Here is a 95,365-nt window from a genome sequence, read left to right on the forward strand (position 1 = left end):
CAAAGTGTTCTTTCGCTCTGTAATCTGCCATCTGCCCTGATAGGGCGGAACAGGATTCGGGTATTGGTAATTGTCAAACTGATCCCGCTGGTATACATAGGCAACGGATGTTTTCCAGTAGGTGCGCTCATTCAGATCCCGCTGGTGTTTGATACCTGTCGTATTCATCCTGTTACGTACATATCCATCCTGGTCCTGCCTTGCATAAAAATCACTGGTGTCGATATCCTTTCCGATAAAATCAATAGCACTTACACCCCCCATGCCATAAAGCGAAACCTGTCCCCATTTGCCTTTGGCCGATTGAAAATTAAATACCCAGTCCTGGTACTTGGGTACCGCATCAGTTCCTACGTTCAATCCAATGGATTGTGCTAACTGCACAAAGGAGTAGCGATAGCCGATCATATAAGAGGCACCTTTCCGCTGTTTGCCAAGTGGTCCTTCCGCCATTAGCTCGAGGCCACTAAACAGATTAAGTTGTGTTGTAAACTCATGTGTATATGCATTGCCTGCTCTGAGTTGCAGATCAAATACTGCCGCGGTTGCATTCCCATATTCTGCCGGGAAAGCACCTGTATAAAAATCTGCCGACTTAAGTGCATTGGTATTGAGTATGGTTACCGGTCCGCCGGTTGTACCCAGACTAGCGAAATGATTGGGGTTAGCAGCGGGTACACCTTCCAGTCGCCATAAAACGCCGGTAGGTGAGTTGCCTCTTACCACAATATCATTTCGATTATCATTATTTGAAATCACACCTGCGAAATTGCTTACCATTTTGGATGGATCATTCCGACCTCCGCTGAACCTTGTTACTTCTTCCATATTGATGGATCGGTTGCTGCCGATGGCATATTCGTTGGAAGCAATTCCTTTTTTCAATTTTGGAGCCTTTACGGTTACTTCCGCCAGGGTATTGACCTGCTGCTCCAGCCGGATATCCAATTGTACTTCCTTTCCGGTAGTAAGCAGGATTTCATGTAACAGGGCGGAACTGTAGCCAATATAATCCACCCTTAGTTGAATACGGCCAACCGGAATACCGGTGATGACAAACCGACCATCTTCGTCAGAGAGTGTTTGTAAGGAACTGCTATTAATCTGAATAGTTGCTCCCTGTAGTGCCTGCTCCGAGATACGGTCGGTGATCCGGCCACGAATGGTCTGGGTCGGAGTTTGTGAAAAGCTAGTGATGGATAGGCTCATGAATACCCATAGGAAAAGTCTTGCTAACATAGTGCTGGTTTTGATAGCAAGTTATTTCCAGTCGGTGCCCTTTTCCATTAACATATATCAAGAAGCCAGATCATATCAACGATCTTGATATTTATCAACGAGGTAACTAGCGGATCATTTTTTTTCGAATGCGGCTGAGGTGCTCCGGACTGATACCTATAAAGGAAGCCAGCATGTATTGAGGAACTCTCTGGATTAGATGATATTGATTGTCTATGATATACTGGTACCGGTCTTCCGGGCTCAGTGTGAGTAAACGCGTATTGTAACGGGAAATCAGAATGAACAATCCCTCCGCAATTTTTCTGCCGGCCTGGTTATAGATTGGATAGTTCCGGTAGAGATCCTGCATTTTTTCATAAGGAAGGTTGATGATTATTGTATCCTCCAGTACATCCATGGATTGAGAGGCTGGCGACTGGGTCAGGAAGCTATCATATTCACTTAGGTATTCCCCTTCTTTGGCAAATCCCGTACAGATTTCCCGTCCATCTACCGTATAATACAAACGGGCTAATCCTTTATGGATATAATAAACGCCTTTACAGTTTTCTCCTTCCCTGCAAACCAGGGACCCTTTGGGATACGATTCAATCACCAGCCTGTTTTCCAGCTGCAGCCATTCTTCATCAGAAAGTTTCGGAATCAGTTCCTGGTAATATTGCCGGATACCATCAAACATCGTGCTTACAACAAATGCTCCAGTGATTTTTCAATTGCAGCCTGTGTCTCTTCGGTTGTCCAGGCTTGTGGAATAAAGGTTTCGCCGATCACCTGCTCGTATAATTGAATGTATCGTTTGCTGATGGTGTCAATCCATTCAGGTGTCATCTCAGGAACCGTTTGTCCTTCTTTACCCATGAAATTGTTTGCGATCAGCCATTCCCGCACGAACTCTTTACTGAGCTGTTGCTGTTTTTCGCCCTTTGCCTGCCGTTCTTCAAATCCATCGGCAAAAAAATACCGGGAGGAATCGGGGGTATGAATCTCATCCATCAGGTAGATGGTATCACCTATTTTCCCAAATTCATATTTGGTATCTACGAGTATCAGTCCGCGTTTGGCAGCGATCTGTTTACCTCTTTCAAAAAGGGCGAGGGTATATTTTTCAAGTATCTTCCAATCTTCGGCGCTTGCCAACCCTTTCGCAATAATTTCTTCTTTGCTGATATCCTCATCATGCCCTTCGGATGCTTTGGTGGAGGGTGTAATGATAGGAGTGGGGAAGTAATCGTTTTCCCTTAGTCCTTCCGGTAATGCAACGCCACAAAGTGATCTTTTTCCGCTGTTATATGTTCTCCATGCATGACCGGTAAGATTGCCTCGAACTACCATTTCAATTTTGAAGGGAACACATTTTTTTCCTATCGAAACATGGGGAGCAGGGGTTTCCAGTAACCAGTTGGGGCAAATGTCGGCAGTAGCTTTCAACATGTATGCAGCTATCTGGTTTAATACTTGTCCTTTATAAGGGATGGGTTCTGGTAAGATGACGTCAAAAGCGGAAATCCTGTCGGATGCGATCATTACCAATAAGCGGTCCTGGATGGTGTAAACGTCCCGCACTTTTCCTTTGTAAAAGGCGGTTTGTGTGGGGAATTGAAATGGTGCCATTTCACGAAGTTATAATCCGTTTGGAAAAAAACGGTACGGAATTAATAAATCCTTATTTTGCTCACGAATAACACATAAAACCTACATGGTATGAGAAAAAGCAACAGCTATCTTGCCATGATGCTGTTGGCTCTGTTCACTTCGATTGCTGCATTTGCCCAAACCGTTACCGTAACAGGAAACGTAAAAAACAGCTCGAACGCTGACGTGGTGCCAGCCGTATCAGTTACGATCAAAGGAACCTCCAGTGGTACCTTTACAGATGACAAAGGAAATTTTAGTCTGACAACTTCCCAAAAACCCCCATTTACCTTAGTGTTCACATCCATTGGATTTGATCCGCTCGAAGTAGTGGTGAACAATGCCAGTGATGCTGTGAATGTAAACCTGGCTCCCTCCAGCTCCCTGGGTACTGAAGTAGTAGTATCCGCCAGCCGGGTTCCTGAAAAAATCCTGGAATCACCTGTATCTATTGAACGGGTTAGTTCCGCTGCAATCAGAGTTTCACCTGCTGCCAGTTATTACGATATCGTCGGCAGTTTGAAAGGGGTGGACATGGTTACTTCTTCACTCACTTTTAAAACGCCTACCACCCGTGGTTTTGCGGGTAGTGGTAATACCCGTTTCAACCAGTTGGTGGATGGAATGGATAACCAGGCGCCCGGCCTGAATTTCTCAGTGGGTGCTATCATTGGTTTATCCGAACTGGATGTTGATAATATGGAATTGCTGCCTGGAGCGTCCTCTGCGTTGTATGGTCCGGGTGGTATGAACGGAACCCTGCTGGTTTCCAGTAAGAATCCGTTTAAGTACACCGGTCTTTCCTTCCAGGCAAAAGCCGGTATTATGAATACCGATAGTCGCTATCGGGGTGCTTCCGGTTATCATAACTGGGCGGTTCGCTGGGCAGAGAACATTAAGGATAAGTTCGCATACAAGATCAATGCGGAATTTATCCATGCGAAAGACTGGCTGGCTGCTGATCAGCGCAATTTCGTTGGTCGCCAAAGCGGTCGTGGATTACCAGGTCCTGGTACCCGCACTACGGACCCCAACTATGATGGTGTAAACATCTATGGAGATGAAACAACAATTGATATCCGGTCAGCAGTTTTTCCGGCAATTGCCCAGGCTGCACCTTTCCTCGCGCCTTATATTCAATCCCTGGGTAACAACCCGATTAATGTGAGCCGTACTGGTTACAATGAAGCCGATATCATTGACCCCAATACCCTGAATTTCAAATTGAGTGGTGCGCTTCATTATAAAATAACTCCCAAACTGGAAGCTGTGCTGGCTGGTAGCTGGGGTACAGGTAACTCCGTGTACACCGGATCTGACCGGTATTCTTTCCGGGATTTCAAAATGGGGCAATACAAACTGGAATTGAATGCGAAAAACTGGTTTGTACGGACTTACACCACACAAGAAAATGCAGGACAATCGTATAATGCTACCGTTACAGCACGTCTGTTGAATGAAGCGTGGAAGCCTTCCACAACCTGGTATCCGGAGTATAGCCAGACCTACCTGGCGAATCTCTTAGCCGGACAGGATAACCAGACTGCGCACAATAATGCCCGTGCTTTTGCAGATCGCAATCGCCCTGCACCAGGCTCTGACCAGTTCAAGCAATTGTTCGACCGGGTTCGTTCCATTCCGATTTCCAGCGGTGGTGGTTTGTTCATCGAGAAATCTGACCTGTATTTTACAGAAGCTCAATACAATCTTTCTGACTGGACCGGCAAATTTGCTGATATCCTGATCGGGGGTAACTGGCGTCAGTATGTTCTGAATTCAGAAGGTACCCTGTTTACGGATTCTGCTGCTCCCATTAAGATCAACGAAGTGGGTGCTTATATCCAGGCCACCCGTCGTCTATTCAATGATGTATTGAAACTTACCTTCTCTGGTCGCTATGATAAAAATGAAAACTTCGAAGGTCGTTTTACACCAAGGGCTACTGCGGTTGTAACGGTTGCTAAGAACAACAATATCCGTTTGTCTTACCAGTCAGCGTATCGTTTCCCTTCTACGCAGCAGCAATTCATTAACCTGAACGTTGGTGGTGGGGTGCAGTTGATTGGTGGAGACAAGAGTTTCCAGAACTTCTACCAGTTCGACCGGAATCGTCCTTACGCTTTGACGAATCCGTCCCAGCTGCATGATTTTAAAACCTTCAAACCGGAGTCTGTAACCTCTTATGAACTTGGTTATAAAGGTCTGCTGGCAAATGGAAAAATCCTGGTGGATGCCTATGGCTATTTTGGCCGATATCAGAATTTTATTGCGCGTACACTCATCGGACAAACAGCAACTGTTGGAGGAACACCAAACCCTGCAACCGATCGTAAGTTCTCTGTTCCCGTGAACATTGAAGACGATGTTACCACCTATGGATTTGGTATTGGAATTGACTATCGTTTCGTACGTGCCTGGACGTTGAGCATGAATCTTTCATCCGACCGTTTACAGGATGTGCCTGCAGGGTATATCGCATTCTTCAACGCGCCTAAATACCGCTTCAATGCAACCCTTTCTAATTCAGGATTTGGTACTGACAAGCGTATCGGCTTCAATGTTAGCTACCGGTGGCAGGATGCTTTCTTCTATGAAGGTGATTTCGCAAACGGTGATATAGCAGCCATCCATACAGTAGATGCACAGGTGTCTTACAAACTGCCAAAAGTGAAAAGTGTGGTTAAACTGGGTGGAAACAATATCCTGAACCAGTACTACTTCAATGCACTTGGTAACAGTTTTGTAGGTGGACTGTACTATGTATCCTTCGGTTACAACATTTATTAATGGAAAAATTATTCTATGCTTACGTCATTTAAAAAATATACAGGTATCGGGCTGATGTCCCTGTTGCTGCTTGGACAGATCACAGCCTGTAACAAGATTCCGGAAGCGGAAGAGATTGTGCCGGGATCGAATCCAGGTCAAACCATATTTGAGATCGTTAATACTGATCCTCAATACTCTATTCTGAAAGCAGCTGTAACCAAGGCGGGAGTGGGGCCGTTGCTGAACAAACGGGATAACAAGCTCACGTTGTTTGCTCCAAATAATGATGCCATGACCCGCTCTGGTATTTCTGAAGCCGTAATTGGTGTATTACCTGCTGCACAGCTGGCTGCAATTCTGAGTTATCATGTGATTCCACAGGAGATTGCTTCTGCTGCGATTCCTGGATTGCCATTACCGAATATCCAGATGCCTAGTTTACTGCAGCCGCTGGCAAGCCAGCCCTTGTTTAAAATGCCCATTTTCCCATCGAAAAGGCCAACCGGAGCATTCGTGAATAATATTCCTATCACGGCAGTGGATAAACGTGCTGCGAATGGTTACATCCATGATGTGTTTGCATTGGTAGCACCTCCTGACAGAACGATGAAAACGCTGATCGCTGGTCAGGCAGACCTGAGCTTTTTACGTGCGGCGATTGCCCGCGCTGATGAAGGTCAGACTGGTTTGAACCGGATTGATTCGCTGCTGAACTATCCCTTCCCGAATATTACGCTGTTTGCACCCAATGATGATGCCTTTAAAGCAGCATTGACCTTGTTGGGGGCACCTCCGGTGGTGGAAGCGTTTGCTGCGCTGCCACCAGAGACCGTTCGTGGTATTCTGGCTTATCATGTACTGGCGGTAAATGGTACACCTGCTTTCCGTGTATTTAGTCCCAACCTGGTTAGTGGTACAGTTGAGACCCTGATTGGTCCATCACCCATGCCTCAATTAACCATTGATGCCACCAATCCGATGGCACCAACCGTAAAAGGTCGGATTAACCCTACACCTGCCAATGTGGTAGCAGCTGATTTGAATGCGGTTAATGGCGTATTACATAAGATTGATCAGGTATTGATACCGCAGATGTAAGGAACGTGAGACGTGAGATGTGAGACGTCAGAAAGCTACTTCATAATTCACACTTCATACTTCATAATTGAAAGGCCCTCCTTGCGGAGGGCCTTCGTCATGGGGAACGTTATTTTCTATTGGGTCGTTTCAACAAAGATGCATCAGAAGATGCTATGCGTTTATTGGTTTCAGTTATAATAAAGAATGTTCAAATTTAGGGGTTTTCCGTCTCACTTCTCACGTCTCACATTTCACCTCCGACTTAACGTCGTTAGACGTTAAATCGGAAATGCATCACATCTCCATCTTTCACCAGGTATTCTTTCCCTTCGATTCTGAGTTTGCCGGCATCGCGACAGGCAGCTTCTGAACCGTAGTGAATGAAATCTTCATACGCAATCACTTCGGCCTTGATAAATCCTTTTTCGAAATCAGTGTGGATTACGCTGGCAGCCTGTGGTGCTTTCCAGCCTTCCAATATGGTCCATGCACGTACTTCCTGCACTCCGGCAGTAAAATAGGTCTGTAATTTCAGGAGTTTGTAAGTGGCGCGGATGAGTTTGTTCAATGCGGGTTCTTTCATTTTGTATTCGTCCATGAACAGGGCGCGGTCATCAGGATCTTCCATTTCTGCAATCTGCTGTTCAATGGAGTTGTTCATTACAATTACTTCAGCACCTTCTTTGGCTACGGCTGCTTTCAGGGCTTCTGAAAATTTATTGCCGGTATGCATGGATGGTTCATCCACATTGGCAACATAGAGTACAGGCTTCTCAGTCAGCAGGAAGAGATCTGCAATCGCTGTCCGATCCTCTTTGCTTAAGCCTAACTCGCGGATATTTTTTCCTTGTTCCAGGTGAGCGTGACAGCGTTTCAGTATTTCAAGTTCAGCTTTTGTTTTGGCATCGCCGGTCTTGGCCATTTTTTCAGCCCGCTGTAATTTTTTCTCCACACTATCCAGGTCTTTCAGCTGTAATTCCGTATCGATGATGTCTTTATCACCAACGGGATTAATGGGGCCCTCATCACGCAGGATATTTTCATCCTCAAAACAACGAATCACATGTACGATGGCATCCACTTCACGGATATTGGCCAGGAATTTATTACCAAGTCCTTCTCCCTTGCTGGCTCCTTTTACAAGTCCGGCAATGTCCACAATTTCAATCTGGGTGGGAACTGTGCGATTGGGCTTTACCAGTTCGGCCAGTTTGTCAATTCGTTCATCGGGCACATTTACCAACCCTACGTTCGGCTCAATCGTACAAAAGCGATAGTTGCTCGCCTGCGCTTTTGCACTGCTGCTCACTGCATTAAAAAGGGTGGACTTGCCCACATTCGGTAATCCTACTATTCCTGCTTGTAATCCCATGCTTCCAGTATTTACGTTTTTCGCGCCGCGAAGATAAGGAAATCCCGCTTCACCCGACCGGTGCCACCGGTCGGGTGGCATCCGTCCAGGCGGATGAATAAAATTCCTATCTTCCCAATTCATAATTCATAATTCAGAATTCATACTTCATCGGATGGCTTTAAATATTGTCTGGATCGCATTTTTTGTCATAGCTTTTGTAGTTGCCCTGATTAAACTGATTTTTGAAGGGGATGTGGATATATTCAAACGCCTGGCCGATGGGGTATTTGACTCAGCGAAATCTTCGGTATTGGATGTAGCTTTCCCCCTGGCCGGAACCATGGTTTTTTTCCTGGGATTGCTCAACATTGCAGAAAAAGCAGGCGCAGTGCGTTTCCTGGCCCGGTTTCTGAACCCGCTGATGAAGCGGATCTTTCCAGAAGTGCCAAGCGGTCACCCGGCACAGGGACAAATGGTTATGAATTTCTCTGCCAACCTGCTGGGGCTCGATAATGCGGCCACCCCATTCGGACTTAAGGCCATGGAAAGCCTGCAACAGCTCAATCCACAAAAGGAGAAGGCCACGAATGCCCAGATTATGTTCCTGGTGCTGCACACATCCGGACTTACCCTCATTCCCTTAACAATTATTGCCTATCGCGTTTCTGTTGGAAGCATACAGCCCGCAGCCATCTTCATTCCCTGTGTTCTGGGTACCATGATGACAACCCTGGCTTCGGTAATTGTAGTAAGTGTTTGGCAACGGATCAAATGGGACTGGGTACTGTATGCCTGGGTAGCAGCAGCTATTGCATTTGTTGGAGTTCTGCTGTATTATGTAGGCGGACTAGATACAGCCGGTAAGGAAACTTTTGGAAAGGTCGTAGGAAATGTATTGCTGATGGTGATTATTCTTGGGTTTATTCTTGGAGGCGTGTGGAAAAAAGTGAATGTATTTGATGCCTTTATTGAAGGTGCCAAAGGAGGATGGGACGTGGTGCTGAAGATCATTCCGTATCTGGTTGGTATGCTTGTCGGTATCCGGGTATTCCGTGATTCAGGTGCGCTTGATTATGTTGTACGCTTTTTCTCCTGGATCATCGGTTCTTTGGGATTTGATACCAAATTCGTGGATGCATTACCGGTAGCGATCATGAAACCCTTCAGTGGGAGTGGAGCAAGAGGTATGATGCTCGATATCTTCAAAAATCCTGAACTGGGTCCGGATTCTTTTGCCGGTTTAACGGCCAGTATCTTCCAGGGTTCTGCAGATACAACTTTCTATATCATTGCGCTTTATTTCGGAAGCGTGGGTATCAAAAATGTCAGGTATTCCATCTGGGCAGGTATGATCGCTGATTTTATCGGGGTGATCGCTGCTATTTTTATTGCCTATATATTCTTCACCTGATAACAACAGAGCAAAAAAAAGCCACCCTGCGTAAGGGTGGCTGGCACTTGTGTGCTTAGTCTGCCTAGTATGTAAGAAAATTGGTAAGCGTTCTGGCTGTAGCACCGGAACTGGCTCCGTAGGCACCTCTGAAAACGATCGTATAAGAACGTTTCCTGGCAGGAGCAAACGTGTTCATAGTAGCCAAGTTGGTGGTAGTTCCTGTTTCACGAACATATAAGGTATCCGTCTGAGCTGCTTCATAGGGAATAAAATCCGTCGCGCTGTTCAGGCTGATATTGGAGAAAACATTTGCACCTCTTCTCTTCGAATATACGTCAACGTTAGGAATTGCGTTTCGGGAAAAAGGGATATTCACAAAACGAACCCTTGCAGATGTATCTGCAGGCACTTCAACCCTGTCTTCTATGGTTAGCTGTTTTGCCTGGGTAGCGGTATCGTAAGTGAAAATGGTATACCGCTTTCCTGCATCAAAGGTTCCCGCCACCGGAACAACCGGTTGTACGGCTCCGGTAATGGTATCCTTGACATTCAGGTTCAGTTGTCCGGCTGGAATAGCACTGTAAAAACCTCCGGTTGCCGGAAAGAGCCCTCCATAACCAACCGCAGCGCCGGTCAGAGGGTTTTCATTCAAATAGAGGAAATTTCTGGCAGTTCCTACTGCTCCATTGTACAAACGAACAAATGCTTTATCGCTCAGTTCAAAATTTTCTTTTACCGGCGGGGCGAATTTCTCGCGCTGGCATCCAATCAGCAGGCTGATGGCCAACATAGACGCACCGGTTGTATAAATTAGTTTATTAGCTAACATGATTAAGTTTTTTGTTATTCAGTAATTGAAAACCACTGTTCCTTGGTATGATAGTCGAGATCCAGTCCGCCAAGCCGATTCAGCTCTTCCACATTGTAGAGATATTCTGAGTTGTAACGAGGCCTTGCTCTCTGAACCGGTTTACCATTGTTATTGATAAAGAGATCCAGGCCGGTTGGTAAAACAAAATCAGCATATACCTGATTGCCAGTCTGCGGATCCAGATCAACATAATGGAAACGGCGCATATCAGTCCAGGTTTCAATCATACCATACCCAAACAATGCGATATATTTCTGCAGCATGATATGAGAAAGTGTAAGGTCTTGTGGAGCTGGTACCACTGCCGGGTTTGCCAGGTAATCTGCGATCGCCTGATCTGTTATTTGTTTATCTGCAGGTACTGATTCATTATAAGTAGTTCGCAGCATATTCATGCTGAGTTCGATACCTTCCTGGTAAGCCTGTTGGGCCTGCGGGCGGCTGCCTTTACGCAGCAGTGCTTCGGCTTTCATGAATTTCACTTCACTGGCTGTAAGGATGGGGAATTCAGCACCATTTTTGAAAATATAGCGTGCAGTGGCATCAGAGGATGGAGCAGCAGTGAGTGCATATCCACGGCCCCAAAAGCCAAAGGGTTGCTTATTTGCAGGCAAAGAACTATTTCCCCGGTTTGGAAGAATACCGGTAATTTCTCCGGTAGAATCTTCGCGCAATAAATAATGCGCACGGGGGTCATAGGCACCATTAAACATGGTTCCTTTTCCGGTAACCAGGTTGGCAACATAAGCTGTCTGGCGCAGCGTACCTACGTTAGAACGAAAGGGGCCATAAAAGTTGGATGTTCCGGTGATTCCAGTATTTGCGAATTTCGCGGATGCATTCTCTGAATTGGAATTGATACCCAGGTCACAATAATGCACTACACTGTCAGCATTGTAAGCACTCTTATTGGAGAGTTGGTTGAAAGAGCGTGCAATGACGGAATAGGCAAATTTTTTCCATTTGCTTACATCCCCATTGTAGAAATAGGCATCGCCTTTTGCCAGGTTCTGCTGACTTACATTTCCATCGGTGCGGTCCAGGTAAGCAATGGCGGTACGGGCAATAGCACGTACCGTGTCATAAATAAATGGCTGTGCATCGTATTTGAAGGTAAGTGCACTTGTGTTGAATGCTTCTTTCACAATCGCTTCTCCATATACATTTGTAAGCGTTAGCATACTCCATGCACGGATTGCAAGGGCTGCGCCAACATAATCCCATTTTTGCTCTTCTGTTCCCCATTCAACAATCCGGTTCAGGTTTTGCCCCATGCCGTAATAATGCATGGCCCATACGGAACCCAATACATCTGAAGCACCGGTAGCTCCTCCCATCTGATCATACTGATTTCCTGCTGTATTGGTTGCCCAAAACTGAACATATCTGCCAATATATAACCCATCATTAGCCGTTCCATAAGCACTACCTGCCGCAGAGGAACTACCTACCATGTTTCCGATAATACCTGGCATTATTTCTTCAATAGGCTGACGAACTGCCGCATTGGGATTTGGATAGGCATCGTCAATTAATTTTGAACAGCCACTGGATACCATGGCAACCAGTGAGCCGGCTAATATTGTATTTCTAATAGTACGTTTCATTGTTGTCTGCTTTTTTAATCATTAAAATCCTACTCTGAATCCGATGTTCACACTAATCGGCGGAGGCAGTGTGCCATAATCAAATCCAAAGCCACCTACACCACGGCTACCAGCTGTGTTCCCACTAACCGAAGGGTCTCCATCGGTATAGTTGGTAATCAGAATCAGGTCGTTACCTGTGAGGAAGGCGCTCAGGTTTTTCACCGATTTCCATCTTGCATACATTGATTTGGGGAATGTATAGGCAAGTGTCAGGTCGCGCAGGCGCAGCCAGTTTACATCCTTCTGAATGAAAGCTTCTTCCGGCATACTGGTAGAGGTATAATAAGCATCATTGTAAGCAGGGATTACACTGATTGTATTGGGTGTTGGGTTGGCAGTATTTTCTTTTCCATCCAGTAACACACCATCCAGAACGCGGGGTTCAAAACGATCTGCAGTTACATTACTGCGACCGATAGAAGTCAGGTACATTTTCGTTGCATTGAAAATATCACCGCCTACTTTGAGATCAAACATGAAGTTCAGGTTCCAATTGCCATAGGACAATCGGTTACCGATGCCCAGGGTGAAATCAGGATTACGATCTCCCCGAACTTTAAAAACACCTTCTAAAACTGGCAGACCGGTTGTCGGATTAATCAGGATTTGTCCTGCTTCGTTTCTTCTGTAACCATAGGAAGTGATGGAAGTAGTTGGACCGTTTAATACCAGTCCACCTCTTGCGTTACCATATAACCAGGTATCTGCCAGGTAGAACTCAGACAACATGGCTGGCATTTTGATCACCTTGTTGTACATTTTGTTGAAGTTCAGGAGTAGGTTCCAACTGAACTTATTGTTAGAAACCATGTTCGCATCAAGGGTTACTTCAATACCCTGGTTGCGGGTGCTGGCAGCATTCTGTGTATTCAACACAAAACCGGTACCATAACTCAAACGGAAATTCTCTACAATCTGTCCTTTGTTCAGGGTATTGTAATAGGTCGCGTCAAGGGAAACACGGTTGTTGAACAATTTGAACTCGGCTCCAATTTCAAAGGTGCTTTGCTTCTCGGGCGCCAGGTTGGGATTGGCATTCACAAATCCGTAAGAATATCCTCCTCCACTTGCGAAGTTGTTTACAAAAACGGATTGGGTAGAGTAAGGTGAGTTCAATCGGGCCGTACTTGCCACAGACCCACGCAATTTAAAGTAATTAAGTACATACCCGCCTTTTAGGAATGGAAGGATATCGCTCATAATAAAGCTTGCACTTACTCCCGGATAATTGTAATTCCGGTTTTTCCTTGGTAAGGTAGAAGCTGATTCAAAGCGGTGGGTATAGTTCAGGAATGCCAGGTTCTTATATCCAATCGCCACTTCTCCGAAATAAGCCAACTGACGAACGATGGATCGATTATAACGGCCAAAATTATTCTGCAACAAGCGGGTACGGCTACCCGGAGTAGTTGCATTGGAGTCGGAAGGAAGACCAACCAATTGGTCTATATTGGCATTGGTTACGATGGTGCCGTTTTTATACATGATACCATTTACAATGGAATCAACGAGCCCATTTCCTGCCACCGCATACATTTGGGTTTCATAATCCTGCCACATAGTACCGCCCATTACACGCAGGCTGAAATCACCAATTTGTTTTTTGGCAGTAGCAGTGATGGTATGGTTATAGCCTGCATAACGGCGGAAATAATTGTCCTGCTGGCCCCGGATACCCTGAGAAATAAAAAAGGATAGTGGGTGATATCTCGTGTACCCATCCTGTTTATACGTATCATAACCGAAGCGGCCAGCAATACTCAACCAATCGGTTGGATTGTAATTGATACCCAGGGTGGCAGTTAAACGATCCGTTACATCCCGGCTTGGGTTTTTATATACGTTGAAGAAAGGGTTGTCAATTTCCGTATTACCGGCATTCGCAGCAAGTAAGGGAAGCTTATTTCCGTTTTCATCTTCATACTGCCTAATATCATTTGTTACAGGCCAGGCATATAATCCAAGGAGGTAACCTCCCGCACTTCTTAATACCTTATCGTTTTCAGAACGGGCAAAAGCTAAAGAGGGTATAACTTCAATCTTTTTTCCAATCTTGGTGGTGTTGGAGATCCTCAGGTTATAACGGCGAAAATCATTGTTCGGTACTACTCCTTTTTGATCGAAGAAAGATCCACTGGCCCGGAAAATGGATTTTCCAAAACCAAAATCTGCACCAAGGTTATGGGTCTGGGAAAAGCCGGTACGAAAGAATTCATCAACATTTTTATAAGTTGGCGTTCCTGCTGGAATTTCCGGACCGAAATAACGGAAGATGTTGGATGCATTTCCATTGGTACCATTGGAATACTTATCATAAGTATCCTGCAATCTTGCAACTTTACTGGCGCGGAATGAATTGTCATACTGAACGGCCAGTTTGTTTGATTTTGCCTTTTTAGTGGTAATAATAATGGCGCCTGAACTAGCCTGGCTACCATAAAGTGCCGTAGCTTCCGGTCCTTTTAATACTGTTACATTTTCGATATCATTCGGGTTGATATCGGAAATCCGGTTGGCATAGTCGTTGTTGCGATTCGGACGGTCAGATGCCAATCCAACACCCGTACCACCACCACTTGTTTCGTCGAGGGTCGTATTGTCGATGATAACCCCATCAACTACAAAAAGCGGCTGGTTGTTCTGAGAAAGCGAATTAAATCCACGTAAAACAATCTGTGAAGAGGCGCCAGCAATACCAGATGTCTGATTGATTGTCAGACCGGCAACGCGACCCTGTAAACTGTTCAGGAAATTTTCCCGCTGTGTCTGCTGAATTTCAGCACCCTTTACCTGTTGGGTGGAATAACCCAGCTCCCTGGGTTTTCTTTTCAGATCCATGGCCACCACTACTTCATCCATAGTGTTGTCCTGTTCTGTAAGGCTGATGGTGTAATTGGCATTTTCAGCTACCCGGATTTCCCTACCGGTGTAACCAACATAACTGATCACCAGTACATCACCGTTTTTGGCAGTAATGGTGAAAGATCCATTGTCTCCTGTGAGTACCGACCGGGTTGTTCCTTTAATGGTGACTGTTGCACCGGATAAAGGCCCGCCGGATGCGGATTGTACTTTGCCGGTGATGGACCTCTCCTGGGCCCATACCAGTACCGACATGCATAGGAGAAACAAGGCCATTAAGGCCTGCTTTGCAGTTCTCATGATTGCGCGTTTTGATTAGTATTTAGTATGTAGTGTATCTGTTTATAGTACCTGTACTCCAGCTGCAGCGTAAGGCTGAAGGGCAGGATCGGTTGCGTTTAGTTCAGTTATTAATGTATTTACTTTTGAAATATCGCAAACATGCAGAGGTTGGGTGGAATTCATTTTTTCAGAAATAGTGAGACAAACAACCCGTTTTGCTGATTCAATCATGGCTCTTTTTACCATCACCACTTCCCAATCATTATCAGTAACTCCATGTTGTATGTCAATGGCATTAATACCTAAAAAACAGATATCTGCACGGATACTTTTTATCTGCTGAATGGCATCTGCACCAACGGTAATCTTGGAGTTTTTAGCTACCTTATCACCAATTACAATTACATCAATATTGGGGTGATTGCTGTATTCCATAATTACCGGAATACTTCCTGAAATAAAAGTGGCTTTTAGCCCGGGCGGTAATGCTCTTGCCATTTCCAGAATAGTTGTTCCGCCTGTTGTCAGGATGAACATACCGTCTTCGATCAGGGCTGCTGCTTTGCGGGCAATTTCCTGTTTATTGGCCTGTGAATAGATTTCGACCGGAGTGAAATTAACCTGGCTGAAGGAATGTGATAGGGCTCCTCCATGCACTTTGATCAGTTTGTTCTGATCAGCTAATTCCTGAAGATCCCTTCTGATAGTATCTTCTGATACATTGATTTCCTGGCAAAGCTGAGCTGATAAAACCTTATTGTGCAAGTTTACCTGATGCAAAATATAAGCTTGTCGCTCTCGTTTAAGCATAGTTTGTTGGTTGGGCCCTCAATATACGAGAAAACCGCACAAACAAGCAAACAATCTTTTAAAACCGCATTAAAATTGCATGATTGCGCTAAGGTTGGGTGTTTTTGGGCTTGCCGCTCAGGTAAAGTAATAGTAATCCTGCAGCAACCGAAACCACAGCGCCAATCAGGATAGCCAGCTTGGCTATATTTTGCGTAGCAGGATCTGTAAATGCCAGCATGGTAATGAAGATAGACATGGTAAAGCCAATGCCAGCGAGTGCGCCCATTCCTATCAATTGCATCCAGTTGGTGCCGGAAGGCCGCTCGCCAAGTCCGGTTGCTACGGTTATCCAGGACGCAAGTGTAATGCCCAATGGTTTTCCTAATACCAGTCCGGCCAGTACTCCCCAGCTCAGGCTGGTAGTAATTGCTTCGCTAAAATTGCCTGGTATTTCAATGGCAGTATTGGCAAGTGCAAAAAGTGGCAGGATGATAAAGTTCACCGGGTCATGCAGGGCATGCTCATAATTGGATAAACGTTCAAGCGGAACAAGAAACGCAACCAACACCCCGGCAATGGTAGCATGTATACCAGAATTGAAGATGCAGTACCAAACCAATAGACCGATGATAAGCGTTACCCACCATTTGTTGCCTCTTAATTTATTCAACAGGTGCAGGATGCCAAGTAAAACAGCAGCTCCGAGCAGATAATACCAGGATATATCACCTCCATAAAATACAGCAATCACGAGGATGGCTCCCAAATCATCAATAATAGCCAGCGCCATTAAAAAGATCTTTAAAGTAACCGGCACACGGCTGCCTAATAAAGAAGCAACCCCTAACGAAAAGGCAATATCGGTTGCCATTGGAATGCCCCAACCACTATGGTAAGGGGTGGATGCATTAAACATTGCATAGATGCCGGCAGGAACCAGCATTCCACCAAGTGCGGCGGCAATTGGGAGAGATGCTTTTTTTATGGAGGACAATTCACCAATCAGTAATTCCCGTTTGATTTCCATGCCAACAAGAAAAAAGAAGACCGTCATCAAGCCATCGTTGATCCAATGCAAGATGGAGTGGGGAAGATGCAGAAAAGGTAGGATATGTGTTTCCTTCTCCATAAAGTGCACATAGGCATCTTTCCATTGGCTGTTGGCCAAGAGAAGAGATATAATAGTACAGACCAACAATGTAATTCCCACTGCCCGGCTGTCTTTGATAAACTCCTGAATCGGACTGATTAGTTGTTTCCTTATGATTTGCCGTATGCTGGGAATGGTTGCCATGCTATTCGTTTATTACCGGGTCCTCGAAAAGTTCAAATTTAGTTTTTGGGCGCCTTTTTTCCAACCATTTAAATCCACGCAAGCGCATTTCACCATGATTTACCTGGCGGAAGGGATACATGGTTCCCTCAACGGAGCTTCGGAAAACAACCCGATTGAGTTCCTTGTTTGCAAAATAAAAATCAATAATATCTGCAGTAGATCGGTTTACTCCGGAATAGGCCGAATCCTGATCCTGCGCATAATATATACTCTCTGCGGAACCTTTCGCCCGCATGTAATTGATTACGCCATCCGTGAAATAGCCATTGATCGTATTACCTTTAATCTGATTGTAAAAATCTTCTGCAGTCCGGTTTATTACCAGCCCATTATCAAATACATGCAGCCGTTCCGGGTCTTTGTTTTTGGTATATAAATAAATGGTATCGCCTGTTACCTGCGTCCCATTTGCCCAGGCTACCGGATCATGAAACATCCGGAAAATGGAATCCACTCCTGAATAAAACAGACTGTCGCAAACCGCCTGCAAAGAATCACTGAATATCCTTACCCGGTGCCAGGCCTGGAAATAACGGTTACGGTTAGTTGTATCTGCCGGGTCCAGTACGGTAAGCCTCCATAAACTGTCAGAAAGCGCCGTGCTGTCGGTACCCAAACTATCCGTTACCACCTGCACAGGGCGGATAAAGGTTTTCTGGTAATCTGCCTTATCCGTTAATCGGGCAGAATACAAGGTATCCGCTGATACGAATACGGAATCCTCTTTTTGTTTGATGATCATCAGCGGTCGTTGCGTTGCCAACAGGGTATTGGTTTTTTTATTCGCTTTCAAATCATTGGCCAGTATGGAGATGCCCTGGGCTGTATCCCGGAATACCGCATTCCCCCTCGCATAACTATCACCGGTATTATCATCAAAACCAACATCATCTCCGGTTACAAATGTGGTTCCGTCTTTGATCACCGGCCGGCGACCGAATTTGGCCACTTTGTTTTTCATATCATAATATCCTTCTGATGTGGTGATATCACGTCTTCCGCTATCTGAAACAATTCTCGTTTTGGTTATAAAGGTAGCTATTCGGCTATCTGTGTTAAAAAGGAGCGAGTCTGTTGCCAGGTCGTATTCCGGATCTTTCATCTTTACGTCCTTTTTGAAATAGACGTCTTTCATGTCGCCGTAATAGATCGCTTCCTTACTGGTCAGTACCGTTTTATCACTGACTACTTTACCTCCATTGGTGTAGGTGCCGATTTTTAAATTGGTATCGTATTCCAGGTCATTGGTTGTTAGCACGCCTTTGCCATCCGTCAGCCTTACATTCTTTTTGAGATAGGCTTTTTTCTCATTGGAATAATAGATCAGGTATTGTGCATAGGTGTGTATGCTGTCGGCATCATTAATATGTACGTTTCCAAAGGCCTCCACAACTCCGGTGGCTGGATTAATCACTGCACTGTCGCAGTAAAATTTGGTGGTTCCCTGTTCTAGGAAAACATTGCCCGCCAGCATCTGGAGCTCGGTCACCGAATCTTTTTTCACGTAACGAAACCGATCGGTTTTACGCACCAGTACAATATCCATGGTATCAGCCGGATTGGCAGGTGGAACAGGCTCCTGCGCAATAGCAGGCAGCATTGCCAGCAAAAGCAACCAGCTTAACAGTAGTCCAACCAGTCGCATTTTATTGAGATTGTGGCGTCGTTTGTGTAGAATCATTTAAGGGCGCCTGCAGGGGTTTATTCTTATCTTTACGACCGAATACCGATACATTAATATATCGTTTCGGATGCACCCTTACATCATCGAGCAAAATATTCAAACTTCTGGTTGTGTTTTCCAGGTTCTGATATAATTGTTTATCATTTAACAGAAGTCCCAATGACCCATCCTTACTGTTCGCTTTCTCCACCAGGCCATTCAAATTGCCGATGGTTGTCTGCAGGTTGTCTACCATACCTTTAATATCGGCAGCAGCCAGTTGATCAGTGGTTTTTTCCAGGTTACCCAGGGTATGGGTAATACTTTCATTATTGGAAGCAAGGTTGCCACTAACCGATTCCAGATTGGCCATGGTTTTATTAAGATTGCTGTTCTGTGATGCAATCAATTGATTTAATGCGGCAGAAGCTTTTGCCAGATTGGCAATGATAGTATGGAAATTATTTTTGGTATTGGGATCAAAATAAGTCCCTACTACCTGGATGAGTGAATCAAGGGAAACAAGTGTGCCATCCAGGGATTTCAGGGCGGGGTTCAGTGTGCCGGTTACTTCATCCAGCATCGCCATTTTCACTTTGCTGCCTATCGTATCCCCATCTGCCAGGAATTCACCGGCAGAACCTGGTTCAATTACAAGGTTGGAGGTGCCCAAAAGACTTGCATCAATAAAGGCAACGGAATTTTTTGGAATGTTAATATGGCGGGCCAGGTTGATGGTTACAACTATTCCGTCTTCAATATTGGGGCTGCGTTCACGAATTTCAGAAACCATCCCGATCTGAAGACCATTGAGTAAAACGGGACTTGAATTCGCGAGTCCGGTTACTTTCGGAAAGATCGTATATACCTGATCGTTTTTGTCGAAGAAACTTTTTCCTTTCAGAAAATTGAAGCCAAGTATCAGTAAGGTAATACTTACCACTGCCAGGATTCCGATCTTGGTTTCATTAGATATTTTCATGCACTATGAATTGGAGTCAAATGTAAGGATTTAATTTCCAGTTGTGTTTCGGGGCAAATGCCGTGGGTTTTCCAATTCTTCTTTATAGCGTTTGAACGCAGTTACTATATTGGTAACCACTTCCTGCTGTCCGGCTTCACTTACCAGGTACTCTTCTTCCTCCTTATTGGTAATAAAACCGGTCTCAATCAGGATGCTGGGCATACCAGTTGCCTGTAAGACCCAGATTCCCTTGTGGTTTCGTTGCTTCACACCAAAGCTTTTCCTTCCTGCATTGGCAAACTCTTCCTCAACAAATTGTGCCAGCAGTGCTGAATTACGAAAGAAATATTTGGTATATAATTGTGCCCGGATTTTCGCTTCGGGGGAATTCAGATCCAGAACGTTGTTTGGATCATCTACCGGTTCTTCTTCACCGCTTTCCTCTTCATCCAGTACGATATTCTCACTTTTTGCACTGGATCGGTCAGCCGCCCAAATATAAGTTTCCGTGCCTATCCGGGTATTTTTCACATAATAACTTTGATAAATCGGTTGTTTGATCAGCTTTTTCTTCCTGGTTTTTCCTTTTCCAACATAAACCACCTTGTTCTTATACCCAACAATTTTTTTCTGATACCATCCCCCGGCTTTCTGACCGGTCGCATTCAGGTGAATGGAGATGAAGAGATCGCCCTTTGCTTCATTGGCCATTTCAGCCCTGATCCTGTTCGCCAGGTTGGGGTCGGTTACTCCCTTTGGAAGATTGGCATCTTTTCTTGTGTAAATGAAATTTATTTCAGGAAAAGCCTGTTCTAATTCCTTACCCAATTTCAGTGCAATTGATAAGGCAACTTCGGCTTCTGTGGAAATAAGTCCCCGTGCTCCGGGGTCCCGTCCGCCATGGCCGGCATCAATGATTACCGTCTTCAGCGCATTCTTGTTGGCCTGGGCGTTGCTGTTTTTTGAAAATATTAGCAACACGCCGGCAGCGATAACTATATAGAGTCGGGTCTTGAACAATCTGATCATACAATAACCTTTGAATAATGGGTATCGAATCCCTATTTTTGCCCCCATTCAATAGTATGAAGGACGGCGGCAAATTTAGTTTAAAATACATTTTTATCGGGCTTTTTGCACTGCTGCTTGTAATATTAACGCACGCTTCCAAGGCGAATTATCCATTTTCTGGAAAATTTAATGCCCCTTTAACGCTTCAGCAGCGCGATACAGTTCCTTCCAAAGTGGATAGCCTGCCACTCAAAAAAGACAGTCTTGGCAACCCGATCAGGGATACAACCGGCAAACTGGTCCAGCAAATTGATACTTTAAATGTTAAGATTTCTTCGGATTCCCTGGATGCCCCTGTTCAATATTCAGCTTCCGATTCCATGGTGCTGGATGTGCCTACAAAAAAAATAACGCTTTATAATAAAGCCAGTACCAAGTACAAAGACCTGGATCTGACTGCCTATAGCATTGAACTGGATCAGCCGACCCAGATTGTGGTAGCTACCTACATGGTGGACAGTTTAGGTGAAAAACAGGGCAAACCGCATTTTGTACAGGGAGAAAGTAATATGGATGCGGATTCCATTATTTATAATTTCAAGACCCAGAAAGGTATCACCAAAAGCACTTTTACCCAGCAGGGGGAGATGTTCGTATATGGCAGCAGGATCAAGAAAGTTAACATCAATGATTTCTTTGCCCTGGATGGCCGGTTTACTACCTGTAACCTCGATACCCCGCACTTTGCTTTCCGCACCAAAAAACTGAAGCTGGTAAATAAAAAACTGGCTGTGAGCGGCCCCATCCATCCTGAATTTGAAGGTGTTCCCGTTCCTGTATATATCCCATTTGGATTTTTCCCACTATCACAGGGGCGCAAATCCGGTATCCTGCCACCTCAGTTTGTTGCTAATGAACAATTTGGTCTGGGTTTAGAAGGGGTTGGGTATTATAAGGTCCTGGGAGAAAAATTTGATGTCATGCTTCGGGGTGATATTTATTCCTATGGTGGCTGGAGGGCCGTACTAACACCTACCTATAAACGACGCTATCGGTATTCTGGCCGGCTCAATCTTTCCATGCAGAATACCCGGATCCTGAGTCGGGATGCGACAAAGGAATTTGATGTAAACAGAAGTTTCAATGTTCAGTGGAGTCATGTGGCAGATGCCAAAGCCAGGCCCGGTACCAGTTTCCAGGCCAGTGTAAATGCTGGTTCTACGCAGTACAACCGTTTTGTTGGAGCCAACCCATCCATCAACTTCCAGAACCAGATGTATTCGTCCATCGCCTACACCAAAAACTGGAATAACAAATTCAACCTTAGTTTAACCGCCGGGCATGATCAGAATAACCGGACCCGCCAGGTAAATGTTCGTTTCCCGGATGGATCTTTCACCGTCAATAACTTTTATCCTTTTCAGAAGAAAGAATTTGTGGGTACACCGAAATGGTATGAAAAACTGGGGATTGGTTTGAACTCTCAATTCCGGAACCAGGTTTCTTTTTATGACAGTGCATTCAGCTTTACCCAGTTGATTGATACCATGCAATGGGGCGCCCAGCACAATATTCCGATTACGCTTTCGCTTCCATCCCTGGGACCCATCCAGATTGCACCGGGTATAAGTTATTCAGAACGTTGGTATGCCCAGCAATTTGATCGTACCTGGAATCCTGCCACCAATAAAATTGATACTTCCATCAATCGGGGTTTTTACACTGCCAGGGACATGTCATTCAGCATGAGCCTGAATACCGCACTATTTGGTACCTATGATAAGTTTGGTAAAAACAGCAGCATACGTGCGATTCGCCATGTGATCCGCCCATCGGTTTCAGCCAGTTATAAACCTGACCTGAACGGTAAGGATTATTATTCCACCCAGGTAGATACTACCGGCAGGCAGGTTCGTTTCAGCAGGTATGCCGGTAGTTTGTTTGGCGCCTTCGGCGAAGGTGAATTCGGTGGTCTCAGTTTCACACTGGATAATAACCTCGAAATGAAAGTTCGTTCGAAGAAAGATACTACTTCGGAGGATGGTATCCGAAAAGTGCGACTCATTGATGGTTTCGGTCTAACCGGCAGTTACAACTTCCTGGCGGATAGTTTTCAGTTATCACCTATCAGCCTGTACCTGAGAAGCACCTTGTTTGAAAAGATCAATATCACGGCTTCTGCGAGCCTCGATCCATACAAGACAGACCGCCAGGGGTACCGGATCAATGAACTGGCCTGGTCAGGAGATGGATTTTCATTGGGTAGGATTACTTCGGGAAACATTGCCGTATCTACTTCTTTTACCAGCAAACAGAAGGAGAAAAAAGAAATTCCACCGGATGAAGACCTGAGTGGAATCGGACTGCCGATGACCAATGAAGAACAGCAGGCATTAATCAACAATGTGCGAAACAATCCGGCTGAATACGCCGATTTCAATATCCCCTGGTCGGTGAACCTATCCTATTCACTGAGCTTCAGCCGCCTTTTAAAAAGAGATTATTCTGGTTATGAAACCCAGATTAATTCCAGTGTCAATGTAAGCGGAGATTTCAATCTTACGCCTAAATGGAAGCTTGGCGCAAGTACCTTCTATGATTTCCGGGGCGCTTCCATACAGCAGCTAACGATGTTCCTTAGCCGCGAACTGCATTGCTGGCAATTAGGTATCAATATCACCCCGGTTGGTTTGTATCGCACCTTCAATATTACGATCAACCCGAAATCAGGGCTGTTGAGAGATTTGAAAATTAACCGGTCAAAATTCTTCTATACGCAATAAGAAGGTGAGATGTGAGACGTGAGATGTGAAAAGGAAAACACTTCTCACGTCTCACATCTGACGTCTCACGTCTCACATCTGACGTCTCACTTTCTCGCTCATCAATTCATACGCCCGCTCTTTCAAACTATCCACTGTATCTGTATCCAATACTTCAATGGGTTCAAGGAATTCGATGCGCAGGGGATGAGGCATCAGGTAAAAAGATTTATGGGGCGGATTAACTTTTCGGGTATTAAAAATTACACCGGGAATAATAGGTGTCCTAGTATCTATCGCTAAACGGAAAGCACCATCGTGAAAAGGTTTTAATGGCTGGTCAGTGGTGTTACGCGTGCCTTCCGGATAAATACACATATGTAAACCCATCGCCAAAACTTCTTTCATGCGGCCATAACTTTCCTTCCGGCTTCTATCGCTTTTACGATCCACCAGCACGCTGCCCAATTTGTAAATGATCCCAAAAACCGGAATCTTTGCCATCTCTGCCTTTGCAATGGTTTTATTGCCTCCGGGAATGGCGGGAGAGGAGATCGGTACATCCATTAAGGCATTGTGATTGCAGATTACAATATAAGGCTGCCCTTTTTTGAAATGTTCTTTACCTTTTACAAAAAGCGGACAACCAATACCCGGCAAGAATACACCCATCCAGATGCGTGAATAACGAATGAACCGATGTGTCCGCCTGGGTTCTCCAATCGTCATACAAAATAAGGCCACTGGTATTAGGAATACCACCATGGTTAGGGTGAATAAAAGGATTGCCCATAAAGCCCATATCCTGCCAAAAACTTCTTTGAACCAATTCATGTTGCGAAGGTAGTTTACAATGACCAATCGATGGGATCAATGCCGTTTTTAACCAGGTACTCATTGGTTTTGGAAAAATGACGGCATCCAAAAAAACCTTTATCAGCACTGAAGGGAGAGGGATGTGCCGCTTTTAATACGAGGTGTTTGGTTTCATCAATCAATACCTGTTTTTCCTGCGCAAATCTTCCCCACAACAGAAATACGATGTGTTCTTTACGTTCGCTGATGGCACGAATCACCGCGTCCGTGAAATCCATCCAGCCAATTTTGGCATGACTTCCGGGTTCATTTGCACGAACCGTCAGAGCGGCATTCAGGAGCAATACCCCCTGTTCGGCCCATTTTTCCAGGTTACCTTTACGCGGAAGCTGCAAGCCAATATCCGCCGCAATTTCTTTGTAGATATTGAGCAGGGAGGGTGGTGGTGTAACCCCATCCGGAACCGAAAAACTTAATCCGTGTGCCTGTCCCGGATTGTGATAGGGATCCTGCCCCAGTATTACAACTTTCAGTTTGTCTGGTGGTGTTTTATCAAAGGCATTGAATATCATAGAACCAGGCGGATAAATGATTTTCCCGGCACTTTTCTCCGTTTTCAAATGTGTCACCACCTGCAGGAAATAGGGTTGATGAAACTCCTGCTTCAAAAAAGCTTTCCAGCCAGCCTCAATTTTTACCTCCATTAAATCTTGATTTAATTCTGAACACAAGTTAGGATGGAACGAAAATCAACGTAAATTATATTTCCAAAATCAGCAATTATGATAGAGAACCTACTCAACCTTATTCGGGAAAATGCCGGGGAAAGCATTATCAACAACCCAGATATTCCCAATGAACGCAATGATGAAGCGATTCAGGCAACCGGTGCTTCCATTCTTTCGGGATTGCAAGGGATGATGGCGCAGGGGAATGTAAAAGAAGTATTGGGCATTTTTGCCCAGGGACAAGTGGATCAGAATAACCCGGTGGTTCAAAACCTGTCAGGTAATGTTATCAGTGATATGATGGGCAGATTTGGCATGGACCAGGGGAAGGCTGGTTCTCTGGTAGGAAGCCTGTTGCCAATGATCCTGAATCAACTGATTAGCAGAACCAATGATCCTTCTAATAATGGTTTTAGTCTGGATGGATTATTTGGGCAATTGAGCGGTGGCCGTACTTCCGGTATGAACCTGGAAGGGCTGGTTGGAAAACTGGCAGGCGGCGGACTGGATCGCGATGGAGATGGGGATGTTGATTTCCAGGATTTGGCCGGCATGTTTACTGGCGGTGGCAATGCCGGAGGTAATAGTGGCGGTATGGCCGGTGGCAATGCACTCGATGCGCTTAAAGGTATTTTCGGAAGATAATTTTCAATTTAACCCTGAACCGGAGCTATTTTATGCTCCGGTTTTTTAATTCATCAAGATGACCAACAGAAGAAATTTTATCCGGCAATCAATAAAAGCCGGAGCCGGGGTATATCTCGGTACCATGGGACTAAGCGCTGCTTCCTATGCCCGTATCATCGGTTCCAATGACCGCGTAAATGTTGGCGTAGTGGGCTTTTCCGATCGTTTTCGCCAATCACTCCTTCCCAGTTTTATGAACCATTCCAGGGAATTGAATTTTGATATGGTGGCTGTTTCCGATATCTGGAAACGAAGAAGGGAGGAAGGTGCTTCCCAATTGAAAGAAAAGTTTGGTCACGATATCAAAGCCTGCGTTAATAACGAGGAGCTATATGCGCTGAAAAATATTGATGCGGTTATCATCAGTACGGCTGATTTCCAGCATGCGCTGCATACGATCGAAGCCATGAAAGCAGGTAAAGACGCCTATACGGAAAAACCTTTCGCGGAGACGATGGATGATAACAATGCGGCTTTGGCTGCAGTGAAGCAGGCCGGTAAAATTGTGCAGATCGGTTCCCAGCGACGAAGCGGACCCAATTACAAAGCAGCAGCGAAATTTATTGGTGAAGGCAAATTCGGTCCTATTACCATGGTGGAACTGACCTGGAATGTGAACCAGCCCGGCAGATGGCGGAGGCCCGACCTGGTGGCAGCTATCCGTGAACAGGATACAGATTGGAAACGCTTTTTACTAAATCGTCCTTATGAAGCCTGGGATCCACGGAAATACCTGGAGTATCGCCTGTTCTGGCCCTATTCTTCCGGTATGCCCGGACAATGGATGAGTCATCAGATTGATACTGTACACTGGTTCTCCGGGCTCGCGCATCCCAGAAGCGTAGTTGCCAACGGAGGTATCTATATGTGGAAGGATGGAAGAACGAACTGGGACACTACTACCGCCGTATTTGATTATGGTCCGGAGAACGATGCCACATCCGGATTTCAGGTAATCTTTTCTTCGCGTATGCATAACGGTGATGAACGCCCCGCTGAACTTTATTTTTCCAATGGAGGGGAATTGAACCTGATTACCAATAAAGTTTCACCAGCCGGTGGATTGCGTAAGAACCATGCCGATGCCATGAAAATGCAACCCAATCTTTTACCGGAAATGGACCTGGTTGCTGAAAAAATTGAAGTGGCTGCGTCTGCCAATACCGGCGGCGATCCGCTAACAAGTGCGCATATGCGAAACTGGATGGAATGTATCCGGAGCCGGAAGCAGCCCAATGCTCCTGTTGAAGCGGGTTATAATCACTCCATTGCTACCATAATGACGAATGCAGCGGTTCGGACGGGTGGCAAAGCGGTATTCGATTCCAAAACCAAACAGGTTTTGGTGGATGGTAAAGTGTTCAAATATTAAAATTTACCATGAAGTCTTTTATTATCGGTTGTGCAGCACTGTTAGTGCTGCCAATTTTTTCCAATGCTCAGTTATCCGGTTTGAAATGGGTGAATATACCGGATCAGAAAATTCATGAACTACACTATAAAAACCGGTTACTGACAGCCTACCGGTATGATGATTCCATTATGAAACCGGTGCTGTATCCTCTAAATACAGTTTCGGGAACTACGGTTACAAGGGGTTTCCCAATTGCACCCAGGCAGGGCGACCGAACCGATCATCCGCACCATGTTGGGTTATGGCTAAATTATGAATCGGTAAACGGACTTGATTTCTGGAATAACTCCACCGCTATTCCCTTTGAAAAAAGAGCATCCTATGGTTCCATTTTCCACCAGGAAATACTGAAACAGGAGGCGCGTGGAGATCAGGCAATATTAGTGGTTCTTACGCTATGGAAGAATAAAGCGGGCGAACTACAATTGAAAGAAAAAACAGAGTTTCTGTTTACTGTAATAGGTGATCAATGGCAGGTCCAACGAAGTACCACCCTTACGGCTGCTGATAAGCAGGTTATTTTTAAAGACGTAAAGGATGGTATGCTGGCCATCCGGGTAGCCCGCGAACTGGAACAGCCTTCCAAAGAAGCCAGTTCCTTTGTGGATGCCAATGGTATAGTTACCAAAGTGGATCAATTGCCAGCAGAAAACATCACCGGCTTGTATACCAGCAGTGAAGGCCTTACTGGTGATGCTGTTTGGAGCAGTCGCGCTCGATGGGTGATGTTAAACGGAAAAATCAAAGCAGCCCCTGTTACTGTTGCGATGATGGATCATCCCTCCAATATTGGTTATCCAACTTATTGGCATGCCCGGGGATATGGTTTGTTTGCATTGAATCCGCTGGGCGCTGCTATATTCAGCAATGGAAAAGAAAGCCGCAACCAAGTTTTGGAGCCCGGACAATCCATTCAATTCAAATACAAAATTGTTATTCAAGGAGGTAAAAACCTGAGTGCAGCGGAAATGAACCGACTGGCGGATAAGTTTGCTAATTAGTCCGTGCTTGCCTTTTCTTTTTTTGGGGTTAAATCAATCCAGCGATTCAACGTAGTTCCGGGAGTTTCGAGTACTACTTTATAAAATTCAGATGGCAAACCCGATACATCCAGTATATAGGACCCTTTTCCAGCCGGAACCCTGGCTAGTTCTTTGTATTCATCCGCTTTCCCGGTCTTGAAATTATTGGTTGTACTGACCAATATTTTTACTTCTGCATTTTTGTCCAGTGCTGTCCAACTCACATCTATCTTCTCCTGAAAATAGTTCACTTGCATATTAGTAATGACCGATGGTCCCAACAGGCTTTGTCCGTCTAATTCTCTTTTAACTTCAACCGGAAGCTGTATGGAAAGAAAATGGGCGATACTTGGCAAAATATCCGTGTTCGCAGGTTTGAAGAATTTGGAATAGGTATTGTCGCCGGCTTTATTCGTCACAATCCAGATATTTCTCTCCCGGTAGGATTGTCCGCCATGCCCCTTGCCGGTTGCGGCATCACGTCCATGATCCGTTGTAATGTAAATAAGCCATTCTTCACCCTGTTTCTTTTCTCTTTCTTTGATGGCATTCCAGATTAGTCCAATTTTTTGATCCATTTCCCGAACCGCTTTAAAGTATTCCGGGTGATCCCCATGCATATGGCCCATATCATCCGTATACTGCATATACACCCAACTCAGATCTGGTCCGTATTGAGTGATATGATCGGCAGCAGCTTGCGCTACTGCCTGATCAATACGTTCCATATACCGATGTTCTTTGTCATGTGGGAAACGAATGGTATCCAGTTCAAATCCATCAGCCACATAATCAGCCTTGATAAAACCGGTTGCGGCTAATCCATCACCTATTAATTTAGTCCGGTTGTCAAGCCAACTTGAAAAAATGCCGATTTTTTTTTGAGGATACTGGTTTTTCAATAAGCGGAAAATAGTTGGATAAAAGTAATTGGGCGCCTCAATTCCATTACCCCAAACATTGTGTTTATTCGCCCAGGTTCCGGTGAGAACAGAGTTATATCCAACTGCAGAAATGGTGGGCGTTTGAGAATAACCTCCCTTCTCGCCGCCCAGCCAGGCCCTGTAATAAGCACCCTGGCTGGCAATTGCTTTCAGTGCAGGAAGATTTTCCCGTTCAATGATATCCGCTGCAATCCCATCCACTATAATAAATACTGCTTTCCTTGTTTTTTTCTGTGCCACTAAACTTAGTGTCAACAAAATGCTGCAACCAATCAGAACTAATTTTTTCATATGTGTTCCTTACTTCAGACTTTGCAAATAATCCAGTAAACTTTCCTGATCTGCTTTGGGTAAATTTTTTATTAATCCCTCGTACATTAATGATTTTTTCTGTGTTTCAAAGATCGCTATTTCAGTACGTTTTACCTGCACTACCTGGTTGCCAATCAACATCAAATCAAATTGTTGTTTATCGGCATTCACAATTCTTCCCAGTAGTACCTTGCCATTTTTTAAAGTGATTTTTGTTCCTTCCATACTGGGTTTGATGATCGCTGAAGGATTCATGATGGATTCATAGATTTCTTCGCGCGACATGCGATTGCCAAGACCTTTCAATGTTGGTCCCAACAACTCCTGTCCGTCTTCAGTTGCATGGCAGGCAAAACAGGCAGTGATTTTGTACAGGTCTTTTCCTTTCTCCAGGGAACTGCTGCTGAATGTTTCCTGTTTTACAGATCGTTGCTGTTGAGTTTTGACTTTTAGTTGTGGGTCATATACCAGTTTATAAAAACCTCCGGAGCTTTCCTGGATCGGATTATACCAGTAATCCGCAACTCCATGTGTGGCTGCATAAAGTGACCCATCTTTGCCAAAAGTTAGGTCGCTTAATTTGGGAATATCAGCCACGGGATATTCAAAAAGGTCTATCTGACCCGATTCTGCTTTTGAAATCCGTACTCTTGCAATACCTCCTCTTTTCCAACGTTCGGCCGGCCCGTAAAACGCGACAAATAAATCACCGGCTGTTCCGCCAAAATCATTTTCCGTTGAATTAAACTCGATTCCACTCGGAGCCAATTCCATTTGGAAGGACAAAACCGGTTTTTCGGTAGAATCAGTGAGTTTGTACTTTTTAGCATTATGCCCATAGAACTTTCCAGGTACCAACCGGTTTAATTCTTCCGTCCGATTACCGTCGCCTTCATTATCAGCAAAAAATAGATTGCCATCCGGATGAAAGCTCATGCCATAAACTGATCGGATTCCTGTTGCAAGTCGCTCTGCCTGTTTCCCATCAGGGGAAATTTTTAGAATTGCACCCCGGTATCCGTTGGGATCTGGTGAAGCGCCTGCATTCCAGGAGTCTGTCGTTACTGCTCCATATAAACAATTGTCTTTTCCAAAACACAATCCGCTGATCCATTCATAGGGATGTTCGCTTTGTAGAATATCTCTGAAAAAAGTCCAGCTGCTATCGGCCTTGCCATCCTTGTCCAGATCGACATAGGCCATGATTTCTTCCCGGGTGCCAATAAAAATCGTATCCCCACGGAAGGCAAATCCACCTGGATTATGCAACCCATTATCCGCAACTGAACAATACAAACCTGCTTCATCTTCTATGCCATCGGCGTTTGAATCCAGCAGGCGGTAAATAGCACCTGAAGCATTGGCGGCATAGATAAATCCGCCCGGACCAGCACTGATCTGAATCGGATTTTGGATGGTTACTCCTTTGGTAATCGGGAGTTTTAAAATTCGATAGGGACCATAGGCGATGGCCGAACTATCTTCATACTGACTATACGTATCCTGCTGTGCATTCTCTTTGCAGGAAATAAAGAGGCTCTGTATGAACAGGAATAAACTGCACAGTACGAGCTGTTGAAATCGCATCTTCATGTTAAAAAAGAAATAGAGAAGGGAAGAATGCACGAATCAGAGTAATTGGAATTTACATAATTTAATGATAAACTGAAAAAGATCTATGCGACTGCTTATAACCGGTGTTTTGTTTTTTCTGGTCTCCTGCCATTCTCCAAAGCCTGTTAAGGTGGAAGCAGCTACCATGGATTCGGTTTATGAGAAAATTAAGACCCCGTATAAATACGGGGTGGTATTCAGACATCCGGATACTACAAAAATGATTGACAGTCCAACTATCTTTCAATGGGAGGGCAAGTGGTTTATGACTTATATCGTATTCGATGGTAGAGGCTATGAAACCTGGCTGGCTGAAAGTCCGGATCTATTACAATGGACTACCAGGGGGCGATTGCTTTCGTTTACCGATTCTGGTTGGGATGCCCAGCAGAAAGCGGGTTACCTGGGGTTGCTGGATATTAATTGGAACGGGACCTATACTCCTCAGTCCTATAACGGCAACTATTGGATGTCTTACCTCGGAGGATCGGAGAAAGGGTATGAAGCAGGCCGGTTGGGTACCGGTATCGCCTATGCGAAAAATCCAACTGAGCCAATCGAATGGACAAGGTTGGAACAGCCTGTGCTGGCTGCTTCGGACAAGGATGCCCGTTGGTATGATAACGGTACGATCTTTAAATCCACGATTATAGAAGATCCGGATCAGCTCCGGGGGTATCCTTTCCTGATGTTTTACAATGCAGCAGGCGATACCGCGAAATATGAAAATATAGCTATGGCGGGCTCGAAAGATCTGAAAACCTGGACCCGGTTGGGAAAGTACCCAATCATTTCAAGAAAAATCAAAGGTAGTATCTGCGGGGATGCACAACTGATTAAGATGGGAGACCTTTATGTGCTATTTTATTTTGGTGCATTCTGGCCCGACAGACCTGGCGCTTTTGAACGTTTTGCCTGTTCCTATGACCTGGAGAATTGGACCGAATGGGAGGGGGACAACCTTGTGGAGTCTTCGGAACCTTACGATGAAACCTATGCTCACAAGCCCATGGTGGTAAACTGGAAAGGAACGGTCTATCATTTTTACAATGCCGTAGGCAAGGAAGGGAGAGTGATTGCATTGGCCACTTCAAAACCTTTAAAATAAAATCTGCCCATGTTATCACTTAAATACCTGAGCTGCCTTCTGGCTGGTTGTTTGTTCGTATTAGCGGGATTTGCTGTACCCATTCGGATCGCTTGCGTTGGTAATAGTATTACATACGGTTCCGGAGTTGTTAATCGGGAAAAAAACAGTTATCCCGCCCAGCTCCAATCCATGCTTGGTGCAGATTATATCGTACGAAATTTTGGCCTGGGCGGAACTACGTTATTAAAAAATGGCAATAAACCTTATTGGGAAAGTGCGCAATTTCAGCAATCACTGGAGTTTCAGCCGGATATTGTTTTCATCAAACTGGGAACAAATGATAGTAAGGCGGTCAACCGGCCTTTTTTAAAAGAATTTAATAAAGACCTTCAAGCACTGATTAAAAAATACCAGGATTTAGCATCCCGTCCCCGGGTTGTATTGTTACTTCCTTTGCCTTCCTTTTCTTCGGATAGTATGGGTATTTATGATCCGGTGATTGTCCAGCAAATCCATCCGGTAATTCAACAGGTAGCTTTGGAATCAGGTGTTGAGCTGGTCGATTGTTATCAATTATTCATCAATCAGGCCAACTTGATACCGGATAAAATTCATCCAAATTCATTGGGGGCAACGGTACTGGCTAAACGATTGTATGAGGTGCTGAAATTCAAAGAAGAGGAAACCCCGGATTGGAAGCAATTCTCTTTTCTTACTGCAACTCTCTCGAACTTCTATGGCTACAGCCAGTTGAACGGAGTGTTTAAAGGTAGAAGCATTCACGTAGTGGTACCTAAAAAAACCGCTATCGGTAGACCCTGGGTATGGAGAGCACGGTTCTGGGGGCATGAGCCACAACTTGACCGGGCACTGCTGGAAAGAGGATTTCATATCGTTTACTGTGATGTGGCTGAATTATATGGAAATGCCAGAGCGATCAGTATCTGGAATGAGTTTTATGCTGCCCTGCAAAAAATGGGAATGGCTCCAAAAGCAGTACTGGAATCGATGAGCAGGGGAGGCGTTTATGCCTACAATTGGGCACTGCAGAACCCGGAAAAAGTGGCCTGTATTTATGCCGATGCACCTGTCCTCAATCTTAAAAGCTGGCCGGGAGGATTGGGCAAAGGACCTGGCAGTAAATCGGATTGGGAGCTTTTCAAGAAGGCGTATAAGTTAACGGAAACCAATGCCCGAAAGTTTGCCCAGTCGCCACTGGATAAAGCAGAACAGATTGCATCCTTGCGAATTCCATTGATTCATGTGGTTGGCGAGCAGGATGAAATTGTGCCGTTAGATGAAAATACGGCACCGTTTGAAAAACGGATTCGGGATGCAGGAGGGCATATTTCTGTGATTCGAAAACCGGGTATCAGGCATCATCCTCATAGCTTGCCGAATCCAACTCCCATATTGAATTTTATTCTTCGGGCAACAGGACATAAAATCAATTTCGCTTCCATGGCTGCACCAGGCAGTGAGTTCCGTTCAGGTGCCGGTTGGAAGGAAGGAGCCGATTGGTGGAAACAACACGAGGATATTGATTCTATGCTGAGAGCTGGTGCAGGCGCAGATATTGTATTTCTAGGCAATTCCATCACCCAGGGAATTGGGGGCAATCGCCCGAATGTGACCTACAAGTTGGGTAAGCCGGCTTTTGATTCCCTTTTTTCCGGTTATCGTTGGATGTCTGCTGGAATCAGTGGAGATCGAACGCAGAACATCTTATGGCGACTTCAGAACAGTGGATTTATACAAGCCAATCCAAAATTGATTGTATTAACTATTGGAGTAAATAATATGCTAGATGATAGTCCGGAAGAAATTGTTGAAGGCATTAAAGCCTGTTACAAATGGATTCGGACCAATTTGCCCAATACCCGTTTGGTCCTGATCGGGCCTTTACCGGCGGGAATGGAAAAAAATGAGTTCAGGCGACAGCAATATGAAAGTATTCATCTCCTGCTGGAAAACCACCAGCTGGAAGGGATCCGGTATCTGCCGCTACACCTAAATTTCCTTACCAGTACTGGTAATCTGGATACCCGGTATTATTCCAGAGACGGAGTTCACCTGGTGGAAGGTGGTTATGCTCAATGGGCAAAAGCATTATATCCTGTAATAAAGGAAGAATTAAGTAAGGATAGCAACTAACTATCGTAAGGTGCCAAAAACCTGGGTCCAGTATTTATTCTGCATACCCACACCTACATATTTAAACCGTCCATTCATAATGTTTTTACAATGGCCCTCACTGTTGAGCCAGCTATTCATGACTGCTGCTTCATTGGATTGTCCACGTGCGATGTTTTCGCCATAAGTACTCCAGTTAAATCCCTGGGCGGTTATACGGTCACCCGGACTGCGGCCATCCTGGCTGGTGTGGGAGAAATAGTTTTTAGCATTCATATCTACCGAATGCAGGTAGCCAGCTTTTGCTAACTTATCATTCCATTCCAGTTTTCCAACCGGGGGCATTACAGTACTGCCGCAGTTGCATCCCTTGCTGCGGACATCATTTATCAATTGCAGCATGGTATTTTTATTCACGTTGTAAACAATGGCATTACTGCCAGTGGAGGTACCCGGAGTGGAGGCTGATTCTTCCGTTGAATTTTCTGCTGGTGCCTCCGATTCCTTCTGGCAGGCGACCAACACAAATAAAGAAGTAATAAGCAATAGCTTTTTCATAGTGGACAGCTTGATACTTAATCGGTTTATCATTTACAATTAGTATGCCTATGCTCTTTATATGTGCTAAAATTTCGATAAATGGACCACAGTTCAAAAGAATTTGTAAATTTGTAATCAATTCTAAACAACCCCCTGGCAACGATGAAGAACTAACTTTTTTTCAGGCTAAGACATTTGCAGATGGTTTAAGTCTGCGCTTCTTTATTTTGAAAAGTTAGTTGTATGTTGTTTATACAGGACGGAAAGTTTGCTCATTCCAATCAATCTTTATTATTTGAGAACCTTCAACTGGTACTTCAGGCGAAGGAAAAAATGGCAATTATCGGTAAAAACGGTGTCGGAAAAACCACCTTGCTTCAGATTATTGCAGGCCATTTATCACTTAGTTCAGGAATCTTACAGCTAAAAACAGCTGCCTATTACGTACCACAGATAGCAGGACAATACAATCATATGACTGTGGCAGCTGCATTAAGGATCGAATCGAAATGGAAGGCTTTATCTGCCATTTTAAATGGAAAAATCACGGAGAAATTATATGAACAGTTGGACAACGACTGGCAATTGGAAGAACGTTGCAGGGAAGCCTTTACGTATTGGGGGCTACAGGAGTTGGAATTTAATCAATCCGTAGCCACCCTGAGCGGAGGGCAAAAAGCACGTTTGTTTCTTGCCGGATTGCAGGTTCACCAGCCAGCACTTGTATTGCTGGACGAACCAAGTAACCACCTGGATGCAGCTGGAAGGTCCTTATTATATGAATACATTCAAAACAGTAAGGTGGCGATGCTAGTAGTGAGTCACGATCGGCAGTTGTTAAATTTGATGAATGCAACAAGTGAGTTAACAGCCGGGGGGCTCATTTATTATGGAGGGAATTATGATTTTTATGAATCACAAAAGGATGTGGAGCTTCAGGCCCGGACTGCTGAATTGAATGAAAAAAGTAAAGCCGTCAGAAAGGCAAAGGAAACAGAGCGGTTAACAAAAGAAAGACAGCATAAATTAAATGTGAGGGGTAAAGCCCAAAAGGAAAAATCCGGCCTTGCAAAAATTATGATGAATACCCTAAGAAACAATGCGGAAAAGACAAGCGCTAAATTGAAAGACGTGCATGCCGGGAAAATCATCCAGTTAAAAGATGAATTAAAACAGATACAGTTAGCGTTGCCGGATCCCAATCAAATGCGGTTTGACTGGAAGGGATCTGGTCTGCATGCAGGAAAAAGATTGTTCGAAGCGATAGCAATTAATCATCAATACCAGCATAAAAAACTTTGGGAGCGTTCGATAGATCTACTTATCAACAGCGGCGAGCGATGGGCTATAAAAGGGAATAATGGAACCGGTAAAACCACTCTTTTGCAATTTATAACCGGTGCCCTTGAACCTGCAGAAGGTTTGGTTTACCGGTCAGATTTTAATGCGGTTTTTATTGACCAGGAGTATTCCATTGTTAACAGGAAGGAATCTGTTCAGGAATTGGCAAGATCATTTAATCAAACCGGGTTGGTTGAACATGAAATCAACCTTCGGTTACATAGATTTCTTTTTAAAAAAGAAAGCTGGGGAACCTGCTGCAAGGACCTGAGCGGGGGAGAGCGGATGCGTTTATTGTTGTGTTGCTTTATTATCGGTCAACGAGCTCCAGACATGATAATACTGGATGAGCCGACCAATAACCTCGATCTTGAGAACCTGGAAATTCTTACAAAAGCGCTTGAGCAGTATACCGGAACCCTGGTAGTAGTTTCACATGATACCCGATTCCTTGAAGAAATATCCATAGATCATGAAATAATTCTATGACCGGGGCTGCCGTGAAAAAAATAAGCCGCTTGGAAAGCGGCTTAAAACTGTGAACCGGATTGGATTCGAACCAATGACCTACTGCTTAGAAGGCAGTTGCTCTATCCAGCTGAGCTACCGGTCCCTCGGGGCGCAAAGATAATGGAATGCGGTTTTCAGGCAAAAAAATGATGTAAAATCTGGGCTTTGATGAGAATCCGGCTATATTTGTATAAGCGCTTATATAAATAAATCACAATTCCTTGAGCTTCTATCAACAAACCGGAGTACTCTTCTTTGGCAGCCGTCTGCGCCGGATCAGTGAATCCTTCCTGGCCGATGTCAACGCTGTTTATAAAAAACACCAAATCCGCTTCGATGCCGCGTGGTTTCCGGTATTTTACATGCTTTCACAAAAGGAAAGTCTATCTATCCGCGATATTTCCACCGAACTGGAAGTATCTCATTCTGCTGCCAGCCAGCTGATCAGTAAACTGCAGGAAAGGGGATTGATCAAAACCAGTTCCGACAAAGAAGATGGCCGGAAAAAAGTGGTGAGTTTCACACCAAAAGGGCAAAAACTCCTGAGACAGGTGGAACCCGTATGGAACGCTCTGCAATTGGCCATGGAAGAACTGCTACGGCAGTCTGATAGTACTACTCACCTGATGCAGGCAATTTCGGAAACTGAAACAGCTCTCCGGAAGCAATCCATCTTTAACCGAATCGAAAAACACCTGAAATGAATAAACGCTTTCAATATGGGGTGGACCACCTGACCATTGCTATCGCTTTGGGTATTGCCAATGGACAGATACAGGGGTACCTGGGACTGGAATCCATTCAGAAAATTCAGACAAGTGCTGCCGCTGTCAATCAGATTGTACAGGAAGGGCGTACTGTTTATGGGGTAAATACAGGTTTCGGGATCCTGGCCAATACGTCCATTTCAGAAGAAGACACCCGAACCCTGCAGTATAAAATTTTACAAAGTCACAGCGTGGGGGTGGGCAATCCGATCGCTCCGGAAATTGCCAAACTCATGTTGATCACCAAAGTACATGCCCTGGCCAAAGGTTTTTCCGGTGTGCAGCTCTCAACCCTGGAACGACTCTGCTGGATGATTGATAACGATATTATTCCCATTGTACCGGAAAAGGGTAGCGTAGGTGCCAGTGGCGACCTTGCTCCATTGTCTCATCTTTGCCTCCCTCTTATCGGATTGGGTGAACTAACTGTCAGGGGTAAACGACGGGCTGCTGCAGATGTGCTGATTGAATATGACCTGGAACCGGTTCAACTGGGGCCCAAAGAAGGACTGGCACTGATCAATGGCACTCAATTTATTCTGGCCCATGCAGTGAAAGCAGTAGAGCGATTTCAAAACTGCCTCGATGCCGCTGATATCATAGGCGCCATGAGCCTTGAGTCGCTTACCGGTACAAAGGCCCCATTTGAGTCTGCCCTTCACGAATTGAGGCCCTTTGCAGGAAATCAGTATGTTGCACATCGCTTGCGCTTGTTGTTGAAGGATTCTGAGATTATGGACAGTCATATTGATTGCGGTCGTGTGCAGGATCCCTATTCTCTCCGTTGTATGCCCCAGGTGCACGGAGCCTCCCGGAATGCCTGGCTGCACCTGAAAGAACTTACGGAAACTGAATTGAATTCTGTAACGGATAACCCCATCGTGCTGGATGCCAACCATACAATCAGTGGTGGTAATTTCCACGGGCAACCCCTTGCGCTTCCCCTTGATTATAACTGCTTTGCTGCTGCTGAAATTGGTAATATCTCTGATCGCAGATGTTATCTGTTGCTGGAAGGGAAGTGGGGTTTACCTATGTTGTTGATGAACAACGTGGGACTCAACAGCGGATTTATGATTCCTCAATACACCACAGCTGCTCTTGTTACTGAAAACAAAACCCTCTGTTTTCCGGCCTGCGCAGATAGTATTCCCACTTCACTGGGGCAGGAAGACCATGTGAGCATGGGTAGCATCAGCGGTCGCAAGCTCAACCAGGTGATCGATAACCTGGAAACGATTCTGGCAATTGAACTCATGAGCGCATGCCAGGCAATAGAATTCCGCCGGCCGCTGAAAAGCAGTCCGGTGCTTGAATTTGCGCATGATCATGTACGTGAGTATGTAAGTTTTGCCTCAGAAGACCGGATTTTCGCCCGTGATATTGAACGTATAAATGAACTGATCCGGAATCAGTCATTTGTAAAAGAAGTTCATCGGTTTGCAGATAGCAGGGGTGTATCAATGACCGAAGGTTTCCCATCTTTCAACATGTAAAACGTTCCATTATGTCTATAGCTGCTCCAAAACGTTGTAAAGGCTGGCTCCAGGAAGCCGCCCTGCTGATGTTACTCAATAACCTGCATCCGGATGTTGCCGAACGCCCTGAAGAGCTGATTGTTTATGGAGGCCGGGGCAAAGCAGCCCGTAACCAGGAAGCACTGGACCTTATCATAAAAGCACTGGAACACCTGGAAAACGATGAATCTCTGCTGATCCAGAGCGGCAAGCCGGTTGCGATCCTGCAAACGCATGAGGATGCTCCCCGGGTATTGATCTCCAACTCCCAACTGGTACCTAACTGGGCCACCTGGGAACATTTTGATGAACTTGAAAAAAAGGGACTCATGATGTATGGCCAGATGACGGCGGGTTCCTGGATTTATATCGGTTCACAGGGGATCGTTCAGGGCACTTATGAAACCTATGCCGCTGTGGCAGCCAAACATTTTGGAGGGAGTTTGAAAGGAACCCTTAACGTTACCGCCGGACTAGGTGGTATGGGAGGTGCACAACCGCTCGCTATCACTATGAATGAAGGAGTGGCTCTGATTGCAGAAGTGGAAGAATGGCGGATAGATAAGCGCCTGGAGACCCGTTATCTGGATTATAAAATAAAGGACCTGGATGCAGCCATCGACCGGGCCCTGGAAGCAAAGGCGAAAGGAGAAGCCATTTCCATTGGTGTTCATGCCAATGCCGTTCATCTTCTTGCAAGATTACTTGAACGTAATGTAGTGCCAGATACGTTGACAGATCAAACTTCGGCGCATGATCCATTGATTGGTTATATTCCGCATACTATTTCATTGGCCGAAGCCAATCAGCTTCGTCAATCCAACCCCGATGCCTACCTGAAGTTATCCTATGCCAGCATGCACCAGCATGTGGCTTATATGCTGGATTTACAAAAACATGGTGCCATCACCTTTGACTATGGCAATAATATCCGTGCCAGGGCAAAAGAAGATGGGCTGGAAAATGCATTTGATTTCCCGGGATTTGTTCCTGCCTATATCAGGCCTCTTTTCTGTGAAGGGAAAGGACCATTCCGCTGGGCTGCACTTAGTGGAGATCCGGCTGATATTGCAGTAACCGACCAGGTTATAGCGGATATGTTCCCGGAAAACGAATCATTACAGCGCTGGTTGAAACTGGCCAAAGAACGAATCGCTTTTCAGGGACTTCCGGCACGCATTTGCTGGCTGGGACAAGGAGAAAGGGAGAAAGCCGGACTTGCTTTCAATGAATTAGTACGAACCGGAAAAGTAAAAGCCCCGATCGTGATTGGTCGTGATCACCTTGATACCGGTTCGGTAGCAAGCCCCAATCGTGAAACCGAAGCCATGCTGGATGGCTCCGATGCAGTGGCCGATTGGCCGCTTCTGAATGCGCTCCTGAATACCGCAGGTGGAGCTTCCTGGGTCAGCCTGCACCATGGTGGTGGAGTAGGGATGGGGTACAGCATCCATGCGGGTATGGTAATTGTGGCGGATGGTACGGATACTGCTGAGCGAAGACTGGCCCGTGTATTACGGAATGATCCCGGCATTGGTGTCATCCGGCATGCCGATGCGGGTTATGATATCGCCAAAGATGTGGCCCGAAAGCACCGGCTCGACCTGAAAGAAAAGCTTGCTATCTTCACGCCTTCCAAATCCTCGAAATGATTCAGACCATTAATGATTTTCAACGTGTGTTTTTTATAGGTGTAGCCGGTACAGGCATGAGTGCCATCGCGCAATACCTAAAGGGTATAGGTAAAGAAGTAGCAGGTTCCGATCGGTATTTCAAACCCGGTGAAAACAATGAAACCCGCACCCGTCTGGAAGCCGAAGGCATTCTCTGTTTTGAACAGGATGGCTCCGGAATTCTTCCTACAACTGACCTGGTGGTGGTTTCCACAGCAGTAGAGGACACCGTTGCTGAAGTGATCAAGGCAAAATCACTGGATATTCCGATTATTCGTCGCAGTGAATTACTGGCAATAATCGCAAAAAGCAAAAAAACCATTGCCGTTGGTGGCACTTCCGGTAAGTCGACAACCAGTGCCATGTTGTTTGATATCCTGCAATATGCGGGTCTCGAACCCAGTATCATCAGTGGAGCCGGCCTGGTAAGCATCATACGGGAAGGAAAGATCGGAAATGCAAAAGTCGGTAAAGGCGATTGGCTGGTAATCGAAGCGGATGAAAGTGATGGTTCCATTGTGCAATATTATCCATCCATAGGACTGCTGTTAAACGTGGACAAGGATCATAAAGAAATTGATTCGCTGCTGGACATCTTTGCTACGTTTAAGCGTAACAGTGAGTTGTTTGTAGTGAATCAGTCGCACCCATTGGCTGCTCCCTTATCGCAGGATCTCAGCCTGGATTTCAGTTGGGATGTTGAGCGGTCTGCCGGCTTTATGGCGCGTGATTTCAAACAGGAGGGACTCAGCATTTCCTTCACAATCAACAATACTCCCTTTCAATTAAAATTGGTTGGAAGACACAATATGGAGAATGCACTGGCTGCTGCTACTGTTGCAGCACATGTTGGTGTGGACCTGACAAAAGCTGCGGAAGCACTGGAACAATATGAAGGAATTTACAGGCGTAACCAGGTATTGGGACAAAAAAACGGCGTGTGGCTGATGGACGATTACGCACATAACCCTGCTAAATGTGCGGCAAGTATCCGATCCTGCCAACCACTTGCCAATAAAGTCGTAGCCTGGTTCCAACCTCATGGGTATGGCCCCACTCGTTTTCTGCGTGCAGATTTTGTAAAAGAAATTGCAGAAGCACTGCGTCCACAGGATGAGATCTGGATGAGTGAGATCTTTTATGCAGGTGGAACGGCTACCAAAGATATTTCAGCGAATGACCTGATCAATGATATCCGGCAACTTGGTAAAGCAGCCTTTTTTGTGGAAGACAGAAATGATTTTGTGCATACTGTACGGTCACACTTAACCGAAAATACGGTTCTGTTATTAATGGGCGCTCGTGATCCCAGTCTCGAATATTTTGCTCAGCAGGTTTGGAATGAATTATAAAATGCGAATACTGTTTCGTCATATCAAGTCATTAGTTGGCATTGGTCAACCGGATGCGCCGCTACGGGGTGATGAACTGGCCATGCTTCCATCCCTTGAAAACGCCTGGTTGCTTATTGAAGACGAATGCATTCATAGTTACGGCAGGGAAGAGGAGCAGGCACCTCCGGCATCGGATCGGATACTTAATTGCTCTAATCGGTTTATCCTTCCATCGTTTTGTGATTCGCATACGCACCTGGTGTTTGCCGGCAGCCGGGAAGCTGAATTTGTAGATAAAATAAAGGGAAAAACCTATGCTGAGATAGCAGCAAAAGGCGGTGGAATCCATGCATCCGCAGGCAAGTTGGCAGCCATGCCGGAAGAACAGCTGTTTCGGGAGTCGATGATAAAACTGGATAAAATCGCAGCAGCCGGAACAGGCGCAATTGAAATTAAAAGCGGATATGGGTTAACGGTAGATGCTGAATTAAAAATGCTTCGGGTCATCAAACAATTGAAAATTCATCACCGCCTGCCAATAAAAGCGACTTTTCTTGGAGCTCATGCAATTCCTCCGGAGTTCAAAGAGGATCGTGAAGCTTATATCCGGTTACTCATTAAGGATATATTGCCAGTGATCCGTGAAGAAAAGCTGGCAGATTATGTGGATGTTTTCTGTGAGAAAGGATTTTTCACACCGGAAGAAACCATCCGGATTTGCGAAGCAGGTAAAAGCATCGGACTTATTCCCAAGATACATGCCAACCAGTTAAACGTTTCCGGAGGGGTACAGGCAGGTATCCAAGTAGGAGCCCTTTCAGTGGATCATCTGGAATCAATGGATGAAGAAGCGATAACAGCTTTGGCTGCTTCTTCAACGATTGGTACCCTTCTGCCCGGTGCAGCCTATTTTCTCCGGATGCCCTATCCTCCGGCGCGTGAACTGATGAAAGCCGGTGCAGCCCTCGCCCTTGCCTCAGATTATAACCCGGGCTCATCACCTTCCTTCAATATGCAGCAGGTTTTCTCAATGGCCTGTATCCAGCTTCGCATGTTGCCCGAAGAAGCATTGCAGGCAACTACCATCAATGGCGCATTTGCCATGCAATTGGAAAAGCAAGCCGGTTCGATTTACCCTGGAAAATGGGCGAATCTGTTGCTCACCCGAACCATACCATCCCTTGCTTATTTACCCTATGCTTTTGGTGAATCCTGCATCGAACAGGTTTATCTGAAAGGCAGCCCGATAAAATAATACCATCTCCATTCTGTATATTACAATATGGAATCCATTCAATCCGAATTATTACTGATCGTTTTATGTTGTGTTGTAGTTGTGTCCTACCTGTTTTCAATCGGTAGCCGGTACATCCGGATACCCTCTGTATTATTATTATTATTGGCTGGGATGGGTATCCGACTGATTGCTGAAGCCTATGAATATGAACTGAACGTACCTCTTTTGGTGGTGGAATCTTTAGGTGTGGTAGGTCTTATCATGATCGTGCTCGAAGCAGGCCTGGATCTGGAACTAAAATCGTCACGAATCAAATTAATTCGCGACTCCTTTCTTTCGGCCCTCATAATCCTCTTACTTTCCACCTCCCTTATAAGCTATATATTATACGAATACCTGCAACAGCCGCTTCTGAATTGTATCGTTTATGCAATACCGCTTTCCATTATCAGCAGCTCCATTGTTTTACCCAGCCTGCATGCCCTGACAGAAGAAAAAAAGGATTTCCTGGTATACGAAGCCTCCTTTTCGGATATCCTGGGTATCATGTTGTTCAATTATTTCGCATCTCCTGAGATCTTTTCCCTGAAATCAATTGGTGTTTTCTCCGGGAATCTGCTGCTTAGTATTCTCTTATCCGGACTGGTATCCATCCTGCTTTTGTTCATTATGACCCGCACTAAACTGTCTATAAAATTTTTCCTGGTCTTCTCTCTATTGGTATTGATCTACGCGGGGGGAAAAATGTTGCACCTGCCTTCGCTGATTATTATACTGGCTTTTGGTCTCATGATCAACAACTGGCATCTGTTCAAATCGGTGCCCTGGATCCAGCAACAGTTTCCACAGGAACAGGTAAATAATTTAAACCAGTTACTTCATTCCATTACAGCTGAGTCTTCTTTTTTAATACGTACTTTCTTTTTTATTCTCTTTGGTTTTTCCATCGACTTCAATATGATGTTGCAGAATGAAGTAATGAAGGTTGGAGGGATAATCGTTCTCAGCCTCTTTGCCGTACGCTTCCTGTATTTCCGCTTTTTTCTCAAGACCAATGTATTCCCGGAAGTCTTTTTCATCCCGCGCGGCCTTATTACGATTGTACTGTTTTATAAAATTCCCCAGGAAATGAAACTTGCCAATTTCAACGAGGGAATACTTTTTTTTATCATTCTGGTAACCGGCGCAATTATGACCCTGGGTATGCTGTTTTACAAGAAAAAGCCTTCAGAATTGGTGGAAGAGCCGGCTTTTTCAGATCGAACTGATATTTTTTAACCATGCTGCCATATGAATCATTTTAAATTTTATAACAAGGAAGATATCCTCTATCTGACCCGCCTTCGAAGATTCGAAACCAAATTGGGGGAACGTTTGCAGGTAATAACGCATCCTGATCAGTTTGAAGAAAAACTGCATAAATGCCAGGCAAATTATATTCTGTTCGGCATACCGGAAGATATTGGTGTAAAAGCCAATTATGGGAAAGGAGGAACGGATTCCGCGTGGCTTCCTTTTCTCAGCAGTCTGCTAAATATGCAGAGTAATGATTTTCTATCGGGAGAAGAAATTCTCCTGTTGGGACATTTTGATTTCGGCGACCTTCAATACCTCATTGAAAATCATGCTCGTTCAGCAGAAGAAAAGATTGAAGCCTACCGGCATGCCGTAAACCAGATTGATGAGGAAGTGGAGCAACTTACCAAACAAATCACTGCAGCCGGAAAAATCCCTATTGCAATTGGGGGTGGTCACAACAATGCTTACCCGCTGATCAAAGGTGCAGCCAAAGGCCTTTTGAAATCTGGTCGGCTTCCGCTGGCACAGATCAATGCCATCAACCTGGATGCACATACCGATTTTCGTCCCGCTGAAGGCCGTCATTCCGGCAACGGTTTTCGTTATGCAGAGGAAGATGGCTATCTACAGAAATACTGCGTGATTGGAGTAAAAGAAGCTTATATACAACAAAATGTATGGTTGGATTTTGTCAATAATCCTTTCCTTGATCTGATTACATACGAAGATATTTTCCTGCAGGAAAAACGAAATTTCTTGCAGGCAGTGGCGCATTCAACCAACTTCCTGGACGAAAATTATTGCGGCATTGAACTCGACCTAGATGTAATTGAAGAAACACTTTCCAGTGCCTGCTCTGCTTCAGGTGTTACTGTACTACAGGCCAGAAAATACATTCAGTTTACAGCACAGGATCTTAAACCAGCCTATCTTCATATCTGTGAGGGCGCAGCCCAATTGAGCGATGGAAGAAAAAATGACAACATCGGTCAATTAATCGCCTATCTGGTTTCAGATTTTATAAAAGCAAGGATGGACCTGAAAACAATCTAGAACATTTGTCGGGAAAACCTGAAACCAAGATTTACGTAGTTGCGTATAAACCGCGACTGGCCACCATACATAAGACTGAATTCAAGCGGACCGATCGGGGAATCTATACCTAACGTAAAAGCATAACCGCTTAACAGGCGATTCGATTGTGCCTCGATAGGTTGTTTCAGAAAACTGGTGTACATCAGGTTGAAAGTAAGAGCGGTATAAACAGCTCCTGTTATCTGGTAACGCCAGTTGGCAGCCCCTTTTATCAAACTGTTGGTTGTAAGAGCGGCGTCCTGAATACCGGCAAAACTTACCTGGTTGCGCATAATGGGTTTCATTCCACCCACGAGGAAATCGTGGAATAAAAATTGCGAAGCATTGAAATTGCCCGCTGCTTCACCTTGCAGTGTTAAATACGATCGTTTGCGAATCGGTATTACTTTTTGTATCTGGAAACGGAGTCGGGCAAAACTTCCGAAAGACAAACCGATGGAATCAATATTAAGTATTGGCTCACCTGCCACATAAAAAATAGCATTGGGTTGTTGTGCAAAAATAATGGAAGGCTCAAAAAGGGTATAGGTGCCTCTCCTTGGAAGAAAAAGCCGGTCGTGTGAATTGTATTCATATCGGAGATACCCTTGCAAATAACGAATTCTACCTTCAACCGTTTGCAGCGCTTCCGTCAGTGGTTTAAAGGAGGCTCTTTCCCAATGAATTCCGAGGGCATATGACTGTCTTCTTTTATAGGCAAGTTGAAGGCGGGTATCAATCGAAGTACTCAACTCTCTACCAAGCCCGCTTGCTTTATAATTGTTGTAGGTTGGAAATTCCTGTCGCTCAAAATAATACTCCGATATCCAGGCCAAAGGCACTTTGGGTGTACCAAATACCTGGCTGTGTTCAGCCCGGAAACGGAAATTTTCCGATATAGCAGCCCCGATTGAGGTTCGGCTTTGTTTGCCCAGGTAATCGCGAAAACTCAGGTTCACGATCAGGCTCATATCGCTCAAGGTGTTGAAATGAACAGCCAGCTTCGCAGTAACTGGAGCATTTTCTTCTGCAATCAAATGCATGTCCGCTACACCTTCTTCTCCTTCAACAGGTTCCAGTTGGTAATACAAGCGATTGAAATAACGGGTTCCATAGGCCTGCCTGATGGCATCCTCCATTTCTTTCACCGTATACGCAGAGCCTTCTTTCAGTCCCAGCATCCTTCGTAAAAAGGGTTTAGTAATATAGCGCAGGCTATCGTTGATTATGTGACGAATGGTGACTTTTTCCCGTACCAGGGGAAATTCCACTTTCGCAGGCGGACCATAAATTGCATTCAGGCTATCAGCCAGTTTTTTAAAATAGGGATAATGCAGGTCTCCCATCTGCAAACCTATGGCAAGGATACTGTCGCTCGAGTTAAAGCTCCCTGCTGTGAAGTTGGATACCGGGTGTTCAATATAATAATCCGTCAGTGCCACTTCCTGCTTACTCAGATTTGCTTCTTTAAAGAAGGCAATCTGCATCAGGATCTGAACGGGGGAAGTGATTTTTTCAGCTGATAACAGTCCACTGCTTACGCTGCTGCCGATTACGATTTCCGCACCCATATTCCGCACATCACTAACCGGGAAATTGCGGATCAGTCCACCATCCACCAGTTTTTTACCATCTAGTTCTACCGCAGTAAATACGGAAGGAATGGCCATGCTGGAGCGAACAGCTGATATCAGATCACCCCGGTCAAGTACAACCGCATCTCCAGTTTCCAGATCTGTTGCGATACATTTAAAGGGGCGCTTAAACTGGTTGAAATCTTTGACTCCATAAACCGGGTTGTAGAGTTCATTGAATTTTAGCCAGAGTTCTTCCGCTTCCAATACACCGGATGGAATACGGAATCTGCCATTTTCCATAGGTAGTTCCAGCGCGTACCGTCCATACTCATTTTTTTCTTCCATGATAAAAGCCTGCAGTGAGGAGCGGTTGCTGAGCAACACATTCCAATCCATGTTGCGGGCAATTTGTAAGATGGAATCACCGGAATATCCGATAGCATACAAACTTCCCACAATGGCTCCCATGGAAGTACCGGTTACATAATCAATCTGTAAGCCTGCTGAATCTATTGCTTTAAGAATACCAATATGCGCAAGTCCTTTTGCTCCACCGCCACTGAGTGTAAGCCCGATCTTTGGTCGCTGCTTGCCTGTTTGAGCCTGCAGGTTATAGTAAGGAGTAAATAGAAGCAGAAGGATAATCCCGGAGATCCACCATGGTTTCATACACCATGAAGTTAGTCCATTTCTGTTTCCATCGAAAGGATCTTTTCAAACAAAGTTTCATACTCCTGGTTCAGCAGTTCTAATGCCTCGCCGTTTTTTTTGTAAGCTGATTCCGCTGTCGCAAATTTCTGTTTATCCGAATACGTAGACGGATCTGCCAGCGCTGCTTCCAGTTTGACTTTTTCTTCTTTCAGTCGGGCGATCTTTTCCTCTACCTGGTTAAACTGTCGCTGTACTTTCTGTAATTCCTTCTTCTGCTCACGATTTAAAACCGGTGCTGCAGGTTTGATTTCGATTATCTGCTGAACAACCGGAGCCGCCACTTCCTTCACTTCTTTCTGTTCGCGCTGTTTTGCCATGCGTTCTTTCCAGTCTACCCATTCAGCATAGGTTCCTTTAAATTCCTTGATCTGGTGATCTTCGATTTCCCAGATCTTATTCGCCGCTTTGGAAATAAAATAACGATCGTGACTTACCAGGATTAAACTCCCTTCATATTTATTTAACGACTCAACCAGCAATTCCACAGAATGCATATCCAGGTGGTTGGTCGGTTCGTCAAGCATCAGGAAATTGGCTTTGCTGACGATGGTTTTAGCCAACGCTACCCTGGCTTTTTCACCTCCACTGAGTACCCTGATTTTTTTATCGGTGTCATCACCACTGAATAAAAAGCATCCCAGCAGTGTGCGTAATTCCTGTTCGGTTTTCTGACTGCCACAGGTTTTCATTTCCTCCAGCAGTGTATTGTTGATATCAAGTGCTTCCAACTGGTGCTGGGCATAAAACGCTTCTTCCACATTGTGACCCCACTTGCGTTCGCCATCAAATTTTTCAATGCCTGCAATGATTCGCAACAGGGTTGATTTTCCCTTTCCGTTGGCACCAATTAATGCAATTTTGTCGCCCCGTTCAATTTCAGCAGAACTGTTTTCAACAATGATATTATTGCCGTATTTTTTTGTGACATTTTTGAGTTCTACCAGGATTTTACCCGGAGTTTTATCAATTCTGAAATTGATCTTGATATTGGGGCGTTCAATTTCTACCTCCTCAATCCGATCCAACTTATCCAGTCGCTTCATTGCACTCTGGGCCTGTGCAGCCTTGGTAGCTTTAGCACGGAAACGTTCAATGAATCGTTCCTGCTGGCGGATGTATTCCTGCTGGTTTTCAAATGCCCGTTGTTGTAATTCCACCCGAAGGGCCTTTTCAGTTTCGTAGAATTCGTAGTTGCCGGAATAAATATGCAATTGCCGCTGGTACACTTCCACGATTTTGGTGACCATACGATTGAGGAAAAACTTATCGTGACTTACAATTACCACAGAACCCTTATAATGCAACAAATATTTTTCCAGCCACTCAATGGAAGGGAGGTCGAGGTGGTTGGTCGGCTCGTCAAGTAATAATAAATCCGGTTGTTGCAGGATCATCTTCGCCAGTAGAACCCGCATCCGCCATCCTCCGCTGAATTCCTGGTAGGGACGGGCCAGGTCTTCCTGTGAAAAGCCCAATCCGTGCAATACTTCTTCGGTACGATGGTGAATATCATATCCACCCAGGGTTTCCAGTTCGTGCAGTTTATCGGAATACAGGTGAAGCGTTTTTTCATCCCCGGTTCTTTCCAGCTCTTTGCCTAATTCTTCAATTTCCTTTTCCAGTTGCTGAACCCGTTCAAAAGCAGTCAGGGCCACTTCCAGGATGGATTGTGTGGTTTCAAAACTGAGCAGGTCCTGGTGCAGGTAACCGATAGTGGTACCCCTGCTTCTTTCCACAGTACCGGCAGATGGCTGGTATTCACCAACAATCAGCTTGAGCAGGGTGGACTTACCGGTGCCATTGTAACCGATCAGGCCTATTCGCTCATTGGGCTGGATATGCCAGGTTGCTTCGGATACAATGACCCGCGCACCAAATTCAAACGTAACATTCTGTAATCCTACTAACATGGGCCGCAAAGTTAAAATAATTGCCGCTTTCCGGTGTAAAATATGAACCATGTATCCAGGTTTTTGTTGAACAGCAGGTAGTTTTACAATCATGAACCGATTTATCCTCTGTTTTTTCCTGACCATTGCCTGTTTCGGCACCATCCGCGCCCAGCAAAAATTCACGCTTAGCGGTTATGTTAAAGATGCTCTTTCCGGTGAAAACCTGATTGGAGCCACTATTGCCATTAATGGTCAGGGCAAAGGCGTTAACAGCAATGCCTACGGTTTTTTTTCCATTACCCTTTCTGCAGGAACTTACCAGGTAAGTATTTCCTACACCGGTTATGAAACCCAAACCAGTAGTCTGCAACTTGATAAGGATGTTAATCTGTCAATCAATTTATCTCCCAGGATCGTTGCGAGTGAAGAAGTAATTGTATATGCTAAGCGGAAAGATGGGAATGTACGGGATGCACAGATGGGGAAAGTTGATCTAAGTATTAGTCAGATCAAATCCCTGCCAGCCATTTTTGGGGAAGTGGATGTACTCAAAACCCTCCAGTTGCTGCCGGGTGTAAGAAATGCCGGTGAAGGTAACGCCGGTTTTTATGTAAGGGGAGGAGGACCCGATCAGAACCTGGTGCTGCTGGATGATGCAGTAGTCTACAATTCAGGTCATTTGTTCGGATTCTTTTCCATCTTCAATTCGGATGCCATTAAAAATGTCAGTTTGATCAAAGGAGGAATGCCGGCACAGTACGGAGGCAGACTCTCTTCTGTGCTGGACATCACCATGAAAGACGGCAACATGAAAAAAATGGAAGTGGAAGGAGGAATTGGAGCCATTGCATCCAGGATAAATATCCAGGGACCCATTAAAAAGGACAAAGCCTCTTTTATCATTTCTGCCCGCAGAACGTATATTGACGCATTGGTAAAGCCTTTTGTCAAAAGAGAAAGTGCTTTTTATGGATCAGGCTATTATTTCTATGACCTGAACACCAAGGTGAATTATAAGTTTTCTGATAAAGACCGGATCTTCCTGAGTGGTTATTTTGGCAGGGATGTATTCACTTTCAACAACACCCAGCGTTCCTTCAGAGCCAATATCCCCTGGGGAAACGCAACCGCAACCCTTCGATGGAACCATCTTTTTCATAGAAAATTATTCTCCAATACCACACTCGTATTCAACGATTATAATTTCGCCTTCAATGGCACGCAAAACAACCTGACATTTAATGTGCAGTCGGGTATCCGCGATCTCTCCGCCAAATTCGATATGGATTATTATCCCGGATCTCAACACAAATTGAAATTTGGAGCACAATACACGCATCATACATTTAAACCGAACCTGGTTTCAGGGCGATCTGATTCTATTGATTTTACCCCAAACAACGCACAGCGTAAATTTGCAAGAGAGTCGGCTATTTATATCCAGGACGACTGGGATCTTACGGATCAGTTTCGTATCAGCGCCGGACTACGTTACAGTAATTTCACACAGGTTGGTGCTTATACTCGTTACCAGCGAGACGAAAATGGAAATAAAATAGACAGTGTTCAATATGGTAGAGGAGATCGGGTCCAGAATTACGGAGGCCTGGAACCCCGGCTCACCATGCGTTATAGTATCAATGATGCCAGTTCCGTAAAAGCATCGGTCTCCAGGAATTACCAGTACATACACCTGGTTACCAATGCAGGAAACACACTGCCTACTGATCTCTGGGTACCAAGTACGCTTTTTGTGCGACCACAATTAAGCTGGCAATATGCTGCAGGTTATTTTCGAAACTTTAAGAACAATACGTACGAAACCTCGGTAGAAGTCTACTACAAGCAGATGGAAAACCAGATCGAATATCGGGAGGGCTATACCCCTTCACTGGCAGACCCGGAAGAAGAATTTGTTTTTGGTGATGGCTGGAGTTATGGAGCAGAATTCTTCGTTCGCAAAAACACCGGCAGAATGACCGGATGGGTGGGTTATACGCTTAGCTGGACATACCGGAAATTCCCTGATTTGAATGATGGCCTTAAGTATCCTGCACGTTACGACAGACGGCATGATCTTTCCGCCGTAGCCTCCTATGAGCTCAATAAAAAATGGAAATTGTCAGCTGTATTTGTGTATGGAACTGGTAACGCCACAACTTTGCCAGAACGATTTTACCTCGTAAACGGGGTACTAACGCAGGAGTTTAGCCGAATTAATCAGTATCGTTTACCAGCCTACCACCGATTGGATTTTTCAGCTACCTATACCCCAATTCCTAAAAAGCCTCGCCGCATCAAAGGACATTGGGTATTCAGTATTTACAATGTTTACAGTCGCCTAAATCCTTATTTCCTTTATTTCGATCAGACAGGTTCTGCGCTGGATGGCACGCTGAAAGTAGATGCCCGACAGGTAAGTCTGTTCCCGATCATACCCAGTGTTACCTGGAATTTTAAATTGTAATGGGGAAAATTGTTCCGGTTTTCAACCAGCTTAACCGGGCATGATTTTTTTGAGGGACTGCTTAGTATGAAACCCAAGCCTTCCCTTTCCATTCTTTTTCAATACAGTTTACTGGTGTTTGTTACCGGTGGATTACTGGCGATTTTCGTATGGCAGTTCAATTTTTTTCTACTGATCTTTTCCAGCATTTTACTGTCCATATTATTTCATGCTATCTCTGTATGGATTGCAAAAAAGCTGAAACTTCGATATAGTTGGGCACTGGTTATCACACTTGTTTCTATTGCACTTGTACTAACCGGATTTTTTCTGATTGCCGGACCTTCTGTATCCAAACAACTGGATGAAATTTCTTCGACCCTTCCAAAATCGATCGATCAGCTTAAAAAGGCGATTCAATCGCATCCGGTTGGAAAAAAACTCATCAAAGAATTGCCTAAAGACCCGGGTAAAGCGGTTACTGAAAACAAGGATTTGCTCACCAAAGCCGCTTCTTATGTAGGTTCTTTTCTTGGCGTTTTAGGTAATATGCTGATTGTTCTAATAGCAGCAATCTTCCTGGCTGCATCACCAACAAACTATTTTAATGGATTGGTTCGCCTGTTTCCTGACAATAAAAAAAAGGCTGTCAGCAACCTGATTCGTCAAGTGTATCAAACACTGGCAACCTGGCTGGCTGCCAAATTCGGATCCATGTTGGTGGTGGGACTTGCTACCGGTATCGGGCTGGCTCTATTGGGAGTACCACTGGCTTTTATTCTTGCATTGATCGCTGCAGGATGTACATTCATTCCGTATATCGGTCCATACCTGGCACTCGTTCCTGCCGTTCTGGTGGGGTTGCTTGAAAGCCAGCAAATGGCTCTCTATATTGTTATTCTGTATTTCTCGATCCAGATTATTGAGAGCTATTTTATAACTCCTATAATTGAGAAGAAAATGGTTGAATTGCCTCCTGCCCTGGCATTGTTCTGGCAGGTATTGATGGGAATTCTGGCTGGTGCAATTGGGTTGTTGCTGGCAAGCCCGATTCTCGCTGCTTTACTAATCATTATTCAGGAAACCTATATCCGTAAAATAGAATACAGTTCGAAGCCTAGAGATAAAGAAGAAGCAGCCGTATAGCGACTGCTTCTCTTTTCATTCATCAAACCACATGTGTGGGTGTAAATCCATCCTGCGTGGGAGAGGGTGTATACTCTTCCACGATCAGCTCATCTATTGTTTTTTGTCCTTTCTTTTTATTCTTTGCTTTTTCCAACCAGCCATCAAATATGGCGTAGATCACAGGTACAATTACCAGGGTAAGGAACAGGGAGCTAATCAATCCGCCAATGATTACCCAGGCCAGGCCGTTTTTCCATTCTGCACCCGGACCCGATGCAATTGCAATAGGTAACATACCAAATACCATTGCGATGGTAGTCATCAGAATCGGACGTAATCTAGCATGGTTGGCCTGCACCAGGGCCTGGAAAGTAGATTCGCCTTCCGCTTTCCGGTGATTCGCAAAATCTACAATCATGATGGCGTTCTTTGCTACCAATCCAATTAACATGATGATACCCAAAATGGTAAAGATGTTTAATGAATTGTTGGTCAGTCCTAATGCGAGGAAAGCTCCGATAAAGGACAGGGGCACAGAGAACAATACAACAAATGGATATACAAAACTATCATACAGGCTTACCATCACCAGGTATACCAACAGAATAGCAGCAAGCAGGGCAATTCCCAATGTGCCAAATCCTTCACTCTGGTTTTCCATATCACCACCCCAGAGATAGTTCACACCCGTAGGCTTACGTAATTGGGAAAATGCCTGCTCCCATTCGGCCGCAATCGTACCGGTAGGGCGACCCACACTTTGTCCCTGTACGGTTACAGAGGGACTCTTATCCCTTCTTTCCAGCTGGCTAGGTCCGGATGTTTCCCGTATGGTCGCAAACTGGGAGAGTTTAACAGTCTGTCCCATATTGTTCACAAACTCAAGGTTGCTTACATCCTGCATATTCGAACGGGAAAAACTGCCGTAACGGATATTAATATCATACTCATATTCTCCGGCACGAAACTTTCCATCAGTATTGCCGTTGAAGGCAGTTTGCATGGTCAGTCCCACCGTTTGCATATTCAATCCAAGCGCTGCCATCTTATCACGATCTACCTGAACATTGATCTCCGGGTTACCCGATTCCACGGTTAATTTGGTTTCAGTTGCGCCTGGGATTTTTTTCAACAAAGCATGTGCTTCATTGGCAAAGGCCAGCGCACTGTCCAGATCCGATGCGGTTACCACCAATGCAAGTGGTGCCAGGTCTGCTGTACCCAACATGCCGATGGGTGTAGTTTTGATCTTGGCACCAACCAATACGTTTTCCAGTTCCCGTTTGATCTTCGCGGCATATACATAACTGTCATCCTTCCGAAGTTCCTTGGGTACCAGTTTAACTTTGATCTCTGATTTATATGCAGTGCTCTGGGATGCTCCCAGTCCTTCACTGGTTTGACCAACAGTAGTGATCAGGTCTACGATTTCAATTTTTTGTTGTAAGTATTTCTCTGCTTTTTGTGTCAGCTGATTGGTTTGTTCAATTGCTGCATCCTTGGGTAATTCAAGCTGCACAAGGAATTCCCCACGATCGCTTTTTGAAAAGAATTCAGAACCCACATATCCGGCGCCTACAATGTAGAAGGAAGAAAGGAACATCACCAATACCACTCCCAGGGTTATGCGCTTATGACGCAGGCTCCATGTCAGGATTCCACTGATCCAGTGGGTAAATCTGTCCAGTCCTTTTTCAAAACCAAGGATGATTCGTCCAAAGATTGTTTTACCTGTTAAGTGTTCCAGTTTACCGAAACGGGATGATAACCAGGGTACAATGGTAAAGGAAGAGAGCAGAGATAAAAGAGTAGAAATAATTACGGTTACACAGAACTGTTTGATGATATTCGATACCAGTCCGGTACTTAGTGCAATCGGTAGGAATACCACCACAATTACAAGTGTGATGGCCGTAACAGTAAAGCCAATTTCCTTGGTTCCATCCATAGCGGCACGCACCCGGTTTTTACCCATCTCCATGTGGCGATAAATATTTTCCAGTACAACGATTGCATCATCCACGAGGATACCAACAACCAGTGAAAGACCAAGCAAACTCATCAGGTTCAGTGTGTAGTCAAACAGCGCCATGCCAATAAAGGTCGCGATCAGGGATGCCGGGATGGACACCATCACAATGACCGCATTCCGCAAGCTGTGCAGGAAGAATAACATTACGAAAGCAACCAGTACAACTGCCAGCAGGAGGTCATGCACAACTGAATCAGCCGCTTCCAATGTAAATACAGTGCTGTCATTCGCGATATTCAGTTTCAGTTCATTGGCACTGTAATCCTGTTCCAGTCGTTGGATCTGTTTCTGCACTTCTTCACTCACTGCCACGGCATTGGCATCCGATTGTTTGATAATTTGAATAGTGATGGCATTCTGCTGGTTTACCCTAGCGATTTTTTCCACCTCCTTTTGACTGTCCTGCACATCTGCTACATCACCAAGCCGAACCTGGATTCCATTGTTGGAAACGATCACCAGGTTGCGTAACTCTTCTACGGTTTTATATTTTCCGGCCAGTCGAACCAGTATACTTTGTTCCCTCGTTTGTACGTTACCGGTAGGAAAGTCGAGGTTGGAACTCAGAATGGCCTGCTGAACCTGGGGAACGGATAATCCGAAACCTTTAATCTTTTGTGGGTCAAGACTCACCTGGATCTCGCGTTCCTGTCCACCCACCAGGTTCACTTGCGCCACACCGTTAACCCTTGATAAAACCGGACTGATCCGTTTATCTACCAGGTCAAAGAACTGGGCTTCTTCCAGTTTGGCGGATGCTGCCAGGGTCATAATAGGCAGATCGCTCAATGAGAATTTATTCAGAGAAGGAGGGTCTACATCATCCGGCAGATCTTTTAGTACTGCATTGATTTTGCGCTGTGCATCATTCAAAGCATAGTCGGCATCTGCCGTACTGTTAAGCGTAATCGTAACCAGGGATACATTCTCCAGTGATTTGGATTCCAGTTTTTTGATATTCTCCAAAGAGGCAACTGCGTCTTCAATTTTTTTAGTCACGGTATTTTCCACTTCACTGGGAGAGGCCCCGGGATAAATAGTGGAAACCGTGATCGCATTGGTCTCAAATTTCGGGATCAGCTCATAACCCAGTTGAGTATAGCTGAAGAGACCACCCAGGGTCAGGATCGTAAACAATACGATCACCAATGAGGGTCTTTTTATCGATAATTCTGCAATTTTCATGTTCCTTCTTTTTTACGGAATAATGGATACTTCGGTTCCGTTGGTTAAGTTGATTTGTCCGCTTGTAATTACCAGGTCACCTTCCTGAAGACCATCCAGAATTTCAACCTGATTATCCAACACCCGACCGCTGGTCAATTTTACCAGGGTAGCTTTATTATTACGTACTACAAATACCTCATTGCTGTTCACACTGCCTACGAATGCGGAGCGGGGAATCAACAATACGGGTTTTTGTTGCTCAAAATCAAATTCAGCTGTACCAAACATACCGGCTTTAATCAGGTTACCCGGATTGGCACCCAGGTCAATCTCAACGGGGAAATTCAGCGCCTGGTCGGCTTTAGCCGCGATAAATGAAATCTTTCCGGTGAAGTTTTTATCAGGGAAAACACTAACGGTAATCTTCACCTGCTTACCCACCTTAAGCTGTGCTACCTGTGCTTCATTTACATGCACTTTTAATTTCAGCTTTGAAATATTTACAATATCAAACAGGGGTGTTCCCGGTGATACAACAGATCCGGGCTCGATTTTACGTGCATTAATAAGCCCATCAATGGTAGCACGGATAGTAGCATCACCCAGGTTGATACCAGCCTGCTGTAATCTGGATTTGGCATTGGCCAGGTTCAATCGGGCCTGATCGAGTTGTTGCTGTGTAACGCCACCGGTTCGGAAAGCATTTTCATATCGCTGCAAATCGGTTTCCGCAGTTTTATAATTGGCTTCAGCAGTTTGCAGGTCTACATTTAACTGGTCAACACGAATGGTTGCAAGTGCCAGGCCTTTTCTAACATAATCACCTTCTTTCACCAGTACATTCACTACTCTTCCAGGCTTTTCAGCTGAAAATGATAATTCCTGGAAGGGCTCAAAATTTCCATTCGCAGTAAGCGCAATAGCCGGATTGGAAAATTGAACGGTGTCCACTCTTACTGCAACAGTGGCGTTGGTGGCTGCTACTATCGCAGTTTTTTCAGCTGCTTCGGCTTTGTTTTTTTTAAGAACGGTTACGATGGCATATAAAGAAGCGCCAATGATCAACACAGTCAGCAGTATTTTGCTATACTTTTTCATATACGATTTAGTTTACGAGTGAATTGAGTTTACCCTGTGTTTTCAGTACCTGAATTTCTGCAAGGCGGTAATCAAGCAGGGCGGTTGAATAATTATTTTGTGAGGTGGTAAGTGAGTTTTCAGCATCCAGTAAATCGGTTAGTGGCGCCAGTCCCTGGTCGTAGTTATTGCGGGTATTCGCATACACTTCTTTGGCCAGCTCCACATTTTCCAGTTGGTTATTCAGGGTGGTGATGGCATTCACCAGCTGCGCTTTGGCATTTTCATACGCCAGGTTCAACGCCCGTTCCTGAAGCTGAAGGTCTTCCTTAATTTTTCTTACCTGGATGTCGGCCTGTCTGATCCGGGCCCGGTTCCCAAATCCGGTAAAGATTGGAATACGCATGGTTACGCCCACATTGGAATAGTCGAACCAGTTCACGTTTTGTGATGGACCTTTGCCGATTGGGAATTTTCCACCCAGTCCCTGGTAACCATAGTTCCCATTTAAGCTGATGGTTGGAAAGGCGGCCGCTTTCACACTTTCTTTCTGGTATTCCAGTAGTTTCTCCTGCGTTTTCAGCAACTGGTAATCCGTCATGTTTTTCACTTCCGGAGCTTCTGCAATCATTGCAACACTTGGCTGAATGGCTTCCATGCTGGCTGCAGGCACAATGATAGTGCCGGCGATATCCATACCCATAAAAAACTTCAGGGTATTTTCCTGTATCTGCACCACATTCAATAATTGCTGGCGTTGTGCCTGCAGGTTGGATATATTCACGCGGGTGCGGTCTACATCGATTTTTTTTGCGAGCCCGTTTTTGTAGAGGCCATCGATTACTTCCAGCACTTTTCTGGAATTGGATATGGTACTATCCACCATGGCCATTTTTTGTCGCTGCACCAATAGTTGGTAATAATTCTGTGCAACCTGTTCAATCACCTGTTCGTCGGTGAGCTTTGCCATTACCTGGTAATATTCACGGGTGGTTTTGGCAGCTTTAAGCCCAGTGAATACAGATTTATCGAATATGTTCTGACTTAAAGAAATTACCGCATTGGCATTCCATTTTTGTCCGAATGGAATCAAAAGGGTAGTACCGGGCTGTCCAGCCAGGTCGCCTGGCACAGCACTTAACTGAAGAATCGGATTATAAGTAATGCCGCTGGTACCGGTTATCTGTGGCAGGGCCCTCGACTTTACTTCTTCGATCTGGTATTCGGCATTTTCTTCATCCAGTTTTGCTTTTCGAACATCGTTCTGATGTTTAAGCGCATACTGAATAGCTTTTGATAAGGTCAGTGATTCCTCCGGATCCTGTGCTTTCATATTATTGCCCACCAGCAGGAGTGCAAATGCGAGAAAGACGGTTAACCGGTTTGTTCTCGTTGTCATAGTTTATGCTGTATTAAATTGTCTGAGTTGATAAAGGAGATTTCCAATCATAACTGGCCAGCATGCCTTCCATTTCGGGAATCGCAGCAGGGGCAATAATGCCATAGAGGAAGAGATATACCGCCTGGCGAAACACTTCGTCTTTGGAGTAATCATTTACTAACTGTGCCGCATATTCGAAGTCTTTCTGAAGGTGCTGCTGCCAGATGCTCATCACCAGGGCCGGATGCAGGCTGCTTCGGAACACCCCTTCCTGAATGCCGTCTTGCAGTAATTGCTGAATCCGGCCGGTCAGGCTCTGTTCCAGTTTGAGGTTGAGCTCGATGTATTGAACAGGGTAGTGGCGGCGCAGGTCCAGGAAGAAATCGGGACTTACCTTCTTACAAAAACCTACCACATTGGAAATGAGTCCCAATAGTTTTTTCAGGTTGCTGATACCTGGATCATCCCAGGGTTGCAAGGATTCCTCGTATTCCTCCGCTACGCGCTTACAAACCTGGTCCACCAGTTCCTGGCGGCTGGGATAAAAGCGATACAGAGTCTTTTTGGAGATCCCCATTTGTGTGGAGAGGTCGTCCATGGTATACCGGCTGATACTTTGGGTAGTAAACACCTGGTGTACCGAATCCAGAATTTGTTGCTCCATGAATTTTCGACTATTTTGTTTAAGGGGTCAAAATTAAAATGAATATTCGTCCGAAATGATTAAATGGTCGAAAATCTTGTTAAAGAGTTGTGAAAGAAGTAGGTTAATCTTCGGCCAGGTTTGCTGAAAGGAGGTATAAATTCAGGTTGTAAAACTTGTAAATCAATGAGAAACAGAAAATACGCCCGAAACTTCCGGTATTTCTGTCGTGTTCTGCTTTGGATAAACCGGGAGGGTATAAGTTTTTTGTAGATTTGTAACAGATCGAAAATCGACTCAAAATGTCAAATGGTCAAACAAATAGTACGGAACTGGATCCAATTCGAAAAGATATCCTGCATGGAGCAAGGGAGCTTTTCATTCATTTTGGATTCAAAAAAACCACCATGGAAGACATTGCCAAAAAGATCGGTAAATCCAAAAGTTCCCTTTACTATTATTTCAAAACCAAGGAGGATATTTTTGAGGCAATGGCCCTGGAGGATATGGAACAGCAACACCAGAATGCCGTTTCCAGTATGAACCAGTATGAAACGGTGCAGGATCGGTTTCGTTCTTTTGTGGTTTCCCTTTTACGTCATCTGATTGAAAACAACCAGCAATATTCCGTATTCAAAGCTGAAGTGATGGAAAATCCTTTCCTGATTGTCAATATCACTGAAAAGCGCAATGCCTATATGGAGAGTTTCCTGAAAGACCTCGTGCTTTATGGTATCCGTAGAGGAGAGATTCGTGAACTCACGCATGAAGAGATTGACATCTGGGCCAAAGCCATCAATGTTTCCTTAAAAGGAATTGGTTCCCGGCTTTTCCTCGGTAACGATCAGGAACTCTTCAAAGACCACCTGGGATTTATTGCGGATTCTTTGTTTACAGGAATTACTATTCGATAAAGTTTTTTTTGCTAATTGCTTCAGGCTTGGTATTGGAACTTGGCAAAAAGATAATTGGAAGTATAGCATTAGTTAAATAGGTGCCATTAAATTCCGAGTACATTATTCCCCTAATCGTAGAGATAGACATTGTTTTTATTAATATATCTAATTCTTTAGGGAAGGTTATGCTTGATTCTTCTGTTTTATCAAGTATATCAGCAAAATCATCAACTTGGAATTGGCATTCTACTAGAATAGATCCTAATAAAATATCTCTGTTTTTATTAGGATGAATTTTAACTTCTGTTTGACTTACAATTAATTTTGCTTCTTTTTGAAGATTAGTTTTTCCATTAATGATAAAATGAAAATCTTCTTGATCGAAATCTTTATCAGGCTTTGGATTCATTGATTTCGATAATAGATTTATTGATTTGAATCTGATTTTAATATCCTTACTTTTCATTTTGAATCAGAGATTTTAATCACGGAGAAATTAAAACTATCAGCTTCTTCGAATTCACTTGAACTAGGTTTTAGGAGGTTTATCATTTTCTCAGTAACTGCTTTTTGTTTTAACGTAGAAAATTCTGATGTTATTGAAATATTTGAATATGGTAGAGTTATAATCCTTAGCATTTGATCAGCTTCTGTATTATTAGGAATATTTTGAACATTCTCTATGATTTTATTGTCTTCCTTATTATAGTTATAATCTGGAAAAGTAATTAACTCGGTGTCTAATGCCTCTGATATTTTAGCAATTGTTTCAAGTGACAGGTTTTCCTTTCCTTTAACAACTTTACTTATATATTGAGGTGACACGTTAATGATGGTAGCCAATTTTTTTTGACTAAAATTTTCTTTGTTTTCAAGAGCTGCAAGTATTCTTCTTGCAATATTACTTGAATATGAATGCCATTTACGGTTTTTCAATCGATATTCAGCATCTTTAATCCAGTTACTTTTTTTCCCTTTAACAAGCTTCATATTAATACTATTGATTATTTAAATAATCTATTAAGGAATCTTTATCAATAATGTTTTCTTGCTTTAAAAACTTTTTTAGGCTATTGAGTTTATTAATTTCATATTCAAAATTTGGGCCATCCATTTTTTGAGATAATTTGATTGCTCCTCCAGTTATAATAAATATCCCGTCTTCAAGCTCGATTGCATATAACCTTATCATAGGTTTTAGAACATTCGCTTTACCTTTTCGGAAATTTTCATTTGTAAAATTTAAGGAGTATATGTTCTCATGCAGCGGTACAAAAACATCAGATAATGAACTATGTTGGTAACCAGGTAGCTGATTAACTATCGAGTATAGTTCTAATTCAATGCTGTAAATTTCATCCAATACTTTTTCAATTGCTTTATCAATTGTAATTCCTTCCCAAAAGGGAGTATTTAATAGGTCTTGATTTTTTTTAAAAAACTCATATAAATATTCGGTGTTTGTGAAATCTTCTAAGAGTTTACTAAATACATCAATATCTTTTTTACCTTTTTTTTCATTAATAGCCCAAAGAAATTCTCGATCTTTCTTTCTAAAAATACAGGAAATTTTCATATTATCAACTTATAGGTTGATTTAAGATTCGGTTTTATTTAAAATCATTAATTTTCAACGATTTATAGAAGTTGAATTTAATTAATTATTTTTTAATATTCATTTTATTCTGCTTAAAAGCTACCTATCGCTCCCGTACCCGAAACCTGACCGCTGCATTTTTTTTATCCGAAGCAGATAAGCGTACTTCATACTTATCCCGCCCTGAACTTACTGTCATCAATGCCGTATTAGGAGGTATGCTGCCTAAATTATCTGCATACATAATGAGTTCGTACACTTCTCCCGCAACCGCTTTCACGGTTACGCTCAGGGCCTGGTTGGTGAGTCGCTGCTGATACAGCAACAACCGGTCGTTCAGAAAAATCGTTACCGTATCGTTGTCAATTTCCGCATTGTCGTATAGGTCAATTTTTATAGTCGGGCTATCCAGCACCAGTGTCTGCACCAGTTCTGTTGTACGCTGCTTTACTTTCAGCAGGCTTTGCTGGTTCACGAGTTGGGAAGAATCGGTTAGGGAGGTCGGAAAATCAGGCTGAAATTCTTTATATAAGGTGATTTTACCAGCGGGACAAGGTCTTTTGCTTTCCGCTTCAACTCCTGTCCAGCTTCCAGATAAAGCATCCCTGGTCTGCTCTTTTGTATAGACCAATTCATAAATTTTCGTGCATACTACACAATCGTAGGGTATCTGGACTTCCAGCAGTTGATCTTCTTTCAGGATCAGTTTTTTATCGGTTGCATTATAGGTTCCTTTAAAATGATGTTTGACAAAACGGGTTTTGTCATAGTAATCAAATGCATATCCCTCAACGTTTGTTCCGCTGCTGATTAACTGGATTTCCAGTTTATAAACTGGAAAACAGCCTCCCGGTTCCTGGGTAAGCGAACCTCTCCAGATCCCATTCAGGTCCTGTGCACCAGATACCAGGTACAGCAGCATTCCTGCCATCATGAACAGCACTTTCATTCGCGCTGGAATTTAAACACGACCATCGCATTTTTCTGCTCCGTAGATGTAATCCGAACCTCATACTGCCTGGTGCCTGCTTTTACAATCATGAGCGAGGTGTTGGGTGGAATCTCACCCAGGTTTTCTGCTACCATCACCAGTTCCACATAATCGTTCTCCTGCTCCAGGTCTATTTCCACTACAATGGGAGAAAGGGATAACATTTCACGGGATACCACCTGGCGGTTATTCAGGTACACAGATACCGTATCCCTATCTATAGTGCCATTGTCGTACAGGCTAATTGAAATTTTTCGGGTAGTTACGGTAAAGGTTTTCACTATTTCATTTGCCCGTTCCTTAAGCACCGGAGGCACCACTACTGGAGCTGCCGGCTTCCTGATTTCTTCCTGCGGCAATGGAGCAGGTAGAGGTTCAGGCGTTTTTTCTTTCTCAATCTTTGGTGTTGGTTTTACCGGTGGCTTTACCGGTTTTGCAGGTTGAGTTGGCGACTTTTGAACTGGTGGCCTGGATGGTGGAGCTTCATTTATTCGAATATTTTCTTCTCCCTTTGGCTTTTTTTGACGTTCCGCCAGGAAAGGTTCCAGGTAAAAATCAGAGGTAGGTACTTTTCTCAGGAATACCGTGCCTCGTCCGCAATCGGATGAGTCGCGGGTGTTCATACTTACATAGGTGCCTTCCAAAAATTCTTCATTCCCATTCCGGGTATATTGCAGGAAACAGGTCATGATACAGGCATCGTTTCCCTGCCGCATCCGGACATCCACAATCTTCAACTCCTCCAGGTAAACTTTTTTAGTTCCGGTATGAATGGAACCCCTGGCATCGGCCTTACCATAAAATTCAGTGGTTTTATAAGAGTAGGTTACTCCCTTGAAGTTTTTACCCTCCTGCAGTAACTGTACTTCAAACCGATACCGGTCTTCCAGGTTGAGCAATTGTAAGGATCGGTTATTCTGACGGAAATGTCCCCGCCAGACACCGCTGATATCCTGTGCGCTTCCAACCTGAGCCGTAATTATCCAAACCAAGAACGTAAAAATCAATCTCATGAATTCCTGTTAGTCGTTCAATTTAAGAAAAAAGGGTCCTCAATTATATACCGCTCAACCAGTTATTGTGGCAATAGTTCGTTAATTTTGCACTCCTTTCAACTCGTTCGTAGGAGTTGCAAAGTTAAAACACTGTACAACCAATGATCAAAATTCATTTTCCGGATGGAGCCCAACGCGAATATGCCCCCGGTACTTCTTCACTTGATATCGCCAAATCCATTAGCGAAGGCCTGGCCCGTAAAATTCTGGCTGCCAGCGTAAACGGGCAGGTGTGGGACCTGAATCGCCCTATTTACCAGGATGCCACTATTAAATTTCTTTCCTGGGAAGAAAAAGATGCAAAAAGTACCTTCTGGCATTCTACTGCTCACCTCATGGCTGAAGCGATCGAAGATCGTTTTCCCGGGGTTAAATTCTGGGTGGGACCTCCCGTTGAGAACGGATTTTACTATGATATTGATTTAGGAGGCAGGCCGCTTCATGAAGAGGATCTGAAGGTGATTGAATCCAAAATGAAAGAGCTGGCCAAACAAAACAATCCGTTCCTCCGGAAGGAAATTTCAAAGGCCGATGCGATCGCCTATTTCGAAGAGAAAGGAGACGAATACAAACTTGACCTGCTGCAAAACCTGCAGGATGGTGAGATTACCTTCTATACCCAGGGAGCATTTACGGATCTCTGTCGAGGACCTCATATCCCGCACACCGGCTTGATCAAAGCAGTGAAACTTACCAATATTGCAGGGGCTTACTGGAAAGGAGATGAGAAAAACAAAATGCTTACCCGCGTTTATGGTGTAAGTTTCCCCAGTCAGAAAGAGTTGGATGAATACCTGGCGATGCTGGAAGAAGCTAAAAAACGTGATCACCGCAAACTTGGTAAAGAGCTTGGCATCTACACTATGGACGATGATGTTGGTCAGGGATTGATCATGTGGATGCCCAACGGTACCATCATCATTGAAGAGCTGGAAAAACTGGCCAAAGAAACAGAAGAAGCAGCTGGTTACCATCGGGTAGTTACTCCGCATATCGCTAAAGAAAGCATGTACCTCACCAGTGGTCACCTGCCGTATTATGCCGATAGCATGTATCCGCCAATGGAACTTGAAGGAGAGAAATATTACCTGCGCGCGATGAACTGTCCGCATCACCACAAAATTTTTGCAGCGGAGCCAAAGAGTTATCGCGACTTACCCTACCGCATAGCCGAATATGGAACCGTATACCGGTATGAGCAAAGTGGTGAATTATTTGGATTGATGCGGGTACGTTGCCTGCATATGAACGATGCACACATCTATTGCACCAAGGAGCAGTTCGAATCGGAATTCCGCGCGGTGAATGAAATGTATCTGAAGTATTTTAAGATTTTCGGAATTGATAAATACATCATGCGACTCAGTTTGCATTCTCCTGAAAAGCTGGGTAAGAAATATGTAAATGAACCGGAACTCTGGAAAGAGACCGAAACAATGGTTCGGCAGGTACTCATTGAATCCGGAATTCCTTTTGTAGAAGTCCAGGATGAAGCGGCTTTTTACGGCCCCAAAATAGATGTTCAGATATATAGTGTAATCGGTCGTGAGTTTACCCTTGCTACCAACCAGGTTGATTTTTCACAGGGCCGCTCCTTCAAACTGAGCTATACCACAGCTGATAACAATCACGATACTCCATTGATTATTCACCGTGCTCCGCTTGGCACCCATGAGCGGTTTATTGGCTTCCTGCTGGAGCACTATGCAGGTAAACTGCCAGTATGGCTGAGCCCGCAACAGGTAAAAATCCTGCCAATTAGTGATAAGTTCATGGACTTTGCCCAAACGGTTAAAAATCAGTTGAAGGCAGCGGGGGTACGAGTATCTATTGATGACAGAAACGAGAAAATCGGAAAAAAGATCCGAGACACTGAACTTCAAAGGGTACCTTACATGTTAGTTGTAGGTGAGAAAGAAGTGAGTGAAGGCAAGGTTTCCATTCGCAGACAGGGCAAGGGAGACGCCGGCACGATGAGTATTGAAGAATTTGTAACCGTTATTACACGGGAAATTAAGGAACGGAGTAGCGGAGATTAAAAAATGATTTAATTTCGGGAAGTAAATTGTTTAACCAAATAAAGTAAATGGCATTTCCACCCAGGCCTCCCAGGGGGGCTTTTAATCCCAGGTTCAAAAAAGAACAGCAGCAGGAACACAGAACCAACCAGATGATTCGTGTACCACAGGTCCGACTGGTTGGGGATAATGTAGAAGTAGGTATTTATTCCATCCAGGAAGCACAGCGAATGGCCCAGGATCAGGGACTTGATCTGGTGGAGATTTCCCCCCAGGCAGATCCTCCGGTTTGTAAGATTATTGACTACAATAAATTCCTTTACGAGAAGAAAAAGAAGGAAAAGGAAATGAAGGCGAAAGCCAAGCAGAGTGAAGTGAAGGAGATCCGTTTTACTCCTAATACGGATGACCATGACTTCAATTTCAAGGCTAAACACGCTGAAGAATTCCTCAAAGAAGGGAATAAGGTAAAAGCTTATGTGCAATTCCGGGGAAGAGCGATCCAGTTTAAAGACCGTGGAGAATTATTGCTCCTGAAGTTTGCGGAACGACTGTCCGAATTCGGTGTGCTGGAAGGGATGCCCAAGATGGAAGGAAAGCGGATGCTTGCTATTTGGGCACCAAAAAGTCAGAAAAAGAAAAAAGAAGGCGGCGAATAATTGCCTCCAGATAAGATACAACAGCCCGCATTTGCGGGCTTTTGTCGTTAAAATCCTTCCACATACATACGAAAATGTCGAATTAGGGGTTATATTTAAGAAGATATCTTTTATATGCCTAAACCCCTGCTGTTAGTCAGGGTACTGTTTTTACTGCTCAGCTGTCATTCGACAACCTGGGCTCAGCACCCGGCTCCAGGCACCCAAACCGTACTGTTCAAAGATCCGTTGGCCAACCAGTTTTTTGCCTCGGCTCCTCCATCGGCTGCCCTTTGGAAAAATCTTCATGCTAATTCCAGTAAGCAAACCTTTTTTCTCAGATTTCAGGATATACCAACACCGGAAAAGAAAAAACACCTCGCCTCAAAAGGGATCGAATTGCTGGAATATGTACCAGGCAAGACCTACCTGGCCAGACTGAATCAGCCTGTTACAGAATCGGAGCTCAGGGCATTTGGTATAAACGGTCTCTTTATGTTGCCGACCAGCCTGAAACTGGAGTCCGGCTATTCAAAGCAGGCAACGCTTCAAAACAACCAGTCAAAAACCAACTGGCATATTTGGTTTACCGAAGGAATGGATTCAGCAGCTGCTGTCCGCCAGATCGTATCTCTACTGGGGAAAGACGCGCCCACAACCGGAGAAATCCGACAGTTATACAACCGAATGCTGGAGATGAAATTGAATGGCCCCGCCCTTGAAAAATTAATGGCCGAACCCTTTACCCTGTATGCATTGCCAGCACCAGAACTTTTTGAGCTAAATCTGATTGGTACAGAATCTCATTTCGGGAACCTGCTTCACCTGGGCGCAAATGGCTTGCCCGGATTAACAGGAAAAGGTGTAACCATAGGAATTGGCGATGGGGGCCGAATCTACCATATAGATCATAACTTTTATGAGGAAGGGCAACTGTATAACGGTAATACACATGCGACGCATGTGGCCGGAACGATGGCAGGAAAGGGACATATTAATCCGGTTATGCGTGGTTATGCTTTTGATGCGGAGCTCGAGGTTGATTATTTCAATACGATTATTTTTCAAACCCCCCGGCTCTACCAGGAGAAACGGATGGTCATTACGAATAATTCCTATGGTGCAGGAAGTTCCTGTTTGCCTTATTCAGGACAATACTCGGGTTACTGCGGGCAGGCCGATCAGCAACTGCTCGATATGCCAAACCTGATGCATGTGTTCGCGGCAGGAAATGCAGGAACGCTTCAGTGTGGGAATTTTCCCGTTAGCTACCGCACCATAGACAATGCATTTCAGGCTGCCAAAAATGTACTGACTGTAGGTGGTACCAACGACAATGGTTCAGTAAATGTATATTCCAAAGGGCCTACCCTCGATGGCAGGATCAAGCCCGAAATCGTGGCTGTAAGTACCAGTGTCTTATCTACCACCAGCAACAATAACTACGGCCGGCTGGATGGAACCAGCATGGCTTGTCCCCAGGTTTCGGGCGGATTAGCATTGCTCTATGAACGTTATCGCCAACTCTTTAATGGAGCAGATCCGGAGGGTGCGCTCATGAAGGCCCTGATTTGCAATACCGCCACAGATCTTGGAACACCTTATGTTGATTTTGCCAATGGCTTTGGCTGGCTGAATACCTACAAAGCGTTGGAGACGATGAATAAAAAGCAGTGGTTTTCCGGAGCAGTTAATCACCAACAGGAGCAGGTTATGGAAATTCAGCTGGACCAGGAAGTCACTGATTTTCGAATCATGTTATACTGGCATGATCGCCCCGCATCTTTTTATACTGCCAAAGCACTGGTGAACGACCTTGATATTACGGTTGAATTACCAGACGGATCCATATATGATCCATTTATCCTGGATACCAGCGCTGCAGGAGTCCTGGCACAGGCAACAAGGGGAAAAGATCGGTTGAATAATATTGAGCAGGTAGTGATTGATCGAGCGCTTCCCGGCAGATACCGGGTGAGAGTAAAAGGCTTTGAAGTTCCTTTTGGTCCTCAGCTATATAAAATCGTATACAATTGGGAAGAACCAGGTTTCGAACTCTTACAGCCGGCCGGAGGAGAATTGTTTAAACATGGAGAGCGCCGTGTAATACAATGGCGGTTTCCAGGGCATGAGAACGACGAATATAGTTTTTCCTTTTCGCTGAATAATGGCATTAGCTGGACGCCCATAACCAGCGGCGTATCTCAACCGGGCTGGAGGTCCTGGACTGTTCCTTCCAGTACCAACACTTCAGTATTGGTAAAACTAACCCATGTTGCCAGCGGACTGGAACGTATTTCGGCCCCTTTCCGCATCCTACCAGAAATCAATTTTACAGTTTCGAGTACCTGTGAATCCAGGGGCCTGTTGCGGTGGACCAAACTCGCTGGAATCGATTCATTCGCGGTTCTCATGTATAATGGAAAAAAAATGGAAAGGATCGGGATAACTTCGGATACCAGTTACCAGGTGGATGGATTAAGAAATGGGAAACCCTATTGGTTCACGGTTCAACCGATTTTGAACGGACTTTTTGGTGAGCGCGCCATCGCGAAAAGGCTGCTGACTGGCGCTGGGATTTGTTCAGGTACAGGAACCAATGGGGACCTGTCTGTAACTGTGCAACAAGCCTTCCTGGTAAGCAGGGCTCCATCGGTTAAAGATTCATTGGATCCTCTTACAGTAGTGGTTCGTAATGAAGGTAGCCTGGCTATCAGCGATACTGTATTCCTGCTCCTCTATAAAAACGAGAATCTGCTGGAAACGGATACCATCGTAAGGAAATGGAATCCGGCGCAGCCGTTTACCTGGACTTCCCGCTTAAGACCCATTGGAGTTCCGGGAGAATCGGCCAATCTAAGGTTAATCTTAAAGGCTGCAGGCGATATTAATCCGACAAATGATACTGCCGCCATAAATTGGCGGTACCTTACTACTGAACCTTTAACACTCCCATTTGAAGAAAATCTGGAGAATATTTCAGATACCAGCATCTATTCTCCCGGATACCCTGGCCTTGCTGGTTTGACAGCTTGGGATGCAGGAATAACGGCAGCTTCTTTGAAATTAGATACCCGCCGGAATCAGGGGTTATTTATTAGTAGTAAAATTGAAGGTCAAATACTGCAACTAATTGGTAATTATAACTTTGAAAATTATTCAGTTGCAGATGACATTCGAATGTTTCTGGATATTCCTGACTTTGGCCAGTTAAAAATGGATTGTTTTATAAGGGGAAATGATACTTCCTCCTGGCTGGGCGTTGCACTGCTGGATCCGATGACCCAGCAACCGGTCATTGACTATCTGAATATTAGCGAAGTATTGGCCAGACACGGTCAGGAATTCAGTTCCAGTTTTCAAATACGTTTCAGGTTTATTCATTCCAGTTACCAGCAACAATTGCAGGTGCTTAAGAAGCTTCGCTTCTTTAAAGTTTCAGAAGACATCAAGCTGGTTTATTTTGCTTATCAAAAGCAAAATGTTACCGATGGCGATTCTGTGCTCAGCTATCTCTGGGCAAGGAACAACAGGCAATCTCCCAGTGCATCGGTAGCATTCGGTATTGAAACTCCCGATGGTAAACGGCAATTGCTGAGGGTGCCATCCATTCCAGCAGGTGACACCGCTATTGTAAGTTTCCGGATCCCTGTATTGAACTGGCCTGATGCGGTAGCGCCTGTTAAAGCCTGGATAGATGCAGAAGGAGATGAATATTCCGCTGATGACAGCTTAAGTGCAACCTGGGCTTATGCCCGAAAGGTTGATCAATTTCCCTATCTCGAGGGCTTTGAGCAGGGAAAATCGGGCTGGGGGTCAACTTTCCTGTATGAACATTCTTCCCGATTAACGGAATCCATCGCTCCTTTTAAGGCGGCGAATGGAAAAGCTTTCTGGGGTACCCAATGGATTGCTTCCATTCAGGGCATCGGTTTTATAGTTCCATCAGGATATCTGGTGAGCCCGGTTTTTGACCTGAGTGGCCTGCAACAACCCTATTTATCTGCATCCGTTAATAAGCAATTATGTGAAGGCAGAGATTCTGTTTTCTTTGAATATTCAGTTGATACCGGTCGCACCTGGATTCGACTACTGGAACAACCCGATCAATTACAATGGTATAACAACCCGGCAAAATCAGCCTGGACGGATTGTGATCCGGTTGGTAGCAATCAATGGAGATTGATCACTACCTCCTTGCCAAACAACCTGGGCAGGGTCCAATTCCGATTGCTATCACTGGCCAGAAATGGGTTTTCAAATGTAATGCCAAGAACTCCTGGTGGATTCTTACTAGATGATTTTCATATCTATAATAGGAATTATCCTTCTTTTATAGGTAGTTCCAGTGGACTGTTGAATCTATCGGTAAGGGATTCCGGTTTTACTCCTGCGCTTAGTTCCAATCAATTGTTGGCGGAGCTGAAGCCAGAGCAGGGGGCAGCCGGGTATGTACAAATTCGCTTTGCCCAGTTGGAAGGAGCGTCCGAGCTATTCGGCAATCCGGTTCTTCCATATAACTGGTCTCTTCAAACAGGAAACAGTACACTTGCTCAAAATGGCAGGGTGCGCCTGTATGTTTCGGATGATAAGATCCAGTCCTGGTTAAATACCAATCCCTGTGATACCTGTTCAAGGAGCTTAAGTGCGTATGACCTGTCTGTTTTCCGCTACGCGGGACCTGTATCAACTGTTAATCAGCGCTTGTCTGATAATGTGGAAGGGTATGAAACGGTATGGGATCCGGAAGGTTTCGATCTCGTTCCATATGACAAAGGTTATTACCTGGAGCTTCCTGCCGGATTATACGGAGAGTTTTATATTGGCCTAAATACCCGGTTGGCGGTGCTGGATTTTATGGCAGTTCGTTCCGGTAAAGACCGGGAGGCGCGGCTGGACTGGTCAATAGCAAACTGGAACGGGTTAATTCGTTTGGAATTGGAACGCTCCACTAGTTCCGATAGAGGATTTGAAACTCTATACACCAGGGATTTGAATGCAGGCAGTCCGCTTACTGGTACCTATACAGACCCAGAACTTTTGGTGCCTGAAACTTATTATTACCGTTTGAAACTTACTTATGCAAACGGAACCGTGCGTTATTCCGCAATTCGGATCGTTCAGTTTGAGTCGGCGTTGAATGTACAGGTATATCCGAATCCCGGTCCGGGTGATCAAATGAAATTGAAGGTGGACCGGTTGGATGGTGCTCAGGTCCAGCTTGAATTAACCGATATCGCGGGAAAACGCCTGGCTGTTAAGCAAAACAGTATAGTCGCAGGATCGAATTGGATCAGCCTGGCACCCCTAACCTGGGGGCTTCCAGCCGGAGTTTATGTGTTGAGGGTAAGTACCGGACAACAAAAAAAGACATTGCGGTTGGTTATTTCGGGAAACTGATTTACCTTTGCGCTCCCTTAGGGGCATCATGGCAACATGGTGGTATTGCCCAAATGGCTCACAAAGTTCCCACCAGTGTGGGGCGCCAGCAGGGCGTAACTTTTTTAGTTATCAAAATGCCAAAGGTAAAAACCAATTCAAGCGCGAAGAAGCGCTTCAAGGTGACAGCTTCCGGACAGATCACTCACCAGAAATCTCACAAGCGTCACATCCTCACCAAGAAATCCAAAAAACGGAAAAGAGCTATGCGCAAAGACGGCGTTGTTGCAGCACCCAATTTATTCTTTGTTCAACGCCTGCTGGGTCTTAAATAATTTTATTTAATCACCAAATTTAAACTCATTAGCATATGCCTCGTTCAGTAAACGCAGTAGCTTCAAGAGCACGCAGAAAAAGGATTCTTGACCAAGCCAAAGGATACTATGGCAAACGTAAGAATGTTTATACAGTAGCCAAAAACCTGGTTGAAAAAGGGATGACCTACAGTTATGTAGGCCGTAAATTGAAGAAGCGTGAATACCGCGCTCTTTGGATTGCCCGTATCAACGCAGCAGTACGTGAAGAAGGTCTGACTTATTCCGTATTCATTCACAAACTGAATGAAAAAGGAATTACACTGGATCGTAAAGTATTGGCTGACCTGGCAATGAACAACCCTGAGTCGTTCAAGGCCCTGGTTGCTTCTGTAAAATAAGGTATCAGGATATACTCCGCAAGAATTAGCCGGTTCCTTTTGGAGCCGGTTTTTTTATTTCCCATTTATTCATGATTTTCTTATAGGTTTGTGCCTTATATGTATCACCCAATTAATCACGTTTTCCGCTAGATGAACAATACCTACTTCGACCTGGTAGATCAAACCTTCAATTTCCCCCAGGAAGGTTTCGAGGTAAAAGACGGTTACCTCCAATTCAATGGCCTTAATGTGAAAGCACTGATCGATAAGTATGGAACACCCCTGAAGTTGTCCTACTTACCGAAAATTGGCATGCAGATCAACAAAGCCAAGCAGATGTTCGCTAATGCTTTCAAAAAGCATAAGTATGAAGGGGAATATTTTTATTGCTATTGTACCAAGAGTTCCCACTTTTCCTTTGTGGTGGAAGAAGCACTCAAGCATAATATCCACCTGGAAACATCTTATGCGTATGATATCGAGATCATTAAAAAACTCTACGCCAGAAAGAAAATCAATAAGGAAACCTTTATCATCTGTAATGGGTTCAAACAGAAGACGTATACCAAACGGATTGCCGGTTTGATCAACAGCGGATTTAAAAATGTAATTCCTGTACTGGATAACGTAAACGAACTGGAAGACTACCGTAAATCGGTTCGTGCACCATTTAAACTCGGGATCCGGGTAGCTGCAGAAGAAGAACCCAATTTCCCCTTTTATACATCCCGGTTAGGTATCAGGGCAAAAGATATCCTGGAATTTTATGTCGACCAGATCGAAGGCTACGAAAATAAATTCCAGCTGAAGATGTTGCATATCTTCCTGAATAAGGGTATTAAAGACGATATCTATTACTGGTCAGAATTGAATAAGGTAATCAACCTCTATTGCCAGCTGAAAAAAATCTGCCCTGAACTGGACAGCATAAATATCGGTGGCGGCTTCCCAATCAAACATTCGTTGGGATTTGATTACGATTACCAGTTCATGATTAATGAAATTGTAAGTAATATCAAGTCTGCCTGTAAAAAGGCGAAAGTGCCCATGCCGAATATTTACACCGAATTTGGAAGTTATACGGTAGGGGAGAGTATGGCACATATCTATTCGGTTATAGCCCAGAAAACCCAGAACGATCGGGAGATCTGGTACATGATTGATTCTTCTTTCATAACTACACTACCCGATACCTGGGGTATTGGTGAACGATTCCTGCTGCTGCCTATCAATAAATGGGATGAGGAATACCAGCGAGTCGTACTGGGAGGTATTACCTGCGATTCGCATGATTATTACGATTCAGAAGAACACATCAACGAAGTGTTTCTTCCCAAGGTAGGAACAGGGGAACCGCTTTATCTCGGCTTCTTCCATACAGGTGCCTACCAGGACCAGATCAGTGGTTATGGCGGTATCAAACATTGCATGATTCCATCGCCCAAGCATATCATTGTGGGCCACGACAAAAATGGAAAACTGGTGGATTGGGTGTATGCCAAAGAACAGTCTGCTCAGAGCATGCTGAAAATACTTGGGTATTGAGTATCCGTTGCGAAATAGTTAAAGGACCTTTTCAAAAGGTCCTTTTTTTATAACTGGTAAGTATATACGATTAGTTAAGCTGAATAAAAATCACGGAATTGTAGCCAACGGTTAGCAGGGAGAGTCCCAGTATACTAAAGTCCCGTGTTTTAACGCTTAGAGCTTGGCTCAAAACTTGCTACTTTTAGTTTATAACCGACTTTATGCGAAATTTTCTGATGGCCTTTCTGGCTTTTCTACCTGTATCGCTGATGGCGCAAGGCTGGCAACTGGTAGGTTTTGGTGGAGTAGCCAATTACCAGGGTGATCTGCAGGACCGGCGATTTACCACCCAACAGGCCCAGATTGCACTCGGAATGGGCATACAATATGATATTAACAAATATTTTTCGGTTCGGGGGATGGCCAATTATGGCCGAATAAGTGCCGATGACCGATTTAATAAAGATGCCGGTTTGCGAAACCGGAACCTGAATTTTAAAAGTCAGATCCTGGAAGGAAGTATTCAGGCGATATTTCGGTTTATGGATCTGGAAACAAAAAAATGGTCGCCCTACCTGGTTGCCGGCGTGGGTGTATTTGGATTTGATCCCTATACACATGATACTCTTGGAAACAAATTTTACCTCCAGCCATTGGGTACGGAAGGGCAAGGGCTGGCTGCTTATCCTGAGAGAGAATTTTATAAACGGGTTCAACTGGTAATTCCATTCGGCGGTGGTGTGATGTTAAGAGTTAATGACCGGATCACCCTTGGCTATGAGGTAGGCCTGCGTAAAACGTTTACAGACTATCTGGATGATGTAAGTACCACTTATGCTGATCCGGATCAATTGCTGGCAGCCAGGGGACCGCTTGCCGTTGAACTAGCATATCGTGGTGATGAACTAAAAAATGGAAGTGCCAATCCAAACTATCCTACGGGCTCCGTTCGTGGCGGACCTGAATTTAAAGACTGGTATTATTTCCAGGGAATCACTGTAAATTTCAGGTTGGGAAGTGGAGGCCGCTCCGGATATAATGGAAAATCCATGGGACGGCAACTCGATTGTCCGCGTAATATTTACTAAATATGAAGCTTCGTTTGTTCTTTAGCGTTATCTCAGCGTTGATCCTGAACCTGTCCGTATCTGCCCAACAACCCAAAACCTTATTATGGCAGGTCAGTGGAAACGGATTAAGCAAGCCGTCTTTTGTATTTGGTACCATGCACTTGCTTTGTTCGGCGGAAGAGATGATGAGTGATAGCCTGTTGTCGGCACTGTCCAGATCAGAGCAGGTGTTTTTCGAAATTGATATGGATAACCCGGGCGAAATGCTGGGTGTTTTCAAGTTCATCCGGATGAAGGATAACAAAAAGATTGGTGACCTGCTTAGTCCGGATGAATACCAGCGGGTTAAAAACTATTTCTCCAATAACAAAACAGTGTTGCCACTTAGCATGATGGAGCGCTTCAAGCCTTATTTTGTGGCTGCCATGCTAAGTGAAGCCAAAATGCCCTGTGGGACCAAAACAGGTATGGAGGAACTTATCCTTAAACAGGCAAAGAAAGAAGGAAAACCAATCAGCGGGTTGGAAACGATTGAATTTCAGGCCAGCGTTTTTGATAGTATTCCATATGACGAACAAGCAAAAGAACTACTGAAAGCGATTGATGAAGAAGCTAAACAGGACAGTTTTACCAACAGGATGGCAGCTATCTATTTAGCTCAGGACCTCGACCAGATTGAACAGTTAACCCTGGATGAGGAGGGAGGAGTAAGTTCCTATCTCGAACTCTTTTTATATGGTAGAAACGCTAATTGGATCCCGGCAATGGAGGCAGCCATGAAAAAGCAACCTGCTTTGTTTGCCGTAGGCGCGGCACACCTGCCGGGAGATAAAGGAGTACTGAGCCTGTTGAAAAAAGCCGGTTATACAGTTGTGCCGGTGCCGAATCCTGTACGGAATTAGCTATTTACCTACAAAAAAAGCCTCCCAAAGGGAGGCCTGTATTTTTTCACGTCTCACGTCTCACGTCTCACGTCTCACATCTTACTTCACTTCTTCCAGCCCACTAAAGAAAAATGCACCTTCAATTGCTGCATTTTCATCGCTGTCACTTCCATGAATGGCATTCTCACCAAGGGAAGTGGCGAACAATTTACGGATGGTACCTTCGTCTGCCTTCGCAGGATCAGTTGCTCCGATAAGGGTGCGGAACGCCGAAACAGCATTTTCTTTTTCAAGAATTGCGGCAATGATCGGGCCACTGCTCATGAACTCAACCAGTTCACCGTAGAAAGGACGCGCTTTGTGTACAGCATAAAATTCACCTGCTTTTTCAGCACTCAGCTTAGTCATTTTCAGGGCCACTACACGGTATCCTTCCTTGATGATACGGTCCAGGATAGCACCGGCATGACCATTTTTCATAGCATCCGGCTTGATCATCGTAAATGTTCTGTTACTCATATATACTTGCTCTTTGGGGCGCAAAGGTAGCTAATTTTACCTACATTTGCCCGGCTTTATGCTACCAATACATCATATTTATCCGAAACTGGCAACACCTGCCAGGGTTGTTATCACCACGCATCAGAAACCAGACCCCGACGCAATGGGCTCTTCTCTAGCCTTGTCGCAGGTATTAAAAGCATTGGGGCATCAGGTTACTGTTATTTCCCCCACCAATTGGGCTGCTTTTCTGGATTGGATGCCTGGTACCGAGGACGTACTTAATTATGAAATAACCCGTGAAAAATCGGCCCGAATAATAGCAGAAGCGAATTGGATATTCTGCCTGGACTTCAATACACTGATCCGCACAAAACACCTGGTTCCGGTGGTGGAAGCAGCAACGGCTACCAAGGTGTTGATTGATCATCACCAGCAACCTGCGGTAGAAAGTTTTGATTTTGGCATCAGCGATATTTCAAAAAGCAGCACCTGTGAAATGATTTATGATTTCATTCTGGAAGCACAGCTGCAGACCTATCTAAATGTTGATGTGGCAGCCTGTCTGTATGCCGGCTTGATTGGTGACACCGGCTCCTTCCGTTTCCCTGCTGCCTCCGTGAGTGTACATAAAATGGCTGCCAGATTGAAGGAAACCGGGCTTAATCATACGGTTATTCACGAAAACCTGTATGATAATTTCATGGAAAACCGCCTTCGGTTTATTGGTCATGTACTGACCAATCGAATGGAAGTTTTTTATGAATACAATACCGCATTGATATATGTTCCGAAAAACGACCTGTTGCGCTATGACATTAAAACAGGAGATACGGAAGGATTGGTTAACTATCCGCTGTCCATCGGCGGAATCAAAATGGCGGCTATCTGTATTGATCGGGATGAAGAAAGAAAATGGAGCTTCAGAAGCAAGGGTAATGTAGATGTCAATACCTTTGCACGTCGCTTTTTTGAAGGGGGAGGTCATTTTAATGCCGCCGGCGGTAGAAGCAGCGCAACGCTGGAAGAAACCGTAAAGACCTTCAGACAGGTGGTTAAAGAAAACGCATCAGAATTTCAACTGATATAAAAAATGACAAAAACGCTTCTATTCTCAACAGCAATTGCTGCCTCTTTATTTGCAGCCTGTGGTAGTACCGACTACAGCAAAACTCCCAGCGGTATAACGTATAAGATTGTGGAAAAAGGCAGCGGTCCGCAGGTAAAAATCGGCCAGTTCCTCCAGGTTCATTATACGCAAAAAATCAATGACTCAACCCTTATGACTTCTGAAGGCGGTATGCCCGTTTTCACAAGGGTAGATAGTGTTGGCCCCGTTTATAATGCGGCAGAAGTATTTCGTTTCCTTCACAAAGGAGACAGTGTGGTCGTTGTTCAGGATGTTGACAGCCTCATGAAACAAAACCCCATGTTGCCCCCCTTTATGAAAAAGGGTGATAAGCTTTACCTGCATTTGCGTGTTGCAGATGTACTGGACAATGAACAGCAGGTGCAGGCTATCCAGGACAAAGAAATGGCCGGACAAAAAGACCGCGATCAGGCAATCGTAGATGAGTACATCAAGAAAAATAACATTTCTGCCAATAAAATTGGAAAAGGTACCTATGTAAAAATTGATGAAGCAGGTTCTGGTGCAAAAGCGGATTCCGGAAAATATGTATCTGTTAAATACCGCGGAAAATTGTTGCTGACCGGTAAGGAATTCGAATCCACTATGGAACCAGGGAAGGATCCAATTACGTTCCCATTGGGAGTAGGCCAGGTGATTCCAGGCTGGGATGAAGGTATCCGCCAGTTTTCAAAAGGAGGAAAAGGAACCCTTTACATACCAGGATTCCTTTCCTATGGTTCTCGTCCGGGTCCTGGTGGACAACCCAATGAAGCACTGATGTTCGACATTGAAGTGGTAGATGTACATGATACCATGCCTCAGCCAAAGCAAAATCCAATGATGCCGCCGGTTGATGGTAAACAATAGTGAAATTTAGTTGTTATATAACTTTCACACACATGAGAAAAGCCTTCGTTAAAAACGGGGGCTTTTTTTGTGAAAGGTGAGATGTGAGATGTGAAAGAGTGAAAAGTGAAAGGTGAAAGGTGAAAGTTGCAGTCTGATTTTTTATGAATCTGTAAGTTTTGTGAGAAGACGGATGGCTTCAACGGCGGGTTTGGGATCGTGGACGCGAAGAATGGTAGCGCCTTTTTGCAGTGCAACCGTATTGAGCACAGTGGTCCCATTCAGGGCTTCGTCGGCAGTTATGCCAAGGGTTTTAGTGATCATTGATTTACGGGAGAGACCTGCCAGCAAAGGAAGTTCAAATACCTGCAGTTCCTGCATTCTGTTCAATAATTGAAAATTGTGTTCACGCGTTTTAGCGAAACCAAAACCGGGGTCCAGGATCAGATCTTTAATTCCCGCTGCTCTGCAGGCCGCGATCCGTTGACTAAAAAAATCAGTTATTTCCAGCAGTAGATCATCATAATTAGCCAGCGATTGCATGGTTTGAGGACTGCCCTTCATGTGCATTCCGATATATGGAAGACCGCTTTTAGCCACTACAGGAATCATTTCATTATCCAGCATACCAAAACTGATATCATTGATCAGGTGTACTCCTGCTTCATAAGCCTGTTGTGCAACGGAAGCGTGAAAGGTATCCACTGAAAAATAGGCCTGGGGAAAATGTTCTGTGAGGGTAGGTAAAACTGGAGCCAGTCTTGCCCATTCTTCATCGGCCGTTAAATAGTTACTACCTGGTCGAGTACTCTGTGCCCCAATATCCAATATAACTGCACCAGCTGTCAATAATTGTTCTGCTTTAAACAATACAGCATCCAGCTGAGCGGATCGGCTGCCGGCATAGAAGGAATCCGGTGTAAGATTAATGATGCCCATTACAACAGGCTGATCCAATACCAGTAAACGTCCTCGGCAATTCAGGGTATACATGCTCGTGAATCCTTATTTTTGAACGATAAAGATGAACATTTTATTCGAACCCATGTCCAATACAACAGCACAGTACAACGAAGTGATCGGGGAATGCAAAGCGATATTTATTCATAAAACCCGTGACTACGGTACTTCCTGGCGGGTTTACCGTCCGATTTCCGTTGTGGACCAGATTTTCATAAAGGCCAAACGGATTCGCACCATCCAGGAAAATAAAAAACAACTGGTAGGCGATAGCATCCAGTCGGAATTTATGGGGATACTGAACTATGCTGTAATCGGGCTTATGCAATTGCAACTGGCCGGAGATCCGGAAGAAAATCTGGCTGCTGAAAGAGTAACTGAACTTTACGATGACCAGGTAAATCGGGCGCGTTCCCTTATGGCACAAAAGAATCACGATTATGGAGAAGCCTGGAGAGATATGAGTCAGGAAAGTTTTACGGATCTTATCCTGGCCAAATTGATGCGGATCCGGCAGATTCTGGCAAACGACGGACAAACCATTATCAGCGAAGGCATTGATGCCAATTATCTCGATATCTTCAATTATGCAGCATTTGCACTGATCCTTTTAAAGGAAGGAAAACACTAAGAAATTATGAAACTCATCTTAACAATTACCCGATATATTGTCGGACTCCTTTTTATATTTTCCGGACTCGTAAAAGCCAATGATCCACTCGGGCTAAGTTATAAAATGCAGGAGTTTTTTGAAGTATGGGGGCTGCATCAGTTGAATGATTTCACGCTGGCCTTTTCCGTATTAATGATCGCTTTTGAGATCATCGCCGGGGTAGCAGTCATTATCGGTTGGCAGATGCGGTTATTCAGCTGGTTACTTTTATTATTGATCATTTTCTTTACCTTCTTAACCGGATACGCACTCTTCTCCGGAAAGATCAAAACCTGTGGCTGTTTTGGCGATTGCATCCCGCTGACAGCAGATCAATCCTTTATTAAAGACCTACTGCTGCTGGGGCTTATTTTATTGCTTTTTGTAAACAGGAACCGGATTATCACGGCGATGAGTACTCGAAATTCAATCATCGCATTAGCCGTCACCACTATTTTCAGTTTTGGCCTGCAATGGTATGTCTTGAATTATCTTCCGATTGTGGATTGTCTACCCTATAAAAAAGGCGCCCGCATTGAAGAACAGATGAAAATACCGGCAGGTGCCATTCCTGATAGTACGGTCATAACGTTTGTTTACAATAAAGGAGGAAAGGAAGTCGAATTTACAGCAGACCAGTTTCCGGATGATTTTGATGAGTCCGTTTATAGTTTTGTGCGCAGATATGATAAACTGGTACGGAAAGGTAATGCAGAACCGAAAATAAAGGACTTTGTACTGCTTGCGCCCAGCGGGGCTGATACTACCAGCGCCATTATCAATCAACCAGGTGAAATGTACTGGCTGTTTATTCAGGCATTGAATGAAACCGATAAACCCGCTATACTTGAACAATTGATTACATTGAAGAAGGATACGGAAAAGACGGGTAAACCAGTATATGTGATCACATCCCTTGCGGGAGAGGTTGAGCCCTTGCTTGCTACCGTGGAAACACCGGTTTTACTGCTTCGCTGCGATGCTGTGGCAGTGAAAACAGCCGCCCGTTATCCGGTAACACTGTATGTTTTACAGGATGGAGTTGTAAAGAAGAAGAGGGCTGTGAAGTGAGAATGGAAGATGGAGGAATGGAAGAAGGGAGACTGGAGACAGAGGAGACAGGAGACAAGAAATGGGAGATGTTCAGATACATAATACATAAAATGCTTTATGGGGTTGCGGTGCTGCTGGGAGTAGTAGTGTTGGTCTTTTTCCTGTTCCAGGGATTCGGAGATCCTTCGCGTCTTGTAATGGGGCAAAGAGCCGATCAGGCTACCCAGGAAAATATACGCCGTGATCTGTACCTGGATCAACCCAAATGGAAACAATTCCTGGGATACCTGAATGATGTTTCTCCAATCGGATTACATACAGAGGAGGAAATTCAGCGGAAGAAGCTGAAAGGAGTTTTCCTGGATATCGGATCCCGCCAACTTGGCTTGAAACGACCTTACTTGCGTACCTCTTACCAGAGCAGGAGAGAAGTTGGCACTATCATAGCGGAAGCTTTGCCAGGCACCCTGATGCTGGCAGTTGCTGCCATGTTTTTTGCAACAGCGGCAGGAATTTCCCTGGGTGTCTTAGCTGCTCTAAAAAAAGGTACCTGGCTCGATACTACCACAATTTTTACCAGCATTCTGGGAATTTCAGCACCGTCTTTTTTCATGGCCATCGCTATAGCCTATTTATTTGGTTTTGTCTGGAGCCAATATACCGGCCTTCATATGACCGGTTCCTGGTTTGACCTGGATACCGAAAGCGGTAAGCCATATTTAAGTCTGGCAAACCTCATACTTCCAGCACTAACACTTGGTATTCGTCCGTTGGCAATTATCGCCCAGCTAACCAGGGCCTCTTTACTGGATGTTCTGGAAGCGGACTTTATTCGTACTGCCCGTGCAAAGGGACTTTCCGAAAGAAAAATAATCTGGAAGCATGGCCTGCGCAACGCTTTGAATCCTGTTTTAACAGCTATCACCGGCTGGTTCGCGGAATTACTTGCCGGAGCCTTTTTTGTTGAATACATTTTCGGGTGGAAAGGATTGGGAAAACTGACGGTGGATGCCCTTGAAAAACTCGATTTTCCCGTTGTAATGGGGGCAGTATTGGTATCCGCTGCTTTTTTTGTATTAGTGAATATCCTCGCAGATCTGCTGTATGGATGGGTGGACCCAAGAGCCCGTATCACCTGACTTTATTGAATGATCACTTCCTTAATGATCTTTTCTCCCAAGGCTTCATTCACCCGGTTGATGATATGTTCTTTTTGAAACAGTAATTCCTGTTTGAGTGGCGCTACCGAGGTGCTGATATAAAGCTTGTCGCCATAGATTTTAATACTTTCTGTATACCGCGCTACCGTTTTGCCCATGATCTGTTCCCACACATCCGTTATCTGCAACGCCTGCACAGAACCTTTTAAACGGCTCTTCTGCAAAAACTGCTGAATAGCTTCTCCCAATGAAAATTCACCCATGGAGCAAAGATAGGTTTCGAACCGATTCGGCAAGCGGAATAACCCATTCAGCTAAATATGTAAAATTTACACAATTCAACTAGTTGTTGATGCAACTAATAGTGAACATGTCGCATCTTTGTGCTGTTATTGGTCCCGTTTTTATATCCAAACCTCGGAAGTAAGAAGTAGGAGCTGTGAATTTAGAAGTAGGAAATATTATTTCTGGTTAGTGGCAGAAGGGTTTGGCAGGGAGGGAATGGTAGGTGAAAAGTGAAACGTCAGATGTGAGACGGTGAGATCCCTCCTGTTGCCAAACAAATTGTGGAAAACCAAATTCCTGATTCCCGATTCCAAATGGAAAATCCGTACCCAATTTTTTTACCTTGATGCAAGGTGTTTTTTCATTTCCGGCCAGAAATTCAGAATTACTGCACTATTCAGTACACCGAATTTCCTGAAACCCTGTACCCAACCGGTCAAAACTTTCCCTTAAGCGTTCGGAATGGGTATCCGTTACAAATACCTGACCATCGTTTGCCAGGCATACCTCCTGTAAAAGGTTGTGCATCCGTTCTGCATCCAGTTTTTCAAATACATCATCCAGCAGCAGGAGTGGGGCAAATCCCTTTTTCTCCTTCAATAACTGAAACTCTGCCAGTTTCAGGGAAAAGAGCAGGCTTTTACGTTGTCCCTGAGAGGCAGTTTGTCGGAAAGGCTGGTCGCCCAGCAACATGAGGATATCATCGCGATGAATACCGGCCTGGGTTCTGCCACTGGTAAGATCCCGCTGGCGGTTCATTTTCAGCAGCTCCGCCATTGAGCCTGCCTGAAGCGGGCTCTCATATTTTAAATTTAGCGCATACCGGTTGCTGGCAATGGAGCCATATCGTTCTATGGACCGGTTTAGCAAATCAGTGCAGTAGTAGCTTCTCTTTTCAAATACATACTGAGCCGGCTGAACCAATTGCTGGTCCAGGATTTCCAGTAATTCGGGCTGTTGTCGGCCTGATTCCAGCTGTTGTTTTAAGAGGCTGTTACGTTGCTGCAGCACTTTATTGTATTTCATGAGTTCCTGCAGATAAACAGCGTCGACCTGTGACAAAAGGGCATCCAGAAATCTCCTCCTCTCTTCACTGCCTTCCAGTATGATTTGAACATCATCGGGGGCAATGAAAACAGCCGGAAACTGACCAATATGATCAGATAAGCGATCATAGGGCTGCCCGTCTATTGAAAAGGTTTTCTTCCCGGTTTCCCGGATCACACCCGTTACCTCGATGGTTTTACCATCGCGAATGAATTTTCCCGCTACTCGTATTCCCTGGGCACCGTGCAGTACAAGATTGGCATCAGAACGCTGAAAATAGCTCTTGGTAAAACAAAGAAAATAGATGGCATCCAACAGGTTGGTCTTACCAATCCCGTTTCTTCCACTGATCGCAATGATACGATCCTGGAAGGCCCATTGTGCCATTCCATAGTTTTTAAACTGATAGACCGATATGGATTCCAGCTGCAGCAAGATGGATGCAATATTACACCCTTTAACTACTTGGTTAGCTGAATTTTCCCTTATCTTTGCCCGTCTCAAAACTTAACAAGTGGCAACAAAATTTTCAAAGGAGACCTATCTCTACTGGTATGAGCTGATGCAGCTGATCCGCCAGTTTGAACTGAAGGCTGAAGAGAAATACAAAATGGAAGGAAAAATCCGCGGTTTCTTCCATGCTTATGTTGGGCAGGAAGCAATTGCTGCCGGATGTATGACCGCTACAAAGGCTGAAGACGCCTTCATCACCGCTTATCGTGATCATGGTCTGGCACTTGCAAAAGGCATCAGTGCAAAAGCGTGTATGGCCGAACTCTATGGGAAAGCCACTGGTTGTGCCAAAGGAAAAGGTGGTTCCATGCACTTCTTTGGTATTAAGGAACGCTTTTTCGGCGGACATGGTATTGTTGGAGCACAGATCGGTACCGGTGCTGGTATCGCTTTCGCTGAAAAGTACAAAGGAACAGACGCTGTTTGCCTGACTTTCTTCGGGGATGGTGCTGCCCGCCAGGGTATCCTGCATGAAACTTTTAACCTGGCCATGCTTTGGAAAATCCCGGTGATTTTCATCTGTGAAAACAATAATTATGCGATGGGTACCTCTGTTGAGCGTACATCCAACGTACATGATATCTACAAACTGGCGGATGCCTACGAAATGCCGGCTGATTCTATCGACGGTATGAGTCCGGAAGCGGTACACGAAAGTGTTGCCAGAGCGGTTAAGCGTGCCCGTGAAGGTGACGGTCCAACGCTGATCGAAATCAAAACATACCGTTACAAAGGCCATTCAATCTCTGACCCACAGAAATACCGCACTAAGGAAGAAGTGGAAGAATACAAACAGAGAGATCCGATTGAAATGGTGAAAAAAACACTGCTTGACAACAAATTCGCCACTGCAGAAGAAATTGCTGCAATTGATAAACGCGTTGAACAGGAAGTGGAAGAGTCAGTAAAATTTGCTGAAGAAAGTCCCTGGCCTGACGACAGTGAGGTGTTGAAAGACATTTATGTGGATCAGAATTATCCTTATATCGTAGACTAACAGAATACAAATAAAACATGGCGGAAAATACGAATGTACCGGTGCAGCCGGATGCCTCAATGGAGGTGGTAGACAAGGTTACTGGTTTTTGGCAGCAGAACAGTAAAAAAATCCTGATCGGGCTAACCGCTATCATTGTGGTGGCAGGTGGCATCGTAGGGTATAAATACCTGGTTGCCGAGCCAAAAGAAAAGAGTGCAAATGATGCTATTTTCAGGGCACAGCAATATTTTCAGCAGGATTCCCTTGCACTGGCGCTGAATGGAGATGCAACCAATCCTGGCTTTCTCAAGATCATGGATAAATACAGCGGTACCAAAGCAGCCAACCTGGCTCATTTTTATGCGGGTGCCATTTATTTGAAGCAGGGTGATTTCGCCAACGCAGAAAAGCACCTGAAAGATTTTTCAACTTCTTCTTTACAAATCAGCGCACGTGCCAAGTCCCTGTTGGCTGATACCTATGCAGAGCAGGGTAAAAAAGAAGAAGCTGCCAAAATGTATCGAGAAGCAGCCGCCATCTTTGAAAAAGATGAGTTCAATTCCGCTGAATACTTGTTCCGTAGTGGTTTTCTGTATGAGAGCCTTGGAAAAAACAAGGAAGCGATTGAATCTTATAAATTGATCAAGGAAAAATACCCTCGTTCTGAAAGAGGATTTGAAGTGGATAAATACCTGGCGCGACTGGGAGAATTATAATCAATATGGCAGCAACTGGAAATACCAATGTTGTAAAGATACCTGCAGGCATCCTACCCAAGGATGCCTGTGTTGTTCTGGTTAGAACAGAATGGAATGATTCCATTGTAGGTGAACTTGAAGCCGGTGCCCGGAAAGTACTGGCTGAACAGGGGATCGACAAGGTAACCACCATCACCGTTCCAGGAGCAGTGGAAATCGCTTTTGCGATTCGTGCTTACTGGGAAGCCAAAAAGTATTGGGATGATCGTCCGCATGCTTTCATCGCCCTTGGTTGTGTGATAAAAGGAGATACTCCGCATTTCGATTATGTATGTAAAGCTGTAACGGATGGTGTGGTATTACTCAATCATGAACTTCCGGTTCCCACCATTTTTGGCGTACTCACCGTTTTAAATGAAGAGCAGGCCATGGAAAGACTTGGCGGTCCACATGGACACAAAGGAGAAGAAGCCGCCATCACTGCCCTGAAAATGATCGCTCTGCAACGCAGTTTTAAAAAATAGAAACCGTGAGAGTACAATTGTTCATTCCCTGTTTTGTAGATCAGTTGTTTCCCTCAACGGCCCTCAACATGATTAAAGTGCTGGAGAAACTTGGTTGCGAGGTAGCTTACAATCCCGAACAAACCTGTTGCGGTCAGCCGGCATTTAATGCTGGTTTTCAAAACGAGGCAAAATTGGTAGCGGAAAAATTTATCCGGGAAAACATAACTCATTCCGATTATCTCATCGCTCCAAGTGCTTCCTGCACCGGATTTGTGTGTAATTATTATCCGCAATTGTTTGATAATTCTTCCATTCATAATCAGATCAAGGACCTGAAATCCCGAACTTTTGAATTGTCGGATTTCCTGGTAAATGTATTGAAGGTGGAAGATATTGGAGCCAGCTTTCCGATGAAAGCAACCTATCACGATTCCTGTGCAGCACTTAGAGAATGCAAAATAAAAGAAGAGCCGAGAAAGCTCTTATCCAATGTAAACGGACTGGAACTTGTTGAAATGAATGATGTGGAAACCTGTTGCGGCTTTGGTGGTACGTTTTCTATAAAATATGAACCAATCAGTATCGCAATGGCCGATCAGAAAGTGAACAATGCAATGCAAACCGGAGCTGAAGCCATCATCAGTACTGATTTATCCTGTCTTATGCACCTGGATGGATATATACAGAAAAAACAACTTCCCATACAAACCTTTCATCTGGCAGATATCCTCGCTTCCGGCTGGTAGGGGGTAGTTCAGAACAGTTATTTTACACTATATAATTAAAAAATTATAGCGCATGGCCTATTGGTTGGTAAAATCAGAACCATTTAAATACAGTTGGGATCAGTTCGAAAAAGACAAGAAAACCTTCTGGGATGGTGTACGGAATTATGCTGCACGTAATAATCTGAAAGCTATGAAAAAAGGGGAGCAGGTGCTCTATTATCATAGCAACGAAGGAGTGGAAGTGGTAGGAATTGCTGAAGTAGTGAAGGAATTTTACCAGGATCCAACAACCACCGAAGAAGCCTGGGTTGTGGTAGACCTAAAGCCTGTAAAAAAATTGAAGAACCCTGTTCCCTTGAGCGCTATCAAGGCGGAACCGCGGCTCGCCAATATGGCACTCGTAAAACTGAGCAGACTCAGTGTTCAACCCGTAACAGAGCAAGAGTGGAAGGTAATACTTGAACTGGCAGGAGAGAAGTAATGAAAAAATTGGTGGTTTTAACAGGAGCAGGAATCAGCGCAGAAAGCGGACTTAAGACCTTTCGCGACAGTGATGGGCTGTGGGAAGGGTATTCCATTGAAGAGGTAGCAACTCCTCGGGCCTGGGCCAGGAATCCTGAACAGGTATTGAAGTTTTATAACGAACGCAGGCAGGCTGTCAGGCATGCACAACCGAATCGGGCACACCAGATACTGGCAGAATTGCAGGATTGTTTTGACGTGGAGATCATTACTCAAAACATCGATGACCTCCACGAAAGAGCCGGCTCCCGGAAAGTATTGCACCTTCATGGGGAAATCTTCAAAAAACACAGTGAGTTTGATACGGATCTGATAGAGGATGTGTATGAGGATATGAGCATCGGGGAATTAGCCCCTGATGGCGGTCGTTGGCGTCCTGCCATCGTGTGGTTTGAAGAACCTGTTCCGAAAATGATGGAAGCCGTTCCACTGGTGAGAAAAGCTGATTTATTCCTGGTTGTTGGAACATCGCTGGTTGTTTATCCTGCAGCTTCTTTGATTGATTATGTTGTGCCTGATTGCCCGCTATTTGTGGTGGATAAAAAGATACCCTATTCCGTTGCTGGAGCCCGCTTGCAGGTATTTGAAAACCTTGCCAGCATTGGAATGGAGGAGCTAAAAAACCAGCTGCTTAACCAGCATATTTAATCTTTCCCTAACAGCCGGGATGCAACAAAACCATTCACTTTGCAACATGAAAAAAATCTGGCTGGTTTCGTTGTTTGTTTTTTTATATGGGCTGATTGAAGCACAACCAGCCGGCCCAGCACTGAAGTTGAAAGAGTATCCGCTGGATACGGCAGGCAATTACCGTTTAACGCCAACCGGAACACCGGCTTTGTATGCAGGAGAGGGGCTTCATTACCTGCAACCCCTGTATGAATACTTCAAACAAACAGTAAGCGGTTTTGATAAGAATCGGTTGGCAAGGCATCTTGCTATGGCAGGAGATTATTTACTCGCAAACTATTACCTGGAACAGTCTTATGATTCCATGATGGCCATCGGATATGAAGATGTGAAGAAGTATCTCGATACGATGGGAAAGTTGCAATTGCTGGACGCGCGTTCCTACATACTGCAACAGGCTGCCAAGGAGCGTGTTGTTTTATTCAATGAGAATGCAGCTCAATTGCAGCAGCGGGCTTATTTCTATACCTTACTGGAGGATTTTTATAAGCTGGGATATCGGTACCTGTCGATTTACTGGCTGAGTCCGTTGGTTAACCCTGCAACGGCTCCGGTCTCCAAATTTCTTGGTTACCAGGTGGCTGATCCCATTGCAGGAGAGATCGTACGAAAAGCAAAACAACTTGGATTTACGCTGATTGCTTATGGTGACAGCTCCATGACCCGAAACACCGGCAATGTGCAGGATGCAGTACAGGCATCCCGATTAGCGGCTTTGTTGCAACAGGATACCGCAGCGAAGATTCTGGTGCTTGATGAACAGGCGCATATCGCAGAGCGGCCAATTGGCAACTTTACTCCGATGGGTACGGTATTAAAGCGACTGACCGGCATTGATCCATTTACCATTGATCAGACTGAATTATGCAGTGGCAGCAGTTTTGAGTATGGCCGTTACTTTTATCGAGAGCTGGTGAAACGAATTCCCGTGGAGCAGGTATCAGTGGTAACCCGGGGCAAGCAGCCGGTCAGCCTCTTGGAAAATGATCTCTATGATGTACAGTTGCTCTTTCCACCCGTTCAGGAAAAATACGGCAGAGCGGATTGGCTAACGCTTTTGGGTAGCCGAAAATTGGCAGCTGTTCAACCGGCTCACCGGGATTTGTTTCTTGTACAGGCTTATTATAAGGAAGAAACGTTTCGAAACCTGCTACCTACTCTTATACCTGCGGATCAGACCTATCTAACCGATAGGGATGGTTATTATCGGCTCTACCTGCAACCTGGCCAATACACCCTTATTTTCCGGGATCTGCATTACCAGGTAGTAGCAGAACGCGACCTGGAAGTTAAGTAAGTCTTCACGGTTTGTATTTACCGATTCCAATAATTCGGGTTTGAACTGCCCTGCCTTTTCCGTTGGCAGGTACCCGTACAGATTGTGATGACAGCGCTTCTATTTTTGCTATTGCTACGATTTCAGTATGGTGAAGGGACTGGTCTTTTTCCAGAAAATCAACTGCGATGGCGATGTTTTCAATCGGCTCTGTATGTTTGTTTTGGATGGTCAGTTGAAGCCTGTTAATACCTCCAAACATGCCTACGTTAATCTGATCGGGGCTTACAGCCAAAAACCTTTTCAAGGCGGCAAATTCAAGTGCCGGATTTTCCGGCAAAGCAGCCGGAAGTTCGGAAGAAGCGTCTATTGAACCAACCGTTTGTAAAACCGGCAGCGGGTTTGAATCAGGAACAGGGCTGGCTGAACGTTTGCTGGTTGAAAAATGAATGAATGCCCAGGTTATTGTAGCGATTGCTAAAAAACCGGCTGCCCAATAAAAAGGTTTCAAAGAAATTTTTCTCTTTGAATGTTTGAGTGGAGGAAGCTGGAGCTGGTCTATAACCTGTTCAGGTGCATTTAAGTCTTTATTTAATTCAGGAGCTTGTTGTATAAGAGAAGCAGCCTCTTTTTTAACTACTCTCAAAACGGGTTCCTGTTTTGGAGGAGGCATACGTTCAGGAAGGATTACTGCCACTTTCTTTCGCTGTTCAGCAGGAATAGGGGCCGTTGCGGATACCACTGGAGTAGAAACTTCTGCATTTTCGGTTAAGCCAGCACTGACTGTAGCAGTGGTTTCTTTTTTTTCAGCAGGCTTGCGGTGAAACTGCTCATAAAAATCTTCTTCGACCCGGGGAGCAACATCTTTGAATTCTGGTAATTCCGAAGGGTAACGCCAGGCCGCACTTTTGCCATCCACCCAAACCAGGTCGTAGGGTTTTAATGGAAGGTGTGCCAGTTCCTTCCAGGTATAAGGGCCTGATTCTTTATTGTTGCGCAACAAGCGGTACTGTTGCATAATTTGTGGGTTTTAGTTGTGCTTTACTGGTGGTTGGTCAGAGATGCTAAAAATACAAAAAAGATAGCCACCAAATGGTGGAAAAATTGGGGTAAAATTGAGGGATTTGTTAAGGTTTTGCCCTTTAAAAACGGTAGATTTGCCCACTTTCTTTAAGGCATTTTATAAAACAACAAAGAACCCTTTCAAAAGGTTAATTTTTTTACAGCATGGAAGAAAATCTGACGCCACAGGAAACCAACGACAGCAACCGGATTATTCAGATCAATATTGAGGAGCAAATGAAAACCGCCTATATCGATTATTCGATGTCGGTGATTGTAGGCCGGGCTTTACCCGATGTGCGGGATGGATTGAAACCTGTTCACCGCAGGGTGCTTTATGCCATGAACGACCTTGGTATCAATTCCAATAAACCCTATAAAAAATCTGCCAGGATTGTAGGTGAAGTATTGGGTAAGTATCACCCGCACGGTGATGCCTCCGTATATGATACCATGGTTCGAATGGCCCAGGAATGGAGTATGCGTCATACCCTGATCGATGGGCAGGGTAATTTCGGTAGCCAGGATGGAGATGGTCCGGCAGCCATGCGTTATACGGAAGTAAGGCTGGAGAAAATCGCGGAAGCAATGCTGGAAGACATCGAAAAAGAAACGGTGGATTTCCAGCTCAACTTTGACGATTCCCTGGAAGAACCAACGGTATTGCCTACCCGAATTCCTCAATTGCTGGTGAATGGTTCTACCGGTATTGCTGTGGGTATGGCGACCAATATGTTGCCTCACAACCTGGGAGAAGTAGTGGATGGCTGTATTGCGTTCATTGATAACCGGGAGATATCGGCTGAAGATTTGATGAAGTATGTAAAAGCACCGGATTTCCCAACCGGTGGAACTATCTGGGGAATTGATGGGGTTAAACAAGGCTTCCTTACAGGCCGCGGCCGAGTGGTTCTGCGTGGTAAAATGCAGATTGATACCAAGCCAAGTGGTCGGGAGCAGATTGTAATAACGGAAGTTCCTTACCAGGTAAATCGGGATTCGCTTTGTGATAAAATTGGTCAGCTGGTGATTTCCAAAACCATCGAGGGAATTGCCCATGTTAACAACGAATCAAATGAGAAGGAAGGTACCCGTATTGTGATTGATCTCAAGCGGGATGCTGTTGCGAATGTGGTGATGAACCAGCTTTACAAGTTCACAGAGCTGCAAACATCCTATGGCATCAATAACGTAGCCCTGGTTAAGGGGCGCCCCAGGACCTTGAACCTGAGGGAGCTTATTCAGGAATTTGTGGAGTTCCGCCATGAAGTAGTGGTGCGCCGTACTCAATATGAACTGCGCGAGGCACAGAAAAGAGCGCATATCTTACAAGGTTTCCTGATTGCACTGGATCACCTGGATGAAGTAATTGCGTTGATTCGTAGTTCGGCAACACCAGATAGTGCAAAGGAAGCACTCGTAAATGCAGGATGGGGATTGGATGAAATTCAGGCGAAAGCGATCCTGGAATTGAGATTGCAGCGACTCACCGGCATGGAGCGTGAAAAGATCCGGGAGGAATACGATTCCCTGATGAAACTGATTGCGCATTTACAGGAATTATTGGGTAATGAAGGCCTGCGCTATGATGTAATTAAAAAAGAACTGATTGAGGTAAAAGATAAATTTGCTACTCCACGGAAGTCGGAGATTACCTACCTCGCCAATGAAATGAACGTGCTTGATTTCATTGCTGAAGAGGATGTGGTGATTACGATTTCTCATCTTGGTTATATTAAACGGACATCCGCAACCGAGTATCGCCAGCAACGCCGCGGCGGTCGGGGAGCCAAGGCCAGCAGAACCAGGGAAGAAGATTTTATTGAACATATTTTTGTGGCGTCCACGCACCACACCATGCTATTCTTTACGGAAAAAGGACGCTGTTACTGGTTGAAAGTATATGAGATTCCGGAAGGAGAAAAGAGCAGCAAAGGAAGGGCGATCCAGAACCTGATGCAATTGCCAACGGATGATAAGGTCAGGGCAATTATAGATGTCGCCAACCTGGAGGATAAAGAGTTTGTTCAGTCCCATTATATCGTGCTTTGTACTAAACAAGGGGTCATCAAAAAGACATTGCTGGAAGATTTCAGTCGCCCTCGCCAGACCGGTGTAAATGCAATTACCATTATGGAGGGTGATCAGCTACTCGATGCCCGGATGACGGATGGCAGCAGCGAAATCATGATGGCGGTGAAATCTGGTAGAGCAATCCGTTTCCCGGAGGATAAAGTTCGTCCAACAGGAAGAGGCGCCATTGGTGTGGCTGGTATCGAAGTTGATGATGCAAATGACGAAGTAATTGGCATGATATGTGTCAAGAAAGAGGACACGGAGAAAACCGTATTGGTAGTAAGTGAAAATGGTTTTGGAAAACGTACCCAGATCGATGAATACCGGATTACAAACCGGGGTGGAAAAGGGGTGAAAACCATCAGTGTAACCGATAAAACCGGACCATTGGTAGGTATTCTGGATGTAACGGAGAAGGAAGATCTGATGATTACCTGTAAAAGTGGTATGACCATCCGTACTTCCATTGCGGATATCCGTGAGGCGGGTCGGGCTACTCAAGGTGTTAAATTGATTAACTTACAGGCTAGTGATTCCATTGCTGCAATCACCAAGCTGGATGAAATGGAAGAAGAAAATACGGAGTCCATAGAAAATCCGGAAACTCCTGAAACTCCAGCTGCCGGAGAGACAACCGAACCTGTTGAAAATCCATCTGAATAAATATTAGTAAACTAAACCTCTAACAAAAATAGGACTGATGAAAAAGCTCTTACTAACAGCAATGCTCGCCACCACGGTACTGGGTTTATCTGCCCAGAATCTGGAAAAGATCAAGAACAATGTGAAAGCCAAAAAATATACTGAGGCTAAGGATCAGATTGAGACTTTCCTGGCGAATGAAAAAAATGCAAAGAATCTCGAAGCCTGGTATACCAAAGCTAAAATTTATGCAGAAATTTCACAGGATCCTGCATTGGCAGCTAGCGTTCCAGATGCCCGTGCTGTAGCCTATGAGACACTGAAAAAATATGTGGATATGGATGATAAAGGCCAGTTGGTATTCCTGCAGTTGGATAATTATAAACCCATCATGGATGTATATCAGGGTTATTTTAAAGCTGGTGCAGATGCTTACAATGGAAACAAATTTGAAGAGGCATATGGCAACTTCAAGAATTGCCTGGAAGTAAGTGATTACATGGTGAGCAAAAAATGGTCGAATCTCGCACTTGATACAACCGTTGTTCTATATGCAGGTATCAGTGCTGAGAAATCCAACAAGCGCGATGATGCCGCTATTTATTATTCCAAACTGGCGGATGCCAAAGTGAATGGTGAGGGCATGGTGGAAATTTATAAGTGGCTGGTGGATTATAATTACAACCAGAAAAAAGATACAGAGGCTGCCAAAAAATACCTGACACTTGGTAAAGAAGTATATCCGGAAGATAAATTCTGGCCTGCATACGAGCTGGATATTGCGCGTGATGGTGGCGACAAAGCCGAACTCTTCAAAAAATACGAAGCGGTACTGGCTGGCGATCCAACCAATACATCCATCCGCTATAACTACGCAGTGGAACTGTATTCTGAAGGCTATAAACCTGATGTAGCTCAGCGTCCGGCAAATTCCAAGGAGCTCATAGCAAAGGCCGAAGAAGAACTGAAAAAGGTGGTGGCCGAAAAACCTGATTATGCTGCTGCTTACCTGGTACTCGGGCAAATTCAGTACAATGAAGGTGTGGACTACAATACCATCAACAAAGCAATTCGTCCGCCTCAGGGTGGCCGTCTGAAGCCGGAAGAACTGAAGCGTAAAGAAGAATTGCGCGGTTTGATTGCCCAGAAATTTGATGCTGCTATCCCATATTTTGAGAAAGTGGATGAGCTGCTAGGAAAAGAAGGCAAGCTGAAAATGGAACAGAAATCATACCTGAAAGATGCGTATGATCTGCTGATCACGATCTACGATAACAAGCAGAACCAGGATAAATTGAAATTCTACGAAGAGAAATTCAACAACGTGGACAAAGTTCACTAATTGACTGATAATCAATGAAAAGCCGCTTCATATGAAGCGGCTTTTTTATGTGCGCCATGCATGGCGTCAGACTCGACGGTGCAAGTCCGTTATGGGGGTATGTAATCGCCAACCATTAGCCAAGAGCAAGGGTGTCTATCGCGAGGTAGAATCTGAAGGAAGCTGGCGGCAAAGT

Annotated in this window: 75 protein-coding genes and 1 tRNA gene (1 of these 76 running past the window's edge); 42 read left to right on the top strand and 34 right to left on the bottom strand. The window is 44.7% G+C overall.

Annotated elements, in window-relative coordinates; translation table 11 throughout:
* The 3 genes from L0U88_RS10755 to L0U88_RS10765 all read right to left on the bottom strand — a co-directional run.
* Nucleotides 1-1,239 carry the 5' portion of a TonB-dependent receptor gene (locus tag L0U88_RS10755; RefSeq protein WP_234866054.1) on the bottom strand. Its footprint begins 1,152 nt before the window's first position, so 1,239 of the gene's 2,391 nt are visible here — the first part of the coding sequence; its start codon is at nt 1,237-1,239; its stop codon lies off the left edge, out of view.
* 106 nt (nt 1,240-1,345) lie between these two features.
* Nucleotides 1,346-1,921, bottom strand: coding sequence for a Crp/Fnr family transcriptional regulator (locus L0U88_RS10760; protein ID WP_234866055.1), 576 nt, complete (start codon nt 1,919-1,921; stop codon nt 1,346-1,348).
* A gap of 5 nt (nt 1,922-1,926) precedes the next feature.
* The gene (locus tag L0U88_RS10765; RefSeq protein WP_234866056.1) at nt 1,927-2,853 is read right to left on the bottom strand and encodes a phosphoribosylaminoimidazolesuccinocarboxamide synthase; all 927 of its coding nucleotides are present in this window, start codon (nt 2,851-2,853) and stop codon (nt 1,927-1,929) included.
* A 90-nt stretch (nt 2,854-2,943) separates the two neighbouring features.
* Here L0U88_RS10765 and L0U88_RS10770 point away from each other — a divergent pair, with 90 nt between their 5' ends.
* Together L0U88_RS10770 and L0U88_RS10775 are read left to right on the top strand one after the other, a co-directional pair.
* A complete protein-coding gene (locus tag L0U88_RS10770; RefSeq protein WP_234866057.1) occupies nt 2,944-5,661 on the top strand; it encodes a TonB-dependent receptor in 2,718 nt (905 codons plus the stop codon).
* 15 nt (nt 5,662-5,676) lie between these two features.
* Nucleotides 5,677-6,741: a fasciclin domain-containing protein gene (locus tag L0U88_RS10775; RefSeq protein WP_234866058.1), complete on the top strand. Its 1,065-nt coding sequence runs from the start codon at nt 5,677-5,679 to the stop codon at nt 6,739-6,741.
* Nucleotides 6,742-6,994: 253 nt separating this feature from the next.
* Here the strand turns inward: L0U88_RS10775 and ychF are convergent, their stop codons facing one another.
* Nucleotides 6,995-8,218, bottom strand: a complete 1,224-nt coding sequence (gene ychF / locus L0U88_RS10780; RefSeq protein ID WP_434801958.1) for a redox-regulated ATPase YchF — start codon at nt 8,216-8,218, stop codon at nt 6,995-6,997.
* Nucleotides 8,219-8,249: 31 nt separating this feature from the next.
* Between ychF and L0U88_RS10785 the strand changes: the two genes are divergently transcribed.
* Nucleotides 8,250-9,488 (top strand): nucleoside recognition domain-containing protein, encoded by a 1,239-nt coding sequence (locus L0U88_RS10785; RefSeq protein WP_234866059.1) that lies wholly within the window; start codon nt 8,250-8,252, stop codon nt 9,486-9,488.
* A 64-nt stretch (nt 9,489-9,552) separates the two neighbouring features.
* Here the strand turns inward: L0U88_RS10785 and L0U88_RS10790 are convergent, their stop codons facing one another.
* From L0U88_RS10790 to L0U88_RS10825, 8 genes are all read right to left on the bottom strand, one after another.
* Nucleotides 9,553-10,299: a DUF4397 domain-containing protein gene (locus tag L0U88_RS10790; protein ID WP_234866060.1), complete on the bottom strand. Its 747-nt coding sequence runs from the start codon at nt 10,297-10,299 to the stop codon at nt 9,553-9,555.
* Between the two features lie 14 nt (nt 10,300-10,313).
* A complete protein-coding gene (locus L0U88_RS10795) occupies nt 10,314-11,948 on the bottom strand; it encodes a SusD/RagB family nutrient-binding outer membrane lipoprotein (protein ID WP_234866061.1) in 1,635 nt (544 codons plus the stop codon).
* Nucleotides 11,949-11,969: 21 nt separating this feature from the next.
* Nucleotides 11,970-15,152: a SusC/RagA family TonB-linked outer membrane protein gene (locus L0U88_RS10800; RefSeq protein WP_234866062.1), complete on the bottom strand. Its 3,183-nt coding sequence runs from the start codon at nt 15,150-15,152 to the stop codon at nt 11,970-11,972.
* A gap of 42 nt (nt 15,153-15,194) precedes the next feature.
* Entirely contained in the window at nt 15,195-15,944 is a 750-nt protein-coding gene (locus L0U88_RS10805) for a DeoR/GlpR family DNA-binding transcription regulator (RefSeq protein ID WP_234866063.1), read from the bottom strand.
* Nucleotides 15,945-16,032: 88 nt separating this feature from the next.
* Nucleotides 16,033-17,220: a Na+/H+ antiporter NhaA gene (gene nhaA, locus L0U88_RS10810; protein WP_234866064.1), complete on the bottom strand. Its 1,188-nt coding sequence runs from the start codon at nt 17,218-17,220 to the stop codon at nt 16,033-16,035.
* Between the two features lies 1 nt (nt 17,221).
* Nucleotides 17,222-18,907 (bottom strand): OstA-like protein, encoded by a 1,686-nt coding sequence (locus tag L0U88_RS10815; protein ID WP_234866065.1) that lies wholly within the window; start codon nt 18,905-18,907, stop codon nt 17,222-17,224.
* 1 nt (nt 18,908) lies between these two features.
* Complete coding sequence (locus L0U88_RS10820) at nt 18,909-19,907, bottom strand: MlaD family protein (RefSeq protein ID WP_234866066.1); 999 nt, start codon at nt 19,905-19,907, stop codon at nt 18,909-18,911.
* A gap of 30 nt (nt 19,908-19,937) precedes the next feature.
* Nucleotides 19,938-20,918, bottom strand: a complete 981-nt coding sequence (locus tag L0U88_RS10825) for an N-acetylmuramoyl-L-alanine amidase family protein (RefSeq protein ID WP_234866067.1) — start codon at nt 20,916-20,918, stop codon at nt 19,938-19,940.
* A gap of 56 nt (nt 20,919-20,974) precedes the next feature.
* On the opposite strand from L0U88_RS10825, the gene L0U88_RS10830 reads away from it, so the two are divergent.
* Complete coding sequence (locus L0U88_RS10830; RefSeq protein ID WP_234866068.1) at nt 20,975-23,683, top strand: putative LPS assembly protein LptD; 2,709 nt, start codon at nt 20,975-20,977, stop codon at nt 23,681-23,683.
* 72 nt (nt 23,684-23,755) lie between these two features.
* Here L0U88_RS10830 and L0U88_RS10835 read toward each other — a convergent pair whose 3' ends face one another.
* Nucleotides 23,756-24,496, bottom strand: coding sequence for a lysophospholipid acyltransferase family protein (locus L0U88_RS10835; protein ID WP_234866069.1), 741 nt, complete (start codon nt 24,494-24,496; stop codon nt 23,756-23,758).
* Between the two features lie 14 nt (nt 24,497-24,510).
* Nucleotides 24,511-25,182 carry a uracil-DNA glycosylase gene (gene ung, locus L0U88_RS10840; RefSeq protein ID WP_234866070.1) on the bottom strand — a complete coding sequence of 224 codons (672 nt, stop codon included), beginning with the start codon at nt 25,180-25,182 and terminating at the stop codon, nt 24,511-24,513.
* Between the two features lie 78 nt (nt 25,183-25,260).
* Between ung and L0U88_RS10845 the strand changes: the two genes are divergently transcribed.
* The 3 genes from L0U88_RS10845 to L0U88_RS10855 are packed head-to-tail and all read left to right on the top strand — an operon-like array spanning nt 25,261 to nt 28,308.
* Nucleotides 25,261-25,851: a DUF937 domain-containing protein gene (locus L0U88_RS10845; RefSeq protein WP_234866071.1), complete on the top strand. Its 591-nt coding sequence runs from the start codon at nt 25,261-25,263 to the stop codon at nt 25,849-25,851.
* Nucleotides 25,852-25,909: 58 nt separating this feature from the next.
* Nucleotides 25,910-27,265, top strand: a complete 1,356-nt coding sequence (locus L0U88_RS10850) for a Gfo/Idh/MocA family protein (protein ID WP_234866072.1) — start codon at nt 25,910-25,912, stop codon at nt 27,263-27,265.
* 8 nt (nt 27,266-27,273) lie between these two features.
* On the top strand, nt 27,274-28,308 hold the full coding sequence (locus tag L0U88_RS10855) for a DUF6807 domain-containing protein (protein WP_234866073.1): 1,035 nt from the start codon (nt 27,274-27,276) through the stop codon (nt 28,306-28,308).
* On the opposite strand, the gene L0U88_RS10860 is transcribed toward L0U88_RS10855, so the two are convergent.
* Nucleotides 28,305-29,564 carry an alkaline phosphatase family protein gene (locus L0U88_RS10860; RefSeq protein ID WP_234866074.1) on the bottom strand — a complete coding sequence of 420 codons (1,260 nt, stop codon included), beginning with the start codon at nt 29,562-29,564 and terminating at the stop codon, nt 28,305-28,307. The two genes, L0U88_RS10855 and L0U88_RS10860, sit on opposite strands and share 4 nt — an antisense overlap.
* A gap of 9 nt (nt 29,565-29,573) precedes the next feature.
* Entirely contained in the window at nt 29,574-31,172 is a 1,599-nt protein-coding gene (locus L0U88_RS10865) for a DUF7133 domain-containing protein (RefSeq protein ID WP_234866075.1), read from the bottom strand.
* 91 nt (nt 31,173-31,263) lie between these two features.
* Between L0U88_RS10865 and L0U88_RS10870 the strand changes: the two genes are divergently transcribed.
* Nucleotides 31,264-32,307, top strand: a complete 1,044-nt coding sequence (locus L0U88_RS10870) for a glycoside hydrolase family protein (RefSeq protein WP_234866076.1) — start codon at nt 31,264-31,266, stop codon at nt 32,305-32,307.
* 9 nt (nt 32,308-32,316) lie between these two features.
* The gene (locus L0U88_RS10875) at nt 32,317-34,443 is read left to right on the top strand and encodes a GDSL-type esterase/lipase family protein (RefSeq protein ID WP_234866077.1); all 2,127 of its coding nucleotides are present in this window, start codon (nt 32,317-32,319) and stop codon (nt 34,441-34,443) included.
* Here L0U88_RS10875 and L0U88_RS10880 read toward each other — a convergent pair whose 3' ends face one another.
* Nucleotides 34,444-34,980: a CAP domain-containing protein gene (locus L0U88_RS10880; RefSeq protein ID WP_234866078.1), complete on the bottom strand. Its 537-nt coding sequence runs from the start codon at nt 34,978-34,980 to the stop codon at nt 34,444-34,446.
* Nucleotides 34,981-35,205: 225 nt separating this feature from the next.
* On the opposite strand from L0U88_RS10880, the gene L0U88_RS10885 reads away from it, so the two are divergent.
* Entirely contained in the window at nt 35,206-36,792 is a 1,587-nt protein-coding gene (locus L0U88_RS10885) for an ATP-binding cassette domain-containing protein (protein WP_234866079.1), read from the top strand.
* A gap of 50 nt (nt 36,793-36,842) precedes the next feature.
* On the opposite strand, the gene L0U88_RS10890 is transcribed toward L0U88_RS10885, so the two are convergent.
* Nucleotides 36,843-36,916, bottom strand: a tRNA-Arg gene (locus L0U88_RS10890).
* Between the two features lie 118 nt (nt 36,917-37,034).
* Here L0U88_RS10890 and L0U88_RS10895 point away from each other — a divergent pair.
* The 7 genes from L0U88_RS10895 to L0U88_RS10925 are packed head-to-tail and all read left to right on the top strand — an operon-like array spanning nt 37,035 to nt 45,693.
* A complete protein-coding gene (locus L0U88_RS10895; RefSeq protein ID WP_234866080.1) occupies nt 37,035-37,517 on the top strand; it encodes a MarR family winged helix-turn-helix transcriptional regulator in 483 nt (160 codons plus the stop codon).
* Complete coding sequence (gene hutH, locus L0U88_RS10900) at nt 37,514-39,076, top strand: histidine ammonia-lyase (protein ID WP_234866081.1); 1,563 nt, start codon at nt 37,514-37,516, stop codon at nt 39,074-39,076. The genes L0U88_RS10895 and hutH overlap by 4 nt, the downstream gene beginning before the upstream one ends.
* Before the next feature lie 11 nt (nt 39,077-39,087).
* The gene (gene hutU / locus L0U88_RS10905; protein ID WP_234866082.1) at nt 39,088-40,749 is read left to right on the top strand and encodes a urocanate hydratase; all 1,662 of its coding nucleotides are present in this window, start codon (nt 39,088-39,090) and stop codon (nt 40,747-40,749) included.
* Nucleotides 40,746-42,122 carry a UDP-N-acetylmuramate--L-alanine ligase gene (locus L0U88_RS10910; protein WP_234866083.1) on the top strand — a complete coding sequence of 459 codons (1,377 nt, stop codon included), beginning with the start codon at nt 40,746-40,748 and terminating at the stop codon, nt 42,120-42,122. Before hutU ends, L0U88_RS10910 begins: the two co-directional genes overlap by 4 nt.
* Nucleotide 42,123: 1 nt before the next feature.
* The gene (gene hutI, locus L0U88_RS10915; protein ID WP_234866084.1) at nt 42,124-43,359 is read left to right on the top strand and encodes an imidazolonepropionase; all 1,236 of its coding nucleotides are present in this window, start codon (nt 42,124-42,126) and stop codon (nt 43,357-43,359) included.
* Nucleotides 43,360-43,386: 27 nt separating this feature from the next.
* The gene (locus L0U88_RS10920) at nt 43,387-44,619 is read left to right on the top strand and encodes a cation:proton antiporter (protein ID WP_234866085.1); all 1,233 of its coding nucleotides are present in this window, start codon (nt 43,387-43,389) and stop codon (nt 44,617-44,619) included.
* A gap of 12 nt (nt 44,620-44,631) precedes the next feature.
* Nucleotides 44,632-45,693, top strand: a complete 1,062-nt coding sequence (locus L0U88_RS10925; RefSeq protein ID WP_234866086.1) for a formimidoylglutamase — start codon at nt 44,632-44,634, stop codon at nt 45,691-45,693.
* On the opposite strand, the gene L0U88_RS10930 is transcribed toward L0U88_RS10925, so the two are convergent.
* The gene (locus L0U88_RS10930; protein ID WP_234866087.1) at nt 45,690-47,960 is read right to left on the bottom strand and encodes a patatin-like phospholipase family protein; all 2,271 of its coding nucleotides are present in this window, start codon (nt 47,958-47,960) and stop codon (nt 45,690-45,692) included. The genes L0U88_RS10925 and L0U88_RS10930 overlap by 4 nt on opposite strands.
* A gap of 11 nt (nt 47,961-47,971) precedes the next feature.
* Entirely contained in the window at nt 47,972-49,912 is a 1,941-nt protein-coding gene (gene abc-f / locus L0U88_RS10935; protein ID WP_234866088.1) for a ribosomal protection-like ABC-F family protein, read from the bottom strand.
* Nucleotides 49,913-50,003: 91 nt separating this feature from the next.
* On the opposite strand from abc-f, the gene L0U88_RS10940 reads away from it, so the two are divergent.
* Nucleotides 50,004-52,361 carry a TonB-dependent receptor gene (locus L0U88_RS10940; protein WP_234866089.1) on the top strand — a complete coding sequence of 786 codons (2,358 nt, stop codon included), beginning with the start codon at nt 50,004-50,006 and terminating at the stop codon, nt 52,359-52,361.
* A gap of 66 nt (nt 52,362-52,427) precedes the next feature.
* Entirely contained in the window at nt 52,428-53,486 is a 1,059-nt protein-coding gene (locus L0U88_RS10945) for an AI-2E family transporter (protein WP_234866090.1), read from the top strand.
* A gap of 22 nt (nt 53,487-53,508) precedes the next feature.
* On the opposite strand, the gene L0U88_RS10950 is transcribed toward L0U88_RS10945, so the two are convergent.
* From L0U88_RS10950 to L0U88_RS10965, 4 genes are read right to left on the bottom strand one after another with little or no spacing between them, the layout of a single operon-like run.
* On the bottom strand, nt 53,509-56,685 hold the full coding sequence (locus L0U88_RS10950) for an efflux RND transporter permease subunit (protein WP_234866091.1): 3,177 nt from the start codon (nt 56,683-56,685) through the stop codon (nt 53,509-53,511).
* 12 nt (nt 56,686-56,697) lie between these two features.
* Entirely contained in the window at nt 56,698-57,765 is a 1,068-nt protein-coding gene (locus tag L0U88_RS10955; RefSeq protein ID WP_234866092.1) for an efflux RND transporter periplasmic adaptor subunit, read from the bottom strand.
* Between the two features lie 7 nt (nt 57,766-57,772).
* Entirely contained in the window at nt 57,773-59,143 is a 1,371-nt protein-coding gene (locus L0U88_RS10960; RefSeq protein WP_234866093.1) for a TolC family protein, read from the bottom strand.
* A 13-nt stretch (nt 59,144-59,156) separates the two neighbouring features.
* Complete coding sequence (locus L0U88_RS10965; protein WP_234866094.1) at nt 59,157-59,789, bottom strand: TetR/AcrR family transcriptional regulator; 633 nt, start codon at nt 59,787-59,789, stop codon at nt 59,157-59,159.
* 281 nt (nt 59,790-60,070) lie between these two features.
* On the opposite strand from L0U88_RS10965, the gene L0U88_RS10970 reads away from it, so the two are divergent.
* A complete protein-coding gene (locus L0U88_RS10970; RefSeq protein ID WP_234866095.1) occupies nt 60,071-60,682 on the top strand; it encodes a TetR/AcrR family transcriptional regulator in 612 nt (203 codons plus the stop codon).
* Here the strand turns inward: L0U88_RS10970 and L0U88_RS10975 are convergent.
* The 5 genes from L0U88_RS10975 to L0U88_RS10995 form a co-directional block, all read right to left on the bottom strand.
* Nucleotides 60,672-61,130: a hypothetical protein gene (locus L0U88_RS10975; RefSeq protein ID WP_234866096.1), complete on the bottom strand. Its 459-nt coding sequence runs from the start codon at nt 61,128-61,130 to the stop codon at nt 60,672-60,674. The genes L0U88_RS10970 and L0U88_RS10975 overlap by 11 nt on opposite strands.
* Complete coding sequence (locus tag L0U88_RS10980; RefSeq protein ID WP_234866097.1) at nt 61,127-61,654, bottom strand: helix-turn-helix domain-containing protein; 528 nt, start codon at nt 61,652-61,654, stop codon at nt 61,127-61,129. The genes L0U88_RS10975 and L0U88_RS10980 overlap by 4 nt, the downstream gene beginning before the upstream one ends.
* Nucleotides 61,655-61,661: 7 nt before the next feature.
* Nucleotides 61,662-62,240, bottom strand: coding sequence for a hypothetical protein (locus L0U88_RS10985; RefSeq protein WP_234866098.1), 579 nt, complete (start codon nt 62,238-62,240; stop codon nt 61,662-61,664).
* Nucleotides 62,241-62,364: 124 nt separating this feature from the next.
* Nucleotides 62,365-63,210 (bottom strand): hypothetical protein, encoded by an 846-nt coding sequence (locus L0U88_RS10990; protein ID WP_234866099.1) that lies wholly within the window; start codon nt 63,208-63,210, stop codon nt 62,365-62,367.
* Nucleotides 63,207-64,265 carry a hypothetical protein gene (locus tag L0U88_RS10995; RefSeq protein ID WP_234866100.1) on the bottom strand — a complete coding sequence of 353 codons (1,059 nt, stop codon included), beginning with the start codon at nt 64,263-64,265 and terminating at the stop codon, nt 63,207-63,209. The genes L0U88_RS10990 and L0U88_RS10995 overlap by 4 nt, the downstream gene beginning before the upstream one ends.
* Nucleotides 64,266-64,408: 143 nt before the next feature.
* Between L0U88_RS10995 and thrS the strand changes: the two genes are divergently transcribed.
* The 8 genes from thrS to L0U88_RS11035 all read left to right on the top strand — a co-directional run bounded on the left by thrS (nt 64,409) and on the right by L0U88_RS11035 (nt 76,538).
* Entirely contained in the window at nt 64,409-66,346 is a 1,938-nt protein-coding gene (gene thrS / locus L0U88_RS11000) for a threonine--tRNA ligase (protein WP_234866101.1), read from the top strand.
* Nucleotides 66,347-66,393: 47 nt separating this feature from the next.
* A complete protein-coding gene (gene infC, locus L0U88_RS11005) occupies nt 66,394-66,984 on the top strand; it encodes a translation initiation factor IF-3 (protein WP_234866102.1) in 591 nt (196 codons plus the stop codon).
* A gap of 114 nt (nt 66,985-67,098) precedes the next feature.
* Nucleotides 67,099-72,363, top strand: coding sequence for a S8 family serine peptidase (locus L0U88_RS11010; RefSeq protein WP_234866103.1), 5,265 nt, complete (start codon nt 67,099-67,101; stop codon nt 72,361-72,363).
* A gap of 53 nt (nt 72,364-72,416) precedes the next feature.
* Nucleotides 72,417-72,677, top strand: a complete 261-nt coding sequence (gene rpmI / locus L0U88_RS11015; RefSeq protein ID WP_434801959.1) for a 50S ribosomal protein L35 — start codon at nt 72,417-72,419, stop codon at nt 72,675-72,677.
* A 35-nt stretch (nt 72,678-72,712) separates the two neighbouring features.
* Nucleotides 72,713-73,057: a 50S ribosomal protein L20 gene (gene rplT / locus L0U88_RS11020; protein ID WP_150847143.1), complete on the top strand. Its 345-nt coding sequence runs from the start codon at nt 72,713-72,715 to the stop codon at nt 73,055-73,057.
* A 132-nt stretch (nt 73,058-73,189) separates the two neighbouring features.
* Complete coding sequence (locus L0U88_RS11025) at nt 73,190-74,584, top strand: type III PLP-dependent enzyme domain-containing protein (RefSeq protein ID WP_234866104.1); 1,395 nt, start codon at nt 73,190-73,192, stop codon at nt 74,582-74,584.
* A gap of 203 nt (nt 74,585-74,787) precedes the next feature.
* On the top strand, nt 74,788-75,654 hold the full coding sequence (locus L0U88_RS11030) for a DUF6089 family protein (protein ID WP_234866105.1): 867 nt from the start codon (nt 74,788-74,790) through the stop codon (nt 75,652-75,654).
* A gap of 2 nt (nt 75,655-75,656) precedes the next feature.
* The gene (locus L0U88_RS11035; RefSeq protein ID WP_234866106.1) at nt 75,657-76,538 is read left to right on the top strand and encodes a TraB/GumN family protein; all 882 of its coding nucleotides are present in this window, start codon (nt 75,657-75,659) and stop codon (nt 76,536-76,538) included.
* An 81-nt stretch (nt 76,539-76,619) separates the two neighbouring features.
* On the opposite strand, the gene L0U88_RS11040 is transcribed toward L0U88_RS11035, so the two are convergent.
* Nucleotides 76,620-77,039: a nucleoside-diphosphate kinase gene (locus L0U88_RS11040; protein ID WP_234866107.1), complete on the bottom strand. Its 420-nt coding sequence runs from the start codon at nt 77,037-77,039 to the stop codon at nt 76,620-76,622.
* 58 nt (nt 77,040-77,097) lie between these two features.
* Between L0U88_RS11040 and L0U88_RS11045 the strand changes: the two genes are divergently transcribed.
* Both L0U88_RS11045 and L0U88_RS11050 read left to right on the top strand, forming a co-directional pair.
* Nucleotides 77,098-78,111, top strand: coding sequence for a DHH family phosphoesterase (locus L0U88_RS11045; protein WP_234866108.1), 1,014 nt, complete (start codon nt 77,098-77,100; stop codon nt 78,109-78,111).
* 3 nt (nt 78,112-78,114) lie between these two features.
* Nucleotides 78,115-79,020, top strand: coding sequence for an FKBP-type peptidyl-prolyl cis-trans isomerase (locus L0U88_RS11050; protein WP_234866109.1), 906 nt, complete (start codon nt 78,115-78,117; stop codon nt 79,018-79,020).
* 141 nt (nt 79,021-79,161) lie between these two features.
* Here L0U88_RS11050 and folP read toward each other — a convergent pair whose 3' ends face one another.
* Nucleotides 79,162-79,992, bottom strand: coding sequence for a dihydropteroate synthase (folP, locus tag L0U88_RS11055; RefSeq protein WP_234866110.1), 831 nt, complete (start codon nt 79,990-79,992; stop codon nt 79,162-79,164).
* A 31-nt stretch (nt 79,993-80,023) separates the two neighbouring features.
* Here folP and L0U88_RS11060 point away from each other — a divergent pair, with 31 nt between their 5' ends.
* The 3 genes from L0U88_RS11060 to L0U88_RS11070 are packed head-to-tail and all read left to right on the top strand — an operon-like array spanning nt 80,024 to nt 82,803.
* The gene (locus L0U88_RS11060) at nt 80,024-80,590 is read left to right on the top strand and encodes a DUF1599 domain-containing protein (protein WP_234866111.1); all 567 of its coding nucleotides are present in this window, start codon (nt 80,024-80,026) and stop codon (nt 80,588-80,590) included.
* Nucleotides 80,591-80,596: 6 nt separating this feature from the next.
* The gene (locus L0U88_RS11065) at nt 80,597-81,682 is read left to right on the top strand and encodes a BT_3928 family protein (RefSeq protein ID WP_234866112.1); all 1,086 of its coding nucleotides are present in this window, start codon (nt 80,597-80,599) and stop codon (nt 81,680-81,682) included.
* 17 nt (nt 81,683-81,699) lie between these two features.
* Nucleotides 81,700-82,803, top strand: coding sequence for an ABC transporter permease (locus L0U88_RS11070; protein WP_234866113.1), 1,104 nt, complete (start codon nt 81,700-81,702; stop codon nt 82,801-82,803).
* Nucleotides 82,804-82,805: 2 nt separating this feature from the next.
* On the opposite strand, the gene L0U88_RS11075 is transcribed toward L0U88_RS11070, so the two are convergent.
* Both L0U88_RS11075 and recF read right to left on the bottom strand, forming a co-directional pair.
* Nucleotides 82,806-83,087, bottom strand: a complete 282-nt coding sequence (locus tag L0U88_RS11075; RefSeq protein WP_234866114.1) for a DciA family protein — start codon at nt 83,085-83,087, stop codon at nt 82,806-82,808.
* A gap of 415 nt (nt 83,088-83,502) precedes the next feature.
* Nucleotides 83,503-84,591, bottom strand: coding sequence for a DNA replication/repair protein RecF (gene recF / locus L0U88_RS11080; RefSeq protein WP_234866115.1), 1,089 nt, complete (start codon nt 84,589-84,591; stop codon nt 83,503-83,505).
* 79 nt (nt 84,592-84,670) lie between these two features.
* Here recF and pdhA point away from each other — a divergent pair, with 79 nt between their 5' ends.
* Genes pdhA through L0U88_RS11115 form a run of 7 tightly spaced genes read left to right on the top strand, consistent with a single transcriptional unit; the run spans nt 84,671 to nt 90,089 of the window.
* Nucleotides 84,671-85,666: a pyruvate dehydrogenase (acetyl-transferring) E1 component subunit alpha gene (gene pdhA, locus L0U88_RS11085; protein ID WP_234866116.1), complete on the top strand. Its 996-nt coding sequence runs from the start codon at nt 84,671-84,673 to the stop codon at nt 85,664-85,666.
* A gap of 17 nt (nt 85,667-85,683) precedes the next feature.
* Nucleotides 85,684-86,364, top strand: coding sequence for a YfgM family protein (locus L0U88_RS11090; RefSeq protein ID WP_234866117.1), 681 nt, complete (start codon nt 85,684-85,686; stop codon nt 86,362-86,364).
* A 5-nt stretch (nt 86,365-86,369) separates the two neighbouring features.
* Entirely contained in the window at nt 86,370-86,870 is a 501-nt protein-coding gene (ribH, locus tag L0U88_RS11095) for a 6,7-dimethyl-8-ribityllumazine synthase (RefSeq protein ID WP_234866118.1), read from the top strand.
* 5 nt (nt 86,871-86,875) lie between these two features.
* Nucleotides 86,876-87,598 carry a (Fe-S)-binding protein gene (locus L0U88_RS11100; protein ID WP_234866119.1) on the top strand — a complete coding sequence of 241 codons (723 nt, stop codon included), beginning with the start codon at nt 86,876-86,878 and terminating at the stop codon, nt 87,596-87,598.
* Nucleotides 87,599-87,650: 52 nt separating this feature from the next.
* The gene (locus tag L0U88_RS11105) at nt 87,651-88,061 is read left to right on the top strand and encodes an EVE domain-containing protein (RefSeq protein ID WP_234866120.1); all 411 of its coding nucleotides are present in this window, start codon (nt 87,651-87,653) and stop codon (nt 88,059-88,061) included.
* The gene (locus tag L0U88_RS11110) at nt 88,061-88,750 is read left to right on the top strand and encodes an SIR2 family NAD-dependent protein deacylase (RefSeq protein ID WP_234866121.1); all 690 of its coding nucleotides are present in this window, start codon (nt 88,061-88,063) and stop codon (nt 88,748-88,750) included. Before L0U88_RS11105 ends, L0U88_RS11110 begins: the two co-directional genes overlap by 1 nt.
* Nucleotides 88,751-88,796: 46 nt before the next feature.
* On the top strand, nt 88,797-90,089 hold the full coding sequence (locus tag L0U88_RS11115) for a hypothetical protein (protein WP_234866122.1): 1,293 nt from the start codon (nt 88,797-88,799) through the stop codon (nt 90,087-90,089).
* 4 nt (nt 90,090-90,093) lie between these two features.
* Here L0U88_RS11115 and L0U88_RS11120 read toward each other — a convergent pair whose 3' ends face one another.
* On the bottom strand, nt 90,094-91,086 hold the full coding sequence (locus tag L0U88_RS11120; protein ID WP_234866123.1) for a hypothetical protein: 993 nt from the start codon (nt 91,084-91,086) through the stop codon (nt 90,094-90,096).
* Nucleotides 91,087-91,295: 209 nt separating this feature from the next.
* Between L0U88_RS11120 and gyrA the strand changes: the two genes are divergently transcribed.
* Nucleotides 91,296-93,869 carry a DNA gyrase subunit A gene (gene gyrA, locus L0U88_RS11125; RefSeq protein WP_234866124.1) on the top strand — a complete coding sequence of 858 codons (2,574 nt, stop codon included), beginning with the start codon at nt 91,296-91,298 and terminating at the stop codon, nt 93,867-93,869.
* Between the two features lie 37 nt (nt 93,870-93,906).
* The gene (locus L0U88_RS11130; RefSeq protein WP_234866125.1) at nt 93,907-95,190 is read left to right on the top strand and encodes a hypothetical protein; all 1,284 of its coding nucleotides are present in this window, start codon (nt 93,907-93,909) and stop codon (nt 95,188-95,190) included.
* Nucleotides 95,191-95,365 lie beyond the last annotated feature (175 nt).

It is taken from the genome of Flavihumibacter fluminis (assembly GCF_021491375.1).
GTDB lineage: Bacteria > Bacteroidota > Bacteroidia > Chitinophagales > Chitinophagaceae > Flavihumibacter > Flavihumibacter fluminis.

Bases quoted from the DNA above. Each gene is read 5' to 3' on its own strand.
- rplT (WP_150847143.1), top strand. From the start codon at position 72,713: ATGCCTCGTTCAGTAAACGCAGTAGCTTCAAGAGCACGCAGAAAAAGG.
- L0U88_RS10965 (WP_234866094.1), bottom strand. From the start codon at position 59,789: ATGGAGCAACAAATTCTGGATTCGGTACACCAGGTGTTTACTACCCAA.
- L0U88_RS10790 (WP_234866060.1), bottom strand. From the start codon at position 10,299: ATGTTAGCTAATAAACTAATTTATACAACCGGTGCGTCTATGTTGGCC.
- L0U88_RS10850 (WP_234866072.1), top strand. From the start codon at position 25,910: ATGACCAACAGAAGAAATTTTATCCGGCAATCAATAAAAGCCGGAGCC.
- L0U88_RS10885 (WP_234866079.1), top strand. From the start codon at position 35,206: ATGTTGTTTATACAGGACGGAAAGTTTGCTCATTCCAATCAATCTTTA.
- L0U88_RS10805 (WP_234866063.1), bottom strand. From the start codon at position 15,944: ATGCTTAAACGAGAGCGACAAGCTTATATTTTGCATCAGGTAAACTTG.
- L0U88_RS10980 (WP_234866097.1), bottom strand. From the start codon at position 61,654: ATGAAGCTTGTTAAAGGGAAAAAAAGTAACTGGATTAAAGATGCTGAA.
- L0U88_RS10770 (WP_234866057.1), top strand. From the start codon at position 2,944: ATGAGAAAAAGCAACAGCTATCTTGCCATGATGCTGTTGGCTCTGTTC.
- L0U88_RS11025 (WP_234866104.1), top strand. From the start codon at position 73,190: ATGAACAATACCTACTTCGACCTGGTAGATCAAACCTTCAATTTCCCC.
- L0U88_RS10845 (WP_234866071.1), top strand. From the start codon at position 25,261: ATGATAGAGAACCTACTCAACCTTATTCGGGAAAATGCCGGGGAAAGC.
- L0U88_RS10995 (WP_234866100.1), bottom strand. From the start codon at position 64,265: ATGAGATTGATTTTTACGTTCTTGGTTTGGATAATTACGGCTCAGGTT.
- L0U88_RS10950 (WP_234866091.1), bottom strand. From the start codon at position 56,685: ATGAAAATTGCAGAATTATCGATAAAAAGACCCTCATTGGTGATCGTA.
- hutH (WP_234866081.1), top strand. From the start codon at position 37,514: ATGAATAAACGCTTTCAATATGGGGTGGACCACCTGACCATTGCTATC.
- L0U88_RS10800 (WP_234866062.1), bottom strand. From the start codon at position 15,152: ATGAGAACTGCAAAGCAGGCCTTAATGGCCTTGTTTCTCCTATGCATG.
- L0U88_RS10970 (WP_234866095.1), top strand. From the start codon at position 60,071: ATGTCAAATGGTCAAACAAATAGTACGGAACTGGATCCAATTCGAAAA.
- hutU (WP_234866082.1), top strand. From the start codon at position 39,088: ATGTCTATAGCTGCTCCAAAACGTTGTAAAGGCTGGCTCCAGGAAGCC.
- L0U88_RS10815 (WP_234866065.1), bottom strand. From the start codon at position 18,907: ATGCGACTGGTTGGACTACTGTTAAGCTGGTTGCTTTTGCTGGCAATG.
- L0U88_RS10920 (WP_234866085.1), top strand. From the start codon at position 43,387: ATGGAATCCATTCAATCCGAATTATTACTGATCGTTTTATGTTGTGTT.
- L0U88_RS11115 (WP_234866122.1), top strand. From the start codon at position 88,797: ATGAAAAAAATCTGGCTGGTTTCGTTGTTTGTTTTTTTATATGGGCTG.
- L0U88_RS10775 (WP_234866058.1), top strand. From the start codon at position 5,677: ATGCTTACGTCATTTAAAAAATATACAGGTATCGGGCTGATGTCCCTG.
- L0U88_RS11090 (WP_234866117.1), top strand. From the start codon at position 85,684: ATGGCGGAAAATACGAATGTACCGGTGCAGCCGGATGCCTCAATGGAG.
- L0U88_RS10795 (WP_234866061.1), bottom strand. From the start codon at position 11,948: ATGAAACGTACTATTAGAAATACAATATTAGCCGGCTCACTGGTTGCC.
- abc-f (WP_234866088.1), bottom strand. From the start codon at position 49,912: ATGTTAGTAGGATTACAGAATGTTACGTTTGAATTTGGTGCGCGGGTC.
- folP (WP_234866110.1), bottom strand. From the start codon at position 79,992: ATGTATACCCTGAATTGCCGAGGACGTTTACTGGTATTGGATCAGCCT.
- L0U88_RS10990 (WP_234866099.1), bottom strand. From the start codon at position 63,210: ATGAAAGTGCTGTTCATGATGGCAGGAATGCTGCTGTACCTGGTATCT.
- L0U88_RS10955 (WP_234866092.1), bottom strand. From the start codon at position 57,765: ATGAAAAAGTATAGCAAAATACTGCTGACTGTGTTGATCATTGGCGCT.
- L0U88_RS11075 (WP_234866114.1), bottom strand. From the start codon at position 83,087: ATGGGTGAATTTTCATTGGGAGAAGCTATTCAGCAGTTTTTGCAGAAG.
- L0U88_RS11060 (WP_234866111.1), top strand. From the start codon at position 80,024: ATGAACATTTTATTCGAACCCATGTCCAATACAACAGCACAGTACAAC.
- L0U88_RS11045 (WP_234866108.1), top strand. From the start codon at position 77,098: ATGCTACCAATACATCATATTTATCCGAAACTGGCAACACCTGCCAGG.
- L0U88_RS11130 (WP_234866125.1), top strand. From the start codon at position 93,907: ATGAAAAAGCTCTTACTAACAGCAATGCTCGCCACCACGGTACTGGGT.
- L0U88_RS10880 (WP_234866078.1), bottom strand. From the start codon at position 34,980: ATGAAAAAGCTATTGCTTATTACTTCTTTATTTGTGTTGGTCGCCTGC.
- gyrA (WP_234866124.1), top strand. From the start codon at position 91,296: ATGGAAGAAAATCTGACGCCACAGGAAACCAACGACAGCAACCGGATT.
- rpmI (WP_434801959.1), top strand. From the start codon at position 72,417: ATGGCTCACAAAGTTCCCACCAGTGTGGGGCGCCAGCAGGGCGTAACT.
- L0U88_RS10855 (WP_234866073.1), top strand. From the start codon at position 27,274: ATGAAGTCTTTTATTATCGGTTGTGCAGCACTGTTAGTGCTGCCAATT.
- L0U88_RS10870 (WP_234866076.1), top strand. From the start codon at position 31,264: ATGCGACTGCTTATAACCGGTGTTTTGTTTTTTCTGGTCTCCTGCCAT.
- L0U88_RS10940 (WP_234866089.1), top strand. From the start codon at position 50,004: ATGAACCGATTTATCCTCTGTTTTTTCCTGACCATTGCCTGTTTCGGC.
- L0U88_RS10765 (WP_234866056.1), bottom strand. From the start codon at position 2,853: ATGGCACCATTTCAATTCCCCACACAAACCGCCTTTTACAAAGGAAAA.
- L0U88_RS11065 (WP_234866112.1), top strand. From the start codon at position 80,597: ATGAAACTCATCTTAACAATTACCCGATATATTGTCGGACTCCTTTTT.
- L0U88_RS10910 (WP_234866083.1), top strand. From the start codon at position 40,746: ATGATTCAGACCATTAATGATTTTCAACGTGTGTTTTTTATAGGTGTA.
- ribH (WP_234866118.1), top strand. From the start codon at position 86,370: ATGGCAGCAACTGGAAATACCAATGTTGTAAAGATACCTGCAGGCATC.
- infC (WP_234866102.1), top strand. From the start codon at position 66,394: ATGGCATTTCCACCCAGGCCTCCCAGGGGGGCTTTTAATCCCAGGTTC.
- L0U88_RS11105 (WP_234866120.1), top strand. From the start codon at position 87,651: ATGGCCTATTGGTTGGTAAAATCAGAACCATTTAAATACAGTTGGGAT.
- nhaA (WP_234866064.1), bottom strand. From the start codon at position 17,220: ATGGCAACCATTCCCAGCATACGGCAAATCATAAGGAAACAACTAATC.
- hutI (WP_234866084.1), top strand. From the start codon at position 42,124: ATGCGAATACTGTTTCGTCATATCAAGTCATTAGTTGGCATTGGTCAA.
- L0U88_RS11040 (WP_234866107.1), bottom strand. From the start codon at position 77,039: ATGAGTAACAGAACATTTACGATGATCAAGCCGGATGCTATGAAAAAT.
- L0U88_RS11110 (WP_234866121.1), top strand. From the start codon at position 88,061: ATGAAAAAATTGGTGGTTTTAACAGGAGCAGGAATCAGCGCAGAAAGC.
- L0U88_RS10830 (WP_234866068.1), top strand. From the start codon at position 20,975: ATGAAGGACGGCGGCAAATTTAGTTTAAAATACATTTTTATCGGGCTT.
- L0U88_RS10945 (WP_234866090.1), top strand. From the start codon at position 52,428: ATGAAACCCAAGCCTTCCCTTTCCATTCTTTTTCAATACAGTTTACTG.
- L0U88_RS10985 (WP_234866098.1), bottom strand. From the start codon at position 62,240: ATGAAAATTTCCTGTATTTTTAGAAAGAAAGATCGAGAATTTCTTTGG.
- L0U88_RS10875 (WP_234866077.1), top strand. From the start codon at position 32,317: ATGTTATCACTTAAATACCTGAGCTGCCTTCTGGCTGGTTGTTTGTTC.
- thrS (WP_234866101.1), top strand. From the start codon at position 64,409: ATGATCAAAATTCATTTTCCGGATGGAGCCCAACGCGAATATGCCCCC.
- L0U88_RS10820 (WP_234866066.1), bottom strand. From the start codon at position 19,907: ATGAAAATATCTAATGAAACCAAGATCGGAATCCTGGCAGTGGTAAGT.
- L0U88_RS11120 (WP_234866123.1), bottom strand. From the start codon at position 91,086: ATGCAACAGTACCGCTTGTTGCGCAACAATAAAGAATCAGGCCCTTAT.
- L0U88_RS11035 (WP_234866106.1), top strand. From the start codon at position 75,657: ATGAAGCTTCGTTTGTTCTTTAGCGTTATCTCAGCGTTGATCCTGAAC.
- L0U88_RS10825 (WP_234866067.1), bottom strand. From the start codon at position 20,918: ATGATCAGATTGTTCAAGACCCGACTCTATATAGTTATCGCTGCCGGC.
- L0U88_RS11050 (WP_234866109.1), top strand. From the start codon at position 78,115: ATGACAAAAACGCTTCTATTCTCAACAGCAATTGCTGCCTCTTTATTT.
- ung (WP_234866070.1), bottom strand. From the start codon at position 25,182: ATGGAGGTAAAAATTGAGGCTGGCTGGAAAGCTTTTTTGAAGCAGGAG.
- L0U88_RS11010 (WP_234866103.1), top strand. From the start codon at position 67,099: ATGCCTAAACCCCTGCTGTTAGTCAGGGTACTGTTTTTACTGCTCAGC.
- L0U88_RS10960 (WP_234866093.1), bottom strand. From the start codon at position 59,143: ATGACAACGAGAACAAACCGGTTAACCGTCTTTCTCGCATTTGCACTC.
- L0U88_RS10975 (WP_234866096.1), bottom strand. From the start codon at position 61,130: ATGAAAAGTAAGGATATTAAAATCAGATTCAAATCAATAAATCTATTA.
- L0U88_RS10760 (WP_234866055.1), bottom strand. From the start codon at position 1,921: ATGTTTGATGGTATCCGGCAATATTACCAGGAACTGATTCCGAAACTT.
- L0U88_RS10925 (WP_234866086.1), top strand. From the start codon at position 44,632: ATGAATCATTTTAAATTTTATAACAAGGAAGATATCCTCTATCTGACC.
- L0U88_RS10865 (WP_234866075.1), bottom strand. From the start codon at position 31,172: ATGCGATTTCAACAGCTCGTACTGTGCAGTTTATTCCTGTTCATACAG.
- L0U88_RS11030 (WP_234866105.1), top strand. From the start codon at position 74,788: ATGCGAAATTTTCTGATGGCCTTTCTGGCTTTTCTACCTGTATCGCTG.
- L0U88_RS10860 (WP_234866074.1), bottom strand. From the start codon at position 29,564: ATGAAAAAATTAGTTCTGATTGGTTGCAGCATTTTGTTGACACTAAGT.
- L0U88_RS10785 (WP_234866059.1), top strand. From the start codon at position 8,250: ATGGCTTTAAATATTGTCTGGATCGCATTTTTTGTCATAGCTTTTGTA.
- ychF (WP_434801958.1), bottom strand. From the start codon at position 8,218: ATGAATTGGGAAGATAGGAATTTTATTCATCCGCCTGGACGGATGCCA.
- L0U88_RS11070 (WP_234866113.1), top strand. From the start codon at position 81,700: ATGGAAGAAGGGAGACTGGAGACAGAGGAGACAGGAGACAAGAAATGG.
- L0U88_RS10835 (WP_234866069.1), bottom strand. From the start codon at position 24,496: ATGAATTGGTTCAAAGAAGTTTTTGGCAGGATATGGGCTTTATGGGCA.
- L0U88_RS10930 (WP_234866087.1), bottom strand. From the start codon at position 47,960: ATGAAACCATGGTGGATCTCCGGGATTATCCTTCTGCTTCTATTTACT.